This window comes from Nocardia cyriacigeorgica (genome assembly GCF_005863245.1).
GTDB lineage: Bacteria > Actinomycetota > Actinomycetes > Mycobacteriales > Mycobacteriaceae > Nocardia > Nocardia cyriacigeorgica_C.
This window is the reverse complement of sequence record NZ_VBUT01000006.1, coordinates 56275-169208: the sequence shown is the minus strand read 5'-3', so window position 1 is coordinate 169208 and position 112934 is coordinate 56275. Positions and strand designations below refer to the sequence as shown.

The 112934-nt window shown below is 68.7% G+C and carries 113 protein-coding genes and 3 pseudogenes (2 of these 116 only partly in view); 58 read left to right on the top strand and 58 right to left on the bottom strand.

The annotated features are described in order from the left end of the window. Positions 1 to 5: the beginning of a TetR family transcriptional regulator gene (locus tag FEK34_RS16795; protein ID WP_138448749.1), read on the bottom strand. It extends 565 nt beyond the left edge of the window; the window shows 5 of its 570 coding nt (coding positions 1-5); the start codon lies at positions 3 to 5; its stop codon lies off the left edge, out of view. A 92-nt stretch (positions 6 to 97) separates the two neighbouring features. On the opposite strand from FEK34_RS16795, the gene FEK34_RS16790 reads away from it, so the two are divergent. The 3 genes from FEK34_RS16790 (at position 98) to FEK34_RS16780 (ending at position 2171) form a co-directional block, all read left to right on the top strand. Then, on the top strand, positions 98 to 556 hold the full coding sequence (locus FEK34_RS16790; RefSeq protein WP_138448748.1) for a DUF4334 domain-containing protein: 459 nt from the start codon (positions 98 to 100) through the stop codon (positions 554 to 556). Next, positions 556 to 1644 carry an NAD(P)-dependent alcohol dehydrogenase gene (locus tag FEK34_RS16785; protein ID WP_138448747.1) on the top strand — a complete coding sequence of 363 codons (1089 nt, stop codon included), beginning with the start codon at positions 556 to 558 and terminating at the stop codon, positions 1642 to 1644. The genes FEK34_RS16790 and FEK34_RS16785 overlap by 1 nt, the downstream gene beginning before the upstream one ends. Before the next feature lie 179 nt (positions 1645 to 1823). Beyond that, positions 1824 to 2171, top strand: a complete 348-nt coding sequence (locus FEK34_RS16780) for a hypothetical protein (RefSeq protein ID WP_138448746.1) — start codon at positions 1824 to 1826, stop codon at positions 2169 to 2171. Between the two features lie 69 nt (positions 2172 to 2240). On the opposite strand, the gene FEK34_RS16775 is transcribed toward FEK34_RS16780, so the two are convergent. After that, positions 2241 to 3062 (bottom strand): helix-turn-helix domain-containing protein, encoded by an 822-nt coding sequence (locus FEK34_RS16775; RefSeq protein ID WP_349292435.1) that lies wholly within the window; start codon positions 3060 to 3062, stop codon positions 2241 to 2243. Positions 3063 to 3140: 78 nt separating this feature from the next. On the opposite strand from FEK34_RS16775, the gene FEK34_RS16770 reads away from it, so the two are divergent. After that, positions 3141 to 3959 (top strand): alpha/beta fold hydrolase, encoded by an 819-nt coding sequence (locus tag FEK34_RS16770; protein WP_138448745.1) that lies wholly within the window; start codon positions 3141 to 3143, stop codon positions 3957 to 3959. A gap of 319 nt (positions 3960 to 4278) precedes the next feature. Here FEK34_RS16770 and FEK34_RS16765 read toward each other — a convergent pair whose 3' ends face one another. Continuing rightward, complete coding sequence (locus FEK34_RS16765) at positions 4279 to 4611, bottom strand: ArsR/SmtB family transcription factor (RefSeq protein ID WP_138448744.1); 333 nt, start codon at positions 4609 to 4611, stop codon at positions 4279 to 4281. Then, complete coding sequence (locus FEK34_RS16760) at positions 4601 to 5032, bottom strand: SRPBCC domain-containing protein (protein ID WP_138448743.1); 432 nt, start codon at positions 5030 to 5032, stop codon at positions 4601 to 4603. Before FEK34_RS16760 ends, FEK34_RS16765 begins: the two co-directional genes overlap by 11 nt. A gap of 526 nt (positions 5033 to 5558) precedes the next feature. Between FEK34_RS16760 and cobG the strand changes: the two genes are divergently transcribed. From cobG to FEK34_RS30840, 6 genes and pseudogenes are all read left to right on the top strand, one after another. Then, a complete protein-coding gene (cobG, locus tag FEK34_RS16755; protein WP_138448742.1) occupies positions 5559 to 6743 on the top strand; it encodes a precorrin-3B synthase in 1185 nt (394 codons plus the stop codon). Between the two features lie 70 nt (positions 6744 to 6813). After that, positions 6814 to 7086 (top strand): helix-turn-helix transcriptional regulator, encoded by a 273-nt coding sequence (locus FEK34_RS16750; RefSeq protein WP_212748774.1) that lies wholly within the window; start codon positions 6814 to 6816, stop codon positions 7084 to 7086. An 81-nt stretch (positions 7087 to 7167) separates the two neighbouring features. Beyond that, on the top strand, positions 7168 to 7803 hold the full coding sequence (locus FEK34_RS16745; protein ID WP_138448740.1) for a precorrin-8X methylmutase: 636 nt from the start codon (positions 7168 to 7170) through the stop codon (positions 7801 to 7803). Continuing rightward, positions 7800 to 9491: a precorrin-2 C(20)-methyltransferase gene (locus tag FEK34_RS16740; RefSeq protein WP_138448739.1), complete on the top strand. Its 1692-nt coding sequence runs from the start codon at positions 7800 to 7802 to the stop codon at positions 9489 to 9491. Before FEK34_RS16745 ends, FEK34_RS16740 begins: the two co-directional genes overlap by 4 nt. 81 nt (positions 9492 to 9572) lie before the next feature. Next, positions 9573 to 10181 (top strand): PadR family transcriptional regulator, encoded by a 609-nt coding sequence (locus FEK34_RS16735; RefSeq protein WP_249359300.1) that lies wholly within the window; start codon positions 9573 to 9575, stop codon positions 10179 to 10181. A gap of 77 nt (positions 10182 to 10258) precedes the next feature. Continuing rightward, a pseudogene (locus FEK34_RS30840) lies at positions 10259 to 10363 on the top strand (dihydrofolate reductase family protein); the annotation flags it as partial. A gap of 22 nt (positions 10364 to 10385) precedes the next feature. Here the strand turns inward: FEK34_RS30840 and FEK34_RS16725 are convergent. The 4 genes from FEK34_RS16725 to FEK34_RS16710 all read right to left on the bottom strand — a co-directional run bounded on the left by FEK34_RS16725 (position 10386) and on the right by FEK34_RS16710 (position 14127). Next, positions 10386 to 11129, bottom strand: coding sequence for a cobalt-precorrin-6A reductase (locus FEK34_RS16725; protein WP_249359355.1), 744 nt, complete (start codon positions 11127 to 11129; stop codon positions 10386 to 10388). 2 nt (positions 11130 to 11131) lie between these two features. After that, positions 11132 to 11755: a DUF456 domain-containing protein gene (locus FEK34_RS16720; RefSeq protein WP_138448738.1), complete on the bottom strand. Its 624-nt coding sequence runs from the start codon at positions 11753 to 11755 to the stop codon at positions 11132 to 11134. 109 nt (positions 11756 to 11864) lie between these two features. Beyond that, positions 11865 to 13115 carry a precorrin-6y C5,15-methyltransferase (decarboxylating) subunit CbiE gene (gene cbiE / locus FEK34_RS16715; protein ID WP_138448737.1) on the bottom strand — a complete coding sequence of 417 codons (1251 nt, stop codon included), beginning with the start codon at positions 13113 to 13115 and terminating at the stop codon, positions 11865 to 11867. 247 nt (positions 13116 to 13362) lie between these two features. Then, positions 13363 to 14127, bottom strand: a complete 765-nt coding sequence (locus FEK34_RS16710) for an SDR family NAD(P)-dependent oxidoreductase (protein ID WP_138448736.1) — start codon at positions 14125 to 14127, stop codon at positions 13363 to 13365. A gap of 348 nt (positions 14128 to 14475) precedes the next feature. On the opposite strand from FEK34_RS16710, the gene FEK34_RS16705 reads away from it, so the two are divergent. Further along, positions 14476 to 14883: a PPOX class F420-dependent oxidoreductase gene (locus tag FEK34_RS16705; protein WP_138448735.1), complete on the top strand. Its 408-nt coding sequence runs from the start codon at positions 14476 to 14478 to the stop codon at positions 14881 to 14883. 367 nt (positions 14884 to 15250) lie between these two features. Here FEK34_RS16705 and FEK34_RS16700 read toward each other — a convergent pair whose 3' ends face one another. Further along, positions 15251 to 16378, bottom strand: coding sequence for a M24 family metallopeptidase (locus FEK34_RS16700; protein WP_138448734.1), 1128 nt, complete (start codon positions 16376 to 16378; stop codon positions 15251 to 15253). A 301-nt stretch (positions 16379 to 16679) separates the two neighbouring features. Here FEK34_RS16700 and FEK34_RS16695 point away from each other — a divergent pair, with 301 nt between their 5' ends. Next, positions 16680 to 17651 (top strand): 5'-3' exonuclease, encoded by a 972-nt coding sequence (locus FEK34_RS16695; RefSeq protein ID WP_138448733.1) that lies wholly within the window; start codon positions 16680 to 16682, stop codon positions 17649 to 17651. A gap of 20 nt (positions 17652 to 17671) precedes the next feature. Beyond that, positions 17672 to 18394 (top strand): annotated as a pseudogene (locus FEK34_RS31380) (histidine phosphatase family protein); the annotation flags it as partial. 299 nt (positions 18395 to 18693) lie between these two features. Here the strand turns inward: FEK34_RS31380 and FEK34_RS16685 are convergent. The 7 genes from FEK34_RS16685 to FEK34_RS16655 all read right to left on the bottom strand — a co-directional run bounded on the left by FEK34_RS16685 (position 18694) and on the right by FEK34_RS16655 (position 26804). Beyond that, entirely contained in the window at positions 18694 to 19461 is a 768-nt protein-coding gene (locus FEK34_RS16685) for a DUF4333 domain-containing protein (RefSeq protein WP_138448731.1), read from the bottom strand. Between the two features lie 77 nt (positions 19462 to 19538). Continuing rightward, entirely contained in the window at positions 19539 to 22238 is a 2700-nt protein-coding gene (locus FEK34_RS16680; RefSeq protein ID WP_138448730.1) for a DEAD/DEAH box helicase, read from the bottom strand. Between the two features lie 3 nt (positions 22239 to 22241). Next, on the bottom strand, positions 22242 to 23213 hold the full coding sequence (tatC, locus tag FEK34_RS16675) for a twin-arginine translocase subunit TatC (RefSeq protein ID WP_138448729.1): 972 nt from the start codon (positions 23211 to 23213) through the stop codon (positions 22242 to 22244). Positions 23214 to 23336: 123 nt separating this feature from the next. Continuing rightward, positions 23337 to 23603 carry a Sec-independent protein translocase subunit TatA gene (gene tatA / locus FEK34_RS16670; RefSeq protein WP_138448728.1) on the bottom strand — a complete coding sequence of 89 codons (267 nt, stop codon included), beginning with the start codon at positions 23601 to 23603 and terminating at the stop codon, positions 23337 to 23339. 106 nt (positions 23604 to 23709) lie between these two features. Beyond that, positions 23710 to 24738, bottom strand: a complete 1029-nt coding sequence (locus FEK34_RS16665) for a 2-dehydropantoate 2-reductase (RefSeq protein WP_249359298.1) — start codon at positions 24736 to 24738, stop codon at positions 23710 to 23712. After that, positions 24735 to 25709, bottom strand: coding sequence for a helix-turn-helix transcriptional regulator (locus FEK34_RS16660; protein WP_138448727.1), 975 nt, complete (start codon positions 25707 to 25709; stop codon positions 24735 to 24737). The genes FEK34_RS16665 and FEK34_RS16660 overlap by 4 nt, the downstream gene beginning before the upstream one ends. 99 nt (positions 25710 to 25808) lie before the next feature. Continuing rightward, positions 25809 to 26804: a helix-turn-helix transcriptional regulator gene (locus FEK34_RS16655; protein WP_138448726.1), complete on the bottom strand. Its 996-nt coding sequence runs from the start codon at positions 26802 to 26804 to the stop codon at positions 25809 to 25811. 102 nt (positions 26805 to 26906) lie between these two features. On the opposite strand from FEK34_RS16655, the gene FEK34_RS16650 reads away from it, so the two are divergent. Beyond that, positions 26907 to 27203, top strand: a complete 297-nt coding sequence (locus FEK34_RS16650; RefSeq protein ID WP_138448725.1) for an MTH1187 family thiamine-binding protein — start codon at positions 26907 to 26909, stop codon at positions 27201 to 27203. A gap of 18 nt (positions 27204 to 27221) precedes the next feature. On the opposite strand, the gene pafA is transcribed toward FEK34_RS16650, so the two are convergent. The 5 genes from pafA to dop form a co-directional block, all read right to left on the bottom strand. Continuing rightward, positions 27222 to 28580: a Pup--protein ligase gene (gene pafA, locus FEK34_RS16645; protein ID WP_181062422.1), complete on the bottom strand. Its 1359-nt coding sequence runs from the start codon at positions 28578 to 28580 to the stop codon at positions 27222 to 27224. 278 nt (positions 28581 to 28858) lie between these two features. Then, positions 28859 to 29644: a proteasome subunit alpha gene (gene prcA, locus FEK34_RS16640; RefSeq protein ID WP_138448724.1), complete on the bottom strand. Its 786-nt coding sequence runs from the start codon at positions 29642 to 29644 to the stop codon at positions 28859 to 28861. A 37-nt stretch (positions 29645 to 29681) separates the two neighbouring features. After that, positions 29682 to 30536 carry a proteasome subunit beta gene (gene prcB / locus FEK34_RS16635; protein ID WP_138448723.1) on the bottom strand — a complete coding sequence of 285 codons (855 nt, stop codon included), beginning with the start codon at positions 30534 to 30536 and terminating at the stop codon, positions 29682 to 29684. Then, on the bottom strand, positions 30533 to 30727 hold the full coding sequence (locus FEK34_RS16630; protein WP_014351559.1) for a ubiquitin-like protein Pup: 195 nt from the start codon (positions 30725 to 30727) through the stop codon (positions 30533 to 30535). Before FEK34_RS16630 ends, prcB begins: the two co-directional genes overlap by 4 nt. Before the next feature lie 180 nt (positions 30728 to 30907). Beyond that, complete coding sequence (gene dop, locus FEK34_RS16625) at positions 30908 to 32407, bottom strand: depupylase/deamidase Dop (RefSeq protein ID WP_138448722.1); 1500 nt, start codon at positions 32405 to 32407, stop codon at positions 30908 to 30910. A 101-nt stretch (positions 32408 to 32508) separates the two neighbouring features. Here dop and FEK34_RS16620 point away from each other — a divergent pair, with 101 nt between their 5' ends. Further along, positions 32509 to 33696, top strand: coding sequence for a DUF418 domain-containing protein (locus FEK34_RS16620; RefSeq protein ID WP_138448721.1), 1188 nt, complete (start codon positions 32509 to 32511; stop codon positions 33694 to 33696). A 6-nt stretch (positions 33697 to 33702) separates the two neighbouring features. On the opposite strand, the gene FEK34_RS16615 is transcribed toward FEK34_RS16620, so the two are convergent. Continuing rightward, positions 33703 to 34203, bottom strand: a complete 501-nt coding sequence (locus FEK34_RS16615; protein ID WP_138448720.1) for a CGNR zinc finger domain-containing protein — start codon at positions 34201 to 34203, stop codon at positions 33703 to 33705. A gap of 25 nt (positions 34204 to 34228) precedes the next feature. Here FEK34_RS16615 and FEK34_RS16610 point away from each other — a divergent pair, with 25 nt between their 5' ends. From FEK34_RS16610 to FEK34_RS16590, 5 genes are all read left to right on the top strand, one after another. Next, positions 34229 to 34426 (top strand): hypothetical protein, encoded by a 198-nt coding sequence (locus tag FEK34_RS16610; RefSeq protein ID WP_138448719.1) that lies wholly within the window; start codon positions 34229 to 34231, stop codon positions 34424 to 34426. 70 nt (positions 34427 to 34496) lie between these two features. Beyond that, positions 34497 to 35132 carry a Uma2 family endonuclease gene (locus tag FEK34_RS16605; RefSeq protein WP_138448718.1) on the top strand — a complete coding sequence of 212 codons (636 nt, stop codon included), beginning with the start codon at positions 34497 to 34499 and terminating at the stop codon, positions 35130 to 35132. A gap of 217 nt (positions 35133 to 35349) precedes the next feature. Next, positions 35350 to 35643, top strand: a complete 294-nt coding sequence (locus FEK34_RS16600; RefSeq protein WP_138448717.1) for a DUF6412 domain-containing protein — start codon at positions 35350 to 35352, stop codon at positions 35641 to 35643. A gap of 96 nt (positions 35644 to 35739) precedes the next feature. Then, positions 35740 to 36612, top strand: coding sequence for a membrane protein insertase YidC (gene yidC, locus FEK34_RS16595; protein WP_138448716.1), 873 nt, complete (start codon positions 35740 to 35742; stop codon positions 36610 to 36612). A 68-nt stretch (positions 36613 to 36680) separates the two neighbouring features. Then, the gene (locus FEK34_RS16590) at positions 36681 to 37415 is read left to right on the top strand and encodes a twin-arginine translocation signal domain-containing protein (RefSeq protein WP_138448715.1); all 735 of its coding nucleotides are present in this window, start codon (positions 36681 to 36683) and stop codon (positions 37413 to 37415) included. A 230-nt stretch (positions 37416 to 37645) separates the two neighbouring features. Here FEK34_RS16590 and FEK34_RS30835 read toward each other — a convergent pair whose 3' ends face one another. Then, positions 37646 to 37813, bottom strand: coding sequence for a hypothetical protein (locus FEK34_RS30835; protein WP_249359293.1), 168 nt, complete (start codon positions 37811 to 37813; stop codon positions 37646 to 37648). Positions 37814 to 37890: 77 nt separating this feature from the next. Between FEK34_RS30835 and FEK34_RS30830 the strand changes: the two genes are divergently transcribed. After that, positions 37891 to 38259, top strand: a complete 369-nt coding sequence (locus tag FEK34_RS30830) for a hypothetical protein (RefSeq protein WP_249359290.1) — start codon at positions 37891 to 37893, stop codon at positions 38257 to 38259. A 75-nt stretch (positions 38260 to 38334) separates the two neighbouring features. On the opposite strand, the gene FEK34_RS16580 is transcribed toward FEK34_RS30830, so the two are convergent. Genes FEK34_RS16580 through FEK34_RS16575 form a run of 3 tightly spaced genes read right to left on the bottom strand, consistent with a single transcriptional unit; the run spans position 38335 to position 39048 of the window. Then, a complete protein-coding gene (locus FEK34_RS16580; RefSeq protein ID WP_171048252.1) occupies positions 38335 to 38628 on the bottom strand; it encodes a hypothetical protein in 294 nt (97 codons plus the stop codon). 10 nt (positions 38629 to 38638) lie between these two features. After that, positions 38639 to 38794: a hypothetical protein gene (locus FEK34_RS30025; RefSeq protein ID WP_171048251.1), complete on the bottom strand. Its 156-nt coding sequence runs from the start codon at positions 38792 to 38794 to the stop codon at positions 38639 to 38641. Beyond that, positions 38791 to 39048: a hypothetical protein gene (locus FEK34_RS16575; RefSeq protein WP_249359287.1), complete on the bottom strand. Its 258-nt coding sequence runs from the start codon at positions 39046 to 39048 to the stop codon at positions 38791 to 38793. The genes FEK34_RS30025 and FEK34_RS16575 overlap by 4 nt, the downstream gene beginning before the upstream one ends. A gap of 110 nt (positions 39049 to 39158) precedes the next feature. Here FEK34_RS16575 and FEK34_RS30825 point away from each other — a divergent pair, with 110 nt between their 5' ends. From FEK34_RS30825 to FEK34_RS16555, 4 genes are all read left to right on the top strand, one after another. Continuing rightward, positions 39159 to 40484 (top strand): tetratricopeptide repeat protein, encoded by a 1326-nt coding sequence (locus tag FEK34_RS30825; RefSeq protein WP_249359285.1) that lies wholly within the window; start codon positions 39159 to 39161, stop codon positions 40482 to 40484. Positions 40485 to 40899: 415 nt separating this feature from the next. Continuing rightward, the gene (locus tag FEK34_RS16565) at positions 40900 to 41958 is read left to right on the top strand and encodes an NAD(P)H-dependent amine dehydrogenase family protein (protein ID WP_138448714.1); all 1059 of its coding nucleotides are present in this window, start codon (positions 40900 to 40902) and stop codon (positions 41956 to 41958) included. Further along, a complete protein-coding gene (locus FEK34_RS16560; protein WP_171048250.1) occupies positions 41951 to 42547 on the top strand; it encodes a TetR family transcriptional regulator in 597 nt (198 codons plus the stop codon). The genes FEK34_RS16565 and FEK34_RS16560 overlap by 8 nt, the downstream gene beginning before the upstream one ends. Further along, entirely contained in the window at positions 42535 to 43254 is a 720-nt protein-coding gene (locus tag FEK34_RS16555) for a hypothetical protein (RefSeq protein WP_138448712.1), read from the top strand. The genes FEK34_RS16560 and FEK34_RS16555 overlap by 13 nt, the downstream gene beginning before the upstream one ends. A 62-nt stretch (positions 43255 to 43316) precedes the next feature. Here FEK34_RS16555 and FEK34_RS16550 read toward each other — a convergent pair whose 3' ends face one another. Next, positions 43317 to 43829 carry a GNAT family N-acetyltransferase gene (locus tag FEK34_RS16550; RefSeq protein WP_138448711.1) on the bottom strand — a complete coding sequence of 171 codons (513 nt, stop codon included), beginning with the start codon at positions 43827 to 43829 and terminating at the stop codon, positions 43317 to 43319. A gap of 708 nt (positions 43830 to 44537) precedes the next feature. On the opposite strand from FEK34_RS16550, the gene FEK34_RS16545 reads away from it, so the two are divergent. Further along, complete coding sequence (locus FEK34_RS16545) at positions 44538 to 45188, top strand: slipin family protein (RefSeq protein ID WP_138448710.1); 651 nt, start codon at positions 44538 to 44540, stop codon at positions 45186 to 45188. A gap of 147 nt (positions 45189 to 45335) precedes the next feature. Here FEK34_RS16545 and FEK34_RS16540 read toward each other — a convergent pair whose 3' ends face one another. From FEK34_RS16540 to FEK34_RS16530, 3 genes are all read right to left on the bottom strand, one after another. Further along, positions 45336 to 46187, bottom strand: a complete 852-nt coding sequence (locus FEK34_RS16540) for an alpha/beta fold hydrolase (RefSeq protein WP_138448709.1) — start codon at positions 46185 to 46187, stop codon at positions 45336 to 45338. A gap of 133 nt (positions 46188 to 46320) precedes the next feature. Next, the gene (locus tag FEK34_RS16535; RefSeq protein ID WP_138448708.1) at positions 46321 to 47451 is read right to left on the bottom strand and encodes an alpha/beta hydrolase; all 1131 of its coding nucleotides are present in this window, start codon (positions 47449 to 47451) and stop codon (positions 46321 to 46323) included. Between the two features lie 327 nt (positions 47452 to 47778). Further along, positions 47779 to 48159, bottom strand: a complete 381-nt coding sequence (locus FEK34_RS16530) for a nitroreductase family deazaflavin-dependent oxidoreductase (protein WP_138448707.1) — start codon at positions 48157 to 48159, stop codon at positions 47779 to 47781. Between the two features lie 64 nt (positions 48160 to 48223). Here FEK34_RS16530 and FEK34_RS16525 point away from each other — a divergent pair, with 64 nt between their 5' ends. After that, entirely contained in the window at positions 48224 to 48724 is a 501-nt protein-coding gene (locus FEK34_RS16525) for an NUDIX hydrolase (protein WP_138449085.1), read from the top strand. A 239-nt stretch (positions 48725 to 48963) separates the two neighbouring features. Here FEK34_RS16525 and FEK34_RS16520 read toward each other — a convergent pair whose 3' ends face one another. The 4 genes from FEK34_RS16520 to arc form a co-directional block, all read right to left on the bottom strand. Then, positions 48964 to 49641, bottom strand: coding sequence for a TIGR00266 family protein (locus FEK34_RS16520; RefSeq protein ID WP_138448706.1), 678 nt, complete (start codon positions 49639 to 49641; stop codon positions 48964 to 48966). 158 nt (positions 49642 to 49799) lie between these two features. Continuing rightward, entirely contained in the window at positions 49800 to 50114 is a 315-nt protein-coding gene (locus tag FEK34_RS16515; RefSeq protein WP_138448705.1) for a hypothetical protein, read from the bottom strand. Between the two features lie 253 nt (positions 50115 to 50367). Beyond that, a complete protein-coding gene (locus tag FEK34_RS16510; RefSeq protein ID WP_138448704.1) occupies positions 50368 to 50736 on the bottom strand; it encodes an arsenate reductase family protein in 369 nt (122 codons plus the stop codon). Between the two features lie 437 nt (positions 50737 to 51173). After that, a complete protein-coding gene (gene arc / locus FEK34_RS16505) occupies positions 51174 to 52934 on the bottom strand; it encodes a proteasome ATPase (RefSeq protein WP_036537583.1) in 1761 nt (586 codons plus the stop codon). A 179-nt stretch (positions 52935 to 53113) separates the two neighbouring features. Between arc and FEK34_RS16500 the strand changes: the two genes are divergently transcribed. Further along, on the top strand, positions 53114 to 53650 hold the full coding sequence (locus FEK34_RS16500; protein ID WP_138448703.1) for a hypothetical protein: 537 nt from the start codon (positions 53114 to 53116) through the stop codon (positions 53648 to 53650). A gap of 30 nt (positions 53651 to 53680) precedes the next feature. On the opposite strand, the gene FEK34_RS16495 is transcribed toward FEK34_RS16500, so the two are convergent. Next, on the bottom strand, positions 53681 to 54514 hold the full coding sequence (locus tag FEK34_RS16495; protein ID WP_138448702.1) for a tRNA (adenine-N1)-methyltransferase: 834 nt from the start codon (positions 54512 to 54514) through the stop codon (positions 53681 to 53683). Between the two features lie 79 nt (positions 54515 to 54593). Here FEK34_RS16495 and FEK34_RS16490 point away from each other — a divergent pair, with 79 nt between their 5' ends. Then, complete coding sequence (locus FEK34_RS16490; protein WP_138448701.1) at positions 54594 to 55499, top strand: RecB family exonuclease; 906 nt, start codon at positions 54594 to 54596, stop codon at positions 55497 to 55499. Positions 55500 to 55698: 199 nt separating this feature from the next. On the opposite strand, the gene hisG is transcribed toward FEK34_RS16490, so the two are convergent. The 8 genes from hisG to metH form a co-directional block, all read right to left on the bottom strand. Then, on the bottom strand, positions 55699 to 56550 hold the full coding sequence (gene hisG / locus FEK34_RS16485; protein WP_036537573.1) for an ATP phosphoribosyltransferase: 852 nt from the start codon (positions 56548 to 56550) through the stop codon (positions 55699 to 55701). 46 nt (positions 56551 to 56596) lie between these two features. Continuing rightward, positions 56597 to 56860, bottom strand: coding sequence for a phosphoribosyl-ATP diphosphatase (locus FEK34_RS16480; protein ID WP_014351583.1), 264 nt, complete (start codon positions 56858 to 56860; stop codon positions 56597 to 56599). A 91-nt stretch (positions 56861 to 56951) separates the two neighbouring features. Next, positions 56952 to 58766: a choline/carnitine O-acyltransferase gene (locus tag FEK34_RS16475; RefSeq protein ID WP_138448700.1), complete on the bottom strand. Its 1815-nt coding sequence runs from the start codon at positions 58764 to 58766 to the stop codon at positions 56952 to 56954. A 26-nt stretch (positions 58767 to 58792) separates the two neighbouring features. Next, positions 58793 to 59599 carry a class I SAM-dependent methyltransferase gene (locus FEK34_RS16470; RefSeq protein WP_212748773.1) on the bottom strand — a complete coding sequence of 269 codons (807 nt, stop codon included), beginning with the start codon at positions 59597 to 59599 and terminating at the stop codon, positions 58793 to 58795. Between the two features lie 30 nt (positions 59600 to 59629). Beyond that, on the bottom strand, positions 59630 to 60490 hold the full coding sequence (locus tag FEK34_RS16465) for a HalD/BesD family halogenase (RefSeq protein WP_138448699.1): 861 nt from the start codon (positions 60488 to 60490) through the stop codon (positions 59630 to 59632). A 138-nt stretch (positions 60491 to 60628) separates the two neighbouring features. After that, entirely contained in the window at positions 60629 to 61315 is a 687-nt protein-coding gene (locus FEK34_RS16460) for an HAD family hydrolase (RefSeq protein ID WP_349292434.1), read from the bottom strand. Positions 61316 to 61342: 27 nt separating this feature from the next. Further along, positions 61343 to 62965, bottom strand: coding sequence for a serine/threonine-protein kinase (locus FEK34_RS16455; RefSeq protein WP_138448698.1), 1623 nt, complete (start codon positions 62963 to 62965; stop codon positions 61343 to 61345). A 433-nt stretch (positions 62966 to 63398) separates the two neighbouring features. Beyond that, on the bottom strand, positions 63399 to 66995 hold the full coding sequence (gene metH / locus FEK34_RS16450; protein WP_138448697.1) for a methionine synthase: 3597 nt from the start codon (positions 66993 to 66995) through the stop codon (positions 63399 to 63401). A 211-nt stretch (positions 66996 to 67206) separates the two neighbouring features. On the opposite strand from metH, the gene FEK34_RS16445 reads away from it, so the two are divergent. Next, the gene (locus FEK34_RS16445; RefSeq protein ID WP_138448696.1) at positions 67207 to 68100 is read left to right on the top strand and encodes a PAC2 family protein; all 894 of its coding nucleotides are present in this window, start codon (positions 67207 to 67209) and stop codon (positions 68098 to 68100) included. Between the two features lie 124 nt (positions 68101 to 68224). Here FEK34_RS16445 and FEK34_RS16440 read toward each other — a convergent pair whose 3' ends face one another. After that, a complete protein-coding gene (locus FEK34_RS16440) occupies positions 68225 to 68530 on the bottom strand; it encodes a hypothetical protein (protein WP_138448695.1) in 306 nt (101 codons plus the stop codon). A gap of 343 nt (positions 68531 to 68873) precedes the next feature. Between FEK34_RS16440 and FEK34_RS16435 the strand changes: the two genes are divergently transcribed. From FEK34_RS16435 to FEK34_RS16420, 4 genes are all read left to right on the top strand, one after another. Then, a complete protein-coding gene (locus FEK34_RS16435) occupies positions 68874 to 69971 on the top strand; it encodes an XRE family transcriptional regulator (protein ID WP_349292433.1) in 1098 nt (365 codons plus the stop codon). Positions 69972 to 70301: 330 nt separating this feature from the next. Then, positions 70302 to 71891, top strand: a complete 1590-nt coding sequence (locus FEK34_RS16430) for a TIGR02677 family protein (RefSeq protein ID WP_138448693.1) — start codon at positions 70302 to 70304, stop codon at positions 71889 to 71891. Next, complete coding sequence (locus FEK34_RS16425; RefSeq protein ID WP_138448692.1) at positions 71888 to 73318, top strand: TIGR02678 family protein; 1431 nt, start codon at positions 71888 to 71890, stop codon at positions 73316 to 73318. Before FEK34_RS16430 ends, FEK34_RS16425 begins: the two co-directional genes overlap by 4 nt. Next, positions 73319 to 77713, top strand: coding sequence for an SbcC/MukB-like Walker B domain-containing protein (locus tag FEK34_RS16420; protein WP_138448691.1), 4395 nt, complete (start codon positions 73319 to 73321; stop codon positions 77711 to 77713). It abuts the gene before it with no gap. A 152-nt stretch (positions 77714 to 77865) separates the two neighbouring features. On the opposite strand, the gene FEK34_RS16415 is transcribed toward FEK34_RS16420, so the two are convergent. Further along, positions 77866 to 78168 (bottom strand): hypothetical protein, encoded by a 303-nt coding sequence (locus tag FEK34_RS16415; protein ID WP_138448690.1) that lies wholly within the window; start codon positions 78166 to 78168, stop codon positions 77866 to 77868. Between the two features lie 202 nt (positions 78169 to 78370). Here FEK34_RS16415 and FEK34_RS16410 point away from each other — a divergent pair, with 202 nt between their 5' ends. Then, positions 78371 to 79177: an XRE family transcriptional regulator gene (locus tag FEK34_RS16410; protein ID WP_138448689.1), complete on the top strand. Its 807-nt coding sequence runs from the start codon at positions 78371 to 78373 to the stop codon at positions 79175 to 79177. On the opposite strand, the gene FEK34_RS16405 is transcribed toward FEK34_RS16410, so the two are convergent. Together FEK34_RS16405 and FEK34_RS16400 are read right to left on the bottom strand one after the other, a co-directional pair. After that, positions 79155 to 79859: an HAD hydrolase-like protein gene (locus FEK34_RS16405; RefSeq protein WP_212748772.1), complete on the bottom strand. Its 705-nt coding sequence runs from the start codon at positions 79857 to 79859 to the stop codon at positions 79155 to 79157. The genes FEK34_RS16410 and FEK34_RS16405 overlap by 23 nt on opposite strands. A 66-nt stretch (positions 79860 to 79925) precedes the next feature. Next, on the bottom strand, positions 79926 to 80291 hold the full coding sequence (locus FEK34_RS16400) for a hypothetical protein (protein WP_171048249.1): 366 nt from the start codon (positions 80289 to 80291) through the stop codon (positions 79926 to 79928). Between the two features lie 281 nt (positions 80292 to 80572). On the opposite strand from FEK34_RS16400, the gene FEK34_RS16395 reads away from it, so the two are divergent. Then, positions 80573 to 81532, top strand: coding sequence for an ADP-ribosylglycohydrolase family protein (locus tag FEK34_RS16395; RefSeq protein ID WP_249359283.1), 960 nt, complete (start codon positions 80573 to 80575; stop codon positions 81530 to 81532). An 81-nt stretch (positions 81533 to 81613) separates the two neighbouring features. Here the strand turns inward: FEK34_RS16395 and FEK34_RS16390 are convergent, their stop codons facing one another. After that, entirely contained in the window at positions 81614 to 82072 is a 459-nt protein-coding gene (locus FEK34_RS16390; protein ID WP_138448688.1) for an excisionase family DNA-binding protein, read from the bottom strand. A 181-nt stretch (positions 82073 to 82253) separates the two neighbouring features. Between FEK34_RS16390 and FEK34_RS16385 the strand changes: the two genes are divergently transcribed. Further along, complete coding sequence (locus FEK34_RS16385) at positions 82254 to 82868, top strand: dihydrofolate reductase family protein (protein ID WP_138448687.1); 615 nt, start codon at positions 82254 to 82256, stop codon at positions 82866 to 82868. A 111-nt stretch (positions 82869 to 82979) separates the two neighbouring features. On the opposite strand, the gene FEK34_RS16380 is transcribed toward FEK34_RS16385, so the two are convergent. From FEK34_RS16380 to FEK34_RS16370, 3 genes are all read right to left on the bottom strand, one after another. Then, entirely contained in the window at positions 82980 to 83270 is a 291-nt protein-coding gene (locus FEK34_RS16380; protein WP_138448686.1) for a HigA family addiction module antitoxin, read from the bottom strand. Between the two features lie 10 nt (positions 83271 to 83280). Next, positions 83281 to 83559 carry a type II toxin-antitoxin system RelE/ParE family toxin gene (locus FEK34_RS16375; protein ID WP_138448685.1) on the bottom strand — a complete coding sequence of 93 codons (279 nt, stop codon included), beginning with the start codon at positions 83557 to 83559 and terminating at the stop codon, positions 83281 to 83283. Between the two features lie 129 nt (positions 83560 to 83688). Beyond that, positions 83689 to 84519: a helix-turn-helix transcriptional regulator gene (locus tag FEK34_RS16370; protein ID WP_138448684.1), complete on the bottom strand. Its 831-nt coding sequence runs from the start codon at positions 84517 to 84519 to the stop codon at positions 83689 to 83691. A gap of 130 nt (positions 84520 to 84649) precedes the next feature. Here FEK34_RS16370 and FEK34_RS16365 point away from each other — a divergent pair, with 130 nt between their 5' ends. Beyond that, the gene (locus FEK34_RS16365; RefSeq protein ID WP_138448683.1) at positions 84650 to 85066 is read left to right on the top strand and encodes an SgcJ/EcaC family oxidoreductase; all 417 of its coding nucleotides are present in this window, start codon (positions 84650 to 84652) and stop codon (positions 85064 to 85066) included. 78 nt (positions 85067 to 85144) lie between these two features. Here FEK34_RS16365 and FEK34_RS16360 read toward each other — a convergent pair whose 3' ends face one another. Together FEK34_RS16360 and FEK34_RS16355 are read right to left on the bottom strand one after the other, a co-directional pair. After that, the gene (locus tag FEK34_RS16360) at positions 85145 to 85693 is read right to left on the bottom strand and encodes a M15 family metallopeptidase (protein ID WP_249359281.1); all 549 of its coding nucleotides are present in this window, start codon (positions 85691 to 85693) and stop codon (positions 85145 to 85147) included. A 385-nt stretch (positions 85694 to 86078) separates the two neighbouring features. After that, entirely contained in the window at positions 86079 to 87758 is a 1680-nt protein-coding gene (locus FEK34_RS16355) for a fumarate hydratase (protein WP_138448682.1), read from the bottom strand. Positions 87759 to 88007: 249 nt separating this feature from the next. Here FEK34_RS16355 and FEK34_RS16350 point away from each other — a divergent pair, with 249 nt between their 5' ends. Then, the gene (locus FEK34_RS16350; RefSeq protein WP_138448681.1) at positions 88008 to 88478 is read left to right on the top strand and encodes a MarR family winged helix-turn-helix transcriptional regulator; all 471 of its coding nucleotides are present in this window, start codon (positions 88008 to 88010) and stop codon (positions 88476 to 88478) included. Between the two features lie 36 nt (positions 88479 to 88514). Here FEK34_RS16350 and mftD read toward each other — a convergent pair whose 3' ends face one another. Together mftD and mftE are read right to left on the bottom strand one after the other, a co-directional pair. After that, positions 88515 to 89726: a pre-mycofactocin synthase MftD gene (gene mftD, locus FEK34_RS16345; RefSeq protein WP_138448680.1), complete on the bottom strand. Its 1212-nt coding sequence runs from the start codon at positions 89724 to 89726 to the stop codon at positions 88515 to 88517. Continuing rightward, entirely contained in the window at positions 89723 to 90424 is a 702-nt protein-coding gene (gene mftE / locus FEK34_RS16340; protein ID WP_138449072.1) for a mycofactocin biosynthesis peptidyl-dipeptidase MftE, read from the bottom strand. Before mftE ends, mftD begins: the two co-directional genes overlap by 4 nt. 65 nt (positions 90425 to 90489) lie before the next feature. Between mftE and mftR the strand changes: the two genes are divergently transcribed. The 7 genes from mftR (at position 90490) to FEK34_RS16305 (ending at position 96282) form a co-directional block, all read left to right on the top strand. Then, entirely contained in the window at positions 90490 to 91155 is a 666-nt protein-coding gene (mftR, locus tag FEK34_RS16335) for a mycofactocin system transcriptional regulator (RefSeq protein WP_138448679.1), read from the top strand. A gap of 86 nt (positions 91156 to 91241) precedes the next feature. Then, complete coding sequence (locus FEK34_RS16330) at positions 91242 to 92135, top strand: STAS domain-containing protein (RefSeq protein ID WP_014351608.1); 894 nt, start codon at positions 91242 to 91244, stop codon at positions 92133 to 92135. Positions 92136 to 92145: 10 nt separating this feature from the next. Next, a complete protein-coding gene (locus FEK34_RS16325) occupies positions 92146 to 92532 on the top strand; it encodes an STAS domain-containing protein (RefSeq protein WP_014351609.1) in 387 nt (128 codons plus the stop codon). Between the two features lie 22 nt (positions 92533 to 92554). Next, positions 92555 to 92935: an anti-sigma regulatory factor gene (locus tag FEK34_RS16320; protein WP_036537652.1), complete on the top strand. Its 381-nt coding sequence runs from the start codon at positions 92555 to 92557 to the stop codon at positions 92933 to 92935. Beyond that, a complete protein-coding gene (locus tag FEK34_RS16315) occupies positions 92928 to 93554 on the top strand; it encodes a SpoIIE family protein phosphatase (RefSeq protein WP_138448678.1) in 627 nt (208 codons plus the stop codon). Before FEK34_RS16320 ends, FEK34_RS16315 begins: the two co-directional genes overlap by 8 nt. 16 nt (positions 93555 to 93570) lie before the next feature. Beyond that, entirely contained in the window at positions 93571 to 95856 is a 2286-nt protein-coding gene (locus tag FEK34_RS16310; RefSeq protein WP_138448677.1) for a SpoIIE family protein phosphatase, read from the top strand. A gap of 84 nt (positions 95857 to 95940) precedes the next feature. Further along, positions 95941 to 96282 (top strand): STAS domain-containing protein, encoded by a 342-nt coding sequence (locus FEK34_RS16305; protein WP_138449071.1) that lies wholly within the window; start codon positions 95941 to 95943, stop codon positions 96280 to 96282. Between the two features lie 99 nt (positions 96283 to 96381). On the opposite strand, the gene FEK34_RS16300 is transcribed toward FEK34_RS16305, so the two are convergent. Then, complete coding sequence (locus FEK34_RS16300) at positions 96382 to 97422, bottom strand: LLM class F420-dependent oxidoreductase (RefSeq protein ID WP_138448676.1); 1041 nt, start codon at positions 97420 to 97422, stop codon at positions 96382 to 96384. A gap of 105 nt (positions 97423 to 97527) precedes the next feature. Between FEK34_RS16300 and FEK34_RS16295 the strand changes: the two genes are divergently transcribed. The 8 genes from FEK34_RS16295 (at position 97528) to FEK34_RS16260 (ending at position 106180) form a co-directional block, all read left to right on the top strand. Beyond that, on the top strand, positions 97528 to 98187 hold the full coding sequence (locus FEK34_RS16295; protein ID WP_138448675.1) for a cyclodeaminase/cyclohydrolase family protein: 660 nt from the start codon (positions 97528 to 97530) through the stop codon (positions 98185 to 98187). A gap of 415 nt (positions 98188 to 98602) precedes the next feature. Beyond that, positions 98603 to 98905: a hypothetical protein gene (locus FEK34_RS16290; RefSeq protein ID WP_138448674.1), complete on the top strand. Its 303-nt coding sequence runs from the start codon at positions 98603 to 98605 to the stop codon at positions 98903 to 98905. A 218-nt stretch (positions 98906 to 99123) separates the two neighbouring features. Then, entirely contained in the window at positions 99124 to 100329 is a 1206-nt protein-coding gene (locus FEK34_RS16285; RefSeq protein WP_138449068.1) for a glycosyltransferase family 4 protein, read from the top strand. Next, positions 100326 to 102437 carry an amylo-alpha-1,6-glucosidase gene (locus FEK34_RS16280; RefSeq protein WP_138448673.1) on the top strand — a complete coding sequence of 704 codons (2112 nt, stop codon included), beginning with the start codon at positions 100326 to 100328 and terminating at the stop codon, positions 102435 to 102437. The genes FEK34_RS16285 and FEK34_RS16280 overlap by 4 nt, the downstream gene beginning before the upstream one ends. A 105-nt stretch (positions 102438 to 102542) precedes the next feature. Next, a complete protein-coding gene (locus tag FEK34_RS16275) occupies positions 102543 to 103310 on the top strand; it encodes a L,D-transpeptidase (protein ID WP_138448672.1) in 768 nt (255 codons plus the stop codon). Positions 103311 to 103436: 126 nt separating this feature from the next. After that, complete coding sequence (locus FEK34_RS16270) at positions 103437 to 104168, top strand: hypothetical protein (RefSeq protein WP_138448671.1); 732 nt, start codon at positions 103437 to 103439, stop codon at positions 104166 to 104168. Between the two features lie 142 nt (positions 104169 to 104310). Next, on the top strand, positions 104311 to 105309 hold the full coding sequence (locus FEK34_RS16265) for an Acg family FMN-binding oxidoreductase (RefSeq protein ID WP_138448670.1): 999 nt from the start codon (positions 104311 to 104313) through the stop codon (positions 105307 to 105309). A gap of 10 nt (positions 105310 to 105319) precedes the next feature. After that, positions 105320 to 106180, top strand: a complete 861-nt coding sequence (locus FEK34_RS16260; RefSeq protein WP_138448669.1) for a universal stress protein — start codon at positions 105320 to 105322, stop codon at positions 106178 to 106180. Between the two features lie 150 nt (positions 106181 to 106330). On the opposite strand, the gene FEK34_RS16255 is transcribed toward FEK34_RS16260, so the two are convergent. Beyond that, complete coding sequence (locus FEK34_RS16255; protein WP_249359278.1) at positions 106331 to 108613, bottom strand: ATP-binding cassette domain-containing protein; 2283 nt, start codon at positions 108611 to 108613, stop codon at positions 106331 to 106333. A 60-nt stretch (positions 108614 to 108673) separates the two neighbouring features. Between FEK34_RS16255 and FEK34_RS16250 the strand changes: the two genes are divergently transcribed. Further along, entirely contained in the window at positions 108674 to 109672 is a 999-nt protein-coding gene (locus FEK34_RS16250) for a helix-turn-helix transcriptional regulator (RefSeq protein WP_249359274.1), read from the top strand. A 23-nt stretch (positions 109673 to 109695) separates the two neighbouring features. Here the strand turns inward: FEK34_RS16250 and FEK34_RS16245 are convergent, their stop codons facing one another. Continuing rightward, positions 109696 to 110739: an alpha/beta fold hydrolase gene (locus FEK34_RS16245; RefSeq protein WP_138448668.1), complete on the bottom strand. Its 1044-nt coding sequence runs from the start codon at positions 110737 to 110739 to the stop codon at positions 109696 to 109698. A gap of 269 nt (positions 110740 to 111008) precedes the next feature. Between FEK34_RS16245 and FEK34_RS16240 the strand changes: the two are divergent. From FEK34_RS16240 to FEK34_RS16230, 3 genes and pseudogenes are all read left to right on the top strand, one after another. Next, a pseudogene (locus tag FEK34_RS16240) lies at positions 111009 to 111922 on the top strand (ATP-binding cassette domain-containing protein). Further along, the gene (locus FEK34_RS16235; protein ID WP_138448667.1) at positions 111919 to 112806 is read left to right on the top strand and encodes an ABC transporter permease; all 888 of its coding nucleotides are present in this window, start codon (positions 111919 to 111921) and stop codon (positions 112804 to 112806) included. Before FEK34_RS16240 ends, FEK34_RS16235 begins: the two are co-directional and overlap by 4 nt. A gap of 17 nt (positions 112807 to 112823) precedes the next feature. Further along, positions 112824 to 112934 carry the beginning of a hypothetical protein gene (locus tag FEK34_RS16230; RefSeq protein WP_138448666.1) on the top strand. It continues 573 nt past the right edge of the window, so the window shows 111 of its 684 coding nt (coding positions 1-111); it begins with the start codon at positions 112824 to 112826; its stop codon lies beyond the right edge, outside the window.

Genomic DNA, 112934 nt, shown 5'->3' with positions numbered 1-112934 from the left:
CGCATGCCCGAATCGTAGCTTGCCGAACCATTTGGTTCGGAACTATGGTCGGTTGACGAACCAAACGGTTCTGGAAGCTCGGCGAGACGAGGATGCGATGGCCGCACGATGGCAGGAACTCAGGGATCGGGCCGAAGGTGTGTCGGCCGCCGAACTGGACGCACTGTGGGCAACGCTGCGGCCCGCACGCGCCGAGGACATCCTGGGCGAATGGCGTGGTGACGCGTTCCAGACCGGGCACCCGCTGTGCCGGGCACTGCCGGCCAGCCGCTGGTACGGCAAGACGTTCCTGGCCCTCGATGACGCCAAACCGCTGATCTGCCGGGCCGAGGACGGCACTCTGTTCTCGAATGTCGAACTCGGACAAGGCGAAGCGACGCTGTGGAATATCGAGTTCCGCGGTGAGGTCACCGCGACGATGGTCTACGACGGGCGCGCGGTCTTCGACCATTTCAAGTGGCTCGACGACACCACCTTGATGGGCATCATGAACGGGCGTCCCGAACTGGTGCTCTCGCGCGGTGAGCACTTCTACTTCCTGCTGGAGCGGGTCTGATGCGTACGACCGCGGTGCTATCGCGCGATCCGTCGGCGCCCTTCACGATCGAGAACGTCGACGTCGACGAACCGCGCGCGGGTGAGGTGCTGGTGCGCATCGCCGCCGCGGGGGTGTGCCACACCGACCTGGTGAGCCGGGGTGCGGGCGCCGTCGACCGGCCAGTGCTGCTCGGGCACGAAGGCGCGGGCGTGGTCGAGGCGGTCGGCGCGGGCGTGCACGGAGTCCGGCCGGGCGATCACGTGGTATTGACGTTCCGGCACTGCGGTGCGTGCCCGAACTGCCGGGCGGGCCGTCCGGCCTACTGCCGACGCATGACCGAGTTGAACCAGTTCGGGCGACGCCCACACGAGCAGCCACGGGTGACCACCGGCGGCACTCCCGTGCTGGACGGATTCTTCGGACAGTCGAGCTTCGCCGGATACGCACTCACCGCCGAGGACAACACCATCGTCATCGACCCTGCGATCGACCTCGCCGTGGCGGCACCGTTCGGCTGCGGATTCCAAACCGGCATGGGCGCCGTGCTCAACGCCTTACGTCCGGGGCCGGGCTCCTGGCTGGTCATCTACGGTGCGGGCGCGGTCGGCATGGCCGCACTGCTTGCCGCACGCACACTGCCGGATGTGCGCGTCGCGGTGGTGGAAACCTCCGCCGCGCGCCGCGAACTGGCCCGCGCACTGGGCGCCGCTGCCGCCATCGACCCGGCCGAAGCCCCCACCACCCCGGTGGTCCGTGAGGTGACCGGCGGCGGCGCGACCCACGCGCTCGACACCACCGGTATCGCGAGCGTCCTCGGCGATGCCGTCGCCGCGCTCACGACGGGCGCGACGGTGGTGGCGGTCGGGCTCGGCGCGGGTACGCCGCCGGTCGACGTCAGCGATATCGTGCTGAACGGCAAGACGATTCGCGGATGCCTCGAAGGCGATGCAGTGCCCGGCGAGTTCATCCCGCAGCTGCTGGACCTGCACGCACGCGGGCTGTTGCCGGTGGAGCGGCTGATCACCCGTTACCCGCACACCGAGATCGATCGCGCGCTCGCAGATCAACGGGCCGGCCGCGTCGTCAAACCGGTGCTCACCTGGTGAGACACCGCGTGCGGCGTCAACGCCGGGATGCCTGCTGATTCCTGCGGATTCCGGCGTGGGCAGCGGCGGCGATGCGGCAGGATGCTACGGATGCGCCGGGCATCGGCACGTAACGGTAGCCACGTGCTTGCCGACGCAGCAGAGTGAACCCCTTTCCGCCCAGCAGAGGAGCAGGATAGATGCGTTCCACCGTCCGCAGCGGGCTCGCTGCCGCCGCGATCACCGTCGCGGGACTCACCGCGCTCGCCCCGTCAGCCGCCGCCCAGCCCTCCATCTACGACCCGGTGATCACGCCGTGCAGCCACCTGTTCCGCACGCCGGTGGAGTTACCGCGTCCCGGCACCGATGTCTACTGGAGCCCGTTCGGCACCGGCGGCATCGTGTGCTACGACGACGGCACCGGGATGGAGCGCTACTACCAGCGTGATCCGTGGGGCGGCTGGCACGACATGAACGAGTTGATGCCGGGCCACTTCTTCTATGTGGTGTTCAGCTCGACGGTGCCCGATCAGGCCACTTGGGGATAGGCCGGGGACCATGGTCCCCGCTTCTGCCCGGTCGAAGCGTGCGCGGCCCCGGTGATCCTGGCTACTGAATCAGCTTGTCGGCCAAGCGATGTCGTCGATCGCGAGCCACGGCGCTCGGGCGACAACGGCAGGGGTCAGAGCCGTGAACGCCTTGGTTCGACGATGCAGGTGGGATTGGTCGGCATAACCGGCCTCGGCCGCGGCATCCGCGGGCGGGCACCCCGCTGCCAGGAGATGAGCGGCATGGTCGAAGCGGACGAGTTCGGCCGCATGCTTCGGTGTGATCCCGATGTGGGCCCGGAAACGAGACCAGAGGCGTTGCCGGGACCAGCCGGTCTCGGCGGCTAGATCCTGGATGCGGACCAGGCCTTTGCTGCGCACGGCTTGGTCCCAGGTGTAGGCGATTTCGGGTGCCTGCCGGAACTTCCGGGGCACCCGGCTGCGTAGGAACGCGACGGCGAGAGCGAACCGGTCGTCCCACGATGGCGTCGTACGGAGTCGCTCGGTCAACTCGGCGCTGTCGCCCCACAGCTCCGCCAAGGGTGTCACGGCACCGCCGATGACGTCGGTGTCGCGGAGGACCGCGGCCGCGACGACCGGCGACAAGCGGATCTGAAGGACGTCGCCGGATCCGGCACCATATATGCGCACCGCGCCGCCGCGCAGACCGACGACCGCACTCCCCGTGACCGGCTGCCCGAGCACGTCGTACACGATGCCGTGCTCGCCGAGATCGATCAGGAGCGTGACCAGCGGATGCGGGATCATCGTCAGGTCGACGGCAGCGACGTCGCGGTAACGGAAGCCCGCCATGCGGACACCCGAAGCCGGCGGGCGCGCGGGGACGGCGATATCGACCCGGCTCCAGTCCACTCCGGCCGTTGCGGTCATAGCTACCAGGCTAACCGGAGGGCGATCGCGTGACATTCGTTCAATACGGCGGGGCGGTCCGGGCGCCACGCTGTCCGTATGAACGAACCGACTTCTACCCGGGCACGCGCGGACACAACGATCCACGGCGTGCATGTCGTCATCGACGGGAACCCTGAGGCGCCGCCCGTGTTGCTCATTCACGGTTCCGGCGCAACCGGTTCGACATGGGCACCGGTGGTCCCGTCGTTGGCTGCCGAGTGCCGGGTCATCAGAATCGACCTGCCCGGATGTGGCCGGTCCGCGCCCGCATCGACGTATGAAGTTGCGCAGCAGGCAGATCGGACGGCGACGGTGCTGGACGAGCTCGGCGCCCGGCAACCGACGGTGGTCGGTCATTCCAGCGGCGGGTACGTCGCCACCGCCCTGGTGGAGCGGCGGCCGGACCTCGTCGGGGAGCTGATTCTGGTCAGCACCGGCCCCAGCCTCTCGGCCCTTCTCCCCGAGCCGCCGATCGTCCGAGCGCTCTCCACACCACCCTTCGGCCCGCTCGTCTGGACGATCCGGACCGAATCGATGATCCGCCGAGCCGTCGCGGCAACGGCGGCGAAACCGGTCACCATCCCCGACGAGGTTCTCACCGATCTACGAAGGATGACCTACCGAACATTCCGCGCGATCCTCGCCGCCAATGGTGACTACCTCGCCGCGCGGCCCGTCCCCGAGCGCCTCATCGACGCAGGCAAGCCGGCCCTGGTGATCTTCGGCGACGCGGACCCACGCTGGGATCCGGCATCGGCACGCGAGTACGAGGCGGTACCCGGCGCCGAAGTGCAATACCTGCACGGAGTCGGGCATCTCGCGATGCTCGAGGACCCCGACGCCCTCGCCCGTTTGATCCTCGACCGCGCCCGCTAGGGCTGGCGACCGTTCGCAACTTCGATTGAGCCGGCCCGCGCTGCTGCCTCAATCGTCCCCGAGTGCGGCTTCCATCGGCAGATGAGCGGTGAGCCGATCGGCGGGCGCGTGTCGCCGGCGCTCTTGCCCTCGGCGGATGTATTCCCCCGGTCAGCATGTCGGGCCACGCGGGCAGATCCTGGTGAGGCCGCCGCTGTCGACGGCGGCGTCCACCTGGCCTGCGTCGGCCGCACCCATCGTGGGCGCTCCGCTGATCGACTGCACGAACATGCCATTGCCGGGCGGAGTGCGGCCTCCCCACAGGCCGCACCCACCGCCCTCACGCCCGATCCAGGTGGTCCTTCAACACGTCGAGCCGCCCATCCCAATCGCGGGCCAGCGCTGCGAGGAATTGCTGCGCCACCTGCATGGGCGCCGAATGCAATCGGTAGCGCACCCGGCGACGCTCGCCCGGCTCGGCGATCACCAAACCCGCATCCGACAGCAGCGCAAGGTGTTTCGCGATCGCCTGCCGGGTGATCGGGAGCCGGGCGGCCAGGTCGGTAGCCGTCGACGGGCCGGCCGAGGCCAGCTCCGCGAGGATGGCGCGGCGGCTCGGGTCGGCCAGAGCGACGAAAACCTGTTCGGCGATCGCCTCGTTCTCAGGCAGCATCGAGATAGGTCACCAGTTCCCCGAGTTCGCTCGCCCACCCTTCGACATTGCCGTTGTGAGCGGCCTTGTGTTCGTCGTCGGCGAGTTGCGCGAATCCGGTCTCCACGACGGTCAGTCGGGTGCCTTCGCTCGTCGGCTCGAGGGTGAACTCCACGTAGGTGCGTCGCGGATCTTCGGCGGGCAGGCCGTAGATCTGCCAGGTGAATCCGAAGATGCGCGGGCGCTCGACCCGTTCGACCCGCAGATTCTGCGAGTCGCCCTGGTCCCATCGCAGCCAGGCCTCGCCTCCGGGGCGCAGGTCGATGTGCGCCTCGTTGCCGAACCAGGTGCCGAGCCCCTCCGCGGTGGTGATCGCCGTCCACACCTTCTCCGGCGGATGTGCCAGCTCGATGGTCCGCTCGATTCGATCAGGAAATCCCATGATGCACTCCTCTTTAGTAGCAACCGATCGGTTGCAATACTATGGCAACCGATCGGTTGCGTCAATGCTGTACGCCCGCGCGGCCCGGATACGCGGCCGCGGCCTGTCGTCGGTCATCGCGTCGATGTCGTGCGCTCATGGACTCCGCGAGTGGCCGGCCCGACGGACACAGCGGAACGGACACGCAGCCGGCCCCATATTGGGCGGCCTGGTCGGCGCTGATTCGTCGTTGGTCGCCGATGGACTCCGCGAACGGCCGGCCCTGCGGACACAGCCGGAGCCCGCCACCGGGCCCGCAATGGGCAACCCGGTGCTAGTCGTCGGCACCCCCCGCCGTTCTTCGCCGATGGACTCCGCAAACAGCCCACCCGCGGACACAGCCGGAGCCCGCCCCTGTGCCCGCAGTGGGCGGCCCGGTGGCCTTCGTCGACGCCCCATCGCCGTTCTTCGCCGTGACTCCGCGAGCAGCCGACTGGCGGACCACAGCCGATCGCGCCCGCCGCTAGGCCCGTAAGCTGGACCGATCATGGCGCGCACTGATTCGGATTCCTGCCCTGGTGTGTTGCGGCTGCATGAGGCCGCCGACGGGCCGCTGGCGCGCGTGCGCGTGCCCGGCGGACGGCTGGAACCGCACCAGGTGCAGGCGCTGGCGGCGGCGGCCGACGAGCTCGGTGACGGCAATATCGAACTCACCTCGCGCGGGAATGTGCAACTCCGGCAGGTGCACGACGCCCGCGAGCTGACCGAGCGGCTGGAAACGGCGGGGCTGCTGCCGAGCCGCACACACGAGCGGGTGCGCAATATCGTCGCCTCGCCGCTGTCGGGGCGAATCGGCGGGCTCGCCGATGTGCATCCACTGGTCGATTCTCTCGATGCCGGATTGCTGGCTGCCACGCGGCTCGCGGACCTGCCCGGACGGGTGCTGTTCGCGGTGGACGACGGGCGTGGCGACGTCAGCGCGCTCGGCCCCGATATCGGTGCCCACGCCGTCGGCGCCAACGAGTTCGCCATCCTGCTCGCCGGTCGCGACAGTGGGCTGCGGGTCTCGGCCGCCGATACCGCCGACGTCCTGCTGGCGGCCGCGCACGCATTCCTCGATCTCGGCTCCTGCCATTGGCGGCTGCACGAGATCGAGGACGGCGCCGAACGTCTCGTCGAGTCGCTCGGCCTGACGCCGGTAGCGGCGCGCGTGGACATCGCCACCGCCCCGCCCCCGCCGATCGGCTGGCTCGAACAGGACAACGGCCTGATCGCTCTCGGCGCGGGCGTGCGCCTCGGCTCGCTGCCCGCCCGCACCGCGGAATTCCTGGCCGCCGTCGAACGCCCGCTCTTCCTCACCCCGTGGCGCTCGCTGGTCCTCACCGATCTCGACGAATGGCCCGCCGAACAGGTGGTGCGCGTGCTCGCCCCCATGGGCCTGATCTTCGACGCGAACTCCCCGTGGTTGCAGGTCACCGCCTGCGCGGGCCGCCCCGGCTGCGCCAAATCCCACACCGACGTCCGCGCCGACGCCACCGCCGCCATCGAATCCGGCCGCGTCCTCCCACCCGGCACCGATGTCGCGCCCCTCGACACCCCGACCCCCGCCGACCAGCTCCTCATCACCGGCCGCCAGCACTGGTCCGGCTGTGACCGCCACTGCGGCCGCCCCACCGGCCCCGTCACCGACGTCACCGCCGGCCCCGACGGGTACCGGATCACCCAGCCCTGAGTGCGGTCGCGCAACGGCGTCAACACCTGAAAACGAAAGAGGTGCCATGAGCAACGGTCAGCACGTCAGGGTGGATGCCGGCCGCGACATCGAGCGGCACGGAAAAACTGTGCTCGCGGGGTATGAGGCCGAAAAGCGGGCAGTCGAGCTCGGCCGGGCGATCCGCGAACGCCGGGAAGACCTCGGGTTGTCGCAAACCGAACTCGCCCGGCGCGCGGGAACCAGCCAAGCGGCCATTTCCAGGCTCGAGGCCGGGGAACACGTTCCGACGCTGAACCTGCTCGACCGGCTCGCCGCCGCCTTGGACGCGACGGTCGATATTTCGTTCACCAGCGCTGCCTGATCGGGGGCGTGCGCCGAGCGCGAGCAGAGATGGACGACCCACGGCGATAGGAGCACGCGCCCGGGTCATAGGCTGAGCGGCATGTCCGACGTGCGTGCCAGTTATCTCACCGACGCGGCCGAGATCTATCGGCGGTCCTTCGCCACGATCCGAGCCGAAGCGGATCTGAGCGGGTTTCCGCCGGATGTGGCGCAGGTCGTGGTGCGGATGATCCACGGATGCGGGCAGGTGGATCTGGCGGGGGACATCGCGTTCACTCCGGGCGTGGTGGCCGCGGCGCGGGCGGCGTTGCGGGCGGGGGCGCCGATTCTGTGTGACGCGAACATGGTGGCCTCGGGGGTGACCCGCAAGCGGCTGCCCGCCGATAACGAGGTGGTCTGCCTGCTCGGCGATCCCCGGGTTCCGGAGTTGGCGCAACGGCTCGGCACCACCCGGTCGGCGGCGGCGCTGGAGCTGTGGCGCGACCGGCTCGACGGCGCGGTCGTCGCCATCGGCAATGCCCCGACGGCGCTGTTCCATCTGCTGGACATGCTCGACGCCGGTGCGCCGCGACCGGCGGCTGTCCTGGGCATCCCGGTCGGGTTCGTCGGCGCCGTCGAATCCAAGGACGCGTTGATCGAGGCGGGCGGAGTCGACTACCTGACCGTGCGCGGCCGGCGCGGAGGCAGCGCCATCACCGCCTCCGCACTGAATGCGATTGCGAGCGAACAGGAATGACCGCACCCGGCAAACTCTGGGGTATCGGACTCGGCCCGGGCGATCCGGAACTGGTGACGGTGAAGGCGGCGCGGATCATCGGCGCGGCCGACGTGATCGCTTTCCACAGCGCACGGCACGGTCGCAGCATCTCGCGCGGCATCGCCGAACCGTATATGCGGCCGGGCCAGCTCGAAGAACACCTCGTCTATCCGGTGACGACCGAGACCACCGATCATCCCGGCGGTTATCAGGGAGCCATCGACGAGTTCTACGAGCAAGCTGCCGAGCGACTGGCCGGCCACCTCGCCGCCGGACGGACCGTCGCCCTGCTCGCGGCGGGTGACCCGCTGTTCTACAGCTCCTACATGCATATGCACCGCCGCCTCGCCGACCGGTTCGAGGCCGAGATCATCCCCGGCATCACCTCGGTGAGCGCGGCGTCCGCGGCGCTGGGCACCCCGCTGGTCGAGGGCGAGCAGGTGCTGACCGTGCTACCCGGCACGATGGCCGTCGACGAACTCACCGAACGCCTGCGCGACGCCGACGCCGCCGCCGTCATGAAGCTCGGCCGCACCTATCCAGCGGTGCGGCAGGCACTCTCGGATGCGGGCAAGCTGGGCGATGCCTATTACGTGGAGCGGGCCAGCACCGGCCGCCAGCGGGTGCTGCGCGCCGCCGAGGTGGCCGAGGACGAGGTGCCCTACTTCGCGATCACCATCGTTCCGGGGCCGGAGCCGACCACGCCGCTGCGCCTGACCACCCCGTCGGAAAACTCCGCGGACGCGCGGCATTCGGCCCATGTCGATGTCGGCGCGGCCGATTCCGCGGTCCGGTCCGCATCAGGCAACGGAAAGCTCGCCGCCCGCTCGGGTGTCTCCACCGCAGCCGTGCCCGCCGAGGACGCGCCGGATGCCGAAGACGCTCCCCTCGATCCGATCGCACTGGCGGACCGGCCCGCCGATTCAGGCGAAGTGGTCGTGGTCGGTCTCGGCCCCGGCGCGACCGTCTGGACCACGCCCGAAGTCGAACGCGCCCTCGCCGAGGCCACCGACCTCGTCGGCTACACCACCTACATCAACCGGGTCCCGCCCCGCCCCGGCCAGCGCAGGCACGCCAGCGACAATCGGGTCGAATCCGAGCGCGCCGCAATGGCTTTGGATCTGGCCAAGAACGGCGCCAGGGTCGCGGTCGTCTCCTCCGGCGATCCCGGCGTGTTCGCGATGGCGGCCGCGGTGCTGGAAGAGTCCGCCGATCCGCAATGGAAGGGCGTCCCCGTCCGGGTGCTGCCCGGAGTGACCGCCGCCAATGCCGTCGCCAGCCGGGTCGGCGCACCACTGGGCCACGATTACGCGATGATCTCGCTGTCGGATCGGCTCAAGCCGTGGGAGGTGGTCGCACGCAGGCTGTCCGCCGCCGCTGCCGCCGATATGGCCATCGCCATCTACAACCCGGCGTCGAGCCAGCGCACCTGGCAGGTGGCAGCCATGAAGGAGCTGCTGCTCGAGCATCGCACGCCGCTGACGCCGGTGGTGATCGGCCGCGATGTCGGCGGGCCCACCGAATCGGTGCGCGTGGTGTCGCTGGGCGACCTCGACCCTGCCGAGGTCGATATGCGGACCCTGCTCATCATCGGCGCCTCCACCACGTCCGTGGTCGACACCGAGGACGGGCCCCGCGTCTACACCTCCCGGCGCTACCAGGCCTGAGTCGCTTCCCACCCGAGGCTCCCGCACCGGGTAGACTCGTCAACATTCCACTATGGAGTGTCGAGCCGAAAGGAGTCCGAGGTGGCCGAGCGCGCGCGTGCACGACCGTTGAACTCGACGGCCGCCTCATTACTCGGCTTCCTGCACGAAGGCCCCATGTCCGGCTGGGACCTGGTGAATCTAGCCCAGGAGCGGATCGGCGACTTCTGGACCATCACCCAGAGCCAGGTCTACCGCGAACTCACCGCCATGGACGCCGCAGGCCTGGTCGAGAAGGGGCAGACCGGCGCTCGCGAACGCACGCCCTATCAGATCACCGAGGCCGGGCGCGCCGCCTTCCGGGAGTGGATCGCCCGCGATCCCGGCGCCGAAACCATCCGGGTACCGCTGTTGCTGACGATGTCGTTCGGCGAGCACCTCGACCCCGCCCACCTCGACGACATCATCGCCGCCGGCCGCGAGGTCCATCAGCGCCGCCTCGACGGCTATCTCCGCGAAGAGTGCGCCGGAATGCGTCCGCATCAACGCGCCACGCTCGAATTCGGCATCGCCTATGAACGCGCCGTCCTCGAGTGGTTCGACCGCCTCCCCACCCTCCTCGGTCGCACCCCGGCGGAAGTGGGCACGGCATCGTCCGCGCCGACCAGGGCATCCGGCGATGGAGCCGCCAGGTCCCGGCCGAACAAGTAGCCACGTGGTCCGGCAACAGTGGCGCAGCATCGTTGATCGAGAAGGTGGTCGCCCAACGCGTCCGCGATGCGTGACAGGGAGAACGGCTCTGGTCGAGCCCGGACGAACTGACCGATCGTTTTCACCTAGAGCGAATCCCGAGTCCCAGCGGGGTGGTGCACCACTTCTTCTGCCGACGGTGAGCGCGACTCGCCGGAGGTGTGGTCAGCCGTGCTCGTCCGCGCGGCGGCGCAACCAGTCGAGCGCTTGCGCGACCTCGGCCACGACCTCGATGCCCGGTGGTGTCGCGGGTCGGTCGACCATCAGCACCGGAAGCCGTGCCTCGCGTGCCGCCATCAGTTTCGCGGCGGTGTCGGCGCCACCGCTGTCCTTGGTGACGAGCACGTCGATGCGATGCTCGGTCAAGAGCCCGGCTTCGGACTCGACGGTGAAAGGCCCACGGGCCAGCAGGATTTCATGATGGGGCGGCAGGGCCGATTCCGGCGGATCGATCGCGCGGATGAGGAACCACTGTTCGGTATGCCCGGCGAACGCGCCGACCCCCTGGCGCCCGATCGTGAGAAACACCCGCTCCCCCAACTCGGTGACGCGCGCGGCCGCGGCGGCCAGATCGGGCACGCGGATCCAGTGGTCGCCCGGTTTCGCCGACCAGCCGGGGCGACTCAGCCGCAGCAACGGTGTATCGGCGGCGCGGCAAGCGATGGCCGCATTACCGGTGATGGTGTCGGCGAACGGATGGGTCGCGTCGACGACAGCCTCGATCCGCCGCGTGCGCAGGAACTCCCGCAAACCCTCCGGCCCACCGAACCCGCCCACCCGCACCTCACCGGCGGGCAGGACAGGTTCACGAACACGTCCGGCGAGCGAGGAGACGATGTCGAATCCGCGCTCGCCGGAAGCGATGCGGGCCAGTTCCCGGGCCTGCCGGGTTCCGCCCAATATCAGGATGTTCAGGGCTGGCCGCTGAAGTAGGCCAGGCCCGCGTTCAGCAGCTCCGGACCACCCGCGACCGCGAGGCCGATGATGGCGCCGAGCACCGCGCCGGGCAGGATGCCGACACCGAAGAACAGGATGCCGACGGCCGCACCGATCAGACCGCCGACCAGCGCACCGAGCGAGGCCCGCTGCAATTCGGCCATGAACCAGCCCTGCGCCGAGACGAACTCGGCCTGGCTCGGGGCGGCCGCGGTCGGGGTGACCTGCGGGGTCAGGGTGAGCTTGCTGCCGTCGGCGTCGACCGTCGCGGCGATCTCGACCGGCTGCCCCTTGGCGGTGGCGGTCAGCGGGATCGTGGTGACGACGGCGCCGTCGGAGTTCTTCAACGTCACCGTCTTGTCGTCGGTGTCGAGGCTGAACTTGCCACCGGTCACGGTGGTGACCAGCGACTTGCCGGCTTCGGCGAGCTCGAGGGTGTAGTTCACGCCCTGGTCTTCGCCGGTGACCGACGGCACCGCGGTGCTCTGGTCCTGGGCGGCGGGCGGGGTGGGCGACGGAGCGGCGTAGGAGGTTCCTGCGCTGACTCCGGTGGCGGCGACCGCGAGCAACGCGGTGGCGGCGAACTTCTTGTACTTCATGTAACTCCCCGGTCAGGAAATTTCGGTTTCCGATCACGATCGGAACTCGGACCAGACCCTACCGCGTGGAACAGCCCTGTTTCACCCATGGGCACGGACGGATCGCCGTTCAGGCCGAGCCCTTCACCACCGACCATTGCGCCACCGGCAGCTGTGGCCGCCACGCGGTGAACCCACCGAGCGGCTCGGCCCGGTAGACCTGGAATTTGCGCAGCTCACCGCCGTGCGCGGCGGCCAGGCCCACCAGCATGGCCTCGGTTTCGGCGGTCACCGCATTGGCCACCAGCCGCCCACCCTGGCCCAGATGTGACCAGCATGTCTCGAAGACGCCGTCCTGGGTGAGGCCGCCGCCGAGGAAGATCGCGTCGGGTGCGGGCAGATCGGCGCTCGCGAGTTCGGCGCAGACCTCCCCGCGCACTTCGATCCCGGGAGCACCGAGCGCGACGGCGTTGTCCGCGATCCGCTGTCTGCGCTGCTCGAGCCGTTCGAAGCTCACCGCCCGGCAGCTGGGATGGGTGCGGCACCATTCGATGGCGATGCTGCCGGAGCCGCCGCCGACGTCCCAGAGCAGTTCGCCGGGGGCGGGGGCGAGGGCGGTCAAGGTGAGCGCGCGGACCTCGGATTTGGTGAGCTGGGTGTCACCGCCGAAGAGGACGTCGGGCAGGCCGGGCAGCCGGGTCGCGCGGGGGCGGCCGGCCTCCGCGACGACGTCGATCGCCACGATATTGAGCGGGTCGGTGCGCGGATCATCCCAGGTCGAGGCGGTCGCGCTGACGATGCGCTCGCCGGGGCCGCCGAGCTGTTCCAGGACGGTGAGCGTCGAAGAGCCGAAACCGTTGCGGCTCAGCAGGTCCGCGATAAGCGCGGGCGTGTCGGCGTCGGCGCTGAGCACGAGGATGCGGCGCCCGCCGGTGAGTTCGGGCAGCAGGTTCGCCGGTGCGCGTCCGACCATCGAGACGACGGGGACCTCGGCGAGTGGCCAGCCCAGGCGGGCGCAGGCCAGCGACGCCGACGACGGTTGCGGAATCACCCGCAGCGCCTCGGGGCCGAACAGCTTCGCGAGCGTGACGCCGATGCCGTAGAACATCGGATCGCCGCTGGCCAGCACACAGATCCGGGAGTCAGCGTGCGCGCGCAGCAGGCCGGCGAGTGCGGGCAGCAGAGGCGACGGCCAGCTGATCCGCTCGGCGCTCACATCGTCGGGGACGAGCGCGAGCTGCCGCGCCGAACCCATCAGCACATCGCAGCCGGTGATCGCATCACGCGCGGTCTCCCCCAGCCCGCGCCAGCCGTCCGCACCGATCCCGACCACGGCGATCGGGACACCCGACCATCGCACGACGTCCGCGCCCCCGGTCATCCGAGCCACGGCCGAACCCGCACCCATGGCACCGGAACCGCCGGCGCGCCGGGACTCGGAACGAGAGCACGACCCGCGACGACACGTGACCCGGCATCGCCAGGCTCGCAAAAGTCTCGGGTGTCGCGGCCCACGGGGAGCGTCGGCGAGCGCCGATCCGCCCGGTCTCGGCCGGCCCGGCACTGGCCGTTTCGGCCGGTTCGCGCTTGCGGCCCGCTGCGGGCAGGGTCGCGGATCGGGTCGACGTTCATCGCGGCATCCGGCGCCAGATCGACTGCGGCATCATCCGGAAGGCCACGAAAACGAGCCGAAGGATGCCGGGCACCACCACCCGCTCCGATCGCCGGTGCAGACCTGCGACGACGGCGTCGGCGACCTGTCCCGGTGTGCTCGAGAACGGTGCGGGTTCCATCCCCTCGGTCATCCGTCCGATGACGAATCCGGACCGCACCAGCATCAGGTGCACACCGGTGCCATGCAGGGCGTCACCGAGCCCGCTGGCGAATCCATCGAGCCCGGCCTTGGCCGAACCGTAGACGTAGTTCGCGCGCCGCACCCGCACCCCGGCGATGGAGCTGAAGACCACCAGCTGGCCGCTGCCCTGGGCGCGCAGCATGTTCGCCAGCACCGTCAGCACGCTGACCTGCGCGGTGAAATCGGTGTGCACCACCGCGAGCGCGTGCGCCGGATCGCGTTCGGCGCGGGCTTGATCACCCAGGATGCCGAAAGCCACCACCACGACCCCGAGCGGCCCGTGTTCGGCGGCGATCTTCTCCAGCAGTGCGGGATGACTTGCGGTGTCGTCGGCGTCGAATTCGACGCAGTGCACGGCCGCCGCACCCGCCGCCTCGACGGCCGCGACCTGTTCGGCCAGCTCATCGCTGCGGCGCGCGGCGAGCACCACCGTCCGGCCCGGCGCCACCCGCCGCGCCACTTCGAGCCCGATTTCGCTGCGCCCGCCGAGCACCAGCACCGTCCCCGCATCGAGTTCTCGCGCACTACGCCATCCCATGCGCCCATCCTGTCATCCGGTGCGACACGACTTGCAACCGTGAACCGGTCGAACACTGATGTCGCTCGCCGGTAGGACGCCAGTCGCCACACCCACGCTCGATGACGATTCGACAAGGAAGCAGACCGGCCTGGTGACACGCGTTCGGTCCGCGCGGGTACCTGCTTGCCTCCGGTAGTCGGGTCGGCCGGATCCACCGTGAGCGGTTGCGACATCACGACGCGCGTAGCGAACAGCCCGGCTCCCATCACTGGCTGATCCCGACGGAGGCCGCACCGCGACCACCGGAGGCGTCGAGATCCTCGCCCGACCAGCCGTAGCCCGAGCCGGCCACGCTACCGTCTAACCATGGCGATCGGTGCTGCTGTCCAACTCTCCCCTGCCGCTGTCGAGTTCGTGACCGAACGACATCTGGCCACTCTCACCACGCTGCGCGCCGACGGCACACCGCATGTGGTGGCCGTCGGGTTCACCTGGGACGCCGAGGCCGGGATCGCGCGCGTCATCACCAACGACGGGTCGGTGAAGGTGCGCAATGTCCGCCGGTCCGGGTACGCAGCGGTCAGTCAGGTCGACGGAATCCGCTGGCTGACGCTGGAAGGCCCGGCGACGGTGCTCGACGATCCGGTCAGCGTCGGCGAGGCGGTGCAGCGGTATGCGGGGCGCTACCGGGTGCCGCGGGAGAACTCCACGCGGGTGGTCATCGCCATTCAGGTGCAGCGAGTGTTGTCCAGCAGCACTCTGCGCGGCGAGTGAGCGAGCACAGTGCGCAGCGGATGAGCGCCGACGGCCGGTCAGCCGGGGTATCGGATCAGCGCCGGTGGTCGGCGAGCCAGGGTGTCGACAGCCTGCGGCGCGACGGTGGAATCGCGCGACGGTGCGGAGTACCGCCGGACGGCCTCCAGAGCCTGGCTGGTGAAACCGGGCGGCATGTGACATCGGCGCGCCTGCGTCGACGCCGCCGCCCTCGGGCGAACAGCGGCGATCGGCACGTCGGGTGACTCACAGGTCGCTGCCACTGTCCGCCGGGCACGTACCGCACGTTATCGCCCGGAGCCGTCCGCACCGGGCTCGCCGAACGCACACGAACTCACACGCCCCTGACGGTGACCGGCATGCGATCTCAGAGCACGGTCAGCCCGTGCGGACGCTGGTTCATCGATTCGGCGCCGTCCTCGGTGACCACCACGATGTCCTCGATCCGCGCACCCCACTCGCCCCGGAAGTAGATACCAGGTTCGACGCTGAACGCCATGCCGGGCCGCAGTTCGAGCGTATTGCCCTCGACGATGTAGGGCTCTTCGTGCACCGACAGGCCGATCCCGTGCCCGGTGCGGTGCAGGAACGCCTCGCCGAGACCGGCGGCCCGCAGCGGTTCGCGGGCGGCGGCGTCCACCGATTCGGCGGTCACCCCGGGCCGCACCGCGGCGACCGCCGCCGCCTGGGCCTCTTCCAGTTCGGCGTAGCGGGTGGCCACCTCGGCGCTGGGCTCACCGAGCACGTAGGTGCGGGTGCAGTCGGAGTTGTATCCGGTCGCGACGGGGCCGCCGATATCGATGACGACGACGTCACCCTGCTGCAACCGCCGTTCCGATTTCGTGTGATGCGGAATCGCGCCGTTCGGGCCGCTGCCGACAATGATGAACTCGGCTGCGGTATGGCCCTCGGCGATGATCGCCTGCTCGATATCGGCCGCCACCTCGGCTTCGGTGCGCCCGGGCAGCAACCATTCGCCCATCCTGGCGTGCACGCGGTCGATGGCGGCGCCCGCTTCCCGAAGCGCTTCGATCTCGGCGGCGTCCTTGATCATGCGCAGTTCACGCAGCACGGGCGTGGCCGAGGCGGGCAGGCCGCTGAAGGATTCGGCCAGCGGAATCAGATGCAGAGCCGGCATGGAGTCGGTCACCGCGACCCGCGAGCCGACATGCAATGCCGACTTCACGATCTGATACGGATCGACACCATCGACCCAATCGTGGACCTGTAAACCGAGGTCCGAGGCGGCCGAACCCTCCAGGGAGGCCAGTTCCAGCTTCGGAATCACCACCGACGGCGTGCCCTTGTCGGCGGGGATCACCAGGCAGGTCAGCCGCTCGAACGAGTCGGCGGCCGAACCGATCAGATAGCGCAGATCCGGGCCCGGAGTGATGAGCAGGGCGTCGAGGTGAGCCTCGCGCATCTGCTGTACCGCGCGCTCGAGCCGGTCGGCGTAGACGTCCGCCGCGAATCGTGAATCCGTGTGCGAGCTCATACCGCCCGACGTTACCCGTCGGACGGGCCGCTCGGATCGACTCCGAGCGTTCGGTGTTGCTGGGAAGTCGCGGAGCAGGCTCGACGGCTGGGCTTCAAAGCTCGGTACGTTCGTCCAGTTACAGCCGGATCGGTCCTCGAGACGATCTCGGCACTGCATACTCGGCCGCCGACCACGCCGGGCTCGGACAGCGGACGCTCATCGCCCACTCGACAGCTCCCCGCGTGCTGCGCCCGGTCCCCGATACCCGGTGCGAGTGTTTCCGTCCGGCCCTGTCGGTCCCGCCGGGTAACCTCGCCCCGTGACGTCAGCCGCTCCCGCAACCGGTCCCCTGCTGCTGCTCGACGGTGCCAGCCTCTGGTTCCGCGCCTTCCACGCGATCCCGGAGAAGATCACCGCCCCCGACGGGCGCTCGGTGAACGCGCTGCGCGGATTCACCGATATGGTCGCAGCCCTGATCACCCGCCACTCCCCCAGCCGGCTCGTGGTGTGCCTGGATCTGGAGTGGCGGCCGCAGTTCCGCGTCGATCTGGTACCCACGTACAAGACTCACCGGCTCGACACCTCCGCCGCGGCCGCGCCCGGCGCCGAGGAGGTGCCCGACCGACTCACCCCGCAGGTGCCGATGATCCTCGAGGTGCTGGCGGCGGCCGGGATCGCGACCGGCGGCGCCGAAGGACTGGAAGCCGACGATGTGCTCGGCACGCTCGCGACCCGCGAGCGGACCGATGAGGTGATCGTGGTGAGCGGCGACCGCGATCTGCTGCAACTGGTGCGCGATACGCCCGCGCCGCCGGTGCGGGTGCTCTACGTCGGACGTGGCCTGGCGAAGGCCGAGCTGTTCGGCCCGGCCGAGGTCTCCGCGAAATATGGTGTGCCACTGGAGAATGCGGGACCCGCCTACGCCGATATGGCCACGCTGCGCGGCGACGCCTCCGACGGCCTGCCCGGTGTTCCCGGTATCGGCGAGAAATCGGCGTCCACCCTCATCACCCGCTTCGGCTCCCTGGAGGCGTTGCGCGCCGCCGTCGACGATCCGGCCGCCGACCTCTCCCAGAGCGTGCGCACCAAACTCCGTGCCGCCGAGACCTATCTGACCGCCGCCGCCCCCGTGGTCCGGGTGGTCCGCGACGCCGACGTCACCCTCTCCCGCCCCGACATCCTCCCCACGGCCCCCGCCGACCCCGACCGCCTGCGCGAACTGGCCGTCACCTACAACGCCGACAGCCCCATCACCCGCCTAATCACCGCCATGGCCGCACCCCGCGGCTGAGCAGCAGACTGCCACCAGCCATGCGGGTGGCAGCCGGTGCCCGACAGCGGATGTCCACGTACGCCCGCGCTGCCGATGGACCGATCTACGGTGTCGCGGGACGCCGGCTGCGCACCGCGGATGACGGGCGCTGCCGTGCTGATTTCCGGGCCTCGCGGCGGCCGGCGGCCGTGTGCCGGCGCCGCCGCCGGATTTCAACCATGCCGGGGATGGCCCACGCCGAATGGATCATCAACCCCGGCGCGATTCGAGCGCTGCTCCGACGCACTCGAAGTCATTCGGCCACAGCAGATCCCACGCGAACGGCGCAATTGGAAAGTACGCAACCGACAGTGCTGCTCGTCCGGCACGCCGATGCAGGGACACCCCGTGCCAACGGACCGAACGACCACCGCCGCGGACTGACCGCCACCGGCCGAGACTCGGCCCGGCAGCTGATACCCGTGCTGCTCGCCTTCGGTCCGACTGAAGTGGTGTCGAGCCCGTATCTGCGTGCGGTACAGACCGTTACGCCCACCGCACAGGCTGCGGGCATGGCTATGTGCACGGATCGAGCGCTGCGGGAATGGGATTCGGGCATCCCGCCGACGCCGGACTACGCGCGCTGGTACGCCCGGAGTTGGGCACGGCCGGAGACGGCTCGGCCGGGTGGCGAAAGCCTGCGGCAGCTGTCGGAGCGGGCGGTGCCGACGCTGAGCCGGTGGGCGGAGGAAGCCCGCGGACCAGTCGGTGTCAGCCACCGGACATTCATCGCGTTCCGCATTCCAGGCAATCCAGGCGCGATTGCGGCGCTGCACCTCTTCGTCGCCGGGGAACCACGGCTCGTTCTCGGTGGGAAAGGACCGCACTCCCCGGATACGGAATCGCCGGCATCGGGTGGCCGTTCGTGCGGGCCGTGCCGATGCCGGCGATTCACCGGTTGGAGTTCGGTCTGGGCGGTGCGGCGTTCGTCGCGGGCCCCGGGCTCTGAGGCGGGCGGGAACGGCAGCCGTCCGAACCGTGGCCGGGCCGCGCACACGCTCAGCGCGCGCCCCGACATGGATCAGCTCGGGCGGCCGACCTCGTAGGTGCCGTCGTCCTTGGTGATCTTGACGCTGACCTTCTTGGCCTCGCCGCTGACCTTGAGGTCGCAGGTGAAGGTGGCGTCTACCTTGACTTCCTGGCCTGCGGGGCAGGAGACATCGCTGACGTCTTCGATGCCGTAGGACTCCGAGAGCACCTTCTGCACACCGGACTGCACGGCCGCCTGGTCGAGTTCGTCCTTGGCGGTGAGCAGCAGGATGAGCGCGACGATGCCGCCGACGATCGCGACGCCGAGCACCGCGAGGCCGATGATCAGGCCCTTGCTCTTACCGCCGCCGCTGCCACCGCTCTGCTGGAGCGGCTGCTGCGGCTGGTTCGGGTTCCACTGCTGCTGGCCCTGCTGGCCCCAATCCTGCTGCGGCTGCTGGGGCTGACCCCACTGCGGCTGACCGGGCTGCTGCGGCTGCTGTCCCCACTGCTGCTGGGGTTGCGGCTGCGCCCACGGCTGGCTCTGCGGCTGGCTGGGCTGCTGCGGCTGCTGGGGCTGTCCCCACTGCGGCTGGCCGGGCTGCTGGGGCTGGCCGGGCTGCTGTCCCCACTGCTGCTGCGAGCCCTGCTCACCACCGCCCCACTGCTGGGTGGGCTGCGCCGCGGCCGGCTGCTGGCCACCCCACTGCTGGGTCGGCCCGGCCCCGCCGGGCGCCTGCTGTCCACCCCAGTGCTGGGTGGGATCGTTGCGTCCCTCCCCGGGACCAGGGGCGTCGTTCGGTCCGTACGGGCCGCTCATCTGGTTGCCTCCACTCGCATCGGTACACACACGGTAGCCCCCCGCGTGCGAAAGAAATCAAATCACAAACGCTTTTCTCACGCGGCGTCCACCGCGACGACACCCCGCCGAATCGCCCGCACCGCCTTGGCCGCGGTGGCCGCGACCTCCACGTCGTCGGCGGTGTTGTGGATCTGGTCGAGCAGGTCGATCACCTGACGGCACCAGCGCACGAAATCGCCCGCCGACAGCGGCGCGCCCTGGTCGCCGCTGGCGAGCAACGACTCGGCCAACCCGTCCCCGCGAGCCCAGGTGTGGATGCCGGTGACGAATCCCAGGTCGGGTTCCCGGGTGGGTGCGAGCTTGTGCCTGGCCTCGTCGGTGCGCAGCTGCGACCACACGCCAACGGTGGCTCCGACCGCCCGCCGCACCGGTTCGGTGGGACCCGACGCGCCGAGATAGCCGCCCTCCTGACGCGATTCGTAGACCAGGATGGACACCACAGCCGCCAGTTCGGCGGGCCCGAGCCCACGCCAGAGTCCTTGGCGCAGGCATTCGGCGACGAGCAGGTCGCTTTCGGCGTAGATCCGGGCGAGCCTGCGCCCGTCCTGGGTGACCTCACCCTCGTGCACGAACCCGCGTTCCTCCAGCAGACCGAGGATGCGGTCGAAGGTGCGGGCCAGCGAATTCGTCGTGGCGGCAACCTTCTGGCGCATGGTGTCGGTTTCCCGCGACAACCGGGCATACCGTTCGCCGATGCGGCTGAGCTGCTCGCGGTCGGGCCGGTGGTGCGCGGGGTGGGCGCGCAGGCTGCGCCGCAGCGTGGCCAGTTCGCGGTCCTCGGCGGCGCGGGCCTTCTGGCTGCGCCGCTGCCGACCGGGTGCGGCGATGCCGGTGCTACGCAAGGCCGAGGCGAGATCGCGGCGGGTGCGGGCGGTGCGGTGATCGACCCGCCGCGGCAGGCGCATATGCCCGAGCGCCTGGGCCGGCACCGGGAAGTCGGCGACCGAGATCCGCCCGGCCCACTTGTCCTCGGTGAGCACGAGCGGACGCGGATCGCCCGGCGTGGCATCGGGTTCGAGGATCACCGCGAGCCCCGCGCGGCGCCCGGACGGAATCGCGACGACGTCGCCGCGCCGCAGCGAGGTGAGTGCCGCGACCGAAGCACCGCGCCGATCGGCCCGCCCCTGCTGCTCCAGCTGACGTTCGCGCTGCTTGATCCGCTCCCGCAGCGAGAAGTACTCGAAGAAGTCGCCTTCGACCCCGCCCAGTTGCCCGGCGAGCTTGCGCAACTGATTCTCGTTGCGCTCGATCCCGCGCACCAGCCCGACCACCGAGCGGTCGGCCTGAAACTGTGCGAACGAGCGCTCCAGCAGGGCCCGCGCCTCGGCGGCGCCCATCCGGTCGATCAGGTTGATCGACATGTTGTATCCGGGACGGAACGAGCTGCGCAGCGGATAGGTGCGGGTGGAGGCCAGGCCGGCCACCGCACTGGTGTCCACCTCCGGCTGCCACAGCACCACCGCATGGCCCTCGACGTCGATGCCGCGTCGCCCGGCACGGCCGGTGAGCTGGGTGTATTCACCGGGGGTGAGTTCGGCGTGCGATTCGCCATTGAACTTGACCAGCCGCTCCAGCACCACGGTGCGGGCGGGCATGTTGATGCCGAGCGCGAGGGTCTCGGTGGCGAAGACCGCCCGCACCAGCCCGTTGACGAACAGCTCTTCCACGGTGTGCCGGAAGGCCGGGAGCATGCCGGCGTGGTGTGCGGCCAGCCCGCGGTGCAGCGCCTCACGCCACTCCCAGTAGCCGAGCACCTCGAGATCGGCCTTGGGCAGCTCACCGGTGTGCTTCTCGATGATGGCGTCGACCTGCTCCTGGTCCTGCCCGCGGCCCAGATCCAGCCCCGAGCGCAGGCACTGGGCCAGCGCGCCGTCACATCCGGCGCGGCTGAAGATGAACGTGATGGCGGGCAGCAGCCCTTCCTCGTCCAGCTTGGCCAGCACCTCGGGACGCGGGAGCGGGCGGAAGTCGCGGCGACCGCCGCCGCGACCGCGCGGCCCGCCCCAGGAGTTCATCCGGTCCGCGCTTTCCCGATGCCGGATGTAGCGGACCAGGTCTTCGTCGACGAGCACCTTCTGCTCGGAGGAGTTGCTGTCGAACAGGTCGAACATGCGCCGCCCGACCATGACGTGCTGCCACAGCGGCACCGGGCGCGTCTCGTCCACCACCACGGCGGTATCGCCGCGCACGGTCTCCATCCAGGCGCCGAACTCTTCGGCGTTCGACACCGTGGCCGACAGGCTCACCAGCCGGACTTCCGGCGACAGATGCAGGATGACCTCTTCCCACACCGCGCCGCGGAAGCGGTCGGCCAGGTAGTGCACCTCGTCCATCACCACATACGACAGCGCGTGCAGCGCGTCGGAGGACGCGTAGAGCATGTTGCGCAGCACTTCGGTGGTCATGACCACGATGGGCGCATTGGAGTTGATCGACTGGTCGCCGGTCAACAGCCCCACCTTGGCTCGCCCGTAGCGGGCGGTGAGGTCGGCGTACTTCTGGTTCGACAGCGCCTTGATGGGCGTGGTGTAGAAGCATTTGCCGCCGGTGGCCAGCGCCAGGTGGACCGCGAACTCGCCGACGACGGTTTTGCCCGCGCCGGTGGGTGCGCACACGAGCACGCTGTGCCCCTCTTCGAGGGCACTGCAGGCCTGCTGCTGGAAGGGGTCCAGCCGGAAGGTCAGATCGGCGGCGAAGCTGTCCAGCTCGCCGGTCAGCGACCGGTTCTGTGTCACCCGTCAGAGCGTATCGGAGTAGTCCGACACGGGACGGCTGGTTTTCTCGGGGCCGGCCACCGGCTCGGCGGGGGTGATGGGATCGGCGGGGCCGACCGGTTCGGGACCGGACAAGGTCGAGGCCTGCTCGTCGTCGAGCTCGCCCCAGCCCTCGGCGCTTTCGCGGCGGGCGCGGCGCGCGTCGTTGATCCGCGCGAACTGCACCGCGACCTCGAACAGCACCGTCAGCGCGAGTGCCAGCGCCAGCATCGAGAACGGGTCCTGCGGGGTGACGATGGCGGCGAAGACGAACAGCCCGAAGATGATGCCGCGCCGCCAGGCCTTGAGCCGGGCGTAGGTGAGCACGCCGATCAGGTTGAGCCCGATGATCAGCAGTGGTGTTTCGAAGCTGACGCCGAAGATCACCAGCAGCTGAATGATGAAGCTGAAGTACTCCGAACCGCTGAGCGCGGTGATCTGGACGTTGTCACCGATGGAGAGCAGGAAGCTCAACGCGTGCGCGATCACCACGTAGGCCAGGACCGCACCGGTGGCGAACAGCACCGAACCGGAGGCCACGAAGCCGATCGCGTACTTGCGTTCTTTTGCGTACAGGCCGGGGGTGATGAACGCCCACAGCTGATACAGCCAGACCGGGCAGGCCAGCACGATGCCCGCGGTCATGCCCACCTTCAGCCGGAGCATGAACTGCTCGAACGGTCCGGTGGCCAGCAGGCGGCATTCGTCGTCCTGGGTCAACGACGCCCGCGCCTCCGGCGGCAGATCACAGTAGGGCCCGCGCAGGATCTCGCCGAGGCTTTCGATGCCGAGGAAGGAATGGGCGTACCAGAGGAACCCGGTGACCGTGGTGACCAGGACCGCGGCGATCGAGATCAGCAGCCGGGTACGCAGTTCCTGGAGGTGTTCGACCAACGACATGGTGCCGTCGGGATTGGTCCTGCGCCTGCTGCGCCGGGGGTCGAACGGAATTCGCATGGTGTGTGTGGTTGCCCTTGTGCTCGCGTGCCTGGACCGCTCACCGCCGACGCCGAGCGATGGCCGGACGCCAACAGCACAATAGCCGGAGCGAGTTCGAACTCGCTCCGGCGGACGCGTGGGTCAGAGCGTTTTCGACTCGGTGCGCGGCTGGTCGGCGGGCGCCGGGTTCGCGGCCTGGCCGGACGGCAGCTGCTGAGCGGGAGCCGCGGGCGCAGTGGACGAGGCGGGGGTGGTGCCGCCCTCGTTCTGCATCTGGCTGACCTCGCTCTTGAAGATCCGCAGCGATCGTCCGAGGCTGCGGGCCGCGTCGGGCATCCGCTTCGCGCCGAAGAACATCACGAAGACGACCGCGATGATCAGCCAGTGCCAGATGCTCAGACTGCCCATGTTCTACCTCCAAAGACTGTGATACCCCGATGCTACCGGACCCCGGCGTGGCCGAACCTGCCCGAGGGTCGGAGTTGGCCGGGCGTTCAACCTGCTGCCACGGCCCTCATCCGACGCCCTGATCGGCGGCTTCGCGCAATTGGCCGAGCAGTTCCGGGCCGCTCCAGCGACGCTGGTCACCCTGCTCGGCGGCCAGCACGAGTTCGATGAGCCGCTGATTCACCGGCGTCGGCCGGCCCACCAGCGCACCCAGGCTCACGATTTCACCGCACAACCAGGAGATTTCGGTGCGGCGACCGGCGGCGAGGTCGTCGGCCATCGACGAGCGTGCCATCGGATCGACGGCCAGCACTCGTCCGGCAACCCGCTGGAAGACCGGATCCGGCACCGTGAGCAGCCTGGCCATCAGCGCGGGCGGCAGCGCGGTCAGCCGGGCGGGCCGAATTCGCGCACTGTTCATCACCGCGAGCGCCTCACGCTGGGCCAGGGCGAGGCAGCGCCGGTAATCGCGCTGGGCCAGTTCGTCGCGCAGCGGCAGCCCGGACAACGCGTTGACCGGGTTGTTCAGATTGAGCAGCAGTTTGGCCCACTGCACCGGCAGCAGGTCGGCGTGCCGGTCCAGCGGCAGGCCCGCCCGGCGGAAATTGTCGGCGAAGCGGTCCAGCGCCGGATCGTCGTGCACGGCGATGACGCCGTCGGTGCCGCGATGGAAATGGCCGCCACCGTGCTGGACCACGTTGAACATCACCATGCCGGCCAGCACGACGCTGCCGGGCAGCACCGTGCGGATGGTGCCGTCGTTGCCGATGCCGTTCTGCAAACTGAGCACCACGGTGCCCGGCCGCAGCCTGCCGGAGAGGCTGTGCGCGGCGCTCGCGGTGGCGCCGGATTTCACGGTGATGAGCACCAGGTCGGCGGATTCGGCGGCGTCGGGTTCGGTCGCGACGGCGAAGCGGTCGGCGGGCACGGTCTCCGAGCCGCCGTCGAGATCGGTCAGCCGCAGGCCCGCGCTGGTGATCTGGTCCAGGATCGGGCGTCTGCCGACGAAGGTCACCTCGGCGCCCGCGGCTGCCAGCTTCCCGCCGACGAAGGTTCCGATGCTGCCGGCGCCGAGCACCATGACCCGATTCGTCAAGCCGGACCCGCCTGTTCCTCGGCGACTTCGTCATAGGCGGCCAGCGCCGCGTTCGACCGTTCCCGAACGGCGGCGACCAGTTCCGGAGGACCCAGCACGGTGACACCGGACCCGAATCCGAGCAGCAGCCGCGCCATCCAGTCCAGGGTCGCGAACCGCATGGTGGCCTCGATGCTGCCGTCCGGGTGCACGGCCAGTCGCTGGATCGGGTACTGGTCCATGACCCAGCCGTAGTCGCCGCGGATCCGCAGCCGGGCCAGCGGCAGCGCCGGATCGTCCTGGAACAGGTCGAGGGCGGCATCGGTGTCGGCGGCGGCGCTGGGCGGACGCGCCGGTTCGTCGAGCTCGGTGGCGTCCTCGATCCGGTCGAACCGGAACAGCCGCACCCCTTCGGCCTGACGGCACCAGGCCTGCAAGTAGCTGTTGTTGTCGACCAGCACGATCCGCACCGGGTCGACGATGCGTTCGGAGACCACATCGCGGCTGGCCGAGTAGTACACCAGCCGCAGCGCGTGCCGAGCCGCCAGCGCCGCCCGTACGGTGGCCACCGCCGGCGCCTCCACCGGCTGCGGCCCGCCCGGGGTCTCGGGCGCGGCGCCGGAAATGGCGGCCTCGATCTTCGCGATCGCGGAATGGGCGGCACTCGGATCGACCATGCCCGGCGTATCCACGATCGAGCGCAGCGCCACCAGCAGTGCGGTGGCCTCGGTCGAGGTCAGGCGCAGCGGACGGTCGATGCCCGCGGAGAAGGTGACGTCGATGCTCTCCTCGGAGAACGACAGGTCGATCAGATCACCGGGACCGTAACCGGGCAGCCCGCACATCCACAGCTGATTCAGATCGCTCATCAGTTGTTTGGTGGTGACACCGAGATCGGCGGCGGCCTCCGCCGCACTGATCCCCGGATGCGCCATCAGGTACGGCACCATGTTCAGCAGCCGCGACAGCCGCACCGACAACCGGCTGCTCATGCTGCCTCCTCCTGGCGTTGACCGCTCATGCTGCCTCCAATGGGCATGAGCGGACGCCCTGCGTGGTGACGCAAGCTGCCTCCTCCGGGCGTTGACCGCTCATGCCGTGACCTCCGTGTGGTCGAAGACCGACCGCAACCGGGCCACGACGTCGTCGCGCAGGTCGGCGGGGGCGAGTACGACGGCGTCGGGGCCGAGCCCGGTGATCAGCCGCGCGATCCAGTCGCGCGAGCGGACCGGAACCTCGATGACGGTGCCGGTGCGGCCGCCGATGGTGCGGGTGCCGCCTTCGACGCCGATCCTGCGCAGTTCACGGCCGCGTCCCTCGGCCACCCACACGGTGGCCGAGCCGCTGACCGGGTAGCTGCCGGTCACCCGGGTGACGATCTCGCGCAGGTCGACGTCGTCGGGTTTGCGGACCGCATTGCGTGGCCCGTATGCGGTGACCTCGTCGCCGATGCGCGAGAGCCGGAAGGTGCGGGTGGCATTGCGTTCCCGGTCGTGGCCGACCAGATACCAGCGGCCGTGATGGGTCACCACACCCCACGGCTCCACATCGCGCATCAGGTACGGCGCGTTGACGGCGCCGCGGTGCTCGAACCGCACGGCTTGGCCCGCGTCGATGGCGGCCAGGAGTTTGCCGAGCACGGGTTCGGATCCGCGGGTGCGCGCCGGTACCGCGGGCACCGACGCCAAGCCCGCCTCCGTCTCCACGTGGATGCCCGCAGCGCGCAGCTTGAGCAGGGCCCCTTCAGCCGCGGCGGCGAGCTCGGGTGATTCCCACATCTGCACCGCGACGGCGACGGCCGCTGCTTCGGCGCTGGTCAGGTCGATATCGGGCAGTTCGTAGGCGTCGCGATTGATCCGGTAGCCCTCCACCGAGGAGAACCGGCTGACCGGCCCCACTTCCAGCGGGATGCCCAGATCGCGGAGTTCGTTCTTGTCGCGTTCGAACATCCGGCTGAAGGCTTCGTCGCTGACCGAATCCTCGTATCCGGCGACGCTGTCCCGGATCCGCTCGGCGGTGAGGAACTGCCGGGTCGACAGCAAGGCGATGACCAGATTCATCAACCGCTCGACCTTGGATATCGCCACTCGAACAGGGTAATGCGCCCGGCGCTGTGGTGTTGCGGCGGCGCACGGGTAACCGGTTTGGCAGGGTGGGCTCAGCCGAAGAACTCTCCCGAGGAGTCAGCCATGATCGTCGCGTTCTCTGTCACCCCGCTCGGCGATGGCGTGGATGTGGGCCGGGCCGTCGCCGAAGCCGTGCGCGTGGTGCGCGCGAGCGGGTTGCCCAACCGCACCGACGCCATGTTCACCACCATCGAAGGCGAATGGGACGAGGTGATGGCGGTGGTCAAGCAGGCCACCGACGTCATTCTCGACGTCGCGCCGCGATGCAGCCTGGTGTTGAAGGCCGATATCCGGCCCGGCGTCACCGATGCGATGACCTCGAAGGTCGAGACCGTCGAACGGCATCTCGCCGGCGACTGAGCGCCGCCGGCGAGCGCACTACATCGAGGCGATGAGCCGGTCGACGCGTTCGTCGACCGAGCGGAACGGGTCCTTGCACAGCACCGTGCGCTGGGCCTGATCGTTGAGCTTCAGGTGCACCCAGTCGACGGTGAAATCGCGCCCGGCCTCCTGGGCGGCGGTGATGAAGTCGCCGCGCAGCTTGGCCCTGGTGGTCTGCGGCGGGGTTTCCACGGCCGCGTCGACGGCTTCGTCCTCGGTGACCCGCTTGGCCAGCCCCTTGCGTTGCAGCAGGTCGAAGACGCCGCGGCCGCGTTTGATGTCGTGGTAGGCCAGGTCCAGCTGGGCGATCTTCGGGTCGGACAGCTCCATGTTGTAGCGGTCCTGGTAGCGCTGGAACAGCTTGCGCTTGATCACCCAGTCGATCTCGGTGTCGACCTTCGCGAAGTCCTGCGCTTCCACCGCGTCGAGGGTGCGGCCCCACAGATCGACCACCTGATCGACCTGCGGATCGCGGTCGCGGTTGCGCAGATGCTCGACGGCGCGCGCGTAGTACTCGCGCTGGATCTCGAGCGCACTGGCCTGACGTCCGCCCGCCAGTCGCACCGGACGACGGCCGGTGAGGTCGTGGCTGACCTCGCGGATGGCGCGGATCGGGTTGTCGAGCGCGAAGTCGCGGAACGACACGCCCGCCTCGATCATCTCCAGCACCAGCGACGCCGTGCCGACCTTGAGCATGGTGGTGGTCTCGGACATGTTCGAGTCACCCACGATGACGTGCAGCCGGCGGTATTTCTCGGCGTCGGCGTGCGGTTCGTCGCGGGTGTTGATGATCGGGCGGGAGCGGGTGGTCGCCGAGGAGACGCCCTCCCAGATGTGCTCGGCGCGCTGCGACAGGCAGAAGGTGGCCGCTTTAGGTGTCTGCAACACCTTGCCCGCACCGCAGATCAGCTGCCTGGTCACCAGGAACGGCAGCAGCACATCGGAGATCCGGGAGAACTCGCCCGCGCGGACCACGAGGAAGTTCTCATGGCAGCCGTAGGAGTTGCCCGCCGAGTCGGTGTTGTTCTTGAACAGGTAGATATCCCCGCCGATACCTTCTTCGGCGAGTCGCTGTTCGGCATCGATGAGCAGTTCCTCGAGCACCCGCTCACCGGCCCGGTCATGGGTGACCAGCTGGGCCAGGTTGTCGCATTCGGCGGTGGCGTATTCCGGATGCGAGCCGACGTCGAGGTACAACCGGGCGCCGTTGCGGAGGAATACGTTGGAACTGCGACCCCAGGACACCACCCGGCGAAACAGATACCGGGCCACCTCGTCGGGGCTGAGCCTGCGATGTCCGTGGAAGGTGCACGTCACACCGAATTCGGTCTCGATCCCCATGATTCGTCGCTGCACACTATCGACATTACAGCTAGGAACAGTCCCCGCGCGGGGATCGGAGAACCCATATGTATACGGGTTGGCAACGATTCGGACGGTAATCGTTCGTCCATAAGCGCTCGTGAACGCCAGATTTTTGGTACGGGGCCGCGCAGCAGCCACACAGCTACCCCACCCGCGCCCAGACGTCGGCACGCGACGTGTTCGTCCGGCGTGCGCGAGACCCGGCCCTGAGCCGACTTCGGGTCGTATGCGGCGGCGTGTGCGCCGCATACGACCCGAATCAGCTGCTGCTACTTCTCTCCGGTATCGCCCTCGCCCGCGGCCTCCGCTTGGGCCTCGGCTTCGGCTTCGGTGCCCGCACCGGCGGCCGACGTGTCGAGCAGCCGCTCCAACACCGCGGGCCCGATCCGCCGGAACGCCCGGCGGGGTCGCGCCTGCTCGAGCGTGGCAACCTCGAGGGAGGAGACGCCGAGGACACGCTTGTCCTTGTCGCCCTCGGGTGTCCCGGCCTGCAACGCCTTGACCGCGACGCCGATCGCGCTCGCCAAATCCAGCCCCGGCTCATAGGAGGCCTTCAACGCGGTGACGATGGGCTCGGTGGTGCCGCCCATGACCACATATTCGCGCTCGTCCACGATCGAGCCGTCGAAGGTGATCCGGTACAGCACCGCGTTGTTGTCCTGCTCCTGGTAGGCCACCTCGGCGACGCAGATCTCCACCTCGTAGGGCTTGAGCTGGTCGGTGAAGATGGACCCGAGGGCCTGGGCGTAGGCGTTGGCCAGGGCCCGGCCGGTGACGTCGCGGCGACCGTATTGGTAGCCGCGCAGATCGGCCTGCAGGATCCCGCCGCGGCGCAGGTTCTCGAACTCGTTGTACTTGCCGACCGCGGCGAAGCCGATCCGGTCGTAGAGTTCGCTCACCTTGTGCAGCGTCGCCGAGGGGTTCTCGGCGACGAACACCACGCCCTTGTCGTAGACGAGCACGACGACACTGCGACCCCGGGCGATGCCCTTGCGCGCGAGCTCGGTCTTGTCGCGCATGATCTGCTCGGCCGACGCGTAGTACGGCAGCGTCATTCGCTGGCACTCCTTGCTGTGTCGTGCGGGAGGTCGCTCATCGGGCCTCCTGCGCTGCCTCTCGGTCGGCGACGATGCCGCGGGCGATCTCGGCGAGCCGGTCCTCGGTCACCTCGACCGCACCGTCGTCGTTGATGACGATGGCGGTCGGGTAGATGCCGCGCAGCAGATCGGGCCCGCCGGTGGCGGTATCGTCGTCGGCGGCGTCGAACAGCGATTCCACCGCGATGCGCAGGGCCCGGTCCTCGTCGATCCCCTTGGCGTACAGCTTCTTCAGCGACGACTTGGCGAAGTTGGAGCCGGAACCGACTGCGGCGTAACCGAATCGCTCCTCGCTCTGCCCACCGACGACGTCGTAGGAGATGATCCGGCCGACCTTGTCGGGATCGGTGGCCTCCAGGTCGTAGCCGACCAGCACCGGGACCACCGCCAGACCCTGCAGGGCCGCGGGCAGGTTGTCGCGCACCATCTTCGACAGCTTGTTGGCCTTGCCGTCGAAGGTCAGCGGGACGCCTTCGATCTTCTCGTAGTGCTCGAGTTCCACCGCGAACAACCGCACCATCTCCACGGCCATGCCCGCGGTACCCGCGATGCCGGCCGCCGAGTAGGTGTCGGTGATGTAGACCTTCTCCATATCGCGGCTGGCCAGCAGGTTGCCCTGGGTGGCGCGCCGATCGCCCGCGATGAGCACACCGCCGCGGTAGCTGACCGCGACGATGGTGGTGCCGTGCGGGGCGATATCGCGCGCACCGCCGCCGGGGCTACCGGCGGCGGCGTTCACTGCACCGAACCCGTTGCCGGGCAACAGATCGGGTGCGTACATGCGCAGATGTTCGGAGAAGGACGAGAGGGCGTGCCCCGGGTGGAGACGCAGCGGGTCGCCTGAGGTCACTGGCCGCCTTTCTGCACGTAGGCGCGGACGAAGTCCTCGGCGTTCTCCTCGAGCACATCATCGATCTCGTCGAGCAGGTCGTCGGTGTCCTCCGCCAGCTTCTCGCGCCGTTCCTGACCGGCGGCGTCGACGCCCTCCGGGCCCTCGTCCTCGTCGCCGCCCCCGGCGCGTTTGGTCTGCTCTTGTGCCATGGCAGCCGACCTCCTGTTGTTTCACCACGCCCGGACCCTGGGTGAGCACCGGCCCGGTCGTGCGCAATGTGCGTGCTCGTTCTTCAACACTACCCAGCCGCACCGACACGATGGCGGATTCGGTGAGTGTCGTGACCTGTCACCGGCCTGCCGACGGGGTGCGGCGGGCCGGTCACAGCCTTATGTGGTGAGCTGTTCGACCAGTTCGGCGGCGGTGTCGACGCCGTCGAGCAGCTTGCCGACGTGGGCCTTGGTGCCGCGGCGCGGTTCCAGCGTCGGGATGCGCACCAACGAGTCCCCGCCGAGGTCGAAGATCACCGAATCCCAGCTCGCGGCCGCGATATCGGCGCCGAAGCGGCGCAGGCATTCACCGCGGAAGTAGGCGCGGGTGTCGGTGGGCGGGTTGGTCATCGCGTCGAGCACCTGCTGTTCGCTGACCAGACGCTTCATCGACCCGCGCGCCACCAGCCGGTTGTACAGGCCCTTGTCCAGCCGGACATCGGAGTACTGCAGGTCCATCAGGTGCAGTTTCGGTGCACCCCAGTTGAGGCCCTCACGGCTGCGCATGCCCTCGAGCAGGCGCAGTTTGGCCGGCCAGTCGAGCAGGGTGGCGCATTCCATCGGGTCGCGTTCGAGCAGGTCGAGCACCATCGCCCAGTTGTCGAGGATGTCGAGGACGCGCGGGTCGTCGTTGCCTTCGCGGTGCACGAACTTGGCCACCCGCTCGTGGTAGAGCCGCTGCAACGCCAGGCCGGTGAGTTCGCGGCCGTCGGCGAGGGCGACGGTGGCGCGCAAGGTGGGGTCGTGGCTGATGGTGTGCACGGCGGTGACCGGGCGAGCCAGCTGCATGTCCGAGAGGTCTTCGCCGGACTCGATCAGGTCGAGGACCAGCGCGGTGGTGCCGACCTTGAGGTAGGTCGACATCTCGGCGAGGTTGGCGTCGCCGATGATGACGTGCAGCCTGCGGTATTTGTCGGCGTCGGCGTGCGGTTCGTCCCGGGTGTTGATGATGCCGCGCTTGAGCGTGGTCTCCAGGCCGACCTCGACCTCGATGTAGTCCGAGCGCTGGGACAGCTGGAAACCGGCGTGATCGCCGGACTGCCCGATGCCGACGCGACCGGAACCGCAGATCACCTGCCGGGACACGAAGAACGGGGTGAGCCCGACGATGATCGAGTTGAACGGGGTGTCCCGGTTCATCAGGTAGTTCTCGTGGGTGCCGTAGGAGGCGCCCTTGCCGTCGACGTTGTTCTTGTACAGCTGCAGTCGCGGTGCGCCGGGCACGCTGGAGGCATGCCGCGCGGCGGCCTCCATGACCCGCTCGCCCGCCTTGTCCCAGATCACCGCGTCCAGCGGGTCGGTGACCTCGGGCGCGGAGTATTCGGGGTGGGCGTGGTCGACGTAGAGGCGTGCGCCGTTGGTGAGGATCATGTTCGCCGCGCCGACCTCGTCGGCGTCGATCACCGGGGCGGGCCCGTTCATCCGGCTCAGGTCGAAGCCACGCGCGTCGCGCAGCGGGGACTCCACCTCGTAGTCCCACCGGGTGCGTTTGGCCCGCGGCACGCCTTCGGCGGCGGCGTAGGCCAGCACCGCCTGGGTGGAGGTGAGGATCGGGTTGGCCGTCGGCTCCGTGGGGGTCGAGATGCCGTATTCGACCTCGATTCCGATGATGCGCTGCATGTGCACGAGCGTAGGCGACGCGACCGACTGTCCGGATGTCATACCGGTCGTGGTACTTCCGGAGGACCCGTGAGCGCACCCGCCCGCGCGATAGTCGGACCATGACCGAATCGCTGACCACCACCACCTCCGCGACGCCGGCCGCCCGGCCGTCGCGGCTGGTCGCTCTCGACGTGCTGCGCGGGATCGCGATCCTCGGCACCCTCGGCACCAATATCTGGATCCTCACCGATCTGGAGGGCCTCATCGGCTATATCAACCGCCTCGGTGCGCCGGTCGAGGACGGATGGGGCTGGGCCGAACGCGCCCTGCAACAGTTCGCGCAGGGCAAATACCTCGGACTGCTGACGATCATGTTCGGGATCGGCCTGGCCATTCAACAGGCCTCCGCGCAACGGGCGGGCAGGCGCTGGCCGGGCAAATACCCGATCCGGGCCGGCCTGCTGCTGCTGGATGGGCTGCTGAACTTCCTGCTCATCGCGGAATTCGATGTGCTGATGGGGTACGCACTCACCGGTTTGGTCGTCGCCTACATCTTGGCCACCTCCGAGCGGGCGCAGCGGCGCTGGCTGATCGTGCAGGCGAGCATTCACGTCACCATGCTGACGTTGCTGGCCGTCGCGATGACTTCCGACGGCGGCTCGGTCTCCTCCTCCGACCCCGAACCGCTGAATCCGAACCCCTACGCCGACGGTTCGTTCTGGGATCTGGTGCTGTTCCGGATGGAGAATGCGCTCGGGTTCCGGTTGGAGGCGATCTTCATCTTCCCGATGTCGATCGCACTGTTCCTGCTCGGCGCGCGGCTGTACCGGGCGGGAGTGTTCGCGCCGGAGGGCGCGCGGCTGCGTAAGCGGCTGATGATCCTCGGGTTCGGTGTGGCCGCGCCCGCCGATCTGCTGCTCGGGGTGTTCGTGGGCGGTGACGTCGTGCTGATCACCCGTTACGGGATCGCGCCGTTCGTCTCGCTCGGCATCCTCGCGCTGGTCGCGCATTTCTACCTGGATCGCCCGCGCACCGGGTTCGTCGGCGCGCGGTTGACCGAGGTCGGTCGCACCGCGTTGAGCTGCTACATCCTGCAGAACCTGGTCGCGTCGATCATCTGCTACGGCTGGGGTTTCGGGCTGGCGGCCCGCGTCTCCCCCGATGCCAGGGTGCCGTTCACGGTGGCGGTGTATCTGGTGGTGGCGCTCATCATCGTCGGTTTCGCGCACCTGTGGTTGCGGCGCTTCGACCGCGGCCCGGTCGAATGGTTGTGGAACGCGACCTATCGGCGGCTGGCGGGCGAGTAGCGCGGCTCAGGCCGAGCGGCGGCTGCGATGGTCGGCGACGTGCACGCGGTTCGAGCACCGCGTCGAACAGAACCGTCGGCGGCCATTGCGCGAGGTGTCGACGTAGACCGTGGCGCAGCCGGGTCGGGCGCAGCGTCCGATCCGGCCGGGATCCTCGCAGAACAGTTCCGCCAGCCCTGCCGCCGTGTAGGCCTTGACCCGCTCGTGCAGCGGCGCGTCGATGCGCGAGTAGTGCAAGTGTGGCGCGCGACCGTCGTGGGTGGAGATGTAGGGCTGGCTGGTCGTCTCGGCGAGCAGGTCGTTGAGCACGTCCACCGACGGCGCGGTGAAGACCTCGTCGAGCCGCCCGATCCAGCGGCGCAGTTCGGCGATCTGCTCCTCGCTGAGCGGGGTGAGCGGCTTGTAGTCGGCCTCGTCCAGCAGGTCGAACAGGCTCTGCTCGGGCGCCGCGTTGACCAGCCGGACAGCGAGTTGCGCGGCCGCTCCGCCGTAAGGGTTGAAATGCACTAACCCATTACAGCAGTCTTGACGCATGCCCGCTACCTGCCCTTCCTGCTCCTGGCCGACACCCGACGCCGTCTCGACCCACGGCACGGTCCGCTACCTGCGGTGCGTGTGCGGTCAGTGGATCGTCTGCGCTGAGGGAGCGGTCGTCGCGACACCCGGCGGCAGCGGATTCGCGGGCAGTCCGGTTGCCGACACCGAGTCGCCCGTCCGCGCCGAACGCTGACCCGCCCGTCAGCACGATCACGCACCCGAACCGGTGCCCTACCGCCGGCGTACCCAGCTATGTTGGTGCGGTGACTGAGGCGTATGACTGGTCGTGGCTGCGCGCCGGAATCCCGGAGATCGATCTGGACACCTACCTCGCCATGCCGGAGGACCTTGCGCAGACGATCGAGGTCAAGGACGGCATGCCCGTGCACTGCGAATCGCCGTCACCGAACCATATTGCGGTGACCGACACCATCAAGCAGGCGCTACGCGAGGCCGTCCGCAAGCGCGGTCCCGGCTTGCCCTGCCTCAAAGCCAGCGGCGAGCTGGACATGCTGGTCTCGGAGGTTCCTTTCAACTTCCGCCGCCCGGACGCGATCGTCTACCGGTGCATCGACGATCCACGAGACAAGTGGAAGACCAAACCGACGGCCACGGACACACTGTTGGTCGTCGAAGTGGTCTCTCCCGCAACGGTGACCATGGACTGCGTGGACAAGCGCGCCGAATATGCCCGCCTCGGCATCGAGCAATATTGGATCGTCCGCATGGAAAACAATGACGGGCGGGTCAAGTCCATCGAAATCCTCCGATTGAACAGCGCGGGCGAATATGTGGTCACCGACACCCGATTCCGTGCACACAACCCCGTCGCCGTCGCCATCACCGACCCGCTCGACGTAAGCATCACCTGGGACGCGTTGGACGCCGACCTGGACTGAGCCGACAGAGGCTCGATCGAGTCCGGTGGCCGGGCCACTGAATTTCCCGCGCGACCGTCACTTTCCTCGTGCGTCGACTCTGCCGGTCCGCGCCGTTTCGCCGCTCCGGATAACAGCAGTTCGCACCCGCCCGGATCACCGGGACGGTGCTGATGGTCACCGAGGATCTGCCCGGCGACAGCTCGAGGTCTGCTCGGCCCTCCGGTATCGTCGAGGCATGTTCACGCGGGCGCAGTTGACGGTGGGTGCGGTGCTGACCGCGCTGCTGCCCGCGCTTGTGCTGCTCACCGCACCTGCCGGGGAACCGGTCGCGCTGTTCGGCGCCGTAGCTGTCGTGCTGGCGGTCGCGCTGGTTGCGGCTCCGTCGATGCGTTTGGTCCCGGTGCCTGTCGGTGCCGCCGGACCGCCGCAGGCCGCGCAACGCAGGCGCCGCGGTTCGTATCTGCGCCAGAGCAATCCGGATGCCGCCGGGCGTCCGCGGCCCCGAGCTCCCGGATTCGGGCACCGCTGACGCCGATCCGCGTGCTGATCGACGTCGGTGTTTCACGCTGACCCGATCCGTTCGCGCGCCCGTTGCGCGCATCATTCAGTCAGGGGTGCCTCCGGCATGCTCGATTTCATCTACTTTCCTGTTTCGGCCGCACTGTCGTTGTGGCACACCGCGGCCGCCGCCGTCGTCGGTACCGATTCGCTCGCCTGGATCGCCGCCATCGTCCTGCTCGTGATGACGTTGCGCGCGGCACTGTTTCCCGTCTTCCTCAAACAAGCCCGCAGCCAAGCCGCCATCCGCCGCCTGCATCCTCAGCTCGAGGCGATCCGGAAGAAGTTCCCGGACGATCGGCAGCGGCAGGCCACCGAAACACAGAAGCTCTACCGCGAACACGGCGTGAGCCCGTTCGCGGGCTGTTTGCCGCTGCTCGGCCAGGCTTTCGTGTTCCTCGGCTTGTTCCATGTGCTGCGCTCCTTCGACCGCACCACGGCCGCCACCCACCTGCCGTTCACCGCGACGCCGGCACCGATGACGCCAGAACAGAACGCGACCACCGCGAACTACGCCTTCGACGCCGCCGACGTGCGCTCGTTCCTGGACGCCGACATCTTCGGCGCACCACTGTCGGCAACCTTGACCGGGCAGCCGAGTCCGGCCACCGCCGTCGTCGCCATCGTCCTCACGGTGATCGCGGCCGCCGCCACCCATTTCACCGCCCGCACCGCACTCTCCCGCCAGGAGTCCACCGGCCTGCCCTTCATGCGCACCCTGTCGCTGTGGGTGTTTCCGGCCGGCGCGCTGATCGGCGGCGCATTGCTGCCGATCGCCGTGCTGCTGTACTTCGTGACCAACAATGCCTGGACCTTCGCTCAACAGCGCATCGTGTATCGCCGGATCGATCGGGAAGAGGCCCGGCGGGATACCGCCGCTGTGGTTCGAACCGGCACCGCTCCGAGGCCGGGTGCCCGACCGCACCGGCGCGCGCGGTGACCTGTCGGCGCGCCCGAGAAAGCGGTCCTGTCGTGCAACAGGCTTCGGTGGCGCCCTGGTGAACGACAATGTCGCGCATGACCATGTCGATTTCGCGTCGAGGGTTCATCGTCCACGCCGGGGCCGCGCTGGGTGCGGGAGTGCTCGCCACCGCCGGACGAGCCGGCGCCGAGCCGGCACAGCCTGTCGCGCTGCCCGAGGTCGGGCAGGCATTCACCATGACCATTAACGGTTTCGGCGTCACGTTGGTGGTCAACCTGCCACCGCCACTGCCGACGTTGAACTTCATCGGTTCACGACACATGCAGGTGGTCGAGGCAGGCGCGGATCAGGTGCGGCTGCGCACCCTGAACTTCACCGTCGAAGCAGCTCACCCGCTGTTCGGGAAGATCACCATCCGCATGGACGAAGAGGAGACCGGTCCGAACAGCACCCTGAGGCGCGTCGCGGCGGACCGGCTGCAAGAAACGTGGAATCAAGGTTTCCGCATCATCTTCGAGAAGTGCGGCGATTGCCCTGGCCCCTATGTGCTCTGCACCCGCGAGCCCGCAGAGTGGACCGCCGAGCTCGCCGAGTTCCCACCTCCCCCGCAAGGCATGAACCCCGATGGTTCGCCGACCGGCGGTGCGCTGTATCAGCTGACTCGACCCATCCGCCTCGGCCTGCCCGGCGGCGCTACATCCGATTCCACCCGGTCGGGGTGCGGCGCATGCCCGCTCGATACACCACTGCCCGATGACGATGCCACGTTCGCCATCCTCGAGGGTCTTCACGTGGTTCATGGGCGGCTGCCGAACGGGTGATTCTGCCTTGCCCCACGGTGTGAGCTCCGCCAGTGAACCTCGTGCACAGCCGCTCGCCGATTCGGGGTGCGAGAATGGCTGTACCGGACGAGGGGGACGTCGATGCTCTACGACACTACTGGTGCGACCTATTCGCTTACCCGACAGTCGGATCCGCGGATCGCGGCGCTGATCCGGCGCGCGTTGGATGGAATGACTTCGGTAGCGAACATCGGCGCGGGCGCAGGCGCCTACGAGCCGGCCCGGACTGCGGTGGCGGTGGAGCCCAGTTCGGTGATGATCGCCCAGCGCCCGCCCGGTGCGGCATCGGCGGTGCGTGGCGTCGCCGAGCATCTGCCGCTGCGCACCGATGCCGTCGACGCCGCATTGGCAGTACTGACCGTGCACCACTTGGTCACATCTCGAGCAGGGAATTGCCGAACTCACCCGCATCGCACGCCGCCGCATCGTCATCCTGACGTGGGACCACCAGGTGATGCGCACTTTCTGGCTGCTCCGCGACTACCTGCCCGCAGCCGCCACCACCGATGCCCGGCTCGCGGTCGCGCTGGACCGATTGATCGGCGCCCTGCCGGGAACTGTCGACATTCGTCCTGTTCCGGTCCCCGCCGACTGCACCGATGGATTCGGCGCGGCGTACTGGCGGCGGCCGCACGCCTACCTACGGCCGGAGATACAGGCCGGAATGTCGATGCTGGCGCTCACCCCGCGCAGCGCGTTGGAGCCCGGGATACGACAGTTGCGCGCCGACCTCGACAGCGGCGTGTGGGCCGACCGCCACCGCGACCTGCTCGACCGTCACGAATTCGATGCGGGCTATCGACTGGTCGTCGCGAACTTCTGAGGGACGTCCGCCCCCGCCTGCCCCTTGACGCCCCGATCCGCGAGGCCCTGGCTGTCGCGCGCCACCCGGAATCGATCACATCGCGCACCAACGCGCGAAAGATATTCGCGGCCACACTGTTTCGACATCACCGAGCATCATCAGATTGTGCAAGGTCAGCGGATCCACATGGTCGGGAGCGGGCATGATCACCGCGTCGACATCGGCAGCACGCACCTGCTCGACCAACGGAAGAAACGCCCCCTCATCCGGCCAGACCAGCTCGTACCCCAACCGCCGCGCCAAACTCCGCACCTGCACCGCCTCCGCGTCGAATGCGACGCTCAGCTCCGCGTCGATCCACGCCAACGCCGTCGGCCGTACCCGCATAACCCGGACCTCAGCTCTCGTCCGCAATGCGCGAACCATCATCGGATTCCCGCCCGCATTCGTCCGCGCTTGTCGATGAACCGCGCACCGGCCACAGCAGGGCCGCGCCAGTCACCACCAGCAGGGAAACCACGAGAAGTACCAGCACGACATCCCAGATCGTCACAGCCGACCACCCGTCTCCGATGCGGGCCACCGATGACCGCGCGGATAGATCCGCATAGGCGTGATCAGCGCAGCGGCACCGGTGATCGTGCGCCGCACCGCCTCGGCGTGCTCGAAAGATGGAACGATCACGGCGGCAGCATCATGTTCGGCAATATGCTGCGCCATCGCCGGATGCGAGATCATCCGTCCTGCAACCAGTTCCACGGTGTAGGCGAGCCGAAAACCATGCCGCTCAGCGAGTTCGGCCAGCACTTCACTCCATCGGTCCGGTGAGCCGGGAATATCACGCCGGACCAACCCCAGCGCGTTCGAGCGACCAGTCATTGAACCCCCTGCTTTCGGCCCTTCCCAGGCCGTGTCGGATGAATTCGCGCGCCGCCGGGCGCTTGGTGGGCATCGGCGTCGCAGCGTCGATCGACGATGACCCAAACCGCCTGGCAGCGTGCGCGAAACACACGTTAGGCACGCAACTCTCGCGCTGGAGCGCTTACGGTGGTTGCAGGATGTCAGCAGCGTGTTCGCACACTGTGCGCAGTGACCGACCGATCGGAAAGGGGCGCGTGATGGGCGAGGAAATCAGCACCGGGAGGGCCCTCCGCGCGGCACGGGAAGCCGCTGGGATAGGGCTGCGTGAATTCGCTCGCCGGACCCATTGGAGCGCCGCCTATCTTTCGCAGATCGAACGCAGTCAGCGCCCTATCAGCGAAGAGATCAGGATGGCTTATCGGCGAATGCTGCCCGCAGTTCCCGATTCGTTCGGACGACACGACGATCCACTGCGCGTCGCGCACGAATGGCTGGTGACCGATCCTCGGCTGGACGAGCATCTGGCGCCGGGACGGCAGGTCGGAGCGGGCCTGGCTGCCGAGATGGAGCGGCGCGTCGTAGAACTGCGCCGTCTGGACGATGTCGTCGGCGGCGCGGCATTACATCCGGTGGTGCGATGCGATCTGGATGCCGCTCGTTCGGTGGTGCGCGACGGCACATACACCTCCGATATCAAGCGCCGCCTGCTGCGTGTCGTGGCCGAGCTGTCACAGCTGGCCGGGTGGGTGTATTCCGATGCCGGACGATACGCCGAAGCGCAGCACGCCTACCTCGACGGAGTGACGGCAGCTACCGAAGCAGGCGACCGGCCGCTGGCCGGGCAGCTGCTCTCGACACTCGCCTATCAGATGACGAACACCGGCGATGCCCGCGATGCAGCACTCCTGGCACGTACCGCTCTGCGTGGGGCATCAACTGACGCGCCTCCGGTGGTGCGCGCGCTGCTCGGTGAGCGTGTGGCCTGGGCGGCGGCAAAGGCAGCAGACCCCGAGGGAGCCCGCCGAGCCCTCGACGCTGTCGACGACGAATACGATCGCCGCTCACCAGGCGACGACGAACCCGATTGGGTGTACTGGCTCAACCGCGACGAGATCGACGTCATGCGCGCCCGTTGCGCGGTCCAACTGGGCAACAGCGTCGAAGCCGAAACCCTGCTGACCCCAGCCATCGAACGCTATCCAGCGGGCAGGAAGCGCGAGGCGACGCTCTATCGGTCCTGGCTCGCCGAGGCTTACGCCCGCGGCGGGCAACCCGCCGCCGCGCACGAAACCCTCGAAGCAGTTCGAGCCGACGCCGCAGAACTGAACTCTGTCCGCCTGCATCGGCGGGTAGCCGAAGTGGAGGCGATCCTCCGGGGATGACGCGCGGCTCACCCCAGCATGGCAACCGCTCCGGCTCCCCCACGGAGGTCTGCGTTTCGTACGCCTCAGCCGCACGAAACGCGTACTGAACGCACCATGAGCGGGCATCCGAACCTATGCGGGCTTCCGCTCCAGCACGGAGTCCGAACTCCTGAGCTCGGTGCCGCCCAGCTCCGCCCCGTGCTGATCAACCGCAACCCACCCGGGCATTGCCACATCCCACCCTCCGCACTCCACCGGCACACCCGGCTCCCAGGAACCCCAGTACGGACAGGCAAGGCCGCGCCCCGGCACCGGCAGAGCGCCCGGCCCTGCCCGGTGCTGACCAACCGCACCGCACCCTGGCATTGCGCCGAGCCGACCGCATGTGAGAGCCTCTCTCACATCAAGAGCCACTACCTCCGAAGGAGCATCCGTGCTGCGCGTTATCCAGTGGGCGACCGGCGGGGTCGGCAAGGCGGCGATCGAGGCGGTGCTGGCTCATCCCGAGTTGGAGTTGGTCGGGTGCTATGTGCATTCCGAGGCCAAGCTCGGCAAAGACGTCGGCGACATCGTCGGCACGGCGCCGCTGGGGGTCACCGCCACCGGTGACGTCGATGAGGTCTTGGCGATGGACGCGGACGCCGTGGTGTACGCGCCGCTGATTCCGAACGCCGGTGAGGTGGCGCGGATCCTGCGATCCGGCAAGAACGTGGTCACCCCGGTCGGCTGGTTCTATCCGAGTGACCGCGATGCCGCTGTGGCGCAGGCGTGCGTCGACGGCGGCGTCACCTTGCACGGCATCGGCATCAATCCGGGTGGGACGACCGATCTGCATCCGCTGGTGCTCTCGGCCATGTCGTCGAAGGTGACGTTCGTGCGGGCCGAGGAGTTCTCCGACATGCGCACCTACGACGCCCCCGACGTGCTGCGGTCGGTGATGGGTTTCGGCGCGACCCCCGAGCAGGCGCGCAAGTCCCCAATGCTCGGCCTGCTGACCGGCGGGTTCACCCAGTCGGTCCAGATGTGCCTGGACACGCTCGGGTTCGCCGACGCGCCGATCCGGACCTCCCACGACATCGCCGTAGCCACCGCACCGATCGAATCGCCGATGGGGATCATCGAACCGGGACTGGTCGCGGCGCAGCGTTTCACCTGGGACGCGATGATCGGCGACCGGTCCGTCGTCCGGATCGCGGTCAACTGGCTGATGGGCGAGCAGAACCTGGAGCCGGCCTGGGAGTTCGGGCCCGACGGGGAACGCTACGAGATCGAGATCAAGGGAGATCCCGACACCTTCGTGACCATTCGCGGCTGGCAGCCCGCGTCCATCGCCGAGGGCCTGAAACGCAATCCGGGCATCGTCGCGACGGCGAACCACTGCGTGAATTCCATCCCGTACGTATGCGCCGCCCCGCCCGGTATCAAGTCGAGCCTGGACCTGCCCGTCGTCGCCGGCCGCGCGCATCCGGACCTCGGAGCCACCCGTGGCTGAATCATTGCGCGACCGCCAGAAGGCACTGGTCCGCCAAGACATTCAACGTGCGGCGTTGCGATTGTTCGCCGAGCGCGGTTTCGACGCGGTGACCACCGAGGAGATCGCGGCGGCCGCCGGGATCGGGCACAGCACCTACTTCCGCTATGTGACCAGCAAGGAAGACCTGCTGCTCGGCACTCTGCGGCGAGCGGGTGCGGCCATCGTTGAGAATCTGCAAGCCCGGCCGCGCAGTGAGTCGCCCGAGGAAGCGCTGTGCCAAGCGAGTCTGCGGTGGAGCCGGGCGTTCGTCGACGACGAAGAGGCACTGGACCATTGGCGCGCCGCGATCCGGGCCACTCCACACCTACTCGACCGGGTCGCGGTGGTCGGCCCGTTCGAACGCGCGCAGCTGACCAAGCTGCTCGGCGAACGAATGGACGTGCACCCCGACGAGGACATCAGGCCAGGCCTGCTCGTCCACACCCTGCTCGCGGCCGCCGAATTCGCCTTCCTGCGCTGGCTCGAACGCGACGATCCGCGCGGCCCCACCTTGCATCAGCTCACCGAACAAGCTCTGGAAGGAACGCGTACCCAATGCTGGAAGTAACCGAGCCCACCGCGGCGCACCCCGCGCGCAGCGCCGGAATTCTGCGCGTCTGGATGGTGATCGCCGCGTTCGTCGTGGCCGGGGCCGCGGTACCGATCGCCCTGCATATCGGGCGCCACGGCGTCAATGTCGGGCACCTCGTTCTGGTGAGCTTCACCTGGATCAACGTGATGATCGCGCTGTGGGAGATCGCGCTGAATCTGCGCATCTCGCTGATCGAGCGCCAGCACGAGCAGTTCGTCGCCGAGTACCGCGGACGCGAACTCGACCGGGTGATCGACTTCTTCACCGCCCCCATTCGACTCCATGAGATCGTGCGGCCCAGCACGTGGGCGCAGGTGTGGTCGTCCTACTCGCTGTTCGATCCCGCCTACGCCAACCGGAAGTCGTTCGGGTTCTGGGTCGACTCGGGCAACGGGTACGTGACGCTGATCCCGTCGCTGCTGTTCATCTACGGCCTCACCTTCGACATCATGCCCGCGCGCACGTTGGGGATCATCGGCCTGATCATCTTCTGGATGATGTTCTACGGAACGGTGCTCTACTACCTCGCCTATTTCTTCAACAAGGAATACCTCGGCCACAAGAAGCGCGACCTGGTGCTCTTCATCGGCGGAACGAACAGCCTGTGGCTCTTCGCGCCGGCCTGGGGCATGGTCGCCAGCATCATCCTGATCAACGGCGATTCCTACAGCTTCCTGCGCTGAGCCCGCACCAGGAACCGAGGTGCCGCCCGTTGCGCCCCCGGTGGGCGCAACGGGCGAACTGATCAGATCCCGAACGGCGGCGCGTAGCGGACCGTCCCGCTCGGCAGCGGCCGATCGTTGAGGCTCATGGCCATCAACGCGTCCTCGGGTACCTCGATGCTCAGGCCGATGCCGTGGCGGATGGCGCGTTCGAACCCGAATCGCGGGTAGTAGTGCGGGTGGCCGAGCACGACCACGAACGACTCACCACGCTTGGTGGCGGCGTCGAGGACCGCGCGGATCACCGCTGAACCGGCACCGCTGCTGTGGAATTCGGGAAGTACGGCGCACGGGGCCAGACACAGCGCGGGGGTGCTGTCGATATGGCAGCGAGTCAGCAGGGCGTGCCCGACGGGTGTTCCGTCGAGGCCGGTGCTGATCATCGACAGCCCGTCGATCCATCCCGGGTCGGTGCGCAGTGCGTCGACGAGGTCTGCCTCTTCCGCGGTGTCGAACGCCGCGAGGTTGATCCGCCGGATCGCCTCGATATCGGACGGGGTTTCGGGGCGGGTCAGCCAGAGATTATTGCTGGACATAGTCGGAATTCTCCTGAGGTGTGTATCGGTCACAGGGACACATATTTCGAGGAGTGACCGCTGTTGACACAGCACCCGCAGCCCAGCGATCGATCGTCAGACCTGGCCGAGCGGTTGAGAAGGGAGTGGTTCAGCTCAGACGTGAACGGCGAGCACATCCCGGGTGTCGAGGACGACAGCGGTCATCGGCGCGGTCATCAACTCACCTCCGGGTCATCTGCTGCGGCTGAACAATGCGCTGCCAATCTATCGGTTCGGCGATGCGGTGGCAATCGGGTGTCGCCGAGCCCACAGCAGGTGGCCGGCATCGACTGGCAGCTTTCAGGCGTCATCGTGTCGACCGCGCCACCGCGCTGGTCACCATGCGCAACATCAACCTCGCCAAGGGGTGAGGCGCACGCCGAAATTCACTCGCCGGCGCGCCGCAGCTCGAATACCGTAACCCCTGCGAGAGAGCAAGGGGCGCACCGGAATCTCCGGCCCGCGTTCCCCGTGTCGGCTCGATCGTGCCTTGGTGGCTCAGACTGCAAGTCTGCTGGGTTCGACTCCCGCACATGGTGTCCCCCACCCCGATCCGCTGCGGTGGCGTGGTCCTGCGGGCTCTCCGGCTCCGGCCGGGGGAAGCCCCCGCCGCGTCGTCGGGATCGGGTGGGTGGCATCCACATGCCTTGGGCTCCATGAAGACACGACTCCGGGAGGGAGTGAGAAATGTACACGACGGTCATGGCATGGCGGCGCACGCTGCTCTATCGCGACGGCACCCTGGAGCGGGTGCTCGAACCCGGTCGCCACCGGTATGACGCCAAGCGCTGCACGTTGGTCGAGGTCGACATGCGGCCGCGGCTGATGCACGTCACCGGCCAGGAGCTGCTCACTTCCGACGGTCTGTCGCTGCGGGCGAGCTTCGCGCTGAACTGGCAGGTCACCGATCCGGTCGCGTTCACCACGGGTGCGCAGAATTCCGAAACCGTGCTGTACGCGGCGGTGCAGGACGCGGTCCGCGAGGTCGTGGCCGCCCATCCGCTGGATGCGCTGGTCGCCGACCGCAGCCTGCTCACCGCCGATCTCGCGCCCGTCACCACCGCCGTCGCGGGCCTGGGCATCGAGGTCAGCGGCCTGCGGGCGCGTGATCTGATGCTGCCGGGTGAGCTGCGCAAGGCGGCGCTGGAAACGGTGCTGGCCAAGGAACGCGGCCGCGCCGAGCTCGAGCGCGCCCGCGCCGAGGCCGCCGCCCTGCGGTCGCTGGCCAACACCGCACGGCTGCTCGAGGAGCACCCGGCACTGCTGCGGCTGCGGACGCTCCAGGTGGCGGCGACACCGGGCACGCAGGTCGTGCTCGATCCGCGCGACAACCGCTGACGGCCCGGCGGTTCTTGGCCCATCGTGGCCGGAGAACCGCCGGCAGCCCCGCGAACTCGGCTCACCATGCGCCGACGAGCGCGCTGGACCGGGTCGGCTGCTCGACGGCCGCGGGGTGGCCGTCCACCGATACCGCCCGCGGGGCAGTTATAGGGCGAGCATCCCGGCAGCGATCCGGTCGGATGCGGCGGTGCGCAGAGCGGTACCCATGTCGTCGAGGACGAGCAGTCGTGCCCCGGGGATCTCGGCGGCGAGGGCCTCGCCGTTGCCGACCGGGAAAAACGGGTCGGCGCGACCGTGCACCACGAGGGTGGGCACATCCAGCTCACCGAGGCGCTCCCGCCAGCGCGGGGCGCAGTCGATCCGCGAGAACACCATTCCCAGCTGATTGGCCTGGTGCACAACGGGATCGCTCGACGGTGTCCGGTCCCAGATTCGGGCCGCGGTCGCCCGCGCCTGCTCCGGATCGTCGCCCAGAACCTCGGCCGCCGAGGCGGCGAATGCCGCGACAGCTTCCCGGTCGGTCCAGTCCGGCTGCGGGCGGGCGAACAGCGCACCCAGGACCGCGTGGTCGTGGTCGGGCAAATCCTCGTCGACCGGGCCGGGCGCCACCGCCCGAGTGCCGACGAGAGTCAGTGCGGTGAACACGTCGGGGTGGTCCAACGCGGCGACCTGAGCCACCATTCCACCGACGCCGACCCCACCGAGATGAGCGGTCCCGGCACCGAGCGCCTCGACCAACGCGACCGCATCGGCGACGAGATCCCGCAGGTCATAGGCCGGATTCTCCGGGTCTAGGGTTGTCGAGGCGCCGGAATCGCGCAGGTCGTAGCGCACCACGCGCCGCCCGCCCGACGCGAGCCGCTCGCACAGCGGGTCGGGCCAGGACAACATCGTCGTGCCGCCGACCAGTAGGACCAGCGGATCGCTGTCGCGGCCGAAGCTCTCGATGCCGAGATCCACACCGTTCACCCGCACCGAGCTCGTCGGTCTCGTCATGTCTGGACTCCTGTCTATCGGTATACCCACAGGTATCGACGACAGACCCACCCGAGAATCATCGGTGCTCGTACGACTCGGCCCGCCACGTTGCTTGTTGCGTGGCGGGCCGAGTCGTCGATTCGGGGATCGGTCAGGCGAGATTCTGGGTGTAGAAGTCGGTGAGCTTGTCGAAGGGGATGAGGTCGGTGCGGTCGTAGAGGTCGACGTGTCCGGCGCCGGGCACGGTTACCAGTTCCTTGCGGTCGCCGGCCAGGCGATAGGCCTCTTCGCTGAATTCGCGGGAGTGGGCGTGCTCGCCGGTGATGAACAGCATCGGGCGCGGGGAGATGGTCTCGATGTCGTTGAACGGGTAGAAGTTCATGAACTTCGTGTTGCTCGACAGCGTGGGGTGCGTGGTGGTGTCCGGTGTGGCGCCCTCGGGGGTGACCGCGCCGCGCTGGGTGCGGTAGAAGTCGTAGAACTCCCGCTCGATCGGGGTCGACTCGGCGGTCAGCTCGTGCACGGTGCCGCTGGTGTATTCGGTCGGGCCGCCGCGGAATTCGACATCACGCTGGGCGGCGGCCTGGGCGATGATCTGCTGACGCTGCTCAGGAGTGACCGAGCGGCCGAGTCCGTTGCGGTTGGCGGCACCCATGTCGTACATGCTGACGGTCGCGACGGCTTTGATCCGGGGGTCGATCTTGGCGGCGGAGATGACGAAACTGCCACTGCCGCAGATACCGAGTGCACCGATGCGTTCGGGGTCGACGCTGTCGTGGGTGCGCAAGTAGTCGACGCCGGCGGAGAAGGTTTCGGTGTAGAGGTCCGGGGCGACGGCATTGCGGGGTTCACCGGCGCTGCCACCCCAGAACGCCAGGTCAAGGGCGAGCGTAACGAAACCTCGTTCGGCCATCTCGGTGGCGTAGAGATTGGCGGATTGCTCTTTGACCGCGCCCATGGGGTGTCCGACCACCATCGCCGCCGCCCGTGCGCCGGGGGCGAGGTTCTTCGGCACGAAGAGGTTTCCGGTGACGTCCATCTGGTACTGATTCTTGAAGGTCACCGGCCGCATGGAGACCTGGTCGCTGGTATAGAAGTTGTCCGCTCCGCGCGAGAGGTCGCCGGAGGCCAGGCCCGCAATCGGTGCGACGGGGGCGGCCGCGGTAGTGGCATCGGCGCCGGAGCAGGCCGAGGCGGCCAGCACAGCGAGGGCGGCGGCGCCGGCTCCGGCGGCGCGGGACCAGCGGCGCGAACGTCGCCGCAGGGTCGTCGTGGTGATCATTGCAGGGCTCCTGGTGCAGGTCATCTTCGAGTCGGAAGGGTTGCGATCGGATCGGCGGGCGTGCCGCCGCCATCGCGCCCACAGCGATCAGGGCGGTCCTCGGTCCTGATCTCGGAACCATCAGCTCCGAAACCCATGCAACGCGGTCGAGCGGGATTGTGGGAGGTGGAGATCAGGGGGGTGCCGACAGCACCCCGCTCACAGGGCCTGGCACGCGCGGGAGTTCTACCGATTAGGCGCGATCGATCGACAGTGATCACGACTCGCCGGGGGACCGCTCCCACGACAGCGATCACGGCTCCTCGGTCCATGACCGGACCAGCCCGGTCAGGCGACCGTGCGGGCCTCCAGGAAATACGGCGCCGACATCGCGACGAGCGCCTGCCGGATCACCGGCGGCGCCCAGCTCGCGGCGGCGTCATGGCGGATCAGCGGATCGGTGAGGGCCACCGTCTGCCCGTGGGTTTCCACGGCGAAATCGCCTGCGGCAACGACATTCTTGACCCAGTCGACGTCGCGGCCGTAGGTGAGGGCGATGCGGTATTCGTGGCCGTCGGCGAAGAGCAGGACCGGGGTCCGGTAGGTGCGCCCGGACTTGCGGCCCTTGTGCACGACGATGCCCATACCGGGTGCGCGCCCGGCGATGACCGAGGTCACCGGATTGGTGACCTGCCGATTGAATTTCCCCAGTGCGCGCGGCAGCGCCATCGAGCCGATCCCTTCGTCGAGCGATCTACGCGGCACACGTTACTCTCGCCCGGTGGGTTCGGAGATGATCGCCGTCTACGACAGCGCCGGGCGGGAAATCGGCGCCGAGGACCGCGCCGTCGTCTACCGTGACGGGCTCTGGTACGCCAGCGCGGGAGTGCTGGTCCGCTCCGGCGACGGCCGCTCGATCTACGTCCACCGCCGCACCGACGCCAAAATGGTGTTCGCCGGAATGCACGACTGCCTCGCCGGCGGCGTGGTCGACCCGGGCGAATCCCCGCAGCAGACCGCGATCCGCGAGCTGGCCGAAGAACTCGGCATCACCACCGACACCGAACCCACTCCCCTGGCCCGCGCCGCCTGGGACGGCGAATGGCAGGGCCGCCCGATGCGCTGCCACCTGTTCGCCTATGAACTGCGCTACGACGGCCCGGTCCGCCACCAACCCGAGGAGATCGCCGACGGCTGGTGGTGGACGGAGCAGGCCCTGCGCGACCAGCTCGCCGATCCCGCATGGCCGTTCGTCCCCGACACCCGCTATCTACTGCGCGAAATCCTGGCCTGAGCCCCGACGTCCCGACCACGGAGCGCACATCCACGTCCCGGCGTCGACCAGCACGCTTACGCGGTCGCATGGCCGACCCGACCCAGCGAAACGCGGTCCGCATCGAGAATCCGGACTGCGCCGCGCAGTGCGGACGACAAGACCGACCTGCGGAACGTTAGCGGCACGACCGACCCGCAAAGCATGGGCGGCTGAACCGCCACTGCGGATGGACGTGCACGACGAGAGCCGGAGACCACCTACCCCGAGGACGTCGACGCCGTCCACGAGGCGAATGCGCTCGGATTGCGTGTCTGGAGCAGCACGCGCCCCGGGCCGGTGAAGTCGAAGACCAGTCCCTCACCGGATTTCAGCGACTGGATGGACCGCCCGGAGACCGCCCGGCGGATGGTGAAGTTCATGGCCAGGTCGTAGGCGACGACGTGGCCGGTGTCGATGGTGATGGGTTCGCCGGGTTGCAGGTCGATGATGTCGATCGCGCCGAACACACCGACGACGACCTCGCCCTCACCGTGCGCCCGCAGGCCGAAGCCGCCTTCGCCGCCGAACAGGTTCGCGAAGCCGCCCCATTTGCTTTCCACCTGCACGCCATGGGAATTGGCGATCCAGCCGCCGCGGCTGATGAAGAACGGGCGGTCGGGCTGAATGGTCAGCGGCAGCATATCGCCGGGCAGTGAGGGCGCGACGTCGACCCAGCCGCCCTGCGGCGGGGCGGTGAAGGTGGAGATGAAGAACGATTCGCCGGCCAGCATCGATCGTTTGATGCCGGCGAAGATGCCGCCTTCGGCCTTGGCTTGCAGCGTGACGCCCGCCGAATGCGCCACCATGGCACCGCTTTCGACGCGCATGGGCTCATTGCCCGCGAGGAAACACCGGGCGACGGCGGAGGCTGGACTGTGGCGCAGCTGTACCTTCATGCCAGCCGACCCTACCGGCGCACACCCGCGCCGGGCGTCAGTCCGAAGGCCGATTCGCCATCCTCATTGCGGCGTACCCGAGCGCGCCCGAGCGGCTGTCGCGCCAGGCGCCGCGCCCAACGATGCGAGCGCAGCAACCTGGCTACGGCCGTCGACGTTCAGCGCACTACCACCTGCCAGGTCTGCATGGAGAACGGCAGATCGCAGCTGGTCCAGGACTGCTGTCCGTCCCATGCCGGGTTGCCCCAGCGCTCGTAGCTGCTGAACCAGGACCACCAGGCCCAGCAGGTGATGCGCACCTGATGCCAGACCGGTCCGCCGCATTGCGAGTAGGCGGCGGTGGCCGCGACCGGATTGACCGAACAGAACCCGGGCGGCTGGGCCTGTGCTGGTGCGGCGCCGAGGATTCCGGCGGCGCCGATGAGTGTCGCGGCGGATGCGCCGACGGCGAATTTCTTGACGATCGAGTTCATGACAACCTCCAACCGGCGTGGAGCTCGACGCCCCGACCCGTTGCTGACCCACGCTCGATCCAACGTCGGATCGGGACCTTCCCGATCCACGGTGACATGATCTACATCACACTCCGCCGAGTACCCGTTACAGCGAAAACGATCACTCGAGACATCTCCCGGCTACTGCGGAAAAGACGCACCTACATGGGGCACACGCTGCACAGACAACGATCTGCTGTGCATCCGAGCGCACCCTCGCTGCACATGGGCATCAGTCCAGCGACCGCAGCGATTCCTCATCACGGGCGACGACCGCCGCACCGTTCGCGGTGAACACGATCGGCCGCTGGATCAGCTTCGGATGAGCCGCCAGCGCCTCGATCCACCGGTCACGATCGGCTTCGGTGCGGCCCCAGCCCGACATGCCGAGCTCCTTGGCTTCCGATTCGCCCGTACGGGTGATGTCCCAGGGTTCGGCGCCGAGTTTGGCCAGCACCGCGCGCAGTTCGTCGGCGGTCGGCGGATCATCCAGGTACCGGCGCACCGTGTACTCGGCACCGGTCTCGTCCAGGTGCGCGAGCGCGGCACGGCTCTTGGTGCAGCGCGGGTTGTGCCAGATCTCGGTCTGCCCAGAAGTCATGGCGACAGCCTAATCCGCGCTACCGACAGGGTGGCGACGCGAACAGGGCCGCACCCCGATGGGTGCGACCCTGTCGGCTCGTCCTTCGATGCGGACTACCCCGCGCTACCGCTGCTCAGCAGTTCCAGGATCATCTTGAACAGCACTTCGGCCAGGAAATCCGACGCGGAACCGGACATGGTGACTCCTCCATCTCGAGATCCGGCGCAACCCCGCTGCGCCAGCTATCTGAAGCATGGATGATTCAGATAGCTCGCGCGGCGGTTTCACTGGATCGAGGTGCGGACGTCCGCCAGAGGTGATGCCGATTCCATCGCCGGGCAGCAGTTATAGCTGGTCATACGTCCAGTGATGTGTGTCACATGACAGTAGTGAGGCCCTCGACGACGAAGGGCCGTGCTTCCCAACGGAAGCACGGCCCTGACGACGTAACCCGATTACAGGTACTGCCCCGTATTCGACTCCGTGTCGATCGCCCGGCTGGCACTGGCGTTCTTGCCGGTGACCAGGGTGCGGATGTAGACGATCCGTTCGCCCTTCTTGCCCGAGATGCGTGCCCAGTCATCGGGATTCGTGGTGTTGGGCAGGTCCTCGTTCTCGGAGAACTCGTCCACGATCGAATCGTAGAGATGCTGGATGCGCAGGCCCGGGTTGCCGGTGTCGAGCACCGCCTTGATGGCGTACTTCTTCGCCCGGTCCACGATGTTCTGGATCATGGCGCCGGAGTTGAAGTCCTTGAAGTACAGGACTTCCTTGTCACCGTTGGCGTAGGTGACCTCCAGGAAGCGGTTGTCCTCGCTCTCGGCGTACATCCGCTCGACCACCCGCTCGATCATCGCACGGATGCAGGCGCCCTTGTCGCCGTGGAACTCGGCCAGATCGTCGGCGTGCAGCGGCAGTTCCTCGGTGAGGTACTTGGAGAAGATGTCCTGCGCCGATTCCGCGTCCGGCCGCTCGATCTTGATCTTGACGTCCAGGCGGCCCGGACGCAGGATCGCGGGGTCGATCATGTCCTCGCGGTTGGAGGCGCCGATGACGATGACGTTCTCCAGGCCCTCGACGCCGTCGATCTCGCTGAGCAGCTGGGGAACCACGGTGGTCTCCACATCCGAGGACACACCGGAACCGCGGGTGCGGAAGATCGAGTCCATCTCGTCGAAGAACACGATCACCGGGGTGCCTTCCGACGCCTTCTCCCGGGCCCGCTGGAAGATGATCCGGATGTGACGCTCGGTCTCGCCGACGAACTTGTTCAGCAGTTCCGGGCCCTTGATGTTGAGGAAGTAGGACTTGGCCTCCTTGGCATCCTCACCGCGGGCCTCGGCGATCTTCTTGGCCAGCGAGTTGGCCACCGCCTTGGCGATGAGCGTCTTACCGCAACCCGGCGGACCGTAGAGCAGCACGCCCTTGGGCGGGCGCAGCGCGTACTCGCGGAACAGGTCCTTGTGCAGGAACGGCAGCTCCACCGCGTCGCGGATCTGCTCGATCTGGCGGCCGAGACCACCGATGTCGTTGTAGTCGACATCGGGCACTTCCTCCAGCACCAGGTCTTCGACCTCGGCCTTGGGGATGCGCTCGAACGCGAATCCGGCCTTGGTGTCGACCAGTAGCGAATCGCCGGGACGCAGCCGGCGCACCGGCGCGTCGGGATCGTCGAGGTCGTCGATCTCGGCGACCTTGGACAGCGGACCGGACAGCCAGACCACGCGCTCCTCGTCGGCATGGCCGACCACGAGGGCGCGGCGGCCGTCGTCGAGGACCTCGCGCAACGTGCCGATCTCACCGACCGCGTCGAAGTGTCCGGCCTCGACCACCGTCAGCGCCTCGTTCAACCGCACGGTCTGGCCGTACTCGAGGGTGCTGGTGTCGATGTTCGGCGAACACGTCAACCGCATCTTGCGGCCGGAGGTGAACACGTCGACGGTCTGATCGTCATAGGCGCCGATCAGGACGCCGTAACCACTCGGCGGCTGACCGAGCCGATCGACCTCTTCACGCAACGCGACCAACTGCTGGCGCGCTTCTTTCAGAGTGTCCATCAGCTTCGTGTTGCGAATAGTCAGCGAATCGATGCGGGCTTCCAATTCCCGCGCACGATCCGGTGAATCCGCGAGTTGCCTCCGGAGTGCAGCCGCTTCGGCGCGCACCGCCTCGAGCTCTCTCCAGGCCGCCGAATCCGAATTCTCGATGGGGCTCATGTGCTGCTCCTCCCAGTCCCGGTCTATCAACGCTACCGGGCGCGAACCGTTCTCGCTGTCCGACATGGTTTCGTCGTGATCACATCTAGGCAGCGCCCGTCGACCGGAACGACCATGTTAGCCTGCCCTAACACATTACCGGTGAGGCTGCTCACCGACTAGCCGAAAGGTTGCCAGTCATGCTCCTTCCCGTGAGGGCACTGCGCTTGTCTGTCGCTGCCGCCGCCACCGTCGCCCTGTCGCTCGGCCTGACCGCGTGCGGTTCCGACGACGACAGCGGCGACAGCGCCGCCACCAGCACCAGCGCTACCACCAGCGCGGCGGCCGCCGCCACCACGACCGGCGCCGAGCACGAAGACCACGGCACCGGCGCGGCCCCGACCCCGGAAACGCTGCGGGGCGTGCTCGACAAGCTGGCCAGCCCGGATGTGCCGACCGCGGAGAAGACGAAGCTGATCGTCAACGGCGAACAGCGCACCGCCAACATCGACCAGATGAATGCCGCGCTGGCCGGCTACGGCACCCTGACCTTCGGCGTCACCGATGTGACCACCGAGGGCAACACCGCCACCGCGCAGGTGGTCATCACCTCCCCGCACGGCGCGGCCCCAGCCATGCCGCTGACCTGGGAGAACGTCGACGGCAGCTGGAAGCTGTCGGACGCCAGCGGCTGCCTGCTGCTCGGTTTCGCGCAGGCGCCCTGCGTTCCTGCCTGATCGGGACCGCATCTCACCGAAGCCCCGGTGTCAGCCCTTCGAGGGCCGGCGCTGGGGCTTCGGCGTCACCGTGCCCTCGGCCAGCCTGCGGGCGCTCACCAGGAAGGCGGTGTGGCCCTGCATCCGGTGCTCGGGACGCACCGCAAGACCCACCACATGCCAGCCGCGCACCATCGACTCCCATGAGCGCGGCTCGGTCCAGCATTGTTGCTCGCGCAGCGTCTCGACGATTTTCGACAGCTGCGTCACCGTCGCCACGTAGACGATGAGCACGCCGCCGGGGACCAGCGCTTTGGACACCGCCGGTAGCGCGTCCCAGGGTGCGAGCATGTCGAGCACTACCCGGTCGACCTGTGGGCCGTCGTAGTTCGCGACGTCACCGACGGTCAGCGACCAGTTCGCCGGACGTTCGCCGAAGAAGGTCTCCACGTTGCGCACGGCGTGCTCGGCGTGGTCTTCGCGGATCTCGTACGACACCACTTCGCCCTCGGGGCCGACGGCCCGTAGTAGCGAACAGGTGAGCGCGCCGGAGCCCGCGCCGGCCTCGAGGACGCGCGCGCCGGGGAACATATCGCCCTCGTGCACGATCTGGGCGGCGTCCTTCGGGTAGATCACCGCGGCCCCGCGCGGCATGGAGAGCACGTAGTCGATCAGCAGCGGCCGCAGCGCGAGGTAGGGAGTGCCGTTGGTGGAGTTCACCACGCTGCCCTCGTCGGCGCCGATCAGGTCGTCGTGCTTGATCCCGCCGCGATGGGTGTGGAACTCCTTGCCCGGCTCCAAGAGCACGGTGTACAACCTGCCCTTGGCATCGGTCAGCTGCACCCGGTCACCGATGGTGAATGGCCCGGTCCGTCTGGCCGTCATGTATCTCCGTTCCGCGAAATTCTGATCGTCGCTGCCGTCTCACGGCACCGTGTCGGTGCCGCCGGATAGCCTGCCAGGTATGCCAGCACCAGCGACCACGCCCCCTGCCGACGCCGAACCGGCGGCCCGCCCCGACGCGGCGCCGGTTCGGTCCCGTCCGGCGCTGTCGCCTTCCCGGGCAATGGATTTCAAGCAGTGCCCGCTCAAGTACCGGTTACGCGCGATCGACCGGATTCCGGAGCCGCCGGCGCGGCACGCGGTGCGCGGCACGGTGGTGCACGCGGTGCTGGAAGATCTCTACGGACTGCCCGCGGCGGAACGGATGCCCGAGCGGGCCGAAGCACTCGCGCCCGGCGCGTGGGCCCGGGTGGTGGCCGAGCGTCCCGAGGTGGCCGAGCTGATCGCCGAGGCCGAGCTGGAGGGGTTTCTCGACGAGGTCCGCGCACTGGTGCGGGCCTACTACCGGCTGGAGGATCCGACCGGATTCGATCCGGAGTCGTGTGAATCCCGGGTCGAGGTGGAGCTGCCCGACGGGGTGCTGCTGCGCGGTTTCGTCGACCGGATCGATATGGCGCCCACCGGTGAGCTACGAGTGGTGGACTACAAGACCGGCCGCGCCCCCGGGGAGACCCAGGAGACCAAGGCGCTGTTCCAGCTGAAGTTCTACGCCCTGGTCATGCTGCGCACCCGTGGGGTCGTCCCGGCTCAGCTGCGGCTGATCTACTTGGCCGACGAGCAGATCCTCACCTACACGCCGGACGAAGAAGAGCTCACCCGCTTCGAACGCACCCTGACCGCGCTGTGGCAGGCCATCCGCGAAGCCGGCCGCACCGGGGACTTCCCACCCAGCAAGAGCTGGCTGTGCGGGTTCTGCGACTACAAACACCTGTGCCCGGAGTACGGCGGCACTCCCCCGCCGTATCCGGGCTGGCCGGAGGAACCCGAATCTCCCGAGCAGATCTTCGCCGAGTCGGTCGCGGACTGAGCCGCGCGCGTATCCGACTGCCCCGCAGCCGGATACGCGCCGCTCCGACATGCTGTCGACGAGCGCCGAGGCCGGTTGGGTAGCCGGCCTCGCCGCCTCCGGGAGAGCGGTGACGTCAGCGGTCCGGATCGGCCGAGGCCGATGGCGCCGCCCATCGGACAGGCGGGGCCGAGAGACGCCGCGCCTGCCCGACCTTCACTCAGAAAGCCCGGCAGGACCGGATGTCGGTGGCCAGGATCGCCTTGGCACCCAGGTCGGCGAGCTGGTCCATCACCGAGTTGCCCAGTTTGCGTGGCACCAGCGCGCGTACGGCGACCCAGTCGGGGTCGGTGAGCGGGGAGACGGTGGGCGATTCCAGGCCGGGGGTGATCTGGGCGGCCTGATCGAGCAGGCTCTTGGGGCAGTCGTAGTCCAGCATGAGGTACTGCTGGGCGAACACCACGCCCTTGACCCGGTCGATGAGCTGGTTGCGGGCCTTGTCGTCGCGGTCGGAGCCCTCGCGCTCGATCAGCACCCCCTCCGAATCGCACAGCGAGGCGCCGAAGGCAACCAGGTTGTGCTGACGCAGGGTGCGCCCGGAGCCGACGACGTCGGCGATGGCGTCGGCGACGCCGAGCTGGATGGAGATCTCCACCGCGCCGTCGAGCCGGATCACCTCGGCCTCGATGCCACGCTTGGCCAGATCCGACAGCACCAGGTTCGGGTAGGAAGTGGCGATGCGCTTGCCCGCGAGGTCCTCGACGGTCCAGTCACGACCGGCCGGGGCGGCGTAGCGGAAGGTGGAGCCGCCGAAACCGAGGGCGAGCCGCTCGGTCACCGGCGCGGCCGAGTCGAGGGCCAGATCGCGGCCGGTGATGCCGAGATCGAGTTCACCGGAGCCGACGTAGATGGCGATGTCCTTGGGCCGCAGGAAGAAGAACTCCACCTGGTTGGCCAAGTCCAGGACGGTCAGATCGCGGGAATCGGTGCGCTTGCGGTAACCGGCCTCGGACAGGATCGACACGGCCGATTCGGAGAGTGCGCCTTTGTTGGGGACTGCGACGCGCAGCATGGGAGGGGTCCTTTCGGGAGGGATGACGGTGGATTCGGGGCGGACGTCACAGATGTCGGTAGACGTCCTCGAGCCGCAGTCCGCGGCCCACCATCAGCACCTGCACCCAGTACAGCAGCTGCGAGATCTCCTCGGCGAGCGATTCGTCGCTCTCGTGTTCGGCGGCCAGCCACACCTCACCGGCCTCTTCGAGCACCTTCTTGCCCTGGGTATGCACGCCGGCGTCCAGCGCGGCCACCGTCCCCGACCCCTCGGGTCGGGTGACGGCACGATCCTGGAGCTCGGCGAACAGGGCCTCGAAAGTCTTCACGGGAGGTTATTGTTTCAGACCCCCGCAAACCGATTCCGGTCGAGTGGCGTCCGCCCGGCCGGCAGCCGCCGGACGCCACTCGACCCGAACGTCACTGGGCGGCGAGCAGCGCTTCCAGATCGGCGACCGCCGTGCGCAGGTACGTGGCGAAGGCGTGCATCTGGTCGGCGACCGGCGCGGGGGTGGCCAGGTAGAGGTTCCAGCGATCGGGCAGCAGCACGTAGGCGACGCCGATGCAGCGGGAGCTGGTGGAGCCGAAACCGAAGTACCGGATATTGACCGACGGCGCCGAGCTGGTGCTCAGGTAGTCGTCGCGCATGATCGTCCAGCCGGGGCTGGTGTAGAGCGGGATGGGCTCGGTGACGCCCAGGTCGGCGCCGCGGCGGCGCTGAATCCACTCCAGTTCCCACAGGTGCTGCTCCGGCGCCTGCCCGGACTGGCACTGCTTGGCCCTGGCCACGTGCGCGGCCGCGGCGGCCTTGGCGGCGGCGAGCTTGGTCGCGGTGTCGGCGGAGGCGTCTTCCATCGCGTCGACGAAGGCCACCATCTCCGGCGTGATCACCCGCATGGCCTCGGTGCGGCCGTTGCGGTACTGGCGGGTCGCGATGGACTCGTAGGTGGCGCCGGTGAGGCCCTTGCTGCGGCGGTGGGCCAGCTGATAGCTCAGCTGCGCGAAGGCGTCCGGAGAGATGCCCAGCTGCTTGGCCTTCGCGGTGCCGAAATCGTCGAACGACACCGTGGTGGTGGCGTTCTCGGCGGCGTAGCGGGCGAATGCCGCACCCGCCGCGGCGATCTCGGCCCGCTGGGCGGCGCTGAGCCGGAACTCGATCGGCTCCACCACCGGCAGCCCCTGCGGCCGGGCACCGGAACGTTCGGCGTGTTCGGCGACCGTCGATTCCAGCAGGGTGTCGACGAACGACAGGATGGTGGTGCCGTCGAGCCCGCAGTGCTCGACGTTGATGCCCGCCTGGCCGTCGGCGAAGACGATGAACGACACCGACTTGTCGAACCAGCGGTTGGCGCTGTCGCCGTGCAACAGGATGTCGCAGGCATGGGTTTCGTCGCGGGGAGCGAAATCCTCGAGGCAGACGCAGAACAGCGCGGTCTCGATGGTGTCGAGGGCGGCGGCGTTGACCGGTTCGGCCAGCAGACCCGCCCGGCTGCGCGCCCAGTCCGCCCGCGGCAGGGTGGTCAGGTGCCCGACGGCGGTGTCGGTGGCGGCGTATTTCGATCCGGCCTTGAGCACCGCGCGCAGCCCGTCGGTGATGTCCTCGAAGCTGTGTGGCGCGCCATCGGCCCCGATGACCTCCATCCGGAACATGCTGCCGCGGTGGAAGACCAGGATGTGGCGCGCGTCGGAGGGCCCCGGCCATTCGTCGCTGTAGGGCACGCGCACCGTGTCCTGTTCCTCGCCCGGGATGCGGGTCTCGGAGAACAGGTATTTGTTCTGCCACATCGACAGCCGCTGCCCGCGCTGGGTGACCGGCGGGATCTCCTCCCGGTCCAGCGCCAGCTTGTAGTCGACGGCAGCGCTGACGATGCCCGCCGCCCGCTCCACCTGCCCGGGCCCGGTCGACGTCGCCAGCGTGGTGTCGTCGCGGAACAGGAAGAAGAAGTTGGCGTTGAGCGCGATCCGGTCGCGCCGGCCCAGATACCGCGACGGCCAGAACTCGTCGAGCCAGCTGCCGACGCCGGGCGTGGCGTCGTAGGCGCGCAACGCGGCATCCAGGGTGCGGCCCGGGCCGCCGGGGCGCAGCAGATCGGCGACGGCGGCCTCGGTGGCGGCCAGTTCGTCGGCGGTCAGCAGCGGTGTGCACCATTCGATGAACCGGGTACAGCTGTCGTCCAGTGTCGGTAGCGGCACCCGGGGCAGCTGGTCCTCGGCGGCAAACGTGCGTTCGGTCAAGTCTGATTCCTCGGTGTGAGTCGATGTCAGGCGGGGCGGGAGATGTAGAGGTTGGCGTAGAGCCAGCCGCTGTCTTCCCGGTCGGTCGGATCGATTCCGTTGGCGGACAGAGTATTCAACACCCGCGCCTGTTCGGCATCGGAGGCGAAGCGGCGCTGCGCGAAATCGCCTGGCATCCGTTCGGTGCGGTAGCCGAGGGCCGCCAGCTCGCCCTCGATCGCGTCGAAGCCGTACATGCGCAACACGAAGTGTGCCATCCACGGCCTGCGGTCGGGATCGGCGGTGGCCACCCGCAGCAGGGTCTTCTCGGTGACGTAGCCGATACAGCCGGTCGAGATCACCAGATCGGCGGCGGCCAGGATCGCGCGCTGCTCGTCGGTGGGGTCCGCGGCCTCGAGGTCGGCGTGCACGATGTCGTGCAGCAAGCCGGCCGCGTGGGCGTAGTCCAGGGCCGGACGCGAGGCATCCATGCCGACGAAGCGGACCTCCGGTCGCGTGTCGTCGGCGGCGAGGCGCGCCCGGTCCAGGGCGATCAGCGCGGCCGGATCGTCGGCGTCGGCCGTGCGGTAGTACTCCCCCAGCTCCTCGATGGTCGTGTCCAGCCGCAGCAGGGCCGCGTTGACGCCGTAGGAGCAGCCGATATCGAGCACGGTGGGCGCGCTGACCCCGGTGGCGTCGCGGTATTCGGCGAGCTGCTGTTCGAAATGCGGCTTGGCCAACTGCGGTATGCAGTAATCCAATTCGGCCATGCGCGCGTAGTAGGCGCGCGGATCGGGGCGGTCGTAGATGTCGTCGAAGGAGGCTTTCCCGGTGGTGTGCATAGGCACGGACACGATGGTTCCTCTCGGGTCGAACTGCGCTGCTCAGTCGAGTAGCCGGTCGCCACGGACGGCGTCGGCCGCGGCGTGATGGTCCGACAGCACCCGCCCGAAGAGCTGGCGGGTGCGTTCCACGGTGCCGATGACACCTGGTCGGTCGCTGTAGGCGAAGATCGCCGTATGCCGTTGGGTGCGGCCGCTCACCGGGGAGACCCGGTGCAGGGAGTAACGGCCCTGGAACAGTTGCAGGTCGCCCGGGCGCAGCTCGAGCCGCTGGATCAGGTGCTCGCCGGAGCCGGTGAGCACCGCGCGCACGTCGTCGAGGTTCTCCGCGTGCGGGGAGCGGATGCCGGGGCAGTATTCGAAGACCCCGCCCGACTCCGGTGCCTGGGTGAGCATGCTGACGGTGTACTCGTTGGTGTCGAAATGCCAGGGGTGCGACATGCCGGGCGCGACGACGTTGAGTACGAGACCGGCCAGCGGGTCGGCGAATTCGTGCAGGCCGGGCAGGCCGAAGCAGTCGGCGACGAACCGCTGGAACAGCTGACTGGTGTAGAGCTGGTGGATCAGTGCGTCGGCGTCGATCCGGTCGCGCGGGACGAAGGCGTTGCCGCGTTCGAGCACGATGCGGCCCGGATGATCCTCGGGCAGTTCGGTATCGAGCGGAATGTTGTAGGCGTTGACCCGCTCGACCTGATAGTGGGCGTGCGGGGCCATGTGTTCACCTTGGTCCCGCAGCCGCTCGTGTAGCTCCGGCCGGATGAATTCGCGCAGCACGGTGCATCCGTCCTGCGCCAGGTCGGCTCGCGCAGCCGCCACCGCCGCGCGCCAACCGGCGCTGTCGGGGTCGGTGATCGGAAAGCGAGTGGTGTCGACGATCTCGTCCAGGGCTACCGTCGCTGCCATAACGACATTGTTATCGGACTATTCCCGACACGCCCGGGTTTTCCTGAGATAGGCGGTGACAATCGTCACGGACCGTTCGGTCTTGTTGTCCGGCAACGCATTCGACCTGCGCGGAAGCCGTGAATCGGTGGGAGCGTCTCAGCCCCGACCCACCGGATACCGAGTATTCAGCACCTCACCGAGGTCCGCCATCGTGAGTGCGACCAGAGAATCGCGCTGGGTACGGATCGGCGCGTCGGGCACCGCGATCTCACACGGCACCACGAGCACCGCGCAGCCCGCGGCCTCGGCGGCCGCGACGCCGGTGGGCGAGTCCTCCACCGCCACACAGGTTTTCGGATCGAGGCCGAGAAGCTCGGCCGCGCGCAGATAGACGTCGGGTTCGGGTTTGCCGTGCGGCACCTCGTCGCCGCAGACCGAGGCGTCGAAGTATTCCCGGCCCAGGGTGTCGAGGCCGAATTCGGCCAGCGAACGCTTGGTGTTGGTCACCAGCGCGCTCGGCAGTCCGGCCGCGCGCACCATCGCCAGCGCGTCCTTCGCGCCGGGCCGCCACGGAATGGGTTCCGCCATCAGCTCGGTGACACGGTGCTCGAGGAATTCCCCCGCGGCGCGCATCGCCTCCGGCCGCGGATCGAGGCCGAGTCCGGTGAACACGATGCGCAGCGCGTTGGGACCGGAGGCGCCGATCAAGGACCGGCGCAGCTCATCGGTCATCTGTGAGCCGAGCTCGACGGCGAGGTCGCGCACGGCGATGTCCCACAGTTTCTCCGAATCGAGCAGTGTGCCGTCCATATCCCACAGCACGCCCGCCGGCCGCGTGTTCACCCGGATCCTCTCCTCTGCGTGTTCCCCCTACAGTCCCGAATTGGCGATCAGCAACCGCCCGTTGTCGGAGGCGACCTGGATCCACCGGCTCTCGGTGGAGGTCGAACCGTCCTTCAGGGTATAGGTCAGCGATACCGTCGCCCCGGTGTCCCCGTTGGGTGTGACGCTGTGCACGGTGACGGCGCTGATGCCGGACCAGAAGTTCAGGTAGTCGCTGTAACCGGTCTGGGCCTGGTAGGCGGGCGAGAGCTGGGACCAGGCGGCGGCGGCGTTGCCGGGCAGCATGCCGTAGTAGCCGCTGACGAATTGCACCACCCGTTCCGGGGTCGGCGGGCCGGCCGGGGTCGTGGTGGGGGTCGACGTGGTCGAGCTGGGGGTGGCCGAGGTCGTGGTGGTCGACGGCGTGGTGGTGACGTCGTCGCCGGAGGATTCGCCGGAATCCTCCGGGGCGACGGCGTCGACCGTGGGCTGCGCCGCGGTCACCGCCGGCGATCCGGACCCACCCGCCGATGGCTCTCCCCCGCCGTTGACCGCGGCGGCGATCAGCGCCACCAGCACGAGGACCCCCGCGGACGCGGCCGCCACCAGCGCGATCACCCGGCCACGACCCGAACCCGACCGGGACGGCCCCGGCCCGCCCGAGACTGTGCCGGGCGCAGCGGGGAGCGTGCCGGGCGCGGCGGCCATGCCCGGCCGGCTGGGCGCGGGTCTCGGCGCCGGTCCGGGAGACGGACGCGGCACCGCCTGGGTGGCCGCGGACGCGTTGTCGGCCCCCGCCGCCGACGGATGCGGGAGCACCTTCGTCGCGGCCGGAACGGCCACCCGTGGGCTGCGGCCCGCCGCAACGTCTTCCAGCGCGCGCCGGGCTTCCTTCATGGTCGGGCGTTCGGCGACGGTGGCGGCCAGCAGCCGCATCAGCACCGGCCCGAGATCGCCGGCCTTCTCCGGCGGCCGCACCTGGGCGCGCGCCACCGCGTGCAGGACCGCGAGCGGATTGTCGCCCTCGCCGAAGGGCGGTGCGCCCTCGACCGCCGCGTACAGCGTCGAGCCGAGCGCGAACACGTCGGAGGCGGGTTCGGGGTTCTCCCCGCGCGCGACCTCGGGCGCGAGGTAGGCGGGGGTTCCGGCGAGGAAGCCGGTCGCGGTGACGGTGACGTCGCCGACGGCGCGGGAGATGCCGAAGTCGGTGATCTTCACCGTGCCGTCGTCGGCCACCAGCAGGTTGGCGGGTTTCACGTCACGGTGCACGATGCCGGCATCATGGGCGGCGGCCAGGGCCGCGGCGGCTTGGGCGCCGATCTTGGCGACCTCCATGGCGGGCAGGGTGCGTCCACCGGCGAGTTTGGCCGCCAGGCTCGGCGCGTCCATGTACTCCATGACCAGCCAGGGCTGTTCGTCTTCCTCGACGACGTCGAAGACGGTGATCGCGTTCGGATGGTGCAGCCGTGCCGCGATCCGGCCCTCACGCTTGGCGCGCAGCTTCGCCTCGAGCGCGGCCTCGCGGGTGAGGCCGGGACCGAGCAGCACCTGCTTGACGGCCACCGTGCGCCGCAACCGGACGTCGGTGGCGCGCCACACCACGCCCATCGCGCCCGTGCCGATCGGATCCGTGAGCCGATACCGTCCAGCGATCAACCGATCCGCCGTCATGAGGTTGTGCCCCTCCTGCTTTCCCGCCGAGTCCTCCAGCACTCCGCGCCCGGTCCAGGACTGGCCTGGAATCCCTACGCGCCGAAGTCGTTTGCACCGGTGATCTGCAGGATGAACTCGCATCCGCCGACTGCCCCGGATGCAGTTGCCACCCACCGACAATGGCATAAGCGTCCGACAGGTTCCAGCAGCGTTGCTGGTTTCACCGCCGCGTGCGGTGCGGCGCGGGGGTGTCGTGGCGTTCTCACGCCGAACCGGGCGTCCGGTGAGCCCGAATCCGGTCAGGCCGAACCGGAAACACCCAGGTCAGCGTCGTGTGGCAACCTGGCCGATCACCTGTACCCCACCGGCGCCGGGCTATTCGTGAGAACCGTCACAGCCTGTCGCAATCGCGCCGCCGAGGGCACCCCGAGCCGGTTCGGGGTGCCCTCGGTCAGGCGTTGAAGTACTTCGCCTCCGGGTGCAGCAGCACGAACGCGTCGGTGGACTGTTCGGGATGCAGCTGGAGTTCTTCCGACAGCGTGACGCCGATACGTTCGGCGTCGAGCAGGTCGACGAGCTTGGCGCGGTCCTCGAGGTCGGGGCAGGCGCCGTAGCCGAAGGAGTAGCGCGCGCCGCGGTAGCCGAGCTTGAAGTAGTCCTGAACGTCGTCGGGGTCGGATTCGGCGACCGAATGGCCGTCGAGCACCAGTTCTTCGCGAACGCGGCGGTGCCAGTATTCGGCGAGCGCCTCGGTGAGCTGGACGCCGATGCCGTGCACCTCGAGGTAGTCGCGGTAGTTGTCGGCGGCGAACAGTTCGTTGGCGAAGTCGGCGATGGGCTGACCCATGGTGACCAGCTGGAAGGGCAGCACATCCACCTGGCCGGTCTCGACGGCACGTTCGCGGGAGCGGATGAAGTCGGCGATGCACAGGAACCGGTCGCGCTGCTGGCGCGGGAAGGTGAACCGATACCGCTGCGGCGCCCCGGGGTCGGGTTCGGTGAGCACGATGACGTCATCGCCTTCGGACACCGCCGGGAAGTAGCCGTAGACGACGGCCGCGTGCTGGAGCACGCCCTCGGTGGACAGCCGGTCCAGCCAGGCGCGCAGCCGCGGGCGACCCTCGGACTCGACCAGCTCCTCGTAGCTGGGGCCCTCACCACCGCGCTGCCCGCGCAACCCCCACTGGCCCAGGAACAGCGCACGTTCATCGAGCAGCCCCGAATATTCGTGCAGCGCCAGGCCTTTGACCACGCGGGTGCCCCAGAACGGCGGCACCGGCACCGGCAGGTCCGCGGCCACATCCGAGCGTTCCGGGACCACGACCGGCGCTTCGGCGGCCTTGCGTTCGGCGGCGATGCGCTTGGAGCGTTCGTGGCGGGCCTTGCGTTCGGCGGCGCGCTCGCGTTCGGCGATCGCTTCGGGGCTGTCGGGGTCGGGGCCGCCGCCGCGCTTGCGGGCCATGATGTCGTCCATCAGCCGCAGACCTTCGAAGGCGTCGCGGGCGTAGTGCACATCGCCTTCGTAGACCTCGGTGAGGTCGTTCTCCACGTAGGAGCGGGTCAGCGCGGCACCGCCGAGCAGCACCGGGAACTGCTCGGCCATGCCCTTGGCGTTGAGCTCCTCGAGGTTCTCCTTCATCACCACGGTGGACTTCACCAGCAGCCCGGACATGCCGATGACGTCGGCCTTCTTGTCCACCGCGGCGTCGAGGATGGTCGAAATCGGTTGTTTGATACCGAGATTGACCACTTCGTAGCCGTTGTTGGACAAGATGATGTCGACCAGGTTCTTGCCGATGTCGTGCACGTCGCCCTTGACGGTGGCCAGCACGATCCGGCCCTTACCGGAATCGTCGGTGGCTTCCATATGCGGTTCCAGGTAGGCCACCGCGGCCTTCATCACCTCGGCCGATTGCAGCACGAACGGCAGCTGCATCTGCCCGGAGCCGAACAGCTCACCGACGGTCTTCATGCCCGCGAGCAGGGTTTCGTTGATGATCTGCAGCGGCGGCACCTGCGCCATCGCCTCGTCCAGGTCGGCTTCCATGCCGGCCTTCTCACCGTCGACGATGCGCCGCTCCAGCCGCTCGAACAGCGGCAACGCCGCCAGCTCCTCGGCGCGGGAGGCCTTCGACGACGACGCCGACACACCCTCGAACAGCTGCATCAGCTTCTGCAGCGGGTCGTAGTCCTCGCCGCGGCGATCGTAGATCAGGTCCAGCGCGGTCTCGCGCTGCTCTTCGGGGATGCGGGCGATGGGCAGGATCTTCGAGGCGTGCACGATCGCGCTGTCCAGCCCGGCCTGCACGCATTCGTGCATGAACACCGAGTTCAGCACCTGCCGCGCGGCCGGGTTCAGGCCGAAGGAGATATTGGACAGGCCCAGCGTGGTCTGCACGCGCGGATGACGGCGCTTGAGCTCACGGATCGCCTCGATGGTTTCCAGGCCGTCGCGCCGCGATTCCTCCTGGCCGGTGCCGAGGGTGAAGGTCAGGGTGTCGATGATGATGTCGGACTCGTCCAACCCCCAGGTGCCGGTGATATCGGCGATCAGGCGTTCGGCGATCTCCACCTTCTTCTCCGCCGTGCGGGCCTGACCCTCCTCGTCGATGGTCAGCGCGACCACGGCCGCACCGTGCTCGGCGACCAGCCGCATGATCTGCTGATACCGCGAATCCGGGCCGTCGCCGTCCTCGTAGTTCACCGAGTTCACCGCGCAGCGCCCGCCCAGATGCTCGAGGCCTGCTTGCAGCACCGGCGGCTCGGTGGAGTCGAGCATGATCGGCAAGGTCGACGACGTCGCCAACCGGCTCGCCAGCTCGCTCATATCGGCGGTGCCGTCACGTCCGACGTAGTCGATGCACAGATCCAGCATGTGCGCGCCGTCGCGGGTCTGGTCCTTGGCGATGTCCAGGCACTTCTGCCAATCACCGGCCAGCATCGCCTCACGGAAAGCCTTGGAGCCGTTGGCATTGGTGCGCTCACCGATCATCATGACGCTCGCGTCCTGCGCGAACGGCACCGCGGTGTACATGCTCGACACCGCGGGCTCGTGCACCGGATCGCGGCGCTGATCGATCGGCGGCAGGCTCGGCTCGATCTCGCGCACCGCCTCGGTGACCTGCCGGATGTGCTCGGGCGTCGTGCCGCAGCAGCCACCAACCATCGCCAAACCGAACTCCGAGACGAAGCCCGACAGCGCGACCGCAAGCTCTTCCGGGGTGAGCGGGTACTCCGCACCGTTGGCGCCGAGCACCGGCAGGCCCGCGTTCGGCATCACCGACACCGGGATGCGGGCATGGCGCGACAGATGGCGCAGATGCTCACTCATCTCGTCCGGGCCGGTCGCGCAGTTCAACCCGATCATGTCGATACCCAGCGGCTCGAGCGCCGTCAACGCGGCGCCGATCTCCGAGCCGACCAGCATGGTGCCGGTGGTCTCCACGGTGACGTGAGTGATGATCGGAATCCGGCGGCCCGCGCGCTCCATCGCCCGCCTGCTGCCGGTGACCGCGGCCTTGACCTGTAGCAAGTCCTGGCAGGTCTCGATCAGAATGGCGTCGGCGCCGCCGTCGAGCATGCCCAGCGCCGCCTCGGAGTAGGCATCGCGCAGCGCGGCGTACGGCGCGTGACCCAGCGTCGGCAGCTTCGTGCCCGGACCCATCGACCCCAGCACGAACCGCGCCGAGCCATCCGCACCCGGACCCATCTCGTCGGCCACCTCACGCGCGAGCCGGGTGCCCTTCTCCGACAATTCCCGGATCCGGTCGGCGATGTCGTAATCGGCCAGGTTGGGAAGGTTGCAGCCGAAGGTGTTGGTCTCGACGGCGTCGGCCCCGGCCTCGAAGTAGGCGCGATGGATTCCGCGCAGCACATCCGGGCGGGTGTCGTTGAGGATCTCGTTGCAACCTTCGAGGCCACGGAAATCATCCAGAGTCAGATCCGCGGCCTGCAACATCGTGCCCATCGCGCCGTCGCCGATGACGACACGACGAGCGAGCGTGTCGAGAAGCGTGGTATCGAACGCGGTGGAGCTGGACGCAGACATGCCCTCCAGGGTAGAGCCTGCGTACAGCGTTCCGCGCGCCATGCCCCAACCAGGTGTGCCCGGACACAGCGGACCGGATGGTACGCGCTCAGCTGCCCGCGAGTTGCCGGACCAGCCGGCAGCGCATCGTCGGCAGCCGCGCCCGACACGCGACCTCTTGAATACCGCGTCGCGGACACGGCGCATCGGCTCTGGTCGTAGGCTGGCTCGGGTGAACTCGAGTGAATCTCCGGCCTCGCCCGGCCCGGAACTGCCGCCGTTGCGGAATCCGGTACTCGTCGCCGCCTTCGAGGGCTGGAACGACGCCGGCGACGCCGCCAGCGGTGCGGTGGAACACCTCGAACTGATCTGGGATGCCAGACCGCTGGCCGAACTCGATTCCGAGGACTATTACGACTACCAGGTCAATCGGCCGATGGTGCGTCAGGTCGACGGCGTGACCAGGGAGATCGTGTGGCCGGCCACGGTGCTGACGGTGTGCTCGCCGCCGGGCAGCGACCGCGACGTGGTGTTGCTACGCGGGATCGAACCCAATATGCGCTGGCGCCGCTTCTGCGCGGACCTGCTCGAACTCATCGATCAGCTCGAGGTGGAGACGGTGGTGATCCTCGGCGCGCTGCTGGCCGACACCCCGCACACCCGGCCGGTGCCGGTGACCGGATCCGCCTACAGCAAGGAGGCGGCCGAGCGCTTCAACCTGGAGCAGACCCGCTACGAAGGTCCCACCGGGATCACCGGCGTCCTCCAGGATCAGTGCGTGAAGGCGGGAGTGCCCGCGGTGTCGTTCTGGGCGGCGGTGCCGCACTACGTCTCGCAACCACCCAACCCCAAGGCCACCATCGCGTTGCTGCACCGGGTCGAGGACGTCCTCGATATCGAGGTGCCGCTGCGGGAGCTGCCCGCGCAGGCCGAGGAGTGGGAGTCGACGGTCAACGAGATGACGGTCAACGACGAGGAGATCAGCGAGTACGTACGCTCACTCGAGGAGCGCGGTGACGCCGCGAGCGATCTCAACGAGACCATGGCCAAGATCGACGGCGATGCCATCGCCGCGGAGTTCGAGAAGTATCTGCGCCGACGCGGGCCCGGCGGCTTCGGTCGCTGATCGCGACGCGGCGGGCACGGGCCTCGACACGCCGGGCGCAGCACCGCGATGAACGCGTACGCATTGCGGGAGACGGGCTCAGCACCGCGGCAACCGATTTCGGGCGGCGGTGCGCCCGGCGAGCTCAGGTCTGCAGGGTCCAGACCGTGGCCTCCGCATCGCTGGCCAGCTTCGCGAGCAGCATGTCCCGCGGAATGGTCTGGCCGGCAAGGTGATCGAGCGATGGCACCACCACGTGGTGGGCGTCGGCTCGCTTCAGTTCCTGGGTGAGCTCGGCGAACGCGGTGCCGTCACCCGGTGTCGATTCATGGAAAGTCGCGGCGAAGCAGAGGCCTTCGGCCCGAGCCCGCGCCCGTAGCGCGGCTTCCAGCTCGTCGCCATGGCCATCGGCCAAGTCGTCACGCAAATATCCATAGATCAACGCTTCCACCCGTACCTCCTGGGTCTTTCCCCGCCGTGGCGGGGAGCAGTGCGCCTCCGGGATCTCCCCGCGGATGCGGGGGTGTTGCGCTGGGCCGGACCAACATCGGCCCATCTCGATCATGTCCGAACTACTGCGGCGAAAGCAGATGTCAACCCACTGACATCTAGGTGCCCTATCCGGTGCACCGAAAGTTAACTGGTGCGATACTACAGACGTGGCCGCTACTGACGATCGACCCGTCTGGGCTGTTCGGATGCGTTCGGAGCGCGACGCGAGGGGGTGGTCACAAGCAGACGCCGTCCGCGCCATGCGCGCCAAGTCATCCCACAACCTGCCGACAGACAGTACCTTGCTGCGGAACTGGCGCCGGTGGGAATCGGGTGAGTCGCGGCCGGACGAGTTCTACGCGCCGATCATCGCGGCCGCGTTCGATACCGTCACCGCGGCGTTCTTTCCGAAGTCGCGACCCAACCGCGACGACGAGCTGCTGGCCGCAACCGGTATGGACACACTGGAATTCATCGGCCGGCTGCGCATGTCGGACGTCTCCCCCGCCACCCTCGAGGCCATCCGGATCACCGCCGAACGACTGTGTTGTGAATACCCCTATACGGATCCGCACGAGTTGCACCTCGAGGGCACCAACTGGTTGCGCCGGATCACCTCGCTGCTCGATGGCAGGCTCACCCTGTCCCAGCATCGTGAGGTGCTCGAATTGGCGGGCTGGGTGGCGTTGCTGGTGGGATGTGTCGATTACGATCTCGGCCGCCGCACCACCGCCGAGGCCACCCGGCGGGCCGCCCGCTCGCTGGGCCATGAGGCCGAGAACGCCGAAATCGTCGGCTGGAGTGCGGAAATGGCGGCCTGGTTCGCGTTGACGCAGGGCAATTATCGGGGCGCGATCGACGCCGCGGATCCCACTGCGGCCGACTGTGATTCGTTGGGTGTCGGGGTGCAGCTGGCCGCGCAGCGCGCCAAGGCGTGGGCGCGTATCGGCGATCGCCGTGAGGTGGACAAGGCGTTGTCGGCCGGACGCGCCATTCTGGACCGGCTCGGTCACCCCACCGATATCGACAATCATTTCGTGGTCGATCCGCAGAAATTCGATTTCTACGCGATGGATTGCTGCCGGGTCGCCGGCGACGACAAATTGGCCGAGACCTACGCGAGGCAGGTGATCGCCGACGCCACCCGCGCCGACGGTTCGCTACGCAATCCGATGCGGGTATCCGAAGCCCACCTGACCCTCGCGGTGGTGGCGGTGCGCCGGCGCGATCTGGAGCTCGCGTTGGACGAGGGCATGCAGGCGTTCTCCGGCAAACGCCGGTCGCTGCCGTCGCTGATGTGGATCGCCGGCGAGGTGGCTCGCGAGATCATCGAGCGCTTCCCCGGCGACCCACGTACCCGCGCCTACCTGGATCAGCTGCGCGCGCTGGCACCCGACTGAGCCGGCCTCTCGCCCAGCGCGCACAATCACCCGCACCCGACGAGCCCTCCCGCGCGCCCTCGGTGCGAGTCTCGCTCGCATCCGACGAGCCCCCTGATGCCGCGGCACCCGCTCTCGCCCGCACCCGGCTCGGCCCTCCCTCGCACCCGACCAGCTTTCCTCATTCCCCGGCGCACGCTCGCCGCACCCGGCGCGCCCCCTCCCCCGCACCCGACGAGCCTCGCTCCGACCCGCGTGTACCTGGAGCGAACATCGGCCTACCGGACGCGGCCACGCCGAACGGGGGTTCTTCGCGCCGGTAGCGATCGCCCCGCTATTACCCTGTTCCCGGTGACCGATTCCGTCGACGGCTCTCCGAGCACCGAACCCGTGTACCGGGACGAGCGTCTTCGGCTGTTCTCCTTCGCCACCGCCGAGAAGCGCGCCGACTACCTGCGGGTCCTCGATGCCTTCGATCGGGCGCGCGCGGCGTATGTGGTGTTACTGCACGCCGACGACGTCGCCGCCTGGATCGACGCCGCCGAGAAGCCGGCCGCGGGCTCCGAGGCCTCCAGTGAGCTGACCAGGCTGACGGCCGCCGAGATCGGCCCGCTGCTCGACCAGCTGCACCGGTGGGGCGTGCTCGAACGCAGCTACGACGGTTCGCGGGCGGCGACCCTCGCCGAGTACCGCAACCGGCATTTCGTCTACCAGTTCGCCCAGGCCGGGTTCCAGGCCTATCGGGCGGTGGCGGGCGTGCTGGAAGCGCGTTTGGACGATGTGGCGCTGCCGCGGCTGGTGTTGCCGGAGCTGCTGGCCGATCTCGAAGCGCTGGCCGAGGCCAATCGCGGTGCCGACGCCGAACGCGTCTACCGCACGCTGCGCAGGCTCGATATCGCGCTGACCGATATGGCCGGGCACGCGGCGCAGTTCTATCTGTCGCTCGGTGATCTGGTCCGCACCACCGAGATCACGCCCGAGGCGTTCCTCGCTCACAAGGACGCCCTGCTCGCGCATATGCGCGAATTCGGCCTCGACCTGGCCCGATTCGCACCTCGTCTGGCCGCGGCGATCCTCGCGGTCGAGGCCACCGGGCTCGACGAGCTGATCGAACGCGCGGCCCGTTGCGATGAACGGGTGCTGTTGAGTCCGGCGAGGCGGCAGGTCGATTGGCGGTCGCGCTGGGAGGGGTTGCGCACCTGGTTCGTGCCGCCGGAGGACGACACCGGCACCGAGGCCGAGCGGCTGCGCGAAGCCACCATGAGCGCGATCGCGGCGGTGCTGTCGCTGCTGCGGCGGGTCACCGAAACCCGCAAGGGCGGGGTGAGCCGGGAGTCCGCGCTGCGCCATCTGGCGGCCTGGTTCACCGCCGCACCCACCGCCGACAGTGCTCACGCGCTCTTCGATGCCGTGTTCGGGCTCGGCCGCCCGCGGCATCTGGCGACCGAGCATCCGGACGCCGATATCGTGCCCGCGATCCGGTCCTGGTGGGAGGCACCGCCGTTGGAGATCTCGCGGACGCTGGCCGAGACCGGGCGTCCGCCCTCGGCCGGTGCGCCGGCCCGGATCCACCGCAATGACGCGGGTATTCGCCGATTGCGCGAAACCCAGCTGGCGGCCCAACGCGAGCGGGCGGCGGCGGCGCGGTCGCTGGCCGGCGCCGATGTGCACGAGCGGGTGCTCGACGAACGCGAGACCGAGGTGCTGCTGCGGCTGCTCGATTCCGCCTCGACGGCGTGGGTGCCGGTGAGCGGGCGGGTCGGCGGGACCACCGGGTCCGACAGCGGCGTCACGCTCACCGTCTCCGCGCACAGCGGTTCCACCGTGGTGCGCACGGCTGCCGGGATGCTGCATCTGAACAATCGCAAGCTCGAGGTGCGCCAGACCACGCGCGCCTCGGCTCGCAAGGTCGCGACCGGCGGCGAGGGGGATCGGGCATGACCGCAAGCCGGCGCATCGATGCGCTCGCGCTGGACAATTATCAACGCGCTGCCCGCGTCGTGCTGGCCAATCACCTGGTGACCCGCACCTATCCGGATCGCATCGCGCTGCCGCTGGTGCGTCGCTGGGCAACTGAGCTGCGCGAGGATCTGGCCGAGTTGTTCGGCTACCGGCTCGAGGTCACCGAGACGACCGCGCGGGTGTTCCCGGTGCTGGACCGGCTCGATGCGAGCAGGCCGGCGCGCACTCCCGCCGACCGGGTGTTCGATCGGCGTCGCTACGCGTACCTGGCGCTGGCGCTGGCCGCGCTGGGTCGAGCGGGCGATCAGATCACGCTGTCCGAGCTGGCGGATCAGGTGGCGGTGTACACCGCCCAGATGGACGGGCTCGATCTGGCGACCGAGCGCGGCGCCGACCGCGACGCCTTCGTCGATGCGGTGGGCTGGCTGGCCACCCGCGGTGCGCTGACCCTGGCCGACGGTGACGCGAGCGGCTGGGCCTCCGACCCGGCCGCGGGCGAGGCGCTGTACGACATCGATCGGGCCGTGGTGTTCGCGCTGTTCCGGCCGCCGCGCGCGTTGCAGCACCTGCACAGCGTGCACGGTTTGCTCGGCGAACCCGCAGGCACCGGCGCAGCCTCGACCCGCCAGACCGAGGCGGCGCGCCATGTGCGGCGGGTGCTGGTCGAGCGGCCGGTGGTGTACGCCGCCGACCTCGGGGCCGACGAAGTGGCGCTGCTGACCCAGGATCGGCTCATCGCCGAGGTCGAACTGTTCACCGGCCTGCGCGCCGAACGCCGCGCCGAGGGTGTGGCCTTGATCGATACGTCCGGGCGGTTGTCGGACGTCCGGTTCCCCGGCACCGGGACCCTCGCCCAGGTCGGGTTGCTGCTCGCGGGTGAGGTCGCCGATCGGGTTCTCGATATCGATGATCCGATCGCGCGGCGCACCGGGGGCACAGAGCCGGCGTCCTCGCTCGCGGCCGATCTCGACGCGGCAATCCCGCGGGAATCGGTGTTCGAGCCGTTGAGTGAATTCGACACCGCGTCAACCGAATCCGACGAGGCACCCACCGAACCAGCGCCGGAACCGGAACATCCCTTCGTCGATACCGCGTGGATCGACGAGACCGTCCGCGCGCTCACCGACCGGTACGGCGCCACCTTCGCCGCCCAATGGCAGGCCGATGTTCCCGGCCTGACCGCCGAGGTGATCGCGCTGCTCGAACGGTTGCGGCTGATCGTCTGCGTGCCCGGCGGAGTGCTGGTGCTGCCCGCTCTGGCGCGCTACCGAGGTGCGGTGGTGACAGTGCGCGCGAAGAAATCTGCCGAGCTGTTCGTCACTGCCGCCGAGACGTTTCCGGCGACCGAGGACCGACGTCACCCCGAACCCGTGCTGGACACGGCCGGTACGGAAGGAGCCGAGTAGATGCCGCTCATTCACGGCGGGGTGCGGTTCGTGCCCACCCGCGCGGGAATCGTGAACCTGTGGGACTACCGGGATCAGGAGTTCTGCTTCGCCGACGGCCGGTTGGTGCTGCGCGGGCCCAATGGTTCCGGTAAGACCAAGGCGCTCGAGGTGCTGTTCCCGTTCGTGCTCGACGGGCGGATCGAGCCGCGCCGGCTCAACCCGTTCGCCGGTGAAGAGCGCACCATGAAGTCGAATCTGCTCTACCGCAAGCAGGAATCGGCCTACTCGTATGTGTGGATGGAGTTCGCGCGCGGTGATTGGGACGACCCCGAGGTGGTCACCGTCGGTATCGGCATGCGCGCCACCCGGCCCTCGGACAAGGTGACCCGCTGGTATTTCGTCGCCGACGGCCGGGTGGGCGTGGACTTCTCGCTGCTCGGGCCGGACGACCGGCCGTTCACCCGCAAACAGCTGGCCGAGCAGATCGGGTCCGATGCCATCGTCGACCGCCCGGTCGAGTACCGGGCCGCGATCGACGCGCGCATGTTCGGGCTCGGGCAGCAGCGCTACGACCAGCTCATCAACCTGATCCTCACGCTGCGCCGCCCGCAGCTGGCCAAAAACCTCGATCCGCGCGGGCTGTCGCAAGCACTCACCGATGGCCTGCGGCCGCTGGACGAGCAGCTGATCATGGACGCGGCGCGCTCGTTCAGCGATATGGAGGAGGTCGGGCGGACGCTGGCGGGGCTGGTCCACGCCGATACCGCGACCAGGGATTTCGTGGCCGTCTACCGGAAATATCTTGCGGTGCAGGCCAAGACCGACGTCGATCAGGTCGCGACTCGCCTGGACGCGGTCACGCACGCCTCGACCGCCCTGTTCGCGGCGACGGCGTTGCGTGAGCGCCGCGAGGCCGAACGCACCGCCGCCGAGGCCCGCGCAGAAGACGCCGACCGCGCGTATGAGCAGGCGATCGCCGATCGCGAAACCCTGCAACGGTCCAGCGCCTACGAGGGCAAACAGCAGCTCGACGACCTCGCCGACGCCGTCCGCCGCCTGGAGGTTTCCGCGGGCGCGCACCGCGACAAGGCGGTCAAGGCCGCGCAGACCCTCGATCAGCGGGCGCAGGAGGCCGAACGCGCTACGGCTGCCGTCGCCACCACCGCCGCGGCCTTGGCCCGGGGTGAGGACGAATTGCGGGCCGCCGCCGAGGAAGCCGGCATCGCGTGGTCGCCGTTGCCGGACGGATCGCGGGCCGAGCAGCTGACCGCCGCCGTGCGCGGCCACGCCGAGGAACGTGATGCCGACGTGCGCGCTGTGCGTCAAGCCCTCGGCCTGCTCGATACCGCGACCGCCGAGCGGACCAGGGCCGAACGGCTCGCCGACCGGGCCCGCACCGCGCGCGATGAGGCGGCGGCCGAGATCGCCCGCGCCGAAGCCGCGGTGGCCGTGGCCCGCACCGAAGCGAGTGCGGCGCTGCGGGAATGGTGGTCGGCGTATCGCGAGGTGTATGCCGCCGACGGCAATGGCATCGTCGACGCCCTCGAGACCGCGCTCGCCCAGACCGGCGCCGACGAGATCGCGGGCCTGCCCGAAATCCTGGCCGAACATGCCGAACCGCTGCTCGACCAGCTGCGCACCCGCCGCCAGGAAGCCAAGTCCCGTGCGGCCGCCGCCGCCCAGCAGGTCCGTGAGCTCACCGCCGAACGCGATCGGGTGGCCGCCCAGCGCGACGACGCCCCGCCGCCCTCGCCGACCCACACCGACTCGCGCGACGGGCTGGCGGGCGCGCCGCTGTGGCAGTTGGTCCGCTTCGCCGACGACGTGTCTGCCGAGGACGCGGCCGGTATCGAATCGGCGCTGGCCGCCGCCGGTCTGCTGGATGCCTGGGTCTGCGCGGACGCCGACCGGCCCGCCGAGTTCGACTCCGAGCTGTTCCTGATCCCGCTGCCCGAGCACGCACGACCGACCAGCCGCACCCTCGCCGATGTGCTCGTCGTCGAGGACGATTCCGACGCGCTCACCGTGCCACGCGCCGAAGTCGCCGCCGTATTGGCGTCCATCGCTCTCGGCGACAGAGCAGTCGATTCGGCCGCTGCGATGTCCTCCGGTGTCGCGCCGGCTGATTGCGCCGACGCCATGCGTCCGGGCGAGGAACCAGCAGCCGGGCCCGACCACACGGTGAGTTCAACCGGCACCACCGCCGGGCACGCCGGCGCCGATTCACCGGTCGGAGCACGCTCCTCTACAGAGCTCGGCTCCCCCGGGCACGACAGCTCCGGCTCGATCGCCGCCGGTCCAGTCCTCGTCTCGGTCTCCGGCCACTTCCGCACCGGTGTCCAGCTCGGCCGCCACCACAAACCGCATGCCGAGTTCATCGGCACCACCGCGCGCGCCCGCAGGCGTGAGTCGCGCATCGCCGAACTCGATCAGGCCATCGAGTCGGCCACCGCCGCCCAGCGCGCCGCCGCGGACGAGGAGGCCGAGGTGTGCGCGCGGTTGGCCCGAATCAGCGCTGCGGCCAAGGCTTTGCCCCGGCCCACCGGTGTCACCGCCGCGTTGCGGGCGGTGTCCGAATGCGCGGGCATGCTGCGCTCCAAGTCCGAGGCCGCCACCCAGGCCGAGGCCGATCTCGATCACGCGGTAGCGCAGGTGGCTACGGCGGAGAAGGCGCTGCGGACCGCCGCCGCCGCGCACCGCACCCCCCGCGACGCCCGCGAACTCGACGCCCTGGCCGCCGCGATCCGGCATTTCGAGAACACCGGCACCGGGCTGCTGCGGCTGCGCGCCGAGCACGACCGGGACCGGGAACGTGAGCGCGAGGCGAATGACCGACACGGTGAGGCGCGCGATCTGGCCGAGGCGTTCGCCGAGGAAGCCGAGGCCGCGCAGGCCGGGTTCGAGGAACAGTCCCGCAAACTGGAGACCCTGCGCGAATCGCTCGGCGCGAGCGCCGCCGATATCGACCGCGACCTCGAGCAGGCCCGCGAACGCATCGACGCCGCCAGGGCCGAACAGAAGGCCGCGCGTAAGGCCGCCAATGCGGCGATCGAAGCGGTCGGCGATGCGGAAGCCGCCTACCGGACCGCCCACGAAGCGCTCGGCACCGCGCTCACCGAGGTGCTCGCCGATGTGCGGGCGCTGGCGCCCTACGCGCAGCCCGATCTGCTGGCCTTGCTCGGCGCGAACACCGAATGCCGCTGGCCGAGCAGCGACGCCGCGTGGTCCACCCCGGATCAGCTGCTGTACCGGATCGCGGCGGCGGGACCGGAATCGGAGCCCGCGGTGCTGCCCGACGAGGTCGCCGAACTCTTCGCCGAACTACGCGCCGCCACCGAATCCGTGCGCGCCACCGAGGCCGGCCGCAAATCAACCCGCAGCGCGGTGACCACCGCCCTCCAGGAATTCGACGCCGCCCTGGCCGCCTCCGGCCGCGACTACCGGGTGCACTGGGATGCCGCCGATGGCTTGACCGTGGTGCGCGTGCACGACGAACACGGTGTCGCCCCGCTCGCCGAATTCGCCACCCGCGTCGATGCCGCCCGCCGCGATCAGGAACTCCTGCTCACCGACGCCGAACGCCGCATCCTCGAAGACGCCCTGCTCACCGGACTGGCCCAGCAGATCCACGAACGCACCAGCGACGCCCGCGAACTCATCAGCCGGATGAGCGCGGAGATGAAGCAGCGCCGCATGTCCTCCGGCAACACCATCGGCGTGCACTGGCTGCTCGCCGACGGCCTGTCCGAGGCCGCGCGCGCGATGTGCAAACTGCTCGACCGCGACACCTCCGCGCTCAGCGCCGACGATCTGGCGGCCATCCGCGCGCATTTCGCCGCCGAGATCCGCGCCGCCCGCGCCGCCCACCCGGAACGCTCCTACCCCGAGATCCTCGCCGCCACCCTCGATTACCGCACCTGGCGGGTGTTCTCGTTCACCCTGATGTCCGCCGACGGCAGCGAGGACCGCCTCACCGTCGCCCGCCACAGCGCCCTGTCCGGCGGCGAGCAATCGGTGTCCCTGCACCTGCCGCTGTTCGCCGCCGCCCACGTCATGCTCGACTCCGCCGACCCGCAGGCCCCCCGCCTGCTCGCCCTGGACGAAGCCTTCGCCGGCGTCGACGACAACGGCCGCAGCGAACTACTCGGCCTCAGCGTCCAATTCGACCTCGACCTGTTCATGACCGGCTACGACCTGTGGATCACCTACCCCCACGTCCCCGCCTGCGCCCACTACGACCTCGCCCACTCCACCGCCGAGAACACCGTCAGCGCCACCCTCCTCGTCTGGGACGCCGGCGACCTCCTCGCCGAACACGACGGCACCGACCTCACCACCGCCCTCCACTCCCCCAACCGTCGTCGGCTACCGCACTCGATCCACGGCGGGTTGCCGCTGGAACCCGTCGGGTGAATCACCGCCCCACCATCGCGCGAGCCCCCGGCCGGGCCACCCCTCCGGCCGGACCTCGACCCCTCATCCCCCATCCGGCCACCAGATCGCCAACGCCAGCACAAGCAGCGGCAATCCGACCGCCACCGCGAACCCGCCGATCTCCCAGCCACTCACCGCACGGGCCCGATCGTCGCCCACCTCGCGAACGACAGGCGCGGTAGCACCACTTCCACATCGGCAATCTCCATCACCCTGTTCAGCTCCAGCGGGCTGAGATGCTCTGGTGCGGGCAGGATCACCACCTCCGCTTGCGCATTGCGTACCTGGTCGGCAACCGGAAGCACCGAGAACCGATGCGGCCAGACCACCCGATACCCGAGCTTCCGAGCCAGGCGTTGGACCTGCGCCGTCTCCCAGTCCGGGGCGGTGCTCGCGTCGTGGTCGATCCATCCGAACGCTGGTGCGTCAGTCACCGTTCTCCAGCTACTTTCGTCGAAGGGCGCTCCTACCGGTGAGCATCCGGCTACTCGCATGAATATGGGCCGACGTTCCCGAGCAGGAGCGGGACGACCTCGATGTTTCGCTTGCGCCGATGCCGTCGAAACCATGTGCCGGGGACGTTTGGTGACGTTAGGCTGGCTACACAATGTCCTGAACGTCCCAGGGGGGCTTGCGATGTCATTGGGATCATCACCGAACGAACGTCTGCGCGCCGCCATCCTGGATGCCGGGCTCACCAATGAGGCACTGGCCGCGCAGGTCGAACTCGACCCGAAGAGCGTCCATCGCTGGGTGACAAAGGGGGTCGTGCCGCGTCGGACGACGGCCCGCAAGGCGGCCGAGGTGTTGGGAGTTGCCGTCGGTTTTCTGTGGCCAGAGCTGGATCTCGGGACGAAAAAGGCCGCGCAGCTGGAGATCGTCGGCCTCTATCCGCACCGCGCCGACGCGCCGCGCCATCTGTGGCTGGACCTCTTGGCAAACACCGAGTCGGACCTTTGGCTGTTCGCGAATGCCAGCCTCTTTCTTCCCGAACAGAACCCTGAATCCATCGATCTGATTCGGCGCAAAGCCGATAGCGGCGTCCGTGTACGAATACTGTTGGGCGACCCGGATTCACCCGAGATGGCGCTGCGAGGGGAAGAGGAAAGACTCTACGAGGCGATACCGGCCCGTATTCGCATGGCGCTGACCTACTACAGCCCACTGGTGGGAGTTCCGGGCGTCGAATTCATGCTCCACCGCACGTGCCTCTACAACTCGATCTTTCGCTATGACGATCAGATGTTGGTCAATCAGCATGTCTACGGCACCTATGGCTACAACGCTCCGCTCTTACACCTCCGACGCGTTCAGGGTGGCGACTTCTTCGACACCTACGTGCGCAGCTTCGAGCGAGTGTGGGAAGGCGCCGCACCGATAACAGATTCACATTTCTGGAAAATGTTCTCGGCCGCGAACTTCAAGACGCGCGCACCTGCTTGATCGCGGTCAGAAAGGACGCGGTGTCTTCGAGGTCTGGAAGCACTATGTCGGCTCCGGCTTCGGCAAGAACCTCAGCGCGATCGCTGCCCGTGGCGACCGCGACGACCTTCGCTCCGCCCTCGACACCGGCGCGCACGTCGTTGGGTGTATCCCCGATCAGTACAGTGTTGTCCCTCGCAAACGGCACCGCATACTTCTCGGCAGAACGCCGTTGGGCAATGCCGACCAGATTGGCGCGGACTTCGTCATCAGAGCCGAACGCACCGATGTCCCAATCCAACGGCGGGCCGGCCAAGTCGAAGGTATCGAGTTTCACGAACGCGTTCGGCCGGATGTTTCCCGTCAGTACCGACTGGACCGCCCCATCCATCTGAGCAAGGGCGTCCAACGCCGCCCGTACACCTGGGAGCGCGCGCCCCCGAGCGGCGAGAGTCGCCCGCCGAACAAGCAACGATCTTTCCAATGCACCGAAAATGTTCTCGGGCCCCTCCGTGAGCACCGCGCCGTGGCGCTCGGCCAGATCCCGCATGATCAGAAGGTCGGTGCTCCCACCCGTCCGCGGCCGAAACTCGGCCCGCCGCCCCGTCAGCAGCTCGAACGCTCCGGCGTAGGTCTCCTTCGAAACCCCGCCATTAGCGATCATCGTGTTGTCCACATCCCACAGGACTAGCAGCGCTCCCACCTGCAAAGGGTACGTGCCGAGCACTCGCACGCATGTGGCAAACACCTGTCATACATGCGAGATGGCCTATAGGAGCCGTATCTGACTCGGATCGGGCAGCGAGTGTGGTCGCTCGTCGGTGTGCCAGGCGTACTCGATCCCGCTCAACCAGCCACCCTCGACCCACAGGATGACTTCCCCGACCGGCTTGCCGTCTTGATCGCTCACGTCACCGCTGGCGACTATTCCGTCCGTCGACACGGATGCCGGCGCCGCTCCGGGCTCCACAGCCAGGTCGACGCTGGGCGAACCAACGCCCCAGGTGGCGACCACCCGTGCACACGGGACTTGCGTCAGGTACTCACTCGCGCCCGGCACCCCGGACGACAGCAGCATCCTGACAACGCCGACCTCCAGATCGGTCAAGGCCCGCGGCGGTACGGGGGTGCTCATCTATCTCCTCGGTTGGCGCGCTATGTCTCGGAACGTAGCGAAGCACCGTCGATGGAGTGGCGGCGGACTTCAGGACGAAAAGCACCCGCTTGATCGCTGTCGGAAAGTCGGCGGTGTCTTCGAGGTCCGCAAGCACGCGGGCTACGCCGATCCGTGCGAGAAGCTCGACACCGACGGCCGCTCGGTGCGGGATGGGCGCCGCGGAGCTTCAGACCCAGACGATGTGGCGGTACCACAGCACCGAATTAGTCTTCGCCAGCACGCAGTTACGATCCTTATCGATGCATATCGACTTGATGTTCGATTCACTGGACGGGCTGTCCGTAGGAGATGCGCTCGGTGCGGTATTCCCCATTCTGCGCCGGACGATCGAGGACGTTCGGACGGGTCGGCTGACCGGTGGGCCGTGGAACTGGACCGATGACACCGAGATGGCGTGCAGTGTGGTCGCCGAACTGTGTGTCAACGGCGGAATCGGCCAGGATCGGCTGGCCGCCGCCTTCGCGAAGCGGTGTGACCGCGGGCGCGACTATGGATTCATGACCGTCGACTCGTTGCGTCGCATCCGCGACGGCGCGTACTGGCGTGACGTCGCGGCCGCCGCGTTCGACCATCAGGGGTCGTGCGGTAACGGTGCGGCCATGCGGGTGGCGCCGCTGGGTGCGTGCTATGCCGGGGATCCGGAACGGATTGTCACCGAGGCGATTCGATCGGCTGAGGTGACGCATCTGCATCCCGAAGGTGTGGCCGGGGCGGTGGCGGTGGCAGTGGCAGCCGGTCGCGCGGCGACCGCCCGGATGTCCGGAGTACACCCCGTCCCAGCGGAATTCATCGACGACATCCTCCCCTACCTGGACGACGGCGAAACCACTCGGCGGATCCGCCATGCCCGGACCCTGCTCGGCGCTCCAGTCGAGGTGGCCGCTAACGAGCTAGGAAAAGGTTCCCGGGTGACCGCCCAAGATACGGTTCCGCTCGCGATCTGGGCCGCCGCCACACATCTCGGCAACTATCCGGCCGCGATCGCGACCTGCCTGGCGGCGGACGGCGATATCGACACCACCGGCGCCATCACCGGTGGGATCGTCGCCGCCTACACCGGCGCGGGCACCGGACCGGTGACCGGAGTCCCGACGCCCTGGCTGTCCGCACGAGAACCGTTGCCCGCCTGGCACGACCCGCACCGGCGGACCCGCCCGAAATCAAGGCGACTGCGCCGGTGGTGGTCCGGAGGCTCCTGAGCTATCGGTGGCTGCGATCGGCGGTTTCGGGCTGACGCAAGGTACAGCACGTTCGCGTCATATACGACTACACAGGCCACGTCAGATACCCAGTTCCTGTCCCAGATCGGAGAGCTCGTCGGCAGCCGCGCGACCGGACTCTTCGAGTCGACGCTGATAGTCGCGAAGGTCGTCGAACCTGACACGTCGATGGGTGCCTACCAGGCGGAAGGGAACCTCACCCGCCTCCAGAAGACCGACCAGGTACGGCCGCGACACGTTGAGCATGTCCGCGGCCTGTTGGGTCGTCAGTTCGGCGTCGGAGGGCACGATCGTCACACCGCGGCCATTCGCCGCTTCGGCCAGTACGAATGCGAGCAGGTCGACGACGGCCCGGGGCACGACCAGGGCGTCGTCACTGCCGACTTCACGGCCGACCGCGATCATTTCCTCGTCGGGATGGTGGGCGAGGTAGTCCCGGATGCGGCGCATGGCCCGCGCGGCGATCTCCGCGTCAACCGCACCGGGCTCGATCCGCTTCGCTGTGTGGACTCCGGTCATGGGTCACCTCCGATCCCGATTATAGCCATAAACGAAATAAACGAAACGCTTCTCCATCTCTTGGAAGGCTCATCCGCTTGAGGTGCGCCGGGACGGTGAAAGCCCCCGCACCGATGAGTTCGGCAGCGGCGCCCCGTCTACCCTGCGAACCCCGAACCGGAACGAAGAACGGATACCGCACATGTCGAACAGCACCCAGAGCACCGGTCGCCGAGTCGCCGCCGAGGTCACCGTGTCGATGGATGGGTACAGCAGCACCGGGCCCGAGGACGATATGAGCTGGTGCATGGACCATATTGTGAGCGGGCAGAGCGAGATCTATTACGAAGGGATCTGGCGGGGTGTGGACACCGCCTTGCTCGGGCGCACCAACTGGGACGGGTTCACCGCGGTGTGGCCGGGGTTGACCGAGGACCCGGCCAGTTCCGCGCGCACCCGCGATCTCGGGCAGTGGCTGGCCACCGTCGAGAAGGTCGTTTTCAGCAAGACGCTGGAGCAGTCCGACCTGGACAAGGCCGCATGGACCAACGCCAGGATCGGTCGCGACCTCGAAACGGAGGTGCGCGCGCTCAAAGATGCGCCGGGCCGCGACATCCTGGTTCTCAACAGCGCCAGCATCATTCAGCAACTGCTCGCGGCAGGGCTCGTCGACGACCTCTACCTGACCATCGTCCCCACCACCCTGGGCGGCGGACTGCGGCTGCTCCCCGACAACTACGCATCGAGCTGGAAGCTCGCCAGCGCCACCACCTTCCCCGACACCAGCACCATTTCCGTGCATTACAACCGGGGGTGAAACGCCGGCTGGATCACCAGGAGGACTGCTGTTGCATTGCGCCGGGTCGAGGCCACGAAGACAGAGGGGCCAGGGTTACGTCGGCTGGGGCACCGACCACCAGGAACCCATCTAGCCTGCCATCGGGACAATGCCGGCCAGGGTGTCACCCAGCTCCAAACGGGCCATATCTGCGTCATAGCGGGCCTGCATATTGATCCAGTACATGTCCGACAGATTCAGCGCGCGGGCCAGGCGCAGCCCGGTGTCGGCGGTGATACTGCGGTGCCCGTGCACGATGGCGTTGATGCGGGTCAGCGGCAGCTGGGTGGCCTTCGCCAGCGCATACTGGCTGATCCCGAGAGGCTCCAGGAACTCTGTCAGTAGGAGTTCACCGGGATGGGTGGGCTTGAAGTCGGTCATGGCACCCTCCTTAGTGGTAGTCGACGAGTTCCAGCTCGTGTGCACCTGCGTCCCACCTGAAGCAGAGGCGCCACTGGTCGTTGACGCGGATGCTGTATTGCCCTCGGCGATCACCGGACAGCTTTTCGAGCCGGTTGCCGGGTGGCACGCGGAGGTCGTTGATGTTGTCAGCGGCGTCGATCAGCTGCATCTTGTCGCGGGCCTTCTTAGCGAGTTGCCCGTTGATCCGCTTGGTGTAGTGGAGGTTCCATACAGCCTCGGCGTCACTGTCCTTGAAGGAGCGGATCACACCGACAATACTAACGCACGGCGTTAGTATTGTCATGCGTTACCATCAGGTACACGCTCAGCGAGCGGGCGCGGCCCGCGCAGGCCGCGCCACCGCGGCCGCCGGCCTGATCGCCCGCCCGGGCGGAAGTCACCTGGCTGGAGGAAGCCCGCCGGCTCGGGCCAGCTCGTGCAGGAGCGCCGCGGTGGAGTCGTCCAGCGGGTAGAAGAGCTCGACGGCCAGTTCGGCGAGGGTGACGTCGGAGGGGGCGCCGAAGGTCATGGTGGTGCTGAACATTCGCAGGTCGCCGGCGGCGGTGCGGATGTGGACCGGGATCGAGAACGGGCTCGGGGTCACCTCGTCGATCGGCTCGTCGGGGTCGTCGGGCATCGGGTAGCGGGACACTTCGTCGTAGAGATCGCGCAGAGCCGGATCTCCGGTGGCGCGCACCTGCCCGATCAGCCGCTCCAGGAGGTACTTCCGGACCTGCCTGTAGTTGACCATCCGGGCGGGTGACTCCGGTCCCTCCGGGTACAGGGCGATGCGATACACGTTGGGCGGCTCGGCGGCCACCTCGTCGGCGATCGCGGAGCCGAACAGTTGCATGCCGCGATTCGCGGTGATCACGTTCCAGTACCGGTCCACCAGCACCGCCGGGTACGGTTCGTGCGCCGCGAGCATGGTCTCCCAGGCGGTCCGCGACGACGCGAGCTCCGCGTCATCGAGCGGACTCTCCCGGTATTCCGGCGTGAACCCACCGGCCAGCAGTACCGTATTCCGCTCCCGCAGCGGCATATCCAGCGCCGCGCACAGCTTCAACACCATTGCCCGGCTCGGCTGCGAGCGACCGGTCTCCAGGTAGGAGATGTGCCGTGCCGAACTGTCGGCGGCCAGGGCGAGTTCGAGTTGGCTCAACCGTCGCCGGAGCCGCCACTGCCGCAGCAACGCTCCGACCGGAGAACCCTGGTTGCCCTGTCGCACCACCGCAGATTAGCGAGCCTGCACTCGCGGACCCAATCGGTCCATGACCTGTCGGGTCATTGAGCACCGGTCGCTGTCCTGGCAGCGTCGAGGCCGAGCCCATCCGGCTCATCAGCGAGAGGAAGAACTCATGACCGACGACGTCACCACCGAAAATGAGCTGCGGGCACTGCTGGACGCGCAGATCGAGGCCTGGGCGGCCGCGGACGGCGCCGCCTTCGCCGACACGTTCACCGAGGACGGCGTTTTCGTCTCGGTGATCGGCGAATACCTCCCGGGCCGCGCGACGATCGCGGCGACCATGCAGGAAGGGTTGAACGGGTTCATGAAAGGGACACGGATGCCCGAACCCGAGGTGCTGAACCTGCGTTTCCCGGCGCCGGATACGGCGATCCTGATCACCCGGTCCGGGCGGCCCGCGCCACCGGAGGCGACACCCGATCCGGACGAGACATCGATCCAGACTCGGGTGGCTGTGCGTCACGAGGGGCGGTGGCTGTTCAGCAGCTTCCAGAACACCCGCGTCGGCGGCTTCCCACCCGGGTGAACCGACCTCGACTGCCGGCGCGGGCGATGGATGCGCGCTGTGATGGTCGCTCGCGAACGGATCCGGTCGCCGCCGAGCTCAGCGCACGCTGGCGTCGGGCACCCGCGGCGGGCACGGCATACCAGGGAAAGTGGCCAACTCGAAGTGCCACCACTCGTTGTCGAAGGTCCGGCAGAGCCCCCAGCGATACCCGTTGGCTTCCAACCAACCCGCGCCCTCGATCGGCCCGACGTCGATGGCACGGCCGGTGACGTGAGTGGATTCGCCAGGCGGCAGCACCCAGCGGCGGGCTTCCTCGGGGCTGCCGTAGGTGCGGAGGCCGTCGTCCCACAGCGCCTGCTGTTCGGCGGGGGTGCGGTAGCCGGAGGTGATGGACAGCGGAACGCCGGCGGCGTGGGCTTCGTCGGCGGCCATGGTGTAGGCCAGCGCGAGCAGGGGGTCGAGACCCTCGGTGCCCGCCGCGGCGATCGGCCAGACCAGGGCGGCGCCGGACGGCGGGGGCGCGGGCTGCGGTGCGGGCGCGGCCTGGGCAGCAGGCGCTGCGAGGCCTACCGCGACGGCGAGCGGCGCCAACACGGCCGCGATCGCCGGCCGGCGCCCGATCCATGCTTCCCTCGATGACCACATAGCCGTCGATGGTAGCGCGACACGCCGAGAGGCCCAGCTCACGCCTGCGGGGGCGCGACCAGGCAGAACAACTTGAAACAACAACTGTCCACAAGTTTATCCACGTGTTGTGGATCACAATTCGCATGCGGCAATGGTTTTCACCTTCGCCCACCTCAATCCCGTTGACCACCAGGAATGCCGAATCCGCAGGGACGAGAACGGGCTGCGGCGCAACCGAATCCGCTCAGGATTGTGGTTGTCCACAGCCCATCCCCATCATGTGCATAACCTATGACTCGCCCGAGTCCAGGACACGGCCCCATCCCACCTGCATATCGCATACGTTGTGGCGCTTTACCCGGGTCCAGAACGTATGCGACGTCGTCACCACCTATGCGTGAGCTCAGACCCGTTCCTTGGAGCGGGTGCGCACGCGCAGCGCGATCGGCTTCTGGGTCTCGGCGAAGAAGTCGTTGCCCTTGTCGTCGACGACGATGAACGCCGGGAAGTCCTCGACCTCGATCTTCCAGACCGCTTCCATGCCGAGCTCCGGATATTCGAGCACCTCGACGTTCTTGATGCAGTCCAGCGCCAGCCGCGCGGCCGGGCCGCCGATCGAGCCGAGGTAGAACCCGCCGTGCTCCTTGCACGCCTTGGTCACCTGCGCCGAACGATTGCCCTTGGCCAGCATGACGAAAGAGCCGCCCGCGGCCTGGAACTGGTCGACGTAGGAGTCCATGCGGCCCGCGGTGGTCGGCCCGAAGGACCCGGAGGCGTAACCCTCGGGCGTCTTGGCGGGGCCGGCGTAGTAGACGGCCATATCGCGCAGGTAGTCCGGCATCGGCTCGCCTGCGTCGAGGCGCTCCTTGATCTTGGCGTGCGCGATGTCGCGCGCGACCACCAGCGGGCCGGTGAGCGAAAGCCGCGTCTTGACCGGGTATTTCGACAGCTCGGCGCGGATCTCCGACATCGGCCGGTTCAGGTCGATCTTCACCACGTCGCCGCCGAGGATGGCGTCGGTCTGCTCGGGAAGGTACTGGGCCGGTTCGGTTTCCAGCTGCTCCAGGAACACGCCGTCCTTGGTGATCTTGGCCAGCGCCTGGCGATCGGCCGAGCAGGACACGGCGATGGCGACCGGGCAGGACGCGCCGTGGCGGGGCAGGCGCACCACGCGCACATCGTGGCAGAAGTACTTGCCGCCGAACTGCGCGCCGATGCCGAACTCGCGGGTGAGCTGGAAGACCTCTTCCTCGAGTTCCAGATCACGGAACGCGTGGCCGGTCATCGAGCCCTCGGTGGGCAGGTTGTCCAGGTAGTGCGCGGAGGCGTATTTGGCCGTCTTCAAGGCGAATTCGGCACTGGTGCCGCCGATGACCACGGCCAGGTGGTAGGGCGGGCAGGCCGCGGTGCCGAGCGAGCGGATCTTCTCGTCCAGGAACTCCAGCATCCGGGTGGGATTCAGGATGGCCTTGGTTTCCTGGTACAGGAACGACTTGTTGGCCGAACCGCCGCCCTTGGCCATGAACAGGAACTTGTAGGACGGGTCGGCCGGATCGCCGGGGTTGGAGTACAGCTCGATCTGCGCGGGCAGGTTGTTGCCGGTGTTCTTCTCGTCCCACATGGTCAGCGGGGCCAGCTGCGAGTAACGCAGGTTCAGCTTGGTGTAGGCGTCGTACACGCCGCGGCTGATCCATTCGGCGTCGTCGGCACCGGTGAGCACGCCCTCGGACTTCTTGCCCATGACGATCGCGGTGCCGGTGTCCTGGCACATCGGCAGGATGCCGCCCGCGGAGATGTTGACGTTCTTGAGCAGGTCGAGCGCGACGAACCGGTCGTTGCCGCTGGACTCGGGGTCGTCGATGATCTTGCGCAGCTGCGCCAGGTGCGCGGGGCGCAGGTAGTGGCTGATGTCATGCATCGCCTCGGCGGTGAGCAGGCGCAGGGTCTCCGGCTCGACCTGGAGGAAGGTGCGGCCGTTGTGCTCGAAGGTGCTGACGCCTTCGGTGGTGAGCAACCGGTACGGGGTGTCATCGGCACCGATCGGCAGCAGGTCTGAGTAGCGGAAGTCCGGCGCGGCGGTCACTGAAGCGCACTCCTTCGGGCAAAGTGTCGGGCTCGGCAACAGCCACGGCTGGACTGAAGCACAGCGAGCCTAACGACCGATCGGCACCCCGCATGCGGTTAGGCAACCCTATCCAAGGCTTGCCATACTGGGATCGGCCACAAAAGGTTGCACGTTCAACCCCGAGGGTGCTAACTCTCGTTTCAGCAGGTATCGCGCGGTGCGCCGGTGCGCGGACCTGACCCGAACCGCCGGAATTGGAGCACCAACGTGACCGACCCCCACTGGCTCGATGACGTCGAAAAGCGGGCCTGGATGGGATTCGTCCGGACCCGCGACCTGATCGCGGCCGCTGTCGGACGCGATTCGACGCGGGAATCCGACCTCACCTACGTCGAGTATTCGGTCCTCGCCTACCTCGCCGAGGACCCCGAGCACTGCCTGACCTTCGCCGATCTTGCGGCCAAGCTGGAGTGGTCACAGAGCAGGCTCTCGCATCAGATCACCCGGATGGAGCGGCGCGGTCTGGTGACCCGCACGCCCATTCCCGACGACGCCCGCCGCACCGCCGCCCGTCTCACCCCGCGCGGAGTGGAAGTACTGACGACCGCGGCGCCGGCCCATGTGGACAGCGTGCGCAGGCACATGATCGACGTCCTCGATCGCGAGCAGCTCACCGCTCTGGCCGATATCTACGACGTCCTGCTGAAGCACCACCGCGCCTCGAACGGCAATAGATAGGCCGGCTCACCACGGGTGAGCCGGCCTTTTCAATTGTCAGGCGGGATTCGAGACCGCGGCGCCGAGTTCGTTCGCGGCCGGAACACCAAGGGCGCGTTCGAATCCGGCGGGCACGACGATATCGCTGCGATCCAGGTCGCGGATGCTGGTCTTGCGCAAGCCCAGCAGCGCCGAGTCGATGCCGCCGCGCAGGATGTCGAGCACGTTCTCCACCCCGGCCTGCCCGTTGGCGGCCAGGCCCCACAGGTAGGCGCGGCCGATCATGACCGCGCGGGCACCGAGCGCGACCGCCTTGACGACGTCGCTGCCACGCCGGATACCGCCGTCGAGCAGCACCTCGATCTCGGAGCCGACCGCATCGGCCAGCACCGGGAGAGCACGGATGGCGGCGGGAGTGCCGTCGAGATTGTTGCCGCCGTGGTTGGACACCGAGATGGCGGCCACGCCGGCGTCGACGGCGCGGTGGGCGTCGTCGACGCGCATGACGCCCTTGAGCATGACCGGGCCGTCCCACTGCTCACAGATCCAGCGCACATCGTCCCAATCGGGGGCGGGGGTGCCCATCCATTCGCCGTAGGCACCGAAGAATCCGGGCGCGGGCGCGCCACCGACGGCCATGTTCGGCGCGGTGAGGTCGGGCAGCTTGCCCGAACGCACATACGTGCTCAGCCAGCGCGGCTTGACCAGCGTCTGCGGCGCGAACTTCATCATGGTGCGCAGGTTCAGCGATTCCGGGATGACCGGGCTGCCCCAGTCGCGCCCGTGTGAGAACGACCAGTCCAGGGTCAGGATCAGCCCGACCGCGCCCGCGGCCTTGGCCCTGGCCATGCGCGCCGAGATCTCGTCCTTGCTGCCGCACCAGTACAGCTGGAAGAACGTCGCCGGATTGGCCGCGATCACCTCTTCGATCGGCTTGCTGGCGAACGAGGACAGCCCCATCGCGGTGCCGCGCGCTGCGGCGGCACGGGCGACGGCCACCTCACCGTCCGGATGCACCGCCTGCACACCGGTCGGCGAAATCAGCACCGGCATCGAAATCTGCTGTCCCAGCACGGTGGTCGACTGATCGCGCTCCCCGATCGGCCCGGCGACGTGCGGCGCGAAACCCAGTTCGGTGAAGGCGGCCTGATTGTCCTCGATGGTCTGGCCGCGTTCGGAGCCGGCGATCAGCGCGCCGTACACCGATTTCGGCAGCCGCTTCTTGGCGCGCCGCTGCGCTTCGGCGACGGTCTCGAACCACGGGTTCATGGCTGGGTCCTTTCGGGGGAGGTCACCGGCCACCACAGCCGGGTCTGGTCGGTCAGTTGGGTGATCAGGTCGGTCAGCAGGGCGGCGCCCTCCTCGGCGGTCGCGCCCGCCGGATCGCCGAGCACGCCGTTGGGGCTCACCGCGCGCACTCCCCCGCTGCGCAGCAGCGGCAGGATCCGCGGCAGCGGCCGGGTGTCGCCGGCCTCGGCCCGTTCGCTACGAACCCGGTCGGGCGAGAGCGCCAGTTGCAGTGCGGTTTCGGTGCGTCCGGCGTGCGGATCGCCGTCGTAGCGCGGCAGGAACAGGCGCACGTCACGGGATTCGGTGCGCAACAACTCCACCGCCCGCCGCAGCGGCTCGACATTGCCGCCGTGCCCGTTGACGAGCACGATCCGGTCGAAGGAGCCGGTGGCCGAGCGGCACAGCTCCACGATCAGCAGTTCCAGAGCGGCCGCGCCGATGGACAGCGTCCCGGGAAAGCCCGCGTGCTCCCCGCTCGAGCCGTACGGGACAGCGGGCGCGACGAGCACATCCGAGCGCCGCGCGGCCAGGCCGGCACACAGCGCGAGCGCGATGTCGGTGTCGGTGGACAGCGGCAGATGCGGGCCGTGCTGTTCGGTCGAACCGATGGGCACGGCGAGGATCACACCGGCGGCGACATATGCGCCCGCCTCGGTCCATGTGAGATCCGCCATCATGGCGCCGACATTAACGTCACTCACTGACATAATCAATAGGCCGCCGGGCCGCATAATCAATAGCCGTGACGGCACACAGCACCCGCGGGCGCCCGCGCGGCACCAGCAAGCGCGAGCTCGAACTCATCGCCATGCGGCTGTTCAGCGAACAAGGCTTCGACGAAACCACCGTCGAACAGATCGCCGCGGCCGCGGGCGTCAGCGGGCGCACCTTCTTCCGCTATTTCCCCAGCAAGGCCGAGGTGCTCTGGTACCAGTTCGACGCCGAGGTCCAGGCCCTGCGCGAGGCGTTCGCCACCGTCGACCCCGACATCCCGATGATGACCGCGGTGCGCCGGGTGGTGGTCAACGCCAACCGCTACCGCGCCGAGGACGTGCCCGAACTGCGCACCCGCATGCAACTGGTCGCGACCGTGCCCGCGCTGGCCGCCACCGCCGGCGCCCACTACGACGCGTGGGAGCGCACCGTCAGCTCCTTCGCCGCCTCCCGCCTCGGCCAGCCCGAGGACGCGCTGATCCCGATGGCCGTCGGCCGGGCCACCCTCGCGGCCGCCCGCGCAGCCTTCGACGCCTGGCTGACCCGCGCCGATACCGATCTCACCGTCTACCTCGACGAGGTCCTCGAAGCCCTGGAACACGGCTTCGCACCACCGCCCGCGACCGGCCGTGACCGACGCCACGGCGCGACAGCACGACCTGGTGGTTTCGACGGCACGACGGCTGGGGTATGACTAGGCTCGATATCGGCACGCAGCCGAGCGCAACCCAGGCCGACCAGCGCGGCCCGACAGACCCGTCGAAAGGGGCACGAGTTTCCATGTCCGAGGTGTCCATGAGCCTTTCGGCGGACTCACTGGCCGCAGGACCGGTCGACAACCTGCTTCCGCAGCTGGTCGAGCATCTGCGCCAGAACCGCACCGTGCTGCGGGAAGAGTGGGCGCGCCGCATCACCGATGCCCGCCTGCTGACCGCCATGACGCCGGAGGAGATCTTCTCCGAGGCCACCTCGATCTTCGACAACTACGTCGAGGTGCTCGAGACCGGCAGCGTCGAAGCGCTGCAGGCCTACGCGCGTGATCTGTCCGAGCGCATCATCCCCCGAGGCGTCGAGACCGACGAGATCCTCGGCATCGTGCTGCTGCTGCGCGACGTGCTGGCCCGCTCGCTGTTCGAGAAGTACCAGTCGAACTTCGAACTGCTCAACGACGTCCTCGACGCCTACGAACCGGCCGCCAACCGCATCGCCAACACGGTGGGCGTCTCCTTCGTGCAGGAGCGCGAACGCGTCATCCGCCAGCAGCAGGAAGCCATCCGCGAGCTGTCCACCCCGGTGCTGCAGGTGCGTGAGCAACTGCTCATCCTGCCGATCATCGGCGTGCTCGACAGCCAGCGCGCCCGCCAGCTCACCGAACAGCTACTGCGCGCGATCCGGGCCAACCGCGCCAAGGTGGTCGTCATCGACATCACCGGTGTGCCCGAAATCGACCAGACCGTCGCCAACCACCTGGTGCAGACCGTGGACGCCTCCGGTCTGATGGGTGCCAACGTCATCATCACCGGCCTGTCCTCCGACATCGCGCTCACCCTGGTGACCATCGGCCTCGACCTGTCGAAGATGAACGCCGTCGGCGACCTCCAGGGTGGCATCGAGGAGGCCGAACGGTTGCTCGGCTACGAGATCTCCCGCGTCTCCGAGCGCGGCGGGCGTTGATCAGCCGCCCATGCCGGTTCCGATTCTCAAACAGGGCACATATCTCATCGCGTCGGTGCAATCGGCACTGACCGATGCCGATACCGAGCGTCTGCAGGACGACCTGATGACCCAGGTCAGCAAGTACCGGGCGCACGGCATCATCGTCGATGTGACCGCGATCGACGTGATGGACTCCTTCGCGGCCAGATCGCTGCGCACCATCGCGCATATGACGCAGTTGCGCGGCGCCCAGACCGTCATCGTCGGGCTGCAACCCGAAGTCGCGTTCGCCATGGTCCAGCTCGGCCTCACCTTCGAGGACATGCACACGGCCCTCGACCTGGAAGAGGGCCTGGCCTGGCTGAACAGCAATGTCCCTGCCCGGCGGCGAGACGGTCGTGACAGTGGCCGCTGAGGACAGAGTCATCGCGGTGAAAATGTCCAACGACATCGTCACCGCTCGTCAGGCCGGACGTGAACTGGCCGAACAACTCGGCTTCTCCCTCACCGACCGCACCATGATCTCCACCGCCATCTCCGAGGTCGCGCGCAACATCACCAGCTACGCGGGCAGCGGCGAGATCCGATTACTCGTCGACGAACGCGAGGGCCGCCAGGCCCTGGTGGTGCAGGCCAGCGACAACGGCCCCGGCATCCGCGATATCGCCCGCGCCATGGAGGACGGTTATTCCACCGGCCTCGGGCTCGGACTCGGATTGCCTGGCGCCAAACGACTCATGGACCGGCTCACGGTCGACTCGGGCCCCGGACGCGGCACGTTGGTGGAGATGTGGAAGTGGGTACCCAACGGTGCATGACGACGGGTTCATCGGCCGGATCGAATGGGCCGTTGCCGGTCGCGCCTTACCCGGACAGCAGATCTCCGGCGATCGGTGCGTCGTGCTCGACACCGGCGACGGGAGCGCGCTGTTCGCCGTCCTGGACGGGCTCGGCCACGGCGAGGCGGCCGCGTCGGCGGTCGACCGCGCTGCGCGGGTGCTGGCCGAGCATCGCGGCGAACCGCTGGACGAGCTGATGGTGCTGTGTCATCGGGCCATGGCCGACACCCGCGGTGCCGCGGTATCGCTGGCGCTGTTCGGCGCGGATTCGGTGCAGTGGCTCGGCGTCGGCAATGTCGATACCCACCTGTTCACTGCGGGCCCCACCGGACCCTCGATCAGCGCGACGGTGTTGCAGACCGGCGGGATCGTCGGCTATCGGCTGCCACCGCACCTGCAACCGCAGACCGTCGCGGTGCGTCCCGGTGACCTGCTGCTGATGTCGACCGACGGCGTCGTCATCGATTCCGGCACCGCCGTCGACCTGTCGACCTCGGCCGTCGACATCACCGCCGCGCTGCTGGAACACAACGCCAAAGACAGCGACGACGCCCTGGTCCTGGCGGCCAGGGTGCGTGGCGTGAACGGAAACTCATGAGCGGTGGGTGCCGACGATGAGCACGGTCCTTGCCGTCTTCCTCGACGATTACGCCGACGCGCTGCGGCGCCATCTGCGCTCCCCCGCGCACGACAGCCTCGCCGAGGGCCATGAGCTCGGACGGCGGGCGCTGGTCGAGGGCATCAGCCTGCTCGACCTCACCGAGAACCACTACCGGGTCGTCAAACAGGTGCAGGCCGAAGCGGGCGAGTCCGCCGCGAACGCGCTCGAGGAATCGGCGCTGGAATTCCTGCTGCAAACCCTGATCACCCTCGACGTCGCCACCCGCGGCTATCTCGACGGCACCCGCCGCTATGAGCAGCAGCGCTCGCGCGCCGACGATCTGGCCGGCCGCGACGAATTCCGCACCGCGCTGGTGGAATCGTTGCAGGACGGGTTCTTCGTCGCCGATGCTCGCGGCACCATCATCGAGGTCAACTCCGCCTTCGGTGAACTGACCGGGTACGGCGCCAACGAGGTGCCGTACGCGCTGCCGCATCCGTGGTCGCTGCCGGAAGGGCAGCGCTATCCCGATCTCGGGACCGCAGCGCTGCGTTTCGTCACCCAGATCCGGCATCGCGACGGCCGCGACCGCTGGCTGGCGGTCAGCACCAGCACGCTGGTCAAGCCCGAGGGCAATGAGCGGATCTTCGTCGGCACCATTCGCGACGTCACCGCCGAGCACGACGCCCAGGCCCGCGATCAGGCGGCCTCACGGCTGGCGACGGCGGTGGCCTCGGCCATCAGCGTCGCCGAGGTGCTCGAGGTCGGCCTGGACGAGCTGCGGCGCACCGTCGGCGCGGAGACCGCGGTGGTCGCGGTGTGGCCCACCCGGCAGGGCGAGCCCGAGGTGTACGTGTCCGGGGCGGCGGTGGACGCCGAACCCGATGCCGTCGGCGAACCACAGCCGGCGCAGGTGCTCGCCCCCGAAACCCGCGAGCTGCTGGAGCGGGCAAGGCTTCGCCCGGGCCGCACCCTCATCGCGGTACCCGAGGGCGCCGACCGGGCCGAGGGCATCGTCGCCCCGCTCGGTGAGACCGCCGACGCCGCGCTGTGGCTGCGCTTCGCCGCGCCACGCGTCGTCGGCGCCGCCGACTGGACGCTGTTCTCCCTGCTCATCGGCCATCTCAGCCTCGCGGTGCAGCGGGCACGCAACTTCGACCAAGCCCGTTCCACCTCGCTGACCTTGCAGCGCGCCATGCTCGGCCCGATCGAGCTGCCGCCACGGTTCTCGGTGCACTACGAACCGGCGCTGCCGCCGCTCGAGATCGGCGGCGACTGGTACGACGTGGTGCCGTTGAAGGATGGGACCATCGGCGTGGTGGTCGGCGACTGCGTCGGCCGTGGCCTGTCAGCTGCGGTGGTGATGGGCCAGCTGCGCACCGCCGCACGCGCCCTGCTGCTGCGCGGGGCCGGCCCGGCGCAGCTGCTCGCCGAACTCGACACCGTCGCCGCCCGGATCCCCGGCGCCATGTGCACCACGGTGTGCGCGGCCGTGCTCGACCCGGTCCGCGGCCTGGTGCGCTACAGCAACGCCGGACATATGCCGCCCATCCTGGCCGACGTCGGCGTCACCGGACGGATGCTGGAGGGCGGGCGCGCGGTGCCGCTGGCGACCTTCGACATGCCGCGGCGCCCGGAAGCCACCACGCCGTTGCCGCCCGGTTCGACGCTGGTGCTGTTCACCGACGGGCTCGTCGAACAGCGCGGGGTCGACATCTACGACGGATTCGATCAGATCGCCGACGTGCTGGCCGAGACCCATGAGCGGCTACCGCGCGAAGTGGCCGACGCGGTGCTGTCACGGTTGCGCCCGGCCGGCGGCTACGACGACGACGTCGCCATGGTCGTCTACCGGCAGCCGCCCGCACCGCTGCACGTCGAGGTGCCCGCCAGGGCCGAACAGCTGTCGGTATTGCGGCGCACCCTCAAGGCCTGGCTCACCGCCGCCGCCGTGCCGCACGATCTGGCCTCCGACCTGGTCGCCGCCGCCAATGAGGCGTGCAGCAACAGCATCGAGCACGCCTACCGCGACAGCGACTCGGGCGTGGTCGAGTTGAGCGCGCGCTGCGATACCGAGCAGGTGGAGATCCGGGTCACCGACACCGGCAACTGGAAGCCACAGTCGGCCGATCGCGGGTACCGTGGCCGGGGACTGGATATGATGCGTGCGCTCACCGAAGAGCTCGACATCGACCACAGCGGGTCCGGTACCAGGGTGCGGATGTCGGTGACGTTGCCGGCGATCGCCTTCCCGGTGGCCAACCCGCTACGTGGAACGAACCGACAGGTATCCGGGTGACGATTCGGCAGGATCGCCCGGATCATGGCAGATTGTGATGATGTGACAAACACTTCCGGAGACGCGTATCCCCTCACCGACACGATGACCACCTCCGTCGCCACCCGCGACGGGGCGACCGTGCTCACGGTGACCGGGGAGGTCGACCTGGCCACGGCACCCGCCCTGGAGAACGCGATCGACGCGGCCCTCGGCAGCGAACCCGCGGGCCTGATCATCGACCTGACCGCGGTCACCTTCCTGGCCTCGGCGGGCATGGCGGCCCTGGTCGCCGCCCATCAGCGCGCCGGTGACACCACCGCGATCGCGGTGGTCGCCGACGGCCCCGCCACCAGCCGCCAGCTCAAGATGACTAGCCTCGACCAGGTGTTCGCCCTGCACACCACCCTGGACGCGGCGCTGGCCGATCTGCGCGGCGGCAACTAGACGTCTCATACACCACGGGCCCCGCACCGACGACGAGTCGGCACGGGGCCCGTGTGCACGCGCGCCTGGCCCGTCGCGCGGACGGACCCGGCCGTGTGGTCAGTCGCAGAGCGAGCGCAGCTGCTCGATCAGCCCGACGCGCTCGGCCGGGGTGGCCGCCATCGGGACCACATTGAGCACCGTCACACCGGCCTCGGCGAAGGCGGCGACGCGCTCCTTGACGAAGCTCGCCGGGCCGACCAGCGAGATGTCGCGGACCAACTCGTCCGGCACCACCTTGGCCGCCTCTTCTTTCTTGCCGGCCAGATACAGCTCCTGGATGCGGTCGGCTTCGGCGCCGTAGCCGTACTTGGTGGCCAGGGTGTGGTAGAAGTTCTTGCCCTTGGCGCCCATGCCGCCGATGTAGAGCGCCAGATGCGGTTTCACGAATTCCAGTAGCGGCGTGACGTTCTCACCGATGGCCAGCGCCGGACCGGCGTACACGTCGAGCGGGCCGAGGGCCGGATCACGCTGGGCCAGACCGGCCGAAAGTGCATCGCCCCACACCTTCTCGGCCTGCTCGGGCAGGAAGAAGATGGGCTGCCAGCCCTCGGCGATCTCCGCCGCCAGCTGCACGTTCTTCGGTCCGAGCGCGGCCAGCAGCACCGGAATACGTTCGCGCACCGGATGATTGATCAGCTTCAACGGCTTGCCGAGACCGGTGCCGCGGTCGGCGGGCAGCGGGATCTGGTAGTACTTGCCGTCGTATTCGAGCCGCTCACGCCGCCACACCTTGCGGCAGATCTCCACCAGTTCCCTGGTGCGGCCGATGGGCGCGTCATAGGGCACACCGTGGAAGCCCTCGATCACCTGCGGGCCGGACGCGCCGAGCCCGAGCACGAACCGGCCGTCGGAGACGAAGTCCAGGCCCGCGGCCGTCATCGCTGTCAGGCTCGGGGTGCGGGTGTAGAGCTGCAAGATGCCCGAGGCCAGCTGGATACGCTCGGTCTTGGCGGCCAGATACCCGAGGGCGCTCACCGCGTCGAAGGAGTAGGCCTCCGGGACGAACACGATGTCCAGGCCCGCCCGCTCGAGATCGGCGACCTCGGCCGCGACCTCCTTGAAGCCCCCCGAATAATTGATACCCAATCCGATCCGCATAGCACTCAACATAGCCACGGCTATCCCGGCGCCTGCCACCGGCCACACCCGCGTCGCGGTAGCGTGAGTGCGCCCCGTCGTAGCACAACGAAAGGCCACACCGCCGTGTCGCAGCCGTCCACCTCGCATCCGGATCTCGCGCCGAGCTTCGCCGACGCCACCGTCGCCGGATATCTGGCCGATCTGGCGGCCAAGGTGCCCGCACCCGGCGGTGGCGCCGTCGCCGCCCTGCACGCCGCTCAGGGCGCGGCCCTGATCGCGATGGTCGCCCGCTACACCACCAGGGCCAAGGACGCCGAGCACCGTCCGGTGGTGGACCGGATCATCGAGGCCGCCGACGCGGCCAGGCAGCGGGCGCTGGCGCTCGCCGACGCCGACGCGGCCGCGTTCACCGCGGTGGGCGCGGCCTACAAGCTGCCCAAGACCACCCCGGAGGAGACCGAGGCCCGCGCCGCGGCGATCACCGCGGCGCTGATCGAGGCGGCCCGGGTGCCCGCGGCCGTGGTCGACGAGGCCGACGAGGTGCTGTCGCTGGCCGCCGAACTGCTGCCGATCGGCAACCCCAACGTGGTCACCGATATCGGCGCGGCCGCCGATGCCGCGCGCGCGGCCGCGACGAGTTCGCGACTCAATATCGAGATCAACGTCGGGTCGCTGTCGGCCGACGACGGCGCCGCCTTCGCCGCCGCGCTCGGCCGGATCGAGACCATCACCGCCCGCGCGGACGCCCTGCACGCCGACGTCCTGCACGCGGTGCGCGGCTGAGACTCCCCCACCGGCTGTCCCACCATCGGCCCGGCTGCCACGGCGGCCGGGCCGATGCGCATCTGGAGTACCCAGAAATAGATAGCTCACACATAGCCAGCGCGGCCTAAAACCGCCAAACGAACCTTCTGACGTCACGGTCCACCCCGCCCGAAAGCCACCGGCTCCCACCACAACTGCACTGTAGATGCCCGATTCGGCGCAGATCGCGGCCCAGAATCCTGCTTCGACCTGCGAACTGCCGAGTAGGTAACTGAGTGCGCGTACACTGGGCCGCGGTTACGTGATACGCATCACTTCACGGACCGATTTCAGGCTTCACCTGCTTTGTGCGTCACCACGAGTCACCAGCGCGATCGGCAGCCGCAACGGCTGCCGTAACTGATAGCTCGAGCTCGACATGCAGGAGGTAACGGTGAGGATCGGGTACATCACGGCGCCCCCGGCGCTCGAACCGGAAGAGCTGGACCGCGAGGCGGACCAGGAATCCAGGATCGACGTCATCACGGTGCGCCAGGTCGTTTCCAACATCGCGGACTGCTCGGCCGATCCCGGCGAGCTGACCGTGGGTCAGGCACGCCGCGCCCATGACATCCACCGCTACTGCTCACCCGAGTGCCTGGTTCTACGCCGAGCCAGGTACACTCTGAACGCGACGGCCACCGGCCGCGCGGCGTTCACGCTGGCCCCGGATCGAGCGGGAGCCGGCGCCGTGTAGATCACCTCCGCGTCGGCGTCGGACATTCATCAGCTGTCCGTGCAGCAGTGCACTGCTGCCTGCTTGCGCCGCACATCTTCGGCGCCAGTGATTTTCGTTGCTATCAGCTCCACCCATCGGCCGACGGTCACGTTCGCGCGTGCGGCGGCCACTGTTGAGGAGGGTTCAAGTTGAGCACCATTTTCACCCACGAAGCCACCGATTCCGACTCCGACATCCTGGGCCGAAAACCCGGCAGCGACGCGTTGAACGGCGCCACCCGCAACCGGCAACTGAGCATCGTTCTCGTCGCTCCCCCCTACTTCGATGTCCCGCCCGCCGGCTACGGCGGTGTGGAGGCGGTGGTAGCCGAACTCGCCGACACCCTCGTCGCGCGCGGCCACCAGGTCACCCTGCTCGGCGCCGGAAAGCCGGGCACCGCAGCGGAATTCATCCCGGTCTGGGATCGCATCCAGGCCGACCGGCTCGGCGATCCGTTCCCCGAGGTGGTCAACGCGCTCAAGGTCCGGCGCATCATCGAGGATCTGGCGCGCCGCAGGCCCATCGACATCATCCACGACCACACCTTCGCCGGCCCGCTCAACGCGCCCGCCTATGAGGCGCTCGGCATTCCGACCGCCGTCACCGTGCACGGCCCGGTCGACGGCGATATGTGCGACTACTACGGCGCACTCGATGAACACACCCGGCTGGTCGCCATCAGCGACCGCCAACGCGCGCTGGCCCCGTCGTTCAACTGGATCGCCCGCGTGCACAACGCCTTGCGGCCCAGCGAATGGCCGTTCCAGGTGGAGAAGAAGGACTACGCGCTGTTCCTGGGTCGCTACGCCTCCTACAAGGGCCCGCATCTGGCCCTGCACGCCGCGCACGAGGCCGGTATTCCGTTGATCCTGGCCGGTAAATGCAACGAGCCGCCGGAAAAGGCGTTCTTCGCCAAGGAAATCGAGCCGCTGCTGACCGAACGCGACCACGTCTTCGGTGAGGCCGATGCGGTGGCCAAGCGCAAACTGCTCGCCTCGGCGCGCTGCCTGCTGTTCCCGATCCGCTGGGAGGAGCCCTTCGGCATCGTGATGATCGAGGCCATGGCCTGCGGCACCCCGGTGGTGGCGTTGCGCGGCGGGGCGGTCGAGGAGGTGATCGTGGACGGGGTCACCGGCATCATCTGCGACGACCCGGCCGAACTGCCCGCGGCCATCGCCAAGGCGGGCGATCTGGATCCGTATGCCTGCCGCAAGCGCGTGGAAGAACTTTTCGGTGTCGATCAGCTCGGAGCGGGCTACGAGGCAGCCTATTACCGCATACTCGAAGCGTGGGACGAATCCCATCGCCCGGCAGATGAATTGACCACCGTCGAGCTCCGGCGCAGCGGCCTGCTCGGTCTGCGCGCGGACACCGGCACGACACCGGCTTGGAGTCGAGCATGAGTGAGCCCCTCAGGGTCCTCAATTCCGGTCAACCCGCCGCCGTCAACGGCGGCGGGGGGACCATCACCCTCGTCGAAGCGAGCACCTTCTGCCTGTCCGATCAGCTCGGCGATATCCATTCGGGGACCTCGCAGGGCCTGTTCTATCGCGACGCGCGGGTGATCTCGCGGTGGGAGCTGCGGCTGGACGGTCAAGCGGCCGAACAGCTCACAGTGCTCACCCCCGAGGCGTTCAAGGCGCGGTTCATCATGCGCAAGCAGCCGCGCCAGGGCATCGCCGACAGCACCGTGCTGGTGGTGCGCAAACGCATGATCGGCCAGGGGCTCAAGGAAGCGATCATCGTGCAGAACCTCGGTCACGAGGACACCGCGATCACCGTGACCCTGTTCGCCGACGCCGATTTCGCCGACCTGTTCGCGGTGAAGGAGGGCCGTAAGCATCTCGGTAGTGCGGAGGCCCAGTCCGTCGACGGTGAACTGCACCTGATCGATCACACCGATCCCGGCCGCGGCGTCACCATCAGCGCCACCGGCGATCCGGTGATGCTGCCGGGCACGATCACCTGGCAGGTGGTGGTGCCCGCGCACGGACAGTGGAAGACCGAGATCCTGGCCCAGCCGGTGGTGGCGCATCGGCGGGTGCAGATGGCCTTCGGCGACGACGAGGACAGCCCGATCAGCAGGCTCAAGGCCTGGCGAGCCACCGCCACCGATCTGACGGCCACCGATGCCCGGCTCACCCAGGTGCTGCAACGCACCGAAAGCGATCTGGGCGCCTTGCGCATCGACGGACGCGGCGACGGGTCCCCGGCGTATGTGGCCGCGGGCGCGCCCTGGTTCATGACCCTGTTCGGCCGCGACAGCCTGCTCACCTCCTGGATGGCGCTGCCGTTGGATTCGGCACTGGCCGTTGGCACCTTGCGGCAGCTGGCCAAACTCCAGGGCACCAAGGTGGAACCGATCACCGAGGAGGAGCCGGGCCGGATCATGCACGAGATGCGGCACGGCCCGGCCGGCGGTCAGGTGCTCGGCGGCGAGGTGTACTACGGCTCGATCGACGCCACCCCGCTGTTCGTGATGCTGTTGGCCGAATGCTGGCGCTGGGGCGCCGAGGAATCGGTGATCCGGGAGCTGTTGCCCGCCGCCGACGCCGCGCTGGCCTGGATCGACGAATACGGCGACGCCGACGGGGACGGTTTCATCGAATACCGCCGCAAAACCGACCGCGGCCTGACCAACCAGGGCTGGAAGGACAGCTACGACGCGATCAACGACGCGAGCGGCCATCTGGCCGAACCGTCCATCGCGCTCAGCGAAGTCCAGGGCTACGCCTACGCCGCGCGGCTGGCCCGGGCCGAGCTGGCCGAGCATTTCGGCGACCACGAGACCGCGGTGCGGCTGCGCGGTCAGGCCGAGGACCTCAAGTCCCGGTTCGACGAGGCGTTCTGGGTGGCCAAGAACGGCTGGTACGCGATCGCCCTCGACGGCCACAAACATCAGGTCGATGCGCTGACCAGCAACGCCGCCCAATGTCTGTGGACGGGCATCGTCGCCGATGAGCGTGCCGCCGAGCTGATCGACAAGCTGGCCGACGCTTCCATGGACTCCGGTTTCGGGTTGCGCACCCTGGCCGCCACCATGGGCGCCTACAACCCGATGAGCTACCACAACGGTTCGGTGTGGCCGCACGACACCGCCATCGCGGTGGCCGGGTTGCAGCGCTACCGCCACATCCCGGGTGCCAGCGAGCTGGCCGAACGGCTGACCACCGGCCTGCTCGACGCCGCCGCCGAGTTCGGTGGCCGGCTACCGGAGTTGTTCTGCGGCTTCGGCCGCGCGGAGTTCCGCTCGCCGATCCCGTACCCGACGTCCTGTTCACCGCAGGCGTGGGCCAGTGCGGCGCCGCTGCTGCTGGTGCGCTCGTTCCTCGGACTCACCCCGTGCGTGCCGAACCGGCGGCTCATCGTCACCCCGCGGCTACCGCGGCGCTGGGGCAAGCTCGCGCTCACCGATATGCGGCTCGGGCCCGCCACGGTCACCCTGCACGCGGAGGGCTCGGAAATTCACGTGCACGGCCTACCCGACGATTGGCAGTTGGTGACGGAATAGCCGCGGCGTGTCGCGTAACGAGCAGGCAACGGCCGGTGTCGTAGTTGATCATGCGCGCCTAGACTGGACCTCTGCCCACCACACCGTCTCGAAGGGGGTGGAGCCATGCGAAGCGTTATTCGGCACCTGTTCCTGGCCGCCGCGATCATGGCATTGGCCATGGTCGGTTCGGGCGCGGCGAACACCATGATGATCGACCGATCTCCGCCCGGCGCGGATATCGGTACGGTCGCCTCCATCACGCCCTCCGGTGGCCGCACCGTCGGCATCGCCCATCCGGTGACCATCCGATTCGACGCCGACGTCGCCGATCGGGCCGCCGCCGAACAGGCGGTGGCGATCACCGCCGACCGCCCGTTGACCGGCACCTTCTCCTGGGCCGGCGCCCGGCAGTTGACCTGGACTCCGACCGGCTACCTGCCCGCGAACGCCACCATCGGTGTGCGCTTCGGCGATCAGGTCCGCACCGAGTTCGCCACCAATGCCGGGGTCGTCGCCGACGCGGACATGTCGGCGCACACCTTCACCGTCAGCATCGGCGGTCAGGTGGTCCGGGTGATGCCGGCCTCGATGGGTAAGCCGGGCTGGGAGACCCCGACCGGTACCTTCCCGGTGCTGGAGAAGTTCCGGCACATCGTCTTCGACTCGCGCACCATCGGCATCCCACTCGATTCGCCCGAGGGCTATCTGATCGACGGTGAATACGGGGTGCGCCTGACCTGGAGCGGTGTGTTCGTCCATTCGGCACCGTGGTCGGTCGACTCACAGGGTTATGCCAACGTCAGCCACGGCTGCATCAACCTCGCCCCCGGCGACGCGGCCTGGTACTACGAGAACGTCGGCATCGGCGACCCGGTCACCACGCACTGGTGATCGCCCCACCACGCACCGGGCAGGTCACACGACCCGCCCGGGCGGGTGTCGTGAGCGACCATCGACCCGTCGGTCCAGTACAAATAGGGAGACCTGACGGAAGAACCTGACGAAGGTGGGGGCGTTATGGATCGACGGGACAGTGCGCGCGGGGACCAGGCGCCGTCCGGGACCGAAACGAGCGGCGCGAACGCCGACTATGTGGGCGAATGGGCCGATTGGGTGTCGTCGCTGCCCGCGCCGAAGAAGATCGCGCCGGGCCGGCCCGCACCGCCCGGTCAGGGCCCGCCGCTGCGGATCGGCCGCCCCGAGCCGTTGGAACGCCGTCGCGGACTGCGTCGGGTGGCGCCGCTGCTGCTCGGCCTGCTCGGCGCCGGCGCGCTGCTGGCCGCGGCGTATGTGCAATTCGGTGGATCGGACACCGATTCCGCGACCGCGCAGGCGCGGCCGGATCTGGTGATTCCGGCGCCGTCCGGCGATACGGCCGCATGTGCGCCGCAGCGGGTGGGTAACCGGATCCAGGGCAATGCCGCCGGTGGGGACGATTCCGGGACCGCGGCCATCTTCGCCTTCCAGCACGCGTTCTACGTCGCGCGCTCCGGGGAGCAGGCCCGCGCCGTCGTCGCTCCTGGTGCGGCCGTGCCGTCGGCGGCCGATATCCAGCGCGGTATCGATTCGGTGCCCGCGGGCACCACCCATTGCCTCGCGATCAGTCCGGGCGCCTTCGTCGGTCAGTACACCGTCGTCGTCACCGAATACCGGCCGCAGACCCAGCCGATCACCTACAACCCTCAGCTCGTCACCACCGCCACGGTCGGCGGGCGCACGCTCATCACCGGGATCAGCCCCATCACCTGAGCACCACCGGCACCGGTTCGGATCCGGCTTCGCGGAGATCACCTGCGCGGCCGCACCGGTTGACGCGGGCCCGTCGCACCGGCATCCGACATGCGACCGACGACCCTGGTCAGGCACCTGCGGGAGGAGCACACTCGCAGATATGACCAACATCGACGAAGTTCGGATCCCCGAGCATCCGACAGTGCTGGCCGCGTTGCGGCTGGCCTGCCGGGCGCCGTCGGTGCACAACACCCAGCCCTGGCGCTGGGTCTTCGACGGAACCCGGCTGCACCTCTACGGCGACGGCGAACGCAGGCTGCATTCGGCCGATCCGCAGGGCAGGCAACTGGTGATCAGCTGCGGTGCGATGCTGCACCATGTGAGCACCGCGTTCGCCGCGCGCGACTGGCACACCGACATCACCCGGTTGCCCGACCCGGCCCACCGCGACCACCTGGCGACGCTCGAGTTCCGGCCCTGGCCGGACCCGCCGGACCGGCTGCTCGCCCTCGCCCGGGCGATCGATCGCCGCCACACCGACCGGCTGCCGATGCTCGCACCACCGCACTGGGACGACCTCGGTCCCCGAGTGCGCACCCTGGTCTCGGCCTACGACATCGAATTCGACGAGCTCGACGATTCGGCGCGACCGCGCCTGGCCGCGGCCTCGGAACAGTCCTCGGCCCTGCGTCGCCACGATCCGCACTATCAGCACGAATTGCACTGGTGGGCAGGCAATACCGCCAATCTGGACGGGATTCCGGCGTCCGCGCTGGCCTCGAACGCCGAACTCGCGCAGGTCGGTGTCGGGCGGGATTTCCCGGCCGGGCCGCGTTCGCTGCGGCGCGGCGATCTCGACGATCGTGCCCGGCTGGCGGTGCTCAGCTCCCCTGAGGACGCCCCGCTGCCGTGGCTGCGCACCGGCGAGGCCCTGTCGGCCGTGCTGCTGGAATGCACCGCGGCCGGGCTGGCGACCTGTCCGCTGACCCATATCACCGAGTTGCCGTCGAGCCGGCGCATCATCGCCGGACTGATTCCACGGCCCGCGGTGCCGCAGGTGGTGGTGCGCATCGGCGCCGCGCCCGACGAGCCGGAGCAACCGCCCACACCGCGGCGCCCGGTCACCGAGTTCTTCACCGTCGACCGCACGTCGCACTGAGGAGCAGGCCATGTCCACTGACAGCGCACCGGTGGTCGTCGGTGCCGACGGTTCCCGATCCGCGATCGGCGCGGTGCGCTGGGCCGCCGCCGACGCCGCCCGCCACGGCAGTCCGTTGCAGATCGTGTACGCGATCGGCGTGCCGATCGACGTGGGCCCCACCCTCGGCTACGCGCCGATCAACGCCGAAAGCTACCGCAAGGCCGGGCAGGAGGCGCTGGCCGAAGCCCGCGAGATCGCGGCCGCGGCGGCCGCACCCATCGCACCGATCGAGATCGAGACCGTGGTGCGCGAGGCCGCGCCCGTGCCGCTGCTGCGTGAGCGCTCCACCACGGCCAGGATCGTGGTCGTCGGTACCCGTGGTCTCGGCGCGCTGCGGCGCGGACTGCTCGGTTCGGTGAGCACCTCGCTGGCCAGGCACGCGCACTGCCCGGTCGCGGTGATCCCGGAGTTCGCCGAGCGCGCCGACGGTCCGGTGGTGGTCGGCACCGATTGTTCGCCGAGCAGCGTGCACGCGATCGCCGTCGCCTTCGACCAGGCCGCCCGCCGCGGTGCCGAACTGGTAGCGGTGACGGCGTGGTCGGAGTTCTACCGCTATCTGTCGCGCGCCGAACTCGCGGCCGAGGCCGAGTCGAAACTATCCGACGCCCTGGCACCGTGGTGCGCCCGCTACCCGGAGGTCGCGGTGCGCCACGTCGTCGCCGAGGAGCGGCCCGCCCGGTTGCTGCTCGGCACCGCCGCCGATGCGCAACTGCTGGTGGTGGGCAGTCATGGGCACGGCGGGTTCGTCGGCATGACGCTCGGCTCGGTCAGTCAGGCGGTGTTGCATGCCGCCGAGTGCCCGGTGATCATCGCCCGCTCGGCCTCCTGACCGGCCTCGATTCCGCTGCGTGCCTCGGCCCCCGAGCACCGAGCACCGAGCACCGAGCACCGAGCACCGAGCACCGAGCACCGAGCAGGGTCAGCGGTCTCCGAGTGGTCTGGCCGTCTGCCACGGTCGGTCTCGCGGCCGAAGCCGGAATCACCGCATCGTTTCGCGCAGTGCGCGCCCGGTGGCCGACTCGGTGCAGGCCGCCAGCTGCTCGGGTGTGCCCTCGACGATGATGCGGCCACCGCGACGGCCCGGGCCCGGCCCGAGGTCGATGATGCGGTCGGCGCGCCGGATGACCTCCAGGTTGTGTTCGATGACGACCACCGTGTCCCCCTTGCCGACCAACGTGTCCAGCACCCCGAGCAGGGTGTCGATATCGGACAGGTGCAGTCCGGTGGTCGGCTCGTCGAGAATGTAGAGGGTGTGCTCGGCGCGGGCGGCCAGCTCCTTGGCGATCTTCAGGCGCTGGCATTCCCCGCCGGACAGTGTCGTCAGCGATTGGCCGAGGCGCAGGTAGCCGAGGCCGACATCGGCTATATGGCCGAGGGCGGAGGTGATCGCGGGCGTGCTCAGTCGTCGCAGCGCCTCGTCGACGGTGAGATCGTCGATATCGGCGATCGAGAGTCCGTCGACGCGGTAGCCGAGCACTTCCTCGGTGAACCGGCGTCCACCGCAGGTTTCGCAGACCACTTCCTGGCCGTCCATGAACGCCAGATCGGTGTAGATCACGCCCAGCCCCTTGCAGACCGGGCAGGCCCCGGCGGAGTTGGGGCTGAACAGCGCGGCGGGCACCGAGTTGCGGCGGGCGAACAGCTTGCGGATGGCAGGCGCGATCCCGGTGTAGGTGATCGGCGTCGAGCGCCGGTTCGTGCTCACCGGGCGCTGGTCCACGACGGTGGCCGGATGCTGTGCGGCCAGTTCGGCGGCGAGACTGGATTTTCCGGAGCCCGCGACGCCGGTGAACACCGTGAGTACGCCGGTGGGGATGTCGACGTCGAGCCCGGCGAGGTTGTTTCGGGTGGCGTTCTCGATGCGGATCTTCCCCGCGGCGGACCGGGGTGGTCGTGGGCTGCGCTGCTGGCGCAGGCCGCGCCCGGTTGGAGTGTCGGCGCGCAGCAGGTCGTCGAATCCTCCTTGAAACACCATGCGCCCGCCGTCGGTGCCCGCGCCGGGGCCGATCTCGACGATCTGATCGGCGATCCGCAGCACATCCGGATCGTGTTCGACCACCAGTACCGTATTGCCCTTGTCCCGCAATCGTTTCAGCAGTTCGGTCATCGCCCGTACGTCATGCGGGTGCAGCCCGATGGTCGGCTCGTCGAAGATGTACAGCATCTCGGTGAGGCTGCTGCCCAGATGCCGGATGGTTTTGATGCGCTGGGATTCGCCGCCGGACAATGTCAGCGTCGGACGCGAGAGCGTCAGATAGCCGAGCCCGATGGTGACCAGGGCGCCGAGACGCTCACACAATGCCTCCACCACGGGCGCCACGGCGGGTTCGCGCACCTCCGCGATCACCCCGACCAGCTCGTCGACCTCCATCTGCCCGAGTTCGACGATGGTGTGGCCGAGTACCGTCGCCGTCCGCGCCTCGGGTTTGAGGCGCTCGCCGTCGCACTCCCGGCACCGTTCGGTGCGGGTGAACCGTTGCACCACCGCCTGTTTGCGTTCCGACATCTCGTCGGAGGTGTGCAGGTAGATCCGTTCGAACCGTTCCACCACGCCCTCGTAGTCCTTGGGTGGACGGGTGCCGAGTCGCGCGGCCGCGTCGCCACCATAGAGCAGGGCTTCGCGTTCGGCCGGGGTCCATTCCCGCAGCGGGGTGCTCGGATCGAAGGACCCGATATCGGCGTACTGCTTGTACCACCACTGCCCGTTGCCGAAGCCGGGCAACAGGATCGCGCCCTGTTCCAGGGACTTGTCCAGATCGAGTACCCGCTCCACATCGGTGGCCAGGGTTTCCCCCAATCCGGCGCAGGCCGGGCACATGCCGGCGGGATCGTTGAACGAGAAGTAGTTGGACTCCCCCACATACGGCTCGCTCACCCGGGAGAACAGCAACCGCAGGTAGGTGTAGGCGTCGGTGATGGTGCCGACGGTGGAGCGGGCATTGCCTCCCAGGCGTTTCTGGTCGATCACCACCACCGGTGAGAGGCCGTCGATCGCGTCGACATCCGGTCTGCTCCAGCGCGGCAGGCGGTTACGCACGAACGGCGGGTAGGTCTCGTTGAGCTGGTAGCCGGCCTCGGCGGCGATGGTGTCGAACACCAGCGACGATTTGCCCGAACCGGACACCCCGGCGAAGACCACGAGCTGCCCGCGCGGGATATCGATATCGAGCTCACGCAGATTATTGGTCCGTGCTGCCCGGATGCGGATCGCGCGCTCCGGAGCGGCAGTTGATCGAGTCGGTGCGGTAGCTGATCGAGTCACACTTCGACGGTAGGCCCAGATGCGGACGGATCTTGACCGCAATTCGCGGACAATGGAGGTATGTCCGATACCACCGGCCGGATGCTGGAACTGCTGGCCACCCTGCAGACCGGCCGCCGCTTCAGCGGCCGCGATCTCTCGGCCAGGCTGGGCGTCAGCGCGCGCACCCTGCGCCGCGATATCGACCGGCTGCGCGCCTACGGATACCCGGTCACCACCCAGCCGGGCCCGACGGGCTACTACCAGCTGGCCGCCGGGCGTACGCTGCCGCCGCTGGTCCTCGACGACGACGAGGCCGTCGCCACCCTCATCGCGCTGGCCCTGCTGGGGGCCACCACCACCGACGAACCACCGGCCAACGGCCACACCGCGATCGGCGCCGCCGCCGACCGGGCCTTCGGCAAGATCGACCAATTCCTACCCACCCGGTTGCGATTGCGCGCCGAAGCCGTACGCGCGTCCCTGGAAGCGGCGCCGCTCATCGCCCCTTCGGTCGACGCCGAACTGCTGGCCTTACTCGGCGCCGCGGCCGGCGCACACGAGCGCGTCAACTTCGACTACATCGACAAGTCCGGTGCGCGCACGGCCCGGCGCGTGGAACCGTATCGGCAGGTCAACCTGCACCTACGCTGGTACCTGCTGGCCTGGGACCTCGATCGCGGCGACTGGCGCACCTTCCGGCTGGACCGCATCAGCAATGCCATGGCCACCGGCGCCCGATTCACCGCGCGCCCGTTGCCGGCCGAGTCCGGCCTCGCGTATCTGCGGGCCGGTCTCACCGCCCGCCGTTATCGCGCGGTCGCCGTCGTCGACGCGTCCGCCGCGGCGATCCGCGATGCGCTGAAATTCCAGGACTGCGATATCGAGGCGCTGGGCGCGGACCGATCGCGAGTGATCACCCGGGTCGATTCGTTCGAATGGCTGGTGCTCCAACTCGCGCTGACCGGAGCCGATTTCGTCATCGAGGAGCCGGCCGAGTTCCGCGACCGTTGCCGTGACCTCGGCGAGCGGCTACTGCGAGCTGCCACACCGCAGGTCCGAACGGCGCCCGAAGCGTGAGCAGCACTCGCGAGAAAATCCGCTCAGCGGGAGAGGAATTCGTCGATGATCCGCCAGGTGGTGTCCCGGGCGGCAGGCCCGGCCAGGATGCCGAGGTGACCGCCGGGTACCTCCTCGAAGCGCACCTCCGCCCCGGTGAGCACATCGAGTCCGGCGCGGGCGGCGGCCGCGGGGACGACCAGGTCGGTGCGGCTGCCCAGGATCAGCACGGGGCAGGTGAGTTTCGCGGTTTCCACCACCAGATCCGAACGCAACCGGATGGTGCCGGTGACCAGTTCGTTGCGCAGGATGAACGAGCGGTGGATCTGCCGGTAGAGCCGGCCGGGATAGCCGGGCATCATCGCCATGAACCGGTCGATGGCCTCCATCCGGGCCAGCGCGTCCTCGTCGAGGATGTTGCGGGCCACGAACAGCGGGCGGGTGAGCTCACGCTGGAAGGCCTGCACCCGGAACCCGGTGCGCACGATGTAGCTGGGAATACCGCCGAACACGCGGGTCGCCAGATCGACCTCGCGCCCGCCGGTGACCGCGCCGAGAATCCGCAGCGGCGCCACCGTCACCGTCCTGCGCTGATCGAACGGCGGGGCGATGGCGGTGATGGAGGCGATCGGCAGATCCGCGTGGCCGGCGCCGGCGAGCACCGCGAGAATGCCGCCCAGCGACCAGCCGACGACGTCGACGCCCGCACCGTCGTGCTCCTCGCTGACCCGCCGGATCGCGGTCGGGACGATGTCGTGCGTCCACTCCTCGAGCCCGAGGTTGCGGTCGGCGTAGGTCATCTGGCCGTAGTCGATGACGTAGGGCTGCCTGCCGGTCTCCAGCAGGAACCGCACGAAACTCTGCCCGTCGCGCAGGTCGAAGCAGGCCGGGGTGACCGCGAGCGGCGGTACCAGTAGCACCGGGCGCTGCGCGGAGGGTTCGTCGCGATCGAACCGGCGCAGGCAGCGGTGCGGTTCGTCGTAGACGACCGTCGACGGCGTCGGCGCGTACGGCTCGATGCCGTCACCGAACGACAGTGACCAGATATTGCGCGCAGCGCGCGGCAGATCCCCCACTAGCGACACCATGTGAGCCCCTCTACGCCTTTCAACCTCGGCAACGCGATAACTTACTATACGGTAAGTTAACCGTGGGTCTCAAATTGTGGCGCCGATCACTCGGTAGCACGGCCGGTCGGAGAGCACTCCGGTGAACGACCGATCCGGCCGACACATACCGCGCGCGGCGCCGGCAACCCGCCGCCCGAAAGCTGTGCGGGCGCGGCAGCGGATAACGGCGCCACACCGGTGATTCCCGTTGACCCGCACCGAGGTCCACCCGTCGCTACCGTTGAACCATGTCTGCGGCAATCGATATCTCGGGCCTGGTCAAGACATTCGGCCGCACCCGTGCACTGGACGGGCTCGACCTCCGCGTCACCACCGGTGAGGTGCACGGCTTTCTCGGGCCCAACGGGCAGGCAAATCGACCACCATCAGGGTTCTATTGGGGCTGCTACGCGCCGACAGCGGCACCGCGACGCTGCTGGGCGGCGACCCCTGGGAACACGCGGCCGAACTGCATCGGCGGCTGGCCTACGTACCCGGCGATGTGAACCTGTGGCCCAACCTCACCGGCGGTGAGGTCATCGACCTGATGGGCAAACTACGCGGCGGACTGGACGAGAAGCGCCGCGCCGATCTGCTCGAGCGCTTCGATCTCGACCCGACGAAGAAGGGCCGCACCTACTCCAAGGGCAACCGGCAGAAGGTGGCTCTGGTGGCGGCGCTGGCCTCCGATGTGGAGCTGCTCATGCTCGACGAGCCGACCTCCGGACTCGATCCGCTCATGGAGGCGGTCTTCCAGGAGTGCATCGACGAGGTGGTGAAACAGCACGGCCGCACCGTGCTGCTGTCCAGCCATATCCTCGCCCAGGTCGAGGCGCTGTGCGATCGGGTGACGATCATCCGCCACGGCAAGGCCATCGAATCCGGCACCCTCACCGACCTGCGCCACCTGACCCGCACCTCCATCGCCTGCGAAACCACCCGCCCGCCGACCGGTCTGGACGAGCTCGCCGGCGTGCACGATCTGGTGGTCGAGGGCAACCGCGCCCGGTTCCAGGTCGACACGGTCGATCTGGACGCGGCCATCGGCCACCTCACCGGCTTCGGCATCAGGACCCTGACCAGCCAGCCACCGACTCTCGAAGAGCTGTTCCTGCGCCACTACGGTGACGAGCTCGCGGCCTCGGGGGTGCAGGAATCGTGACCACCGCGACGCTGACCGGCACCGGCATCCTCACCCGCTTCTTCCTGCGCCGGGAACGGATCGCGCTGATCTTCTGGCTGCTCGGCGGCACCTTCGTCTACTACTCGCAGGCCGTCGGCGTGGACGTCGCCTATCCGACCCAGGCCGATCTGGACCGGGTCGCGGCCAGCATGCAGGGCAATGCCGCCATGGTGGCCATGGCGGGCCCGCCCCGGGTGCTCGACACCATCGGCGGCCAGGTGGCGTTCCAGGCCAGCGCCTTCGGCATGATCGTGGCCGGGCTGATGAGCATGTTCCTGGTCGGCAGGCATACCCGCGCCAATGAGGAGACCGGCCGCGACGAACTCATCCGGTCCGGAGTGGTCGGCAGGCATGCCGCCTTCACCGGCGCGACGATCGTCACGGTGCTGGCCAATCTGGTCTACGGCCTGGCGGTGGCGTTGAGCCTGATCTCCTACGGACTGCCCGCGGCCGGTTCGATCGCACTCGGTGTCGGCGCCACCTGCGCCGGACTGGTGTTCATGGCGATCGCGCTGCTGGCGGCCCAGCTCACCGAAAGCACCCGCGCCGTCTACGGCATCACCGGGGCGGCGATCGCGGTGTCGTATGTGCTGCGCGCGGTCGGCGACGTGGGCAACGGGGTGTTGTCGTGGTTGTCGCCGCTGGGCTGGGGTCAGGCCATGCGGCCCTACGACGGTGAGGTCTGGTGGCCTGCGCTGCTCTCGCTCGCCGTGGCCGTCGCGATCACCCTGGTGGCGCGGCGGGTGCTCGATCACCGCGATTTCGGGGCGGGCGTGGTGCCACCGCGGCCTGGCCCGGCGCGGGCAGGCGAGTCGTTGCAGAGCGCCTTCGGGCTGGCCTGGCGGTTCAGCGGGGGTCGCTGATCGGCTGGTCGATCGGCATGCTGCTGGCCGGGCTGGCTTTCGGGTCGATCGGCGACGATGTGGGCGATCTGCTCGGCGATGTCGATCTCGCCGAGCTGCTCGGCCAGGACGTGGGCAGCCTGGTGGAC

What these genes read in the sequence shown, in the direction of transcription:
- FEK34_RS16790 (WP_138448748.1), top strand. Translation starts at nt 98, where the DNA reads ATGGCCGCACGATGGCAGGAACTCAGGGATCGGGCCGAAGGTGTGTCG.
- FEK34_RS16785 (WP_138448747.1), top strand. Translation starts at nt 556, where the DNA reads ATGCGTACGACCGCGGTGCTATCGCGCGATCCGTCGGCGCCCTTCACG.
- FEK34_RS16780 (WP_138448746.1), top strand. Translation starts at nt 1,824, where the DNA reads ATGCGTTCCACCGTCCGCAGCGGGCTCGCTGCCGCCGCGATCACCGTC.
- FEK34_RS16775 (WP_349292435.1), bottom strand. Translation starts at nt 3,062, where the DNA reads ATGACCGCAACGGCCGGAGTGGACTGGAGCCGGGTCGATATCGCCGTC.
- FEK34_RS16770 (WP_138448745.1), top strand. Translation starts at nt 3,141, where the DNA reads ATGAACGAACCGACTTCTACCCGGGCACGCGCGGACACAACGATCCAC.
- FEK34_RS16765 (WP_138448744.1), bottom strand. Translation starts at nt 4,611, where the DNA reads ATGCTGCCTGAGAACGAGGCGATCGCCGAACAGGTTTTCGTCGCTCTG.
- FEK34_RS16760 (WP_138448743.1), bottom strand. Translation starts at nt 5,032, where the DNA reads ATGGGATTTCCTGATCGAATCGAGCGGACCATCGAGCTGGCACATCCG.
- cobG (WP_138448742.1), top strand. Translation starts at nt 5,559, where the DNA reads ATGGCGCGCACTGATTCGGATTCCTGCCCTGGTGTGTTGCGGCTGCAT.
- FEK34_RS16745 (WP_138448740.1), top strand. Translation starts at nt 7,168, where the DNA reads ATGTCCGACGTGCGTGCCAGTTATCTCACCGACGCGGCCGAGATCTAT.
- FEK34_RS16740 (WP_138448739.1), top strand. Translation starts at nt 7,800, where the DNA reads ATGACCGCACCCGGCAAACTCTGGGGTATCGGACTCGGCCCGGGCGAT.
- FEK34_RS16720 (WP_138448738.1), bottom strand. Translation starts at nt 11,755, where the DNA reads ATGAAGTACAAGAAGTTCGCCGCCACCGCGTTGCTCGCGGTCGCCGCC.
- cbiE (WP_138448737.1), bottom strand. Translation starts at nt 13,115, where the DNA reads ATGACCGGGGGCGCGGACGTCGTGCGATGGTCGGGTGTCCCGATCGCC.
- FEK34_RS16710 (WP_138448736.1), bottom strand. Translation starts at nt 14,127, where the DNA reads ATGGGATGGCGTAGTGCGCGAGAACTCGATGCGGGGACGGTGCTGGTG.
- FEK34_RS16705 (WP_138448735.1), top strand. Translation starts at nt 14,476, where the DNA reads ATGGCGATCGGTGCTGCTGTCCAACTCTCCCCTGCCGCTGTCGAGTTC.
- FEK34_RS16700 (WP_138448734.1), bottom strand. Translation starts at nt 16,378, where the DNA reads ATGAGCTCGCACACGGATTCACGATTCGCGGCGGACGTCTACGCCGAC.
- FEK34_RS16685 (WP_138448731.1), bottom strand. Translation starts at nt 19,461, where the DNA reads ATGAGCGGCCCGTACGGACCGAACGACGCCCCTGGTCCCGGGGAGGGA.
- tatC (WP_138448729.1), bottom strand. Translation starts at nt 23,213, where the DNA reads ATGCGAATTCCGTTCGACCCCCGGCGCAGCAGGCGCAGGACCAATCCC.
- tatA (WP_138448728.1), bottom strand. Translation starts at nt 23,603, where the DNA reads ATGGGCAGTCTGAGCATCTGGCACTGGCTGATCATCGCGGTCGTCTTC.
- FEK34_RS16660 (WP_138448727.1), bottom strand. Translation starts at nt 25,709, where the DNA reads ATGAGCAGCCGGTTGTCGGTGCGGCTGTCGCGGCTGCTGAACATGGTG.
- FEK34_RS16650 (WP_138448725.1), top strand. Translation starts at nt 26,907, where the DNA reads ATGATCGTCGCGTTCTCTGTCACCCCGCTCGGCGATGGCGTGGATGTG.
- prcA (WP_138448724.1), bottom strand. Translation starts at nt 29,644, where the DNA reads ATGACGCTGCCGTACTACGCGTCGGCCGAGCAGATCATGCGCGACAAG.
- FEK34_RS16630 (WP_014351559.1), bottom strand. Translation starts at nt 30,727, where the DNA reads ATGGCACAAGAGCAGACCAAACGCGCCGGGGGCGGCGACGAGGACGAG.
- dop (WP_138448722.1), bottom strand. Translation starts at nt 32,407, where the DNA reads ATGCAGCGCATCATCGGAATCGAGGTCGAATACGGCATCTCGACCCCC.
- FEK34_RS16620 (WP_138448721.1), top strand. Translation starts at nt 32,509, where the DNA reads ATGACCGAATCGCTGACCACCACCACCTCCGCGACGCCGGCCGCCCGG.
- FEK34_RS16610 (WP_138448719.1), top strand. Translation starts at nt 34,229, where the DNA reads ATGCCCGCTACCTGCCCTTCCTGCTCCTGGCCGACACCCGACGCCGTC.
- FEK34_RS16600 (WP_138448717.1), top strand. Translation starts at nt 35,350, where the DNA reads ATGTTCACGCGGGCGCAGTTGACGGTGGGTGCGGTGCTGACCGCGCTG.
- yidC (WP_138448716.1), top strand. Translation starts at nt 35,740, where the DNA reads ATGCTCGATTTCATCTACTTTCCTGTTTCGGCCGCACTGTCGTTGTGG.
- FEK34_RS16590 (WP_138448715.1), top strand. Translation starts at nt 36,681, where the DNA reads ATGTCGCGCATGACCATGTCGATTTCGCGTCGAGGGTTCATCGTCCAC.
- FEK34_RS30830 (WP_249359290.1), top strand. Translation starts at nt 37,891, where the DNA reads ATGCGCACTTTCTGGCTGCTCCGCGACTACCTGCCCGCAGCCGCCACC.
- FEK34_RS16580 (WP_171048252.1), bottom strand. Translation starts at nt 38,628, where the DNA reads ATGCGGGTACGGCCGACGGCGTTGGCGTGGATCGACGCGGAGCTGAGC.
- FEK34_RS30825 (WP_249359285.1), top strand. Translation starts at nt 39,159, where the DNA reads ATGAATTCGCGCGCCGCCGGGCGCTTGGTGGGCATCGGCGTCGCAGCG.
- FEK34_RS16555 (WP_138448712.1), top strand. Translation starts at nt 42,535, where the DNA reads ATGCTGGAAGTAACCGAGCCCACCGCGGCGCACCCCGCGCGCAGCGCC.
- FEK34_RS16550 (WP_138448711.1), bottom strand. Translation starts at nt 43,829, where the DNA reads ATGTCCAGCAATAATCTCTGGCTGACCCGCCCCGAAACCCCGTCCGAT.
- FEK34_RS16545 (WP_138448710.1), top strand. Translation starts at nt 44,538, where the DNA reads ATGTACACGACGGTCATGGCATGGCGGCGCACGCTGCTCTATCGCGAC.
- FEK34_RS16540 (WP_138448709.1), bottom strand. Translation starts at nt 46,187, where the DNA reads ATGACGAGACCGACGAGCTCGGTGCGGGTGAACGGTGTGGATCTCGGC.
- FEK34_RS16535 (WP_138448708.1), bottom strand. Translation starts at nt 47,451, where the DNA reads ATGATCACCACGACGACCCTGCGGCGACGTTCGCGCCGCTGGTCCCGC.
- FEK34_RS16530 (WP_138448707.1), bottom strand. Translation starts at nt 48,159, where the DNA reads ATGGCGCTGCCGCGCGCACTGGGGAAATTCAATCGGCAGGTCACCAAT.
- FEK34_RS16525 (WP_138449085.1), top strand. Translation starts at nt 48,224, where the DNA reads ATGATCGCCGTCTACGACAGCGCCGGGCGGGAAATCGGCGCCGAGGAC.
- FEK34_RS16520 (WP_138448706.1), bottom strand. Translation starts at nt 49,641, where the DNA reads ATGAAGGTACAGCTGCGCCACAGTCCAGCCTCCGCCGTCGCCCGGTGT.
- FEK34_RS16515 (WP_138448705.1), bottom strand. Translation starts at nt 50,114, where the DNA reads ATGAACTCGATCGTCAAGAAATTCGCCGTCGGCGCATCCGCCGCGACA.
- FEK34_RS16510 (WP_138448704.1), bottom strand. Translation starts at nt 50,736, where the DNA reads ATGACTTCTGGGCAGACCGAGATCTGGCACAACCCGCGCTGCACCAAG.
- arc (WP_036537583.1), bottom strand. Translation starts at nt 52,934, where the DNA reads ATGAGCCCCATCGAGAATTCGGATTCGGCGGCCTGGAGAGAGCTCGAG.
- FEK34_RS16500 (WP_138448703.1), top strand. Translation starts at nt 53,114, where the DNA reads ATGCTCCTTCCCGTGAGGGCACTGCGCTTGTCTGTCGCTGCCGCCGCC.
- FEK34_RS16495 (WP_138448702.1), bottom strand. Translation starts at nt 54,514, where the DNA reads ATGACGGCCAGACGGACCGGGCCATTCACCATCGGTGACCGGGTGCAG.
- FEK34_RS16490 (WP_138448701.1), top strand. Translation starts at nt 54,594, where the DNA reads ATGCCAGCACCAGCGACCACGCCCCCTGCCGACGCCGAACCGGCGGCC.
- hisG (WP_036537573.1), bottom strand. Translation starts at nt 56,550, where the DNA reads ATGCTGCGCGTCGCAGTCCCCAACAAAGGCGCACTCTCCGAATCGGCC.
- FEK34_RS16465 (WP_138448699.1), bottom strand. Translation starts at nt 60,490, where the DNA reads ATGGCAGCGACGGTAGCCCTGGACGAGATCGTCGACACCACTCGCTTT.
- FEK34_RS16455 (WP_138448698.1), bottom strand. Translation starts at nt 62,965, where the DNA reads ATGACGGCGGATCGGTTGATCGCTGGACGGTATCGGCTCACGGATCCG.
- metH (WP_138448697.1), bottom strand. Translation starts at nt 66,995, where the DNA reads ATGTCTGCGTCCAGCTCCACCGCGTTCGATACCACGCTTCTCGACACG.
- FEK34_RS16425 (WP_138448692.1), top strand. Translation starts at nt 71,888, where the DNA reads ATGACCGCAAGCCGGCGCATCGATGCGCTCGCGCTGGACAATTATCAA.
- FEK34_RS16420 (WP_138448691.1), top strand. Translation starts at nt 73,319, where the DNA reads ATGCCGCTCATTCACGGCGGGGTGCGGTTCGTGCCCACCCGCGCGGGA.
- FEK34_RS16410 (WP_138448689.1), top strand. Translation starts at nt 78,371, where the DNA reads ATGTCATTGGGATCATCACCGAACGAACGTCTGCGCGCCGCCATCCTG.
- FEK34_RS16400 (WP_171048249.1), bottom strand. Translation starts at nt 80,291, where the DNA reads ATGAGCACCCCCGTACCGCCGCGGGCCTTGACCGATCTGGAGGTCGGC.
- FEK34_RS16395 (WP_249359283.1), top strand. Translation starts at nt 80,573, where the DNA reads ATGCATATCGACTTGATGTTCGATTCACTGGACGGGCTGTCCGTAGGA.
- FEK34_RS16390 (WP_138448688.1), bottom strand. Translation starts at nt 82,072, where the DNA reads ATGACCGGAGTCCACACAGCGAAGCGGATCGAGCCCGGTGCGGTTGAC.
- FEK34_RS16385 (WP_138448687.1), top strand. Translation starts at nt 82,254, where the DNA reads ATGTCGAACAGCACCCAGAGCACCGGTCGCCGAGTCGCCGCCGAGGTC.
- FEK34_RS16380 (WP_138448686.1), bottom strand. Translation starts at nt 83,270, where the DNA reads ATGACCGACTTCAAGCCCACCCATCCCGGTGAACTCCTACTGACAGAG.
- FEK34_RS16365 (WP_138448683.1), top strand. Translation starts at nt 84,650, where the DNA reads ATGACCGACGACGTCACCACCGAAAATGAGCTGCGGGCACTGCTGGAC.
- FEK34_RS16360 (WP_249359281.1), bottom strand. Translation starts at nt 85,693, where the DNA reads ATGTGGTCATCGAGGGAAGCATGGATCGGGCGCCGGCCGGCGATCGCG.
- mftD (WP_138448680.1), bottom strand. Translation starts at nt 89,726, where the DNA reads ATGAACCCGTGGTTCGAGACCGTCGCCGAAGCGCAGCGGCGCGCCAAG.
- mftE (WP_138449072.1), bottom strand. Translation starts at nt 90,424, where the DNA reads ATGATGGCGGATCTCACATGGACCGAGGCGGGCGCATATGTCGCCGCC.
- FEK34_RS16330 (WP_014351608.1), top strand. Translation starts at nt 91,242, where the DNA reads ATGTCCGAGGTGTCCATGAGCCTTTCGGCGGACTCACTGGCCGCAGGA.
- FEK34_RS16325 (WP_014351609.1), top strand. Translation starts at nt 92,146, where the DNA reads ATGCCGGTTCCGATTCTCAAACAGGGCACATATCTCATCGCGTCGGTG.
- FEK34_RS16320 (WP_036537652.1), top strand. Translation starts at nt 92,555, where the DNA reads ATGTCCAACGACATCGTCACCGCTCGTCAGGCCGGACGTGAACTGGCC.
- FEK34_RS16310 (WP_138448677.1), top strand. Translation starts at nt 93,571, where the DNA reads ATGAGCACGGTCCTTGCCGTCTTCCTCGACGATTACGCCGACGCGCTG.
- FEK34_RS16305 (WP_138449071.1), top strand. Translation starts at nt 95,941, where the DNA reads ATGACCACCTCCGTCGCCACCCGCGACGGGGCGACCGTGCTCACGGTG.
- FEK34_RS16300 (WP_138448676.1), bottom strand. Translation starts at nt 97,422, where the DNA reads ATGCGGATCGGATTGGGTATCAATTATTCGGGGGGCTTCAAGGAGGTC.
- FEK34_RS16280 (WP_138448673.1), top strand. Translation starts at nt 100,326, where the DNA reads ATGAGTGAGCCCCTCAGGGTCCTCAATTCCGGTCAACCCGCCGCCGTC.
- FEK34_RS16275 (WP_138448672.1), top strand. Translation starts at nt 102,543, where the DNA reads ATGCGAAGCGTTATTCGGCACCTGTTCCTGGCCGCCGCGATCATGGCA.
- FEK34_RS16270 (WP_138448671.1), top strand. Translation starts at nt 103,437, where the DNA reads ATGGATCGACGGGACAGTGCGCGCGGGGACCAGGCGCCGTCCGGGACC.
- FEK34_RS16265 (WP_138448670.1), top strand. Translation starts at nt 104,311, where the DNA reads ATGACCAACATCGACGAAGTTCGGATCCCCGAGCATCCGACAGTGCTG.
- FEK34_RS16260 (WP_138448669.1), top strand. Translation starts at nt 105,320, where the DNA reads ATGTCCACTGACAGCGCACCGGTGGTCGTCGGTGCCGACGGTTCCCGA.
- FEK34_RS16250 (WP_249359274.1), top strand. Translation starts at nt 108,674, where the DNA reads ATGTCCGATACCACCGGCCGGATGCTGGAACTGCTGGCCACCCTGCAG.
- FEK34_RS16245 (WP_138448668.1), bottom strand. Translation starts at nt 110,739, where the DNA reads ATGGTGTCGCTAGTGGGGGATCTGCCGCGCGCTGCGCGCAATATCTGG.